The sequence below is a fragment of the Mesorhizobium sp. WSM4849 genome, from assembly GCF_055811385.1.
In genome coordinates, this window is record NZ_JBVVPW010000007.1 from 113299 (window position 1) to 228641 (window position 115343).

The window sequence follows — 115343 nt, forward strand, 5'->3', positions numbered from 1 at the left end:
CAATGAATGGCGGACGGTCCCTTGTTGATCGCCCTGAGATCGATGGAGTTGGGGCTGAACGGCCACCATAGAGGATAGGTCGAGACTGCCAGCAGGATGGGGACGACGATAAGCAGACCGGCGCGCGCCGCACGGTTCTCAAAGAAGCGGTCGACCGCGCGGCGGAGCGGTCCCTTGGTTTTCGGCACGGCTGTCGGGTCTGGCGCGGTGATTGTCATCACGACACCTGAATGCGCGGGTCGACGACGGCATAGACAATATCGGTCAGGAGATTGACCAGGATGACGCAGATGCCGATTACCAAGGTGGCGCCCATGATCACCGGGTAATCCCTTGTGCCGACGGCGTTGACCAGCAGCAGGCCCATGCCCGGCCAGTTGAACACGCTTTCGAGGAAGATGGCGCCGCCGATCGCGATGCCGACCGTCGAGCCGATCAGGGTGATAACAGGTAAAAGCGCATTGCGGGTCGCGTGCTTGATGATCACCCAGAATTCGCGCACTCCCTTGGCGCGCGCGGTCCGCACATAGTCCTGGTTGAGCACTTCCAGCAGCGACGCGCGCATGTAGCGCATGATCAGCGCGGCGTGTCCGATGGACAGCAGGCAGGCGGGCAGGACGAGATGCGCGAGCACGTCCGATACGGAAAAAGGTGCGCCGGCGGTCTGCATGCCGCCTGATGGCGCCCAGCGCAACAGCACCGAGAAAAAGTACAGCCCGAGAAGTGCCGTCAGAAAAGCCGGGCTGGAGATGCCGACGAAAGAAACCACCGACAGAGCGATGTCGGGCAGCGTGTTACGGCGGACGGCGCTGAAGATGCCGGCGGAAATGCCGAGCACGATGGCGATGGCCAGGCCGGTGCCCATCAACAGCGCGGTTGGGCCGATGCGCTCCATGACCAGCGGCAGCACGGCAACGCCGCCGCGCTGGATCGAATAGCCGAAGTCGCCGCCGAGCGCGGCGCGAAGCCAGGCGAGATATTGCACGGGAAGCGGCTGGTCGAGCCCAAGCCGGTCGCGCAGGACTTCAAGGTCGGAAGCAGACATCGGGCTGGACGGGTTGATATAGGCGTCGATCGGATCGCCGGGCGCCAGCCGCAGAAGGATGAAGATGAGGACGCTCAGGGCGACCAGCATCAACAGTCCTGTAGCGCTGCGGCGGGCAATGAAACTCAGCATTGGCTATCCGTGGTGATGGTGAGCGGGGCCGGCATCGTGCCGGCCCGTTTCATTGGCGCGCCGGCGTGGCCCGCCAGCCGTTTTACTGGATATCCCAGCGTTCCGGGTGAGCCGCATAAGGACCGCCGGCCGGCGCCGGCGTCCAGACAAAGTCACGCAGCTTGTTGGAGGCGACGCCATAGCGATTGGCCACCCATAATGTCGCCCAGGGCAGATCCTTGTTCATCACCTTGCAGACTTGCTGCCAGGATTGATCGATCTTGGCCGGATCGGTCTGGCCGAGCGCGGCGTCCAATGCAGCGCTGAGATCGTCGAACTCGATGCGCATGGTGTTGAAGCCTGCCGGCGGGATCTGGGACTTGTTGAGACCCGGGCTGATGCCAGCCGGATTCGGGCCGTTCTGCAGGCCGGCATAGACCATCGCAAACGCGTTCCAGTCCGGCGTGCCTTCCTTGTAGACGATGCCGTTATAAGTCGGCGTATCGACGACGCGCGGCACCACATTGATCCCGACCTCGGCCAGCATCGACTGGATGGCAGCCATCACATTGGCCGCTTGCGGCGAGCCGTAATAGGTCAGCAAGGTGATCGGCTTGTCGCCGTTGATCTTGTCCCAGCCAGCCTCGGCAAGCAGAGCCTTGGCCTTTGCCGGATCATAGGCATAGGGTTCGAGGCCTTCGGGAAGCAGGTGCGGCGCGACGTAGCCGCAATTGGCCGGTTTGGCCGCCCCGCCATAGAGGCTCTCGATGATCGCATTGCGATCGATCGCGTACATGATCGCCTGGCGCACGCGAACATCCCTAAAGAGCTCGACCTTCTGGTTGAGGCCGATGTAGTTGACCACATAGGAGGCGCCCTCGATCACCTTGAAATTGCTGTCGCTCTTGAAGGATACCGCATCGTCGGGCTCGACATAGGTGAACTGGATTTCTCCGGCGCGCAGCGCGGCAACGGCCGCCGCCGGGCTTTCGAAATACCTGTTGATGAGCACGTCGACCTTCGGCTTGCCGCCGCGATAGTCGTCATCCGCGGCCAGTTCGACATATTGATCGCTAACATAGCGCTTGAACTTGAAAGGGCCGGTGCCGACCGGAGTGGTGGACCACCAGGTGCTTGTGGCCAGCGTTTCCGGCGGCATCGCGGCCAGGGCATGCTCCGGTAGGATCATCACCTGCGAGAGAACCGACAGGAAGGAGCCGTTGGGCTTCGACAATTTGACGACCACGGTGCGATCGTCCGGCGCGTCGACCGACGCGATGTCGCCGAGGCGCGCGGCAAACAAACTGCCGGAGGCTTTGTTCCTGGCGAGCTCAAGCGTGAACTTGACGTCCTTGGATGTGAACGGCTTGCCGTCGTGCCAGCTCTCCTGGGCAAGGTTGAACGTATAGGTCAGCTTGTCGTCGCTGACCTTGTAGCCCTTGGCCAGATCGCCTTCGAGTTCGGTCAGATCGGCGTTGTAGATGACCAGCGGTTCAAAATAGGTGCTGAGCCAGGTAAAGCCGCCGGTCGCGGCCAGCGGATTGAAGTTCTTGGGAAAGCCGCCGGGCCCGACGTCGAAGCCCCCGGTGATGGTCTTGGCGTCCTGTGCCTGGACGCTAGTGGCCAGGCCGATGCCGCCGAGCAGCAGTCCGGTAACGGCCAGATGACGAGCGATAGTCTTGATGCGCATGGTATTCCTCCCTTTGCATTGTCAGGTAGTCCGGCGTTGGGTCAGGTAATCCGGTTTTTGGCGATGACTTGCTGAATACCCCTGTAGTGGTCGTCGAGGCGCTCGCGCGCCCGGTCGACGTCCTTGGCGGCGACGGCCTCGACGATCTCGTGATGGTCGCGCCACGTCGCCAGCGGTGTCGGATTGTCGAGGCTGGTGAAGTTCGAGGCCTTGTTGAACGCCACCCAGAAGATGTCGATCAGCGCGCTCAGCATGTGATTGTTCTGGCAGCGGAACAGCAGCTGGTGGAACTGCTGGTCCTCTTCGGCAAAGCTCTCCTGGCGCTCGGCGCGCCGCCGCATGCTTTCGGTCAGCTGGCGCAGCGCGGCGATGTCTTCGGCGCTGATCATCTCGATCGTCTTGGCGATCAGGCCGGTTTCAAGGACCCGGCGGATCTCGCGCAGCTCCTCGACGTCGCGCAACGAGTCCTGCAGGCCATATGCCAAATTATCCAGCAAGGGCTTGAACGAGAATTCCTTGACGAACACACCGATGCCGCGACGCGTCTCCAGAATGCCGATCGACTCCAGCGCCTTGATCGCTTCACGCACCGAGTTGCGGCCGACGCCGAGCCGCTGCGCCAGGAAGGTCTCCGGAGGCAAGGGGTCCCCCGCCTTGAGCTTGTTGCTCTGGATATATTTCCTGAGGCTCTCCTGCACGCTGACGTGAAGCAGCGGCGGTCGGGTCAGCGGTTCGATCGATTTTTGTTCCGAGATCAACTTGGTCTCCGAGATCGATTTGGGTTCCGGCATTTTGCTCCCAGAGCCGCTGCAAATGCGCCCGATGGCGCGTCGCAAAAGCGGTCGATGCTTGTAGCATAGCAACTTGTAGGATATCCTGCAAGCAAGAGGATTACATCGCTGAATGAAGATAGTTCTGGCCGGCTCAAGCCATTGGCACGCCGAAATGCATCTCGACGCCGCAAAGTCTTGTGGCGCCGAGATTGCCGGCATCTGGGATGAGGACGCGGAGCATGCGCGCGCCTTCGCGGCGCGCCATCATTTGCCGTTCATCACCGATTTTGCGAAAATCCTCTCCAACCCGCCCGACGTGGTCCTGTTGATGGGACATCCTTCGACGGTGCCGGCGCTAGCGCGTGCCGTCATCGAAGCCGGCATACCGCTGATCCTGGAAAAGCCGGCGGCGAGCAGCACCGCAGCGTTGGCCGCGCTGCGCGACTTGGCGAGGCAGCACAAGGCGTTTGTCAGCGTTCCCCTGCCCAACCGTTTTGGGCCGGCCGTCACTGCCTTTGAACGGCTGCGCAGCCAAGGCCGCGCCGGTGCGGTTGCGCATTGCCAGTTCCGGCTGGTCAACGGCCCGCCGCAGCGCTACGCGGCCGAAGGCGTTGCCTGGGTCGTGGATCCGGCGATCGGCGGCGGCGGCGCGCTGAGGAACCTAGGCATACACGGCGTCGACGCCGCGCTCGGTCTGGCAACAGGCGGGCTTGGACTGAAAGCCGTTTCGATCGAGAACCGCATTCACCGCGCCTTGGTCGAGGATCATGCGCTGCTTATGCTGGAAGACGCTGCCGGAACGTTGTTCATCGTCGAGGCCGGATACACTTTCGCGTCGATGCGCCCCGGCGGCGACTTCGAATGGCGCATCGTCAGTGAGAATGCGACCCTCATCGACTATGGCGACCGCGCCATCTGTGCGACGCTCGACGATGGCGCTATCGTCGACCTGGCGATCGAATTGCCGGCGACGCGCTACCGGCTGTGCATGAGCGACACGCTCGACCGGCTGGCTCGAACGGCGCCGCCGGCGACTTCAATCGATGACTATGTTGCGGCGATGTCGCTGATCGACGCCGCGTATGACAAGGCAGGACGATGATTGGAATAGGCATTATCGGAGCCGGCGATTTCGGCGCGGCCCACGCAAGGGCAATCAAGCAAGTGCACGGCCTGCATCTCGTCGCATCGTGCCGCGGGAACAACGATGCCCTGGCCGCCTTCACCAGCGAACACGGTGGTCGCGGCTACACCGACTGGCGCAAGCTGCTGGACGACAGGGATGTCGACGCCGTCCTCATCGCCAGCCCTCACCATCTCCATGCCGAGATGGCGATCGGTGCGGCAAAGGCCGGCAAGCACATCATGCTCGAAAAGCCGATGGCGCCGACGGCGGCGGCCTGCGATGCGATCAATGCCGCCGTGGCCGCCGGTGGCGTCAAGCTGATGGTCGCCCATCTCATGCATCTCGCCCTGCCCTGCATGGCCGCCAGGCAGGCGCTAGAGGAAGGAGCGCTCGGCCGGCCGCTCATCGGATCGAGCTGGATCATCAAACTCTGGATGGAGCACAATCGCCGCGACTGGCATCTGCGCAAGGCGACCGGCGGCGGCATGCTGTTGACCGCCGGCATTCATGCGCTCGACCGCCTGGTCTGGCTGATGGATGACGACGTCGTGTCGGTAAGCGCCATGCTCGGCGCCAAGTTCCATGACCAGGAAGCCGACGACACCGCCCTGCTCGGACTGCGCTTCGCCGGCGGCGGGCTCGGCCAGGTGCAGAGCGTCGGCTATCGCAATGGCGCGGCCGGCTACGCTATGGACCTGGTCTGCGAGCAGGGGACGCTGCGCATCGACATGGACCGCGGCACGATGCTTGGCCGCGATACCACCTGGATCGACCTGCCCGGTTCGTTCGAGCCGAACTGGATGCACAATGCGCTGGTGCGTGAGTGGAGCGCGATGCGCGATGCCATTGCCGACGACAAGCCGGTGCCGGTCGACGGCGCCTATGGTCGCAAGATCATCGGCATCATCGAGGCCGCCTTTGCGTCGAACGAAACCCGGCGCGAACACGAGATCGCCGGTGCGCGCTGAACCGGACGACCACCTGAGCCACTTGCCCGCACACGCGCCGCGCGGCGTCTGGGGCGCGGTGATGCTGGCCATCGACGATCGTGCAGCGATCGACTGGGAGGCGACGGGCGAGACGGTCGCACGGCTCTGTGCATCAGGTGTCGATGGCATCTATTCCAACGGCACGGCCTGCGAATTCCACTGCCAGACCGAACCCGAGTTCGACCGTCTTTGCGACCTGGTGGCCGCGATAGCCGGCCGCTCGCGCCTGCCCTTCCAGATCGGCATCAGCCAGTCCAATCCGCGCGTCGCGCGCGAGCGGTTGATGCGGGCATCGGCGCTTCGCCCGGCGGCAGTGCAATTCACCTTGCCCGATTGGTGGCCGCCCAGCGATGACGAGGTCATGCGCTTCGTCGGCGGTCTTTGCGAGACCGCGCCTGACATGCCTCTGGTGCTATACAATCCACCGCACGCCAAGCGCCGCCTGATGCTCCAAGGCATCGCCGGGCTGCGTGCGGCCGTGCCGTCGCTGGTCGGCGCCAAGCTGCCGGGCGGCGACGCCAGCTGGTACGCCGACATGCGCCGCGAACTGCCGGGATTTTCGATCTTCGTGCCCGGCCATACGCTGGCGACTGGGTATGCACTGGGCGCCCACGGCAGCTATTCCAACGTTGCCTGCCTCAACCCGAAGGGCGCGGTGACGTGGTGGCAGATGATCCGCACCAACGTCGCAGCCGCTGCCGAGGTCGAGAAGCGCATCCAGGCTTTTCTCGCCACGCACGTTCTGCCTTTTCGCGCTCGCTACGCTGTCAGCGATGCGGCGCTCGACAAAGCGATGGTGGCGGCCGGCGGCTGGGCGCCGCTTGGCCCGCGACTGCTCTGGCCCTACAGCTCGGTTCCCGACGAGGAGATCGCGACGCTGGCCGAAGCCGCACGCACGGCCTTCCCCGAATGGTGGCAGTGACCGTCGGTTTAGGGCGCTGCGGCCGCACGTCGCTCATTCGGACTGCATTCGACTTCCCTAAGTGGTGGCACGTCTGGAAATCCATCTACGCTGGCCATCAGTTCCAAATACCGTTGCGCCGACGCGGCCCACTGAAATCGGGCCGTCCTTGCGCGACCGCGTGCGATTAATTTGGCTCTGAGGCCTTTTTCGTGGACCAGGCGCATGAAACAATCGAACCATGCATTCTCATCGCAAGGTGATGCGTACAAAACCGCATCCCCGCCGATTTCGGGCAGACTGGCACGGTCCGACATGACCACCGGACATCCAAGTGTCATGGCTTCGAGGGGCGGCAGTCCGAAACCCTCAACCAGGGAGGGGAACGCGAGGCATAGGGAATCGCGCAGAAGTGCGCCGAGTTCCGCGTCCGACCTTCTTCCCAGCCAAATGACGTTCGTCGACGTCTTGTTGCCAATGCTGCCGAAAACACGGGGCGTTGACGCGCCCACAACAACAACCCGTAGCCCCGCCGCGGCAAGGCGGTCGTGCATGCCAATGATCAAGCCGACATTTTTGTGCGGGATAGAACTGCCGAGTACGACGATCGTACCAGGGCCGGCAACTGCCAGGGTTTGTTCCGAGTGACAAGAAGCCCATCGCAGCGCATGTTCATGCCCGTTACCCACAACCTCGGCCTTTGCCGCCGGGCACACGCCATAGCGCGTCAGTTCAGCTGCAGAGTATTGCGATACTGTCGCGACCTTAAGCGCGGTCCTGCCCAAGGCAGGAATTAAGGTGCGGTAAAGAAGCCGAAATGGAAATGAATAACTCTGTGGGCATGCCCGTGTATTGACGTCGTGAATGCACAGCACCTGCCGGCGTACGGCGAGAGGGCCCGTATTGCAGAGGCTGAGCAGGCCGCCGCGAAGATAGGCCGGAAGCACAGCTTGCTCCCATGCATGCCCCCCGAAGCTGCCGACAGTCCTGACACGGATCGCGGCTAAGGACAATTTGTCAAGCGTCCCCGGTGGGACCAGCAACTCGACCGTTAGATCCCGCGCCAAGGGAGCTTGGCCCACGATCAAGGCATCCAGCGCCGAAACGATCTCGCGTGCGTACCGCTGAACTCCGGTGGTCGGCTGCGCGAGAAAACGGCCGTTGATCGTCCAATGTCGTGTCATCACAGGGTTTTGGTCACCAGCGCCATGTCTCAGTTCCGCGACTTTGGACGACCAAGACGGCAGGGTCATCTTGGCCTTTGGGACGTAACCGGTCGTTTGCCCGAGAGGCTTCCCGGCAGCTCTCATCCGAATGGCGTGGCAAATCATGGGCGTTTACGCCAAATGTTTGAGGTTCGGCGTGGCGCGGCAGTGGTAGACTGCGTTCGGCAGTGCGGCAGGTCTCAATCGTCGTGCTCGGATGGATGTCAGGCAGAGTTCAGCGAATGGAGTGATGCCGAAAATGTCTGGCGCAAGACAAGCATGTTCGCGCTGATGCAGCGGCCGACCAATCCATCGCAACCAGGTTCCATTAGACGGGCCGTCGCCGCGACCAGACGTCTTTGGACAACCCTGGCATGCCTGCTTGGCATGACGGCTTCGTGCGCAGCGGATTTGCTATGGGGGGTGAACGGCCATCCCTTCAACGCCTATCCTGGGATATCGATCGAACAGCAACTCGACTATATCCGCGACCTCGGCATGAAGTCGTATCGCGTCAACATTTCCAGCGCCGACAGCGCCACCAAACTTGCCGAACTGGTCAAAGCGGGCAAGGAGCGCGGAGTCCAGATCCTACCGGTAATCACGCCCGAACTAGACCTCGACAATGAATCCGTCGATGACCTCTATGCGCAGGCCTACGATCTCGCGTCGACACTCGTATCCCGCTTCAAGGACGACATCCGCGTTTGGGAGCTTGGCAACGAGATGGAGAACTACGCTATCTTGATGCCCTGCGAGATGCAGGACAGCGGAATACAATACAACTGCTCCTGGGGCCCTGCCGGGGGCACCGAGACGTCCGACTATTTCAGTCCGCGCTGGGCGAAAGTAAGCGCAGTGTTGCGCGGTCTATCGGATGCAACCGTCGCAGTGGATCCGACCATAAGAAAAGCAATGGGAACGGCCGGCTGGGGTCACCGCGCAGCGTTCATCCGCATGCTGCAGGACGGTATCAAATGGGATATATCGGTCTGGCACCTTTACGAGGGTGACCCGGAGGAAGCATTCAAATTCCTGGCGACGTTCGGCCAACCCATCTGGCTGACAGAGTTCAACTACAGCGGCGGCAGCCAACGAGGGGAAAAGCAGCAGGCCGAAGGTCTGGTCCAGATCATGACGCTCCTGCGCAGATATCAATCTCTATATGGATTGGAAGCTGCCCATATCTACGAACTACTCGACGAGACGTACTGGGCGCCAAGCTACGAGGCCTTTATGGGCCTCGTCCGCCTGAAGAAGCGTGACAACGGGCTATGGGCGCCGAGCGGGCAAAAGCTGGCATATGATGCCGTAAAGAAAGTCATTGCGGACGGCGATGCCGGCTTGAGTTCGCCGACGGTCTCGACGAAGAGCTTGCCGCCTGCGGCCCAGACGTCGGTACCCCCCATTGCCGATGCCGGTGCATTTCACCCCTGTTCGCTTGATGCGTTCGACAAGTCTGCCTTCAACCATGCCAACCAGATTGCATATGCTTACTGCCTAATCTTGCGTCGCATGCCGTCTCCGACCGAGCAGTGGCGCGAGGTCGTCGCGATGAAGAAGGATCCATCTATCTTTCCGACACTGACGAAGATGTTGCTTTCGGTCGAATTCAGGACTGACAATCAGCCAGTTGGGCTTGGAAATGCGCAATTTGTGGCCCTTCTCTATCGGACATTGCTGGGACGGGAGCCAGACGGCCAGGGGCTTTCTGCTTACGTATCGAAACTGGACAGCGGCGAGGTAAGTGGAGAACAGATCGTGGCGGAATTGATCCATTCGTATGAGTTTCGCTCGAGACACACGGTTCTGTTTCAGAACGAGACTCAGCAGGGGGTTCAATGAACGTTTTCGGCCGACAGGTCGTCACTGGCGCTGTTTGGGCTGCTGTCAAGACCTGGGGCCGACAGATCGCAATGTTCGGCGTATTTGTGGTGTGGCGCGGCACCTTGGCCCCGAGGCGTTCGGGCTTGCGGCGCTCGCCATGGTGGTGCCCAATATTCCGGCTGCTCCGGTAACGAGGGGTCTACCTGACGCCAATATCCAGCGAGAGGAAATCGATCCCATCCACCTTGGTTCGGCTTTCTGCCTCCTTGCGGCGACAGGCGTTGCGATCACTGCACTTATCTGGATATCCGCCGGTGCCATCGCGGCCGCGTTCGACCAACCGTGTTTGGAGGCGCCCATAAAATGGACCAGCGCCATCGTTGTGATCCAGGCGTTTGGTGTCGTACCGGCGGCAGTCCTCAAAGCGGCAACTGAATTTTCGACTGTTTTGCCGTCGCACGCTTACAGGCTCGGTAGTCGGCGGCGCGTTGGGGCGTAGGCATGGTTATCGCTGGTGTGTTTGCGTGTGGAGCCTCGTGTGGATGCAACTCACGAAGGCCGCAGTCGAAACCGCCATTGCGTTGTGGTTGAGAAGAATGACCCGAAAGCGCTTGCAGCCCAAATCATCGGCCTTCTTGGAGATCCAGGCAGGCGGCAAAACTGGGACGGCAGGGAGCCGCGCTGGTCGCCGATCTCTATTCGGGGGAAAAAAGCCCAGTCGACCCGGGACCTGTACGATAAGGCCCAACCGTTCACGGCTTGGAAAGGGAAACCGCTCTTTCGCTCAGCGCCGGGCCTTGAACGACGTGAACACCGAGCCCGTGTCATCTCCCCACTCCCAGTTGACGGCGAGTCCGACCCGCAAAATTTGAAGGGCGGCATCATCGGGATAGATGTCGGTGAGGCTTCGCTGCATCACCAGTTCGTCGTCGATCAAGATTGCAAACCGATTTCCGTCGAATGCAACGCGCATGCGAAAACGTTTTCCCCAAACGACCTTGTCCGCCACATTGGTCCAAACCGCGTCATAAAGTTCCTCAAAGCCGAGCCGCTTGATGAACACCGAAATCGAAGCACCCTGGTAGACGTCGTCGAGCCAAGTCGTGACACAAACGTAGTTGTCGCTGTCTTGCCAGAAAAGCAGTCCTGCCCGGCCGCGCTGATCTTGTCCTCGGCGCTCCCCAGGAGGCTCGATTGTCACCTCGAGATCGGCGAATCCCGGTAGGTCCCATGGCAGTGAATAGAATGTTCGACCCGGGTTCGGTCTGTCTACGCTCGCGCGCACACGGGCGCTGCCCAGCCCGTCGACGTCGATGACCCCGGTGCCCAGTGTTCTGGCCCATTGCCCGCCGCCCAGCTCCGACGTGCGGCGATCTAGTTCGCCGGCAGTACCGGTAAAGCCGTCGGCGTAGGACAGGCTTGCTCCGAGTTGCTTCCAAGGTGCCCCCAGAGGCGCCATTAATGGGATGGGAACTTCGCAAGGATGAGCCTCGAAATTATGCCAGCGCGGCTCGCTGTCGAAGCTTTTCCATATACCTACTCCGGTAGCGTTCTCGACTGAATCGGCCTCGACAGACGCTTCGAAAAGGCGAAACCCGTCCAGAAAGCAGCTCACCTGACCGTTCCAGTCAAGAATCTGGACCGAATGGGTAGTACACTCGCGCAAAGCGTGTTCCGTACCGGTCACGATCGCAATCTCTTTGCCCGATTGCTTGCGCACCAAGGTCCATCCGAGCGTCGACAGTTTCAGCACCCAAAAATTGTCCTTGTCCCGAAACCGAAAGACGTGACCACACACATCCGAGACGGCGCCAATTTCCAGCAGTCCGTGGATCAATCCTGAAGGGCGACCAGGATCGACGACGGATAGGTTACCGCCAGCGTCCTGCGAAAAATGCCACCGCCCCCCGATCGCAGCGATTTGCCCCGGCCAGCCTTCAACGAGTGCATCGGCAGCGTGGGCGGTGCCAAACAGCGTCGAAAATTCAGGTATCCGCCCGACTTGAACCGCTTGGACGCGTGTGTCGACCCGAAACCCGATCTGGCCAAGTGCCGACTGATGAACACCCGCAAACAGCTTTTCGTCCTTGTTGAAAGGATCGATCGCGATCGGACGCATCATCGGAAAAGCGGCAAGACCGTGAGCTTTTTGGTCGGCTGCCGCATAATAGATAGCGCCCTGCTCTCGCAACGCCACGACGTAATAGACATGAACGTTCTTTAGGCGCCGAAACGCACTAAGGCATTGCTTTCCTACACGAGCCCACAACTCGCCGTTTTCGCCTTCGGCGGCATGCACGACAAAGCCGCAGCCCTCTTCCACGGGATTAATCGGCGCCTCACTGGGGAACCAACCGACAGCCAGGTTCTCGTCGATGTTCGATCCCCGGTAGGTCCTGGAGGTGCTAAGCGTCCACCACCAAAAACGGCGAAGGGTGAGCCTCTTTCGTGGCGCACGCATCAGGGAAACCAGACGGCCGGGCCATGGGTCAATGCCGGGTCCTCGCAGCCAACGGTAGACTCGCCTGGCGAGGTCTTCAGGCAATGGCGATCCCTGCGATGTGTTGTGGCCGTTGGTGATCGAGACCAATAGGACCAGACCAGCCTCTCGCTGAAAGGGACCATAGGAGATCCCTTGCCGGCCCCAGCCTGGCCTGACGAGCGGCTGGAAACGAAGTGCGCCGTGATCGATCGCGATCTGATGTTCGATGTCGCGTCCTCGCCTGACACCTCCCTTAACTGCCAAGGTGCCAATTACCGCACCGCGGGCGCGTTCGTCTTGAAAATTGTCTGCGACAAGAACCTCCGGCCGGGCAACGCCGGACCCAGCCTCTTCAGCAGTTTCTGCCCAGTCATGACGGTGCAACAACTAGACCCTCCTCACGTCGTCATGGACTGCGCGAGAATCGTACGAGGTTCTTCAAGGCATCGATGACGTGTCGCAGCCCCGGGCAGAAGTCGCGCACCGTCTCGCTTTTCCCGTTTGATCACGCTTGCTGTCCTTGCATGAGATTCCCTTCGATAGCGCCGCAAATATAGTTCTTAGGCGCCCACCGGCTGCGCCAGGACGTGTTCGACCCGCCATCCTCCATTGCCATAGGAGGCTGGCAGCGGTTTCAATGCGTAGCCTGCAGCAGTCAGGAGTTCCGCGATCTTTCGGGCCTTGCGGTCGAGCCCCTCGCGTGATGCATCGTCGACCTCATAAATCACCTTCGGACGGTGCCTCCGCAGCGTTTCCGTCATACCGCCCAGGACGTCGATTTCGGCGCCTTCCACGTCGATCTTGACCAGCGAGGGCGGCCTGAGGCCTCGGTGGGCGATGGCATCGTCGATAGTGACTATGCTGACTTCCAGGCGGCCATTCATGTCCGGCGGTGCTCCCGCCGAGGCAAGTGTGGCGCCGCCGATGTGATGGGCGAGCAGAAGCTGGCCACGACCGGTTGTCGCGCCCGCGGCTTCGGCGAACACCCGTATCGTGTCGAACCCACTGAGCCGCGCACTTTCTGCGACAGCGGCGGCGTTGCGGGGGACAGGTTCGAACGCATAGACCTGGCCGCGCGGCCCGACGCGGCGCGCGGCGATGAGACAGAAGAAACCGATATTCGCGCCGATGTCGAAAAAGGCGTCGCCGGGCGCCAGGTTTGCCGCGATCGCCTGTTGGATGGGCGGCTCGTACGTGCCGCGAACAAAGTTCGGGTCGGCGCTCTGCGCCACGAGCTTGAGACCGGCAGCCTCTCCCTTGGCTATGACGCGCGCGTCGCAGAACACGCCGAGGAACTTTGCCGTCAATCTCACGCGCTCTTCCCCAATCTGCGACGCCTCGGGACGCGGGCCAGCCGTGCCGCTCGCCGCGAAGGTGACAGATTGTGCACCCGGGATCGAGCCCGACAACGGTTGGCCGCCTCCTACTTCCTCCGGCTGATCGCTACTCCGATTGTCTCATTCTGGGTATCTGCCGGCCGGCCTTTCGGTCCAATGGAACGGTGGGATCGTTGTGCCAGACACGGATATCCTTGGGAGCATCCCACCCAATTGAAACGAACTCGCGATCGCCGTCGCCGTCGAGGTCGACCGCGCGGGCGCCGAGATGGTTCTCCAAACCTTCGCCGACCAGTTGCTCGACGAACCGCCCGTCCAGATTGCCATGATGAGGTCCGGCCGGCCATCGTCATTCATATCGGCCACCGAAAGACTGTTGAGGGAGCCACGCGAGGTGATTTCCTGCTGCTCCCAGTTTGACCTGATGTCGCCGGGATTGCGCACCAACAGGCCTTTGCGTGGTCGGCCTGCCCCTTTTCCCCACTCACGACCATGTCGGTTCGCCCGACGCCGTCAAATCGGCGACCGCCACGCGCTCCGGTAGACCATGTTGGGAACATTGGCGACGTCGTGGCGCTGCCAATCGGCAGAGCCATCTCCCGGATTGCGCCACCATGCGACCTCCTTTTGCATTCCCGGTCGTGGCTGCAAGGTCAAGCAGGCTGTTGCCGTCGATATCGGCGAACGCGATCCCCTCGTCAGAGGCCTCAGGGCAAATGCGGGTTCGCGGCCCCGCCGCCGTGTCGTCGGGGATGGGAACACCGCTTGAGACCGCAAGCTCCGGCCGGCCGTCAGCGCGCGGCTTTGAGGAACATGCGATCGGCGAGGTTCCTGCCGCCAGCCACGAGCTCGGGGCTCAGGGCCATGCACCGGCGCAGATCGTCGAAGGCTTTGGGTCGAACCCCCGAAGAGGTCATCAACATGGTCCGCAGACGGCGCTTTCATATGAGTGACGTACACGCTTCGTGGTTGCGAAGCGAAAAGCAACTGAGCGATTGCGACTTCGATCTTGCCGACATGATGCTTAGCCATGCCGTCGGGAACACGCAGGAATCTCACCCGATCGGCAGATCCGCCCAACCGGCAAACCGCCTCGATCGCTTCGTCCTCACCGGTGATCCGCTGGGCCTCCATATCAAGCCGAATTGAATGGGATGCCGAACCGTCGGTAACGAAAATAAACCGGATATCGGCGCCCGAGCTGAACTTCTTGCTGGCGACCCCTCCACATCCCAACGTCTCATCATCGGGATGGGGTGCAATGATGACAGCCGACGCCTGCCAGTCTGCTACGTCGAATGGATGAGACCGCTTATGCATCGCTGTATCGAGCATAGCGCCAATCGTATGCCTGACGTCATGCATCGATGGTTCCGATCATCCCTTCTTCGGTGTGGTTCAACCCGACCTGCGCATGGTAGCAAAACACTGTAGGCGATTGGGGTGAGAAAACAATGAAGGTAGGAATTCTGGCTGGCGGATTGGGAACACGGCTGGCGGAAGAAACCGAAATCCGGCCGAAACCAATGGTCGAGATCGGAGCAAAGCCGATCCTCTGGCATATTATGATGCATTACTATGCATACGGCCACCGCGAATTCGCTGTCGCGTTGGGATACAAGGGCGAATACATCAAACGCTGGTTCAGTGACTATGTAGCATTCGATGGCAGCTTGACTGTCAATGCCGCATCGGGAAGCGTCAAGCGCCACTCGAACTCGCTGCCTGATTGGTCCGTCGATCTTGTGGAGACGGGGCTGAATACCCTGACGGGCGGCCGCATAAAACGCCTGATCGACTGGATGGGCGACGAGACATTCATGCTCACCTGGGGCGATGGCGTTTCGGATGTCAACCTTGATAAACTGATCGCCTTCCACAAATCGCATGGCAAGCTTGCAACGATGACGGCGGTGCGTCCGCCGGCACGCTATGGGCACATCGAATTCGATGGCCATCGCGTTGTCGACTTCACAGAAAAACCACAGGCCTCAGAGGGTTGGATCAATGGCGCCTTCTTCGTGCTCGAGCCGGGCATAAAGGACTATATCGATGGCGACGACGTCATGTTCGAACACGCGCCAATGCAACGGCTCGCAACCGACGGCCAACTGATGGCATATCGCCACGAATCCTTCTGGCAATGCATGGACACCATCCGCGAAAAGCATCTCCTTCAGAAATTGTGGGACAGCGGGCAGGCGCCCTGGAAAACATGGGAATTGATCGATGAAAGTACTGGTTACAGGCCACCTCGGCTACATCGGTTCCGTCCTGACTCCGATGCTGCTTGAACGCGGCCATCACGTCACGGGACTAGACAGCGACATCTTCCGGTCATGCACTTTCGTAGGGACGTTGGCCGAAGTGCCGACGATCGAGAAAGACATCCGTGACATCGAAATCGACGAAGTCGCCGGCTTCGACGCGATCATCCATCTCGCAGGACTTTCAAACGATCCGTTGGGGGACTACCGACCCCTCCTTACCGAAGAGATCAACTGCGGCGCTTCGGTCAGGCTTGCGCAGCTCGCCAAGGCCGCCGGTGTCCAGCGGTTCCTATATGCCTCCTCTTGCAGCAATTACGGCGCGGCCGGCGACAGCTTTCTAACTGAAGATGCTCCCTTCAACCCGGTGACGCCCTACGGCGCCTCAAAGGCAAATGTGGAGCGAGCGGTCGCGCCGATGGCGGATCAATCGTTCAGCCCGACATTCCTGCGTGCTTCCACTGCCTACGGCCTGTCGCCTCGCATCCGCTTCGATCTCGTCGTCAACAACCTGACCGCCTGGGCCTACACGACCGGCCTGGTCTATCTCAAAAGCGACGGCTCGCCATGGCGTCCGATCGTCCATGTTGAGGACATTTCGCTGGCCTATATTGCGGTACTCGAAGCCGAGCGAGAGCTGGTCCACAACGAGGCATTCAATGTCGGCTTGACCACGGAAAACTATCAGATTCGGGAGATCGCGGAGTTGGTGCAAACGATCGTTCCCGACAGCCGCGTGAAGTTCGCGCCCGACGCCGGGCCAGACAAGCGGTGCTATCGCGTCGACTGCACCTATATTGGTCGCCGCCTGCACGGTTTTAAGCCGCAATGGACGGCGCGGCGCGGTATCGAACAGCTCTATTATACATTTCGCGCAGCAGGCCTTGCACTTGGGGATTTCGAGGGCGAGCGATTCAAGCGCATCGCCCATGTGCAGAAGCTGATCCAAGATGGCGAACTGGATACCGATCTGCGCCGCATGCCGCAGTTTGCGGTAGCGGTTTGAGCAAACACAGCCGGGAGCCATGGCCATGATGATTGCTGGTGCAGCATCTGTAACCGAGCAGGTTTGCCGCTCCTGCGGCGGGAGTCATATCGACACGTTCCTGAAGCTCGGCACGACGCCACTTGCCGATCGGCTTCCCGTGAGCGTCGACGATGACCAGGAAGAGCCGGCCTTCCCACTCAACGTGGCCTTCTGTTGTGATTGCAGTTTGGTACAGATCACGGAAACGGTGAACCCCAGGATTCTGTTTGCCGATGCCTATCCGTACTACTCCTCGTTCTCGCAAGCGCTGCTGAGGCATTCCCGAGACAATGCGCGTGACTTGATCGAGCGTCGTAACTTGGATGCCAACAGCTTTGTGGTCGAGTTGGCGAGTAACGACGGCTATCTCCTGAAGAACTATGTCGAGGCGGGCATACCAGTACTCGGCATCGACCCCGCCGAAGGACCTGCCGCCGCTGCGGAGAAAATAGGCGTGCCGACACGCCTGGCCTTTTTTTCCCGTGAACTGGCGGAGAAGCTTCGCCAAGAGAAGATGCGGGCCGACGTCATTCACGCAAACAACGTTCTCGCCCACGTGGCCGACACCAATGGTTTTGTTGCAGGCATTGCGCGGTTGCTCAAGGATGACGGCGTTGCGGTGATCGAGGCGCCATATGTCGAACCAATGATCGACCATTGCGAATTCGACACGATCTACCACGAGCACCTCTGCTATTTTTCAGTGACGGCATTGGACAAGCTGTTTCGACGGCATGGCCTTTATCTCAACGAGGTAAAACACTTGTCGATTCATGGCGGTTCACTTCGCCTGTATGTCGAAAAGCGGGAACATGTCGGAGCGAGCGTCACCAACCAGATCGCTCATGAAAGAGCACGAGGGATTGACGCCATTGATTACTATCTCGATTTTTCCGCGACGGTCGATAAATTGAAAGTCGAGCTCTCCACATTGCTACACCGGCTGAAAGCCAGCGGCGCCTCAATTGCTGCCTATGGAGCAGCGGCCAAAGGCGCTACCTTGATCAATACGGTCGGCATCGGACGCGACCTCGTCGACTTCGTCGTAGACCGCAACACCCACAAGCAGGGCAAGCACATGCCCGGTCAGAAAATTCCGATCCGTTCTACGGAAGCTCTGTTGGAGGCGCAACCTGACTACGTTCTGGTGCTTGCCTGGAACTTCCTCGATGAAATCATGGAACAACAGGCTGAATATCGAGCCAGGGGCGGAAAATTCATCGTCCCCGTGCCGACCCCGCGGATCGTGTGACCGTGCAAGTCCAAAGCGCTGCCTGCGAGGCGCATGAACCGGCGACGAATTCGATGCGTCTTCGCGGCGATTGTCCGGTCTGTCGGTGCAAGGATCTGCTGCATTCGGTATCATTCGACGCCATCCCATTTTCGTGCAATTCCCTGCACCCTGACGCAAACTCGGCCGCTGCTGCGCCGACTGGCCAATTCGTTCTCGCGTTTTGCCGCAATTGTGAACATTTCTTCAACGCGGCGTTTGAAGACGGTCGGATCGGCTATACGCAAAACTATGAGAATTCCCTGCATTTTTCGCCGCGCTTCGTGGCCTTCGTCGAGGATCTCGCTGATCGCCTGTCCGCAGCTTACGCACTCGATGGAAAACTGGCCTTGGACATCGGCTGCGGCAAGGGTGATTTCCTCAAGCGACTTTGCTCAACCAGCGGCGCCAGAGGCATTGGCTTCGACAGGAGCTTCGAAGACAATCGGGGCGCGGACGTCGCCGGCGTTGAGTTCATCAATGACTGGTTCAGCGATGCCTATCCGGACATCAAACCTGACTTCGTTTCCTGCCGTCACGTCCTGGAACACATAGCTAACCCGATCGCCTTCCTGCAAGAGCTTCGTGCCCATCCCGGCGTTGAACCGGACACCGTATTTTACATCGAGGTGCCTAATGCCCTCTATACATTGCGCGACATGGGGATCTGGGATCTGATCTACGAGCATGTATCCTACTTCACGCCGCACTCACTGCGGGTTGCGATGGAGACAGCAGGATTCGAGGTGCTTGACCAGGGCGCATCGTTCGGTGACCAGTACCTCTTCATCGAAGCAAAGCCTAGCGAACCCCGGATGATGGCCCCGTATTCAAAATCTGAAAGGATCGATGCGCTCGTCCACCGATTCGACCGAACCTATCGCGACAAGGTCGCCTGGTGGCGCGATTACTTGTCAAACAGGGATCCGGAGCGGACCGTTGTCTGGGGTGCGGGATCGAAGGGCATTACATTCGTCAACATCGTTCCTGAAGGGGCGCGGATTGGGGCGCTGGTCGACGTCAACCCGCACAAGCAGGGGCGCTTTGCTCCTGGCACCGGGACACCGGTGGTTGCTCCCGAGAGCCTGCGCGGCAAGCCCCTGCAGTCTATCGTCGTGATGAATCCGCTCTATCGAGACGAAGTTGCCCAGGCCGCCTGCAAGCTCGGTCTCTCGGCGGAGATCATTGTGGCATAATTCGGCGATCTGCGGCTTGCGCTTTGCGTCTGTGATCCCACCGATGTCGATCCGGTCGAGGTTGACTGGAGCGCCCGCCTTGTAGGCAGCGACGAGAGGAAAATGCGGAGCCCAAGCCCACGTTGAAGTCGGGAATCCTTCCGGTATGGTTTTCAATGTTCAGGTCATGCGGGCGATCGCCGCGACTTTGGTGGTCTGGGTTCATACCCAGGAACTGATCGTGACCGACGTCCTTCCGCATTGGCTCAGGAGTTTTGGATACGGAGGTGTGGACCTATTTTTCGTCATAAGTGGATTCATCATGGTCCGCACGACACAAAATAAAAACATACGGCCCATTCAATTCTACAGGAAGCGTATCCTTAGGGTAGCCCCTCTGTACGCGTTTTTCACAATTCTTGTAGTGATTTTGAGCGCGACCATGCCTGATGTTTTAAACAGCACTCAAATAGAAGTTTCTCAAATCGCAAAATCTCTAGTTTTTATTCCGTTTGAGAAAACGCCAGATAGCCTTTACCCAATTTACTACCTTGGTTGGACTTTGAACTACGAAATGTTTTTTTACAGCATTTTTGCAGTCGCGTTGTTGTTGCCCAAACGCGCCAGGCTCATGGCGATCACCGCTGTTATCGTCTCTCTTGCCAGTATCGGAAACAGCATTGGAGGTCTTTCCGATTATGGGGTCGCGGCTTTTTTCTATACGCGGCCAATCCTGATGGATTTCGTATTGGGAGTGCTGGCGGCGAGCTACTTCCACGATTCGGCGCGCACCGCCAGAAATCCCATGAGGTGGTGGGTATGCCTCGCCGCCGGGGTCTCTTGGCTCGCTTTTGGAGGGGAAGTCATCGGTTTCGGCGACGTCCCCGTCTCGCCACCGACCGATACCTTCCTGAGGTTCGGCATCGCATCCGGCTTGATTGTGGCGGGAGTGGTCGGGCTGGAGCAATCGGGGACAAGGATCGGCTCTCCACTGATGCAACGTGCGGGTGACGCAAGTTATTCGATATATCTGTCACACTATTTCTTTATCGCGGCGGTCATCGCCGTTGCCAATCGGTTGGAGTTGAACGACGCTGCTCGCGCCCTGCTCGCGCCCGCCACCATGGCGGCGGCGGTAGCCGTGGGTTTCGCAACCTATCATCTGCTGGAGCGTCCATTCGCTGGTGACCTCGGCATCTACCAACGCCTCGCCAGGCTGTTTGTGGCACCGCCTCCCATGCAGCCGCGCGCCATTACCGAGGAAGCTGTGATGGGGACTACCCGGAAAGTCCAAAGGCCAGATGCCTTAGAGTCAGACTCACAATCTAAGACGACGTGAAACCAGTACTTTGCGATTTTCCGGATGAGCGGGTGGACTGACGCTCGGTAGATCCAGGCGGTGGCATTCGGCGACCCACCTTTTGCGGTTGACGGCCTGACTTTACCACTCCATCGACGTCGATCCGTTGCAGGTTGACCGGCCTCAGCCAGCAGTGTCGCGTATAGTCGGTTGAGCGGCGCATAAACTGCGCCCATTTAAGTGGCGTCTTGGACAGCGCCCGCCAAAGGGACAGCGAGTTAAGGCCGATCAGAAAGCGAGACCGGATGAGCTGCCCGCGCCGGTCAACCGCTGCATAGGTTACGAACCCGCGAAACGCAGCGCCGAACCTCTTCAGCACGGCATCAACCTGTACGTCGTAACGCTCGTTGGCGGCGAAACCTTGAAGCGACTTTGTTGTCCCGACTGGCCGCGTGTGTCTTACAACGACATCGTCAACTATGGCGTAACGCAACCAAGGCATGTCAGTCAGGCGGGTCCAAAGAAGGTCTATTCCCGTCTCGTAGCCAAGCCCGAATAATTTCAACGCCGTTTGCAGGCACCTGGCGCTGAACACCGGACACATCATCTCGACCGTGTTGGTATATCGCAACACGTATCGCTTGCCGCTGACAAGAGTCGCTGCGTAGGAGAAATAGCTGTCCCAAGACAGCGCTGGCTGAAACAGATCAAGTTTATATTGGCGGCCGATGGCGAACAGACGATTCAGGTCGAACTTTGTCGCCTCGATGTCATCGTCGATCAATGCAATGAGATCATACCGCGTCACAATTTCAGGGTAGCATTGAAACAAGGCATGATACCCGGCGATCTTGCGCCCCGGCAGAAATACGCTGAAATCGTTCTGTCCATGGGAGACGCCAGGCTCGTAGGCGGCGACGAGAAGATCGAAGTCGGCTTCGCCCGTCCCCTCAGTCCAGCCGGCATGCAAAGAGCTACGCCCTGCCCGGACGATCACCAGATTTCTCTTGCCCGAGCCCTCCGGCAATTTTCGAAAGGCTGACACTGCTGCGGCCGCGGGCGTGACTTGGCGAAGGTTCATGCAAAGCCTCCCGGCGGGCGCCGCACCAGATCACTCGTTTCTAGCCAGGAGATCGGTTTGAGACGGCATGAATGCGTTTCAGCGCTCCCAGCCCAGCGCCGCGGAGCTTGGTACGAAGCTTCGGAGAAACAACGCCCACAAGTTCCAGGCAAAATCTCGCGATGAGCAGCGGATCCAAGATCCATGCAACCAGATGAAACAGTGTCATACCCATCGGTGCTGTGCGCCTGTGCCGATAGGCAATCGCGACGAGGTGTTTTAGCCGCCTCGACAATTCAAACGCATTCGCATTAGAGCCGCCAGGATTTTGCCAAGCCAATCGTTCGGAGCTCGGCAACCGCACCGAACGCGTCGGATGGTCGCGGCTGTATAGTATCGCGTTGGGCGCGTGAACAAACGTCCCGAGAAGAGCCATCTCGGCCAGAAGCGCACAGTCGGAGCCGTAGTAGGGCTCGTGCAATGTCGTTTTGACTAAGGAATCCCGACGCCAAAGGCCGAACATCGCCGCATCCCATCCGTGCGCAGCAACCATCAACCGGAAGCGGGACGCGGGCGACGATCCTTGCATGTCCGGCAGCACCCTTTCGACATAGGAAGTCAGCTGCCCGGTCTCGTCGATTCCCAGCAGTCGCGGGTAGGCAATGACGTGGCGGGCATTCGCGTCAAGCGCACGCACGCAATCCGTCAAGAAACCACTGCTCAAGAGGTCATCGTGCGCGCACCATTTGAAATATTCGCCCGAGCTCAATTCGAAAGCTCGATTGAAATTGGCCGCGGCCCCTAAATTGCGTGCGTTTCGGACATAGCGGACGCGCTTGTCCCGCCGCGCGTATTCCAGACATATATCGGCTGTTCTATCTGTCGAAGCATTGTCGGTGATGACAAGTTCGAAATCATCGAAGTCCTGCTCAAGGATCGACTGGATCGCCTCGGCGACGAAATTCTCGCCGTTGTAAACCGGCATACCAAGGGACACTTGCGGCGACTTGGAATGTTCCATTTTCCGGGTTCTTCTTTAACGAAAGTGCGATCAGACCGCGACGATTTCGGGTCGCAGGTCCAGCGCTTTCAAGGATTGCGCCACTTCATTCAGGTATATCGGGTTCATGACGATGACCAAGTCAGGCGGAGTGTCCAACAGGTCGCTAGGCGCAATGACCGGGTGACCGGTTCCGGGCGTAAACTTGCCTTGCTTGTAAGGGTTGATGTCGACTGCTGCCCAGACTTCGTCTCCAAGCTGCAAGGTCGTGAGGAACGACACTGCCTTGGAGCCGCCGCCCCACAGGACGACCCGCCGGCCGGCGGCGTGCGCGGCGCGAATGCGCTCCTGCCAGGAATTCTGAACGGCTCGCACGCGAGCGGGAAAGGTTTCCGCCAAACGGTGCATCACTTCCAGATCGTGCTCGAGCGGTAGTCTCGGTGTCGTCCGGCCTGCCGACGGCCGGGCGTACTGAACGATGTACTGGTTGTCATAGACGAGTTCCAGATCGGTAACGTCGAAACCCTCCTGGCGAAACAGGCGCGCGTGCGCGCCAGGACTGAAATAGGAGCAATGCTCGTAGTAAATGTCCCAGAACGCGCTCTCTACGAGCACACGTTTTGCATCGGGCGTTTCGAAGACGGCCCAATCCTGGGTCCTTTTGCCGATCACCTTGCGGATCAGCCGCACGAAACTCGACACCGAGCTTACGTGTTCGAGCGTGTGGCGACAGAGGACCGTATCCGCCTGGAGATGCTGGTAGTCTGGTCCGAAAAAATCGACGATGATCTTGACGTCGCCGTACTCGTCATTACGGCCTTTGTCGGCTCGATAGCCTGGATCGATGCCGAGCCCGGTGGCGCCACCCGATATGCAAAGTTCGCGGAGAAATTCACCCTTGCCGCAGCCGATCTCCAACACGTGCTTGCCGGCTATCGCACATTTTTGTGCAATCTCGCGTGCAAGTCCCTTCGCGAAATTGTTGAAGGTGCTGGAAAAATGCTGGGATTCCTCAAAATTGGTCGAATAGCCCATGACCGTTTCGTCAAAGGCCTTGTTGAATATGAACCCGCATGCTTCGCAGAATGCGAGGTCAAGGTCGCGGCGGGGAAAGGCGTGGGCTGCTTGGGCCGAATTAAGCAGGACGCAGCTATGCACCGGGATGGATTCGACCCGGTAGATCGACCGGCTGACGGGCGCCGAGCAGCACGGACACGCGGCCGGTCGAAGCGCTTTGCTGTTGCTTGCCATGTGAAGGTCAAATGAATTCATTGTAGAATTGGCTCGATAAGTGAACCGGTTATATCGCGCGTCGAGCTCTCGGCTCCGAAGAGTTCATTGTACTCGGTTGCGCGAGCGAGTTGGACAGACTGGGCCAGGCCGAGGGCGTCGAGAATCGCCAGGTCGAATCTTTCCTCGGAGAACCGGGTCGCGTTCATGCGACAGGCGTGCGGCGTAATGGACAGCGCATTTTTCTCGAATAGATCGATGGCCCCAGCTACGGAATCGACGGCCTGACGGTCGAAGAGCACACCTGTCGGATGGGCGCTCTCGCCAAGCGGCCGGACAATGTCGCGCGCACCTCCGCGGCCGAAGGCGATCAATGGCGTGCCGCACGCCTGAGCCTCGGCAAGCGTTATCCCGAAATCCTCGCATCCAGCGAACACCATCGCACGAGCATTGGCGATTCTTTCGATGTATTCATGCCGCGGCAGATAACCGGTGAAGACTATGTTGGAGCCGGCAAGCGATCGCAGATGCTTGGATTGTACTTCGTCGCCTACAACAACCAGGCGACGCGACGGCGTTTTGCTGAACGCCTCAATTATCAGATCCGTACGCTTATACGGGGCGTGGAACGCGGCCGTGACGTAGTAGTCATCTTTGTTGACGACGAGTTTAAGATCCTCGATGGCGACGGGCGGATGGACTACCCGCGCGTCGCGGCCGTAAATCCGTTCGATTCGAGAGCGGACATAATTCGAGTTTGCCAGCATCAGGTCAGGACCATGTGCCGTTCGGGTGTCCCAGGTCCGCAGCCTGTGAAGCATGTAACGAAAGGCAAGACCTTTCGGTCCAAATCCCAAGCCGGCTTGCTGCAAATAGGAGAATTGTTCGTCCCACGCATACCGCACCGGACTGTGCACATAGCACAGGTGTAGTTGGTCTGGGCGAGTCAGAACGCCTCGAGAGAATGCGGCCGAAGAGGAAATTACCGCGTCATAACCTGTGACATCAAATTGTTCGATCATAAACGGACAGAGAAAGAAAAGTGACCTGTAGTACTTTTCCACGAACGGAAGTCGATTCATGCCGGAAACGTGGAAAATTACGCCTGGAAAATACTCTTCCTTGATTTCCTTCGGGAGAAAATCAAAGAGGGTGAAGACCTCGGCTCTCGGAAAAGTCTTGCAGATCCGAGCAAGGACCTGCTCCCCTCCCCGAAAGTTGGGGCACCAATCATGCACGACGGCGATGCGGGCGTTGCGGTCTATCGCGGCAAATGGCGTCTTGCTGATGGATCGCAAATGTTTGGCATCACGGCCCACCATGGTGGTTGCTTTCGGCTGTCGCACATGGCGCATGCTTTGCCCCTCACGGAATGTTGGCACCTTTTTCCGGAATTCTTGTTGCCCGGATGCTCAGCGACTGTGTGTCGTCCGTCCCGTCCAAACAAGCTGCCTATCGGGTTAAGCGCCGCACCTTCCCGAGGCCGGATGTACTCCAACGAGGTACGTCTCCTACTTCGATGGGCCTAAGCACGCCTCAACGCTAACCTTATGCGCAGGCTGTATCGGCGCGGCCGGCGGATTAGGATCATAGCGCGCTCACTTCGCAAGCAGTGGTCGCGCGCCGTATCTGCATCCATTGCCCGCGAGGAGAGAGTTGATCGTCGATGAAAGTGGTCGTGATCGTCGCAACGTTCGGTCGCAAGGAACAAGTGGCTCGGCTTCTCGCACAGCTTGAGCGACAGACTCTGCTCCCTGACGCGGTGATACTCTCGGCCCCCGACGCCGACCATATTCCCAGCACCACGGTTTGCCGGTTTCCTGTATCGAGCGTATTCGGAAAAACCGGCTTGCCGGCGCAGCGCAACATCGCGCTCGATGTCGCAGGCGACCGTTTCGACATAATCACCTTTTTCGACGACGATTTCATTCCTGCGGACGACTATCTCGAAGGCGTATCGAAGGCGTTCAAGCAGCAGCCCGACTGGGCAGTGGTGACTGGAAACGTGCTGGAGGACGGTGCGACGACTGCAGGGCTCACGTGGGACGAGGGTATCCAGGCGCTTCGCGAAGCCGGCACTGCGACTGAAGCGCGCGCCGTGGATCGACTCAGCGCCTATGGATGCAACATGTCGATCAGGGCGGCCCACATTTGCGGCCTGCGCTTCGATGAGCGGCTCGTGCTCTATGGATGGCAGGAAGACGTTGATTTCACCAGCCAATTGAGAGCCAGAGGGCGGGTCGTCTTTTTGCAGTCGATCCGCGGGGTTCATCTCGGCATCAAGAGCGGTCGCGTAAACGGCGTTCGTTTCGGCTATTCCCAGGTGGCCAATCCGATCTACCTCGTCCGCAAAGGGACCGTTCCATCGACGTTCGCACTTAGATTGATGGGCAAAAATCTGCTCGCCAATCTCGCGCGCAGCCTCTGGCCGGAACCCTATGTCGACCGGCGAGGGCGTCTGCGTGGCAATCTCCTGGCCCTTTCACATGTCGCAAGGGGCCGGGTGGAGCCCGAATATATTCTGAAGATTTAGTGCAGAGGTAAGAGATGCTCCAGGAACCGCCCTTTTCCGTCAACAGCGGCGCTCGTTCAAATCATCGAGTTCGGCGCCTGGGCAAGCTGTCCGATCGGCGCGGCGCTTGGCGCTTTCTCCACGTCGTGATGTCGGCGGTGATATCCTTGGCCTGCATGTTGGGTGTTTCGGCCGCAAACGCCAAAGATTATGTGCTCGGCCCGCAGGATAAGCTCCGCATCAAGGTCTACGAATGGCGTGCGTCGCGCGACACGATATTTGGCTGGGAGGCTCTCAACGACGAATACACGGTCGGTCCCAACGGCTCCGTTTCGCTACCGCTGGTCGGTGAAATCAAGGCCGCCGGCCTCACCACCGGCCAGATTGCGAACTCCATCGGCGACAAGCTGATGAAAAGTGTCGGCCTTATGCGAAAACCGAATACGGCGGTGGAAATCGCCCAGTTCCGACCGTTCTATGTTGTCGGCAAGGTGACGCAGTCGGGAGAATTCGCATATCGGCCCGGGCTGACCGTCTTGCAGGCATTGAGCATCGCGGGCGGATTGCGGACTCGAGAGGACAGGGACGCCAGGTTCGAGCGCGAGGTGATCCAAGGTCGAGGGGATGTGAACCTGCTTAGACTGAACGAGGCCAATCTCCTCGCTCGCAAGGCACGACTCGAGGCGGAACTCTCGCATGCCAGCGACATTCAGTTTCCAGCCCAGTTGACGTCGCGCATTCACGACGACGTCTTTGCTATGCTCATGAAGCAGGAGCGTTTGATCTTCCAAGCGCGCAGCGAAGGGTTGGACACTCAGATCAAGGCGCTTCAAGGTCTGCGTGAGTTCCTCCAGAAAGAACTCGCCTCGCTGGGAGCGCAACTCGTTTTCCTCGACAAGCAGATCGACTCGATCCAGAAAGAGTTGACAGCGGTCTCGGCGCTTGTGGTCAAAGGTCTTGCGGCGGCGCCGCGGGAATTTTCTCTAGAACGAGCCCTTGCCCAGGCGCAGAGCGAGAGGTTGTCGGCGGAAACCAGTCTGCTGCGCGGGCGTCAGGAAATCAGTAAGACAGACATATCAATTCTCGAACTCGAGGACGGACGGAAAAAGGAGATAACGATCGACCTGCGTCAAACTCAAGCTGAACTCGATGCTCTCGACAGCAAGACAGAAACAGCAAGGCGGCTATTGTACGAGTCGGCGGTATCTGCCCCGAATCTTCTTGCCCGCCGAGCAGACGCGGATCTGGCTGCGCCGATCTACACGATTTTCCGACCGTCGGCGGATGGTACGACGGCGCAAATACAAGCTAACGAGACGAGTGTCGTGGAGCCGGGAGACACGATCAAGATTGAAATACCACTGGCTCCGGATGAAACAGGCGCGCTGGACTTGACATCGACCGAGCGGCACGAGGCGCCGGGAATAGAACTCAAAGCAGAAACCGTCGGCGATACTGTAGGTATTCCGTAGCTCCCGGCGGATTTTGCTAGCAGGATGAGGTAGAAGCGCGCGGCAGCGCTTTTCTACAACGTACCGGGAGACGTCTGTGAAATTGGGATGCCACGAAGGCAAGTCGGCCGTCGTATTCCAACGCATACTTTCAGCACTACGATTCAAGCAGGAATGACAGCTTCGAAGGTCTCCCGAAGGCCAGTGCCGAAGACGGTCACGCCAGCGCTCACAAGAGCGACATGGCCGGCAGCCTATTCTTCACCCAGGGGTGGTTCGAAGATACACTTCCCACACAGTTGCCGGACGAAATTGCATCTGCGAATCTGGATGGTGACCTATACGATTTGATTTGGTCAAGGTCAGCTTGGAGTATGTGTATCCTCGCCTATCAAACGGTGCTGCATGTCTGATAGACTTACAGATCCTGGATTGTTCGACTCGGTCGGTCTCTATCCGGGGGTGAAGAAGGCCTGCGACGATTTCCTTAGCGATAAACCCGAAAGGTTGCGCTTTTGTTTTGTATGGTGGATTCGATAGCACTATGGGTTTCGGAGCTCATGGATACTTCCGAAAGCTCTGAGCCTATGTCGCGCGGCCGGGAACAGTGCCGACCTGCGATTGAACCACGTGTCCGCTGGAATCGCGCGAATGCCGGAGCGTCCTTACAGGAGCCTCAGCAACACTGTCGTCTTCAACAGGCAAGCGCCGGCTGACAAGAACAACGGCGAGAGGAATCAGGAATACGATACCCGGGTCGGCGCTGCCGCTTGCCAGGGATCCGGCCACGAGCGCCGACAAGGCGCAAGCGCGAACACTCGATGCGATCGCGTCGACTTCGGGATCGATGCGCCCGCGGCCACCTCGCAGCCCCCGCACCAGCATTGTCAACAGAACTGCCATCATCGCGGTGCCGAATAGCCCCAACTGGGAAAGCAGAGCTATCGGCCAACTCGAGGCGCGTGAGCTTCCCAACCCGACCCCCAGTCCACCTGTATCGAAGAAAGACTGCAGGCTCTTGTAGTTCCAGTAGCTGCGCTCCTGGCCGGAGGCTGATGTGACTTTGTTGATTACCGTGTTGTCGACAAGCTGCAAGACCGGATCGAAGAAATGCGGATAGAACAGACTGGCGGCCATCGCGGAGAGGAGCAAGGGCGCCAGCAACGTGATAAGCAGTGCCTCCGCCGACCTCAGCCGACCTGAAGCGAGCGACTTCACGATGGAAAAGACAACAGGCACGCTTACGATTGCAAGACCGACATAGGCGGTCGACGATGTCGACAGCAGCAGGAGAACGAACAGGGCCGCTCCCAACCCCAATGCGAATTTGGATCCGGTCTTGCGCCAATAGGTGTAGGTGAACGCCAGCCCTGCCAACGATGCCCCACCGAACGCCGATGCCTCTGAAAACGCGCCCGCGATCCGCCAAAACCCAGCTTCCGTGACCTGCGTCAGCATGGCGTAGCTGGCGGTACGGATCGGGGCGAGGATGTCGCCGGCGCCGAGCACCTTGCCCATCAGATCCAGGACGCCCATCAGCACGTGCAAGCTGAACCATAGGAAGAAGCCCCGCCTGATATCCGCTAACGCGCCGCTGCGCTGCAGCAGCAGACAGGCCGCCAGGAAGATCAACCCGCCCAGAATAAAGTAACCCGCCTGAGAGATATTGGCAGATACCGGCGCCAAGGCCGCTTCGTAGACGCCCCCGCCCGTGCGGGAAGCGACGAAGGCGCTCGTCTGCCCTGCAAAGAGCCTCGGAAATAACAGCGCTCCGATGCAGACATAGATCATCAGCGCGCAGACGATCCATGCGGCACCTATACGAACGAAGACCGCGCCTATTTCTCTCCAGATTCCCCGTCGAGCCAGCGCGGCTACTATCACGAGCATATCAAAGACGGTAAAGATAAGCGGCGATGAACCGCCAAGCGAGGTTATTGTCCCGATTGCCGTCGCACCAAAAGCCAGCGAGGCAATCAGTGCAGTGATCAGCGACCAGCGCATATAAACGACGAGGGCCAGGAGTCCCGTGCAAATCAGTGCCCCAACGAGGGAAACCTGCATTTCACACTCCGACCATCAATGATCCAGACCCTGACGGCGCCGCCGGAACCGCTGAGCTAAATGGTTGGCTTCACAAAAACGAGCGACTCTGATTTCCTTGGGACAGGGTTGGTCTTGCGCGGCGTAAATTGCCCCTGGAAGGAGGTCGCCGTGTTGCTTGCCATTGTCGGCGTTGCGGGCGTTGCCCTGACAATAGGGCTTACGCTGCGCGCGCCGGCGCTGATAGTGGCGACCTTGGTGGTGATCGTCGGCAGCATCGCTGTAGGCAGTTTTCTTCACCTGACTGTTCAAAGCACCATCCGCTCGACGTTTTATCTTGTTGTCGTCACCCAAATTGCCTATCTGGTCGGCCTTGCAATTGCCGTGCTGCGGCACCGCCCAAGACGACAATAGAGTGGGCGGCAATCCCTTGCGGGCGCCAATCGCTTGAGGCCGTTTCTGCCGCACCCCCTGACATAGCCAAGTTCAGGAGGTCTGATCAAACTTCATCATTGCCGGTATCGTCCGCATCAGGATCGAAAGATCGAGGCGTAGAGACCATGTCCGAACGTACCGCGTATCCAGCAATACGCGATGCGAATACTCGATCATGTTTCTCCCGTTTATCTGCCAGAGGCCGGTCAGTCCTGGCCGCGTCTTCAAATATTCATGCGATGCGGCGCCATAGCGTTGCAATTCGTCGGCAACGACAGGACGCGGACCGACGCAACTCATGTCGCCCCGCAAGATGTTGAACAACTGCGGCAGCTCATCCAGGCTCGATTTGCGAAGCATGTTTCCGAAAAACAGGATACGCGGATCGCACTTCAGTTTCTGGTTGGCTGCCCATTCCTGGGCGGCTTGTGGATTGCAGCTCAGATGCCGTTCGAGCACCTCCTCGGCATTCTGTACCATGGTGCGGAACTTGTAGCAGTCGAAGACCTTTCCGTTGAATCCAATACGGCGGTGAACGAACAGCACCGGACCGCCTGTGGTGGCCTTGATCAGAAGCGGGATCAGAACCAGGATCGGACTGGCCAGGATGAGCGCTGTCGAGGCTACCATCAGATCCAGCAGCCTCTTGGCCCAACCGCCGAGAGGCTGTCGCCGGTCGCCCCGCGCGTCGTCTTCAATGCTTGCCGTTTGCATATCCGGCTCAAGCGAGACGGTGCCATGGTCTTGGCTTGCGTTGAGTTGAGGCGACGATGGGTCTGGCGTGTTCGATGTGGCGGGCGCGTCGCTTTCACGCCGAAGAAGCAATGTCGCCGCAGGCCTGGCTCCGACCAGAATGGCCCAGTCTTCAATAGCCAAGTCATCGCAGTGCCGCAGGTTGCTTTCGATCACGTTGGACATTTTCGCTTGCGCTCGATTTCAGCTGTTTTCGTTTGCATTTTGTCAACGACGGATGATCTCCGGCAAGCAGGGAAAAGGTGGTAGATTGGGGATGATTGGCATCGGGGGCTACCCCTAAGATGCTAGGCTGGGGTACGGACGAATGGCTGCTCCGTCCAATGTGGCACGATATCGGAATCGATCGCCCTGCCAGGGGCGCAGATTCATTTTGACAGGCAGGTGTTCGAATTGACAGGCGGTGTCGAGACTTGCCGCTGGGCTCGCGCTCGACTGACACCGCCGCGAGGAAGACAGTATGTCAGCGCGGTGCTTGGCCTGCGCGCTTCCGGTAACGATGAGCCGAAACAGAACGAACACGTGTCATCAACACGCCAAGGACGGACGAATTGGTGTTTTTGAGTGTCTGCGTCAGGTCTTCCAGTTGATCAAGCGGCGTCACGCCCCACTGCGCCACCACAATCACGCCATCAAGAAGCGGGCAGACAGCAAGCCCTTCGGCACCTGAACTAAACGGTGGGAGCTCAACAATGACGACACTGTAGGCGCCAACGTCGCTCAGTAATTTCTCCATATTATCGGGAACAAGCAAATTCGTCGAACTCGACACATCGTTCTTCAGGTAATAAAACGATGTCTTTTCAATGAACTGGATTTGCGTGCCGATATCTTTGCGGCTCCCGGAATCCCCATCGATCACGTTGAGATCGGAGGACAAGAGAAGTTCGTTGGCCAGTGCCGACCTATGGTCGGCGTTGATCACGAGGGTCGCGGTGCCCGACACCCCACACAGAGCCGCCAGATTGCTTACAACGGTGCTCTTTCCATCACCGGGGGACACGGATGTGATTCCGATGCGACGTCTTGAAGGGGTGGCCCCGGCCAAGCCCATGATCGCCTTGACGCTCCCGAGGCTGCCGCTGAATGAAGAGTCCGGATTCTTGAGCACCTCGTCAAGCCGGCCAAAACCACCCCGCCTGAAACTGACCACCGGCAATTCTCCGATACAGGCCAGGCCCAGTTCGCGGCGGATCTGATGCGGAGTCCTCACGTTCCGATCGAGGCCGCGCCGCGCCACGGCAAATCCGATGCCAGCCACCATTCCGGCAAGTGCGCCAAAGGCGAGGATCAGCGTCTTGCGCGGCTGACTTGCTTTCTTTGGGCTCGTTGCGGATGTAATGACACGAGCATTGGCGATCAGATAAGGCTGCTGGTCGACCGAGTTCGTATACGCCCCGAGCAGGCTTTCATACATCTTGCGATAGGTGTCGGCTGTAACTTCCAACTGCTCTAGCGTTGTCTGGTGTGCTGGCTGTTCTTCGCTGGGCGCGAGACCCTGTCCCTCGATGGGCGTCTCGTCCTGACCTATGCTGTAGTCGTGTTTTGCGCGAAACTCCTGGGCGACCCTGGTCGCCCTGTTCATCTGATCGCCGACCTCCCGCATCCGCCTTTCCAACCATGCGATGCCTTCGCCGGCCGCTTTTGTTGTCGTTTGCACTTGCTCACGCACGAACGCCTCCGCTGTGGCGTTTGCGATGCGTGCCGCCAATGCCGGGTCCAGAGACTGGAACGTAATGTCTATTGCATACGAGACACCGACGCGCTGGACATCCAGGCCATCGCTGAATATTTCGACCGCGCTACGCCGACGCTCGGATTCCAGCTGCGGACTATTGGTTTGGATTCGATCCGGCCCGGGCAGCACTCGTTGGAAGAAATTGGTCAATGCAGCATAGCTGGTATTGAGCCCGCCGGCCTCAACGACACTCATCCAAGCCCTGCGAAACCTCTCGCCGATGTTCGGACCGTGCATATCCCTGAACGTTGGATTGTCCATGAGTCCAAGGTCATCGATCACCATCATCGCGATCTTCTGGGAGCGCAGAACTGCGAGCTGGCTCTCGACCTGAGCGGTATCGAGCGACAGATTCACTTCGGCGGGTTGCTGCTGAAGGTTTCTGGGTATCTTTGGTTCGATCAGGATCTGGGTTCGCGCGACATAAATAGGATCCGATGTAGCAAAGTAAAACGTGGCGCAAACGATTCCGGCGACGATGAACGCCAGTATCGAGAAAAGGTACTGCCGAACAAATGAAACAACGTCAGCGAGGCTGATAAAGTCCTGCGCGGCATCCGCCCCGAGCCATGGCTTGTGAGCAATTGCCGCCAACGGCCGGTCTAGCATGGCTTCAATCCATATCTTGCAGCGAAAAGAGCGGCGAACTGCAACGGTCGAGCAGGATCGCCACCGATGGACTCCATTGCGAGCATGCAGCGTGCCGCTGACAAAACCGTTTAGCTCGGTCGGCTCAACACGTGGACGCCAGGAAACATCTCATTGAGCTTGTAGACGACCTCCGTCCTGTTCGTCGCCTTCAGCTTCTTCATGATATTGCGGATATGGACCTTGACCGTGCTCTCTCGGAGGTTGAGCTCGTGAGCGATTATCTTGTTCGCCTTCCCGCGCCTGAGAGCCTGGACGACCTCTTCTTGCCGCTCCGTGAACACACTCGCCATGGGCCTTGTCACATCGACGCCCGTGTCGATTGCCTTGTGCTGGGCAAGCACACTGCTTGCAGGGACAAATGTGCCACCGGCAAGGACAAGATTTACGGCTTCAACACAGATTTCGAAACGGATCGACGACGGGATATAGGCTTTTGCGCCATAATTCAACGCCTTCAGAATCTGCTCTAGATCGTCGGTATCGGCCAAAATCAGCACTGGAACCGGGTGGGCCTCATTCACAAGATCGGCGATTTCGCTGCCGGTCTTTGCGTCTGTCACCTTTCGGCTGCCCACGTTCAGCAGAATAGCCGACGTCGACAGTGTATTCTCTTGATGCCGCCACTCTTCGATCGAACTGAACGACAGGATTTCCTTCCCGATGCCATAGGCGGTCAGGCATTGCGCAAGACATTGTCGGTCAAGCACTCGCTCATCCAGCAGAGCCAGGCAGGATTCGGCTAAGCCGTGTCTATGAAGATGTATTCCATTCCCGGTCGTCCGCGATACGAATTCCAGTGCACCGGGTGATTTGCTATCCATTTGAATTGTCGGAACCATGAACTTACTCCCCAAACTTTTACCCACGTTTCAAGACCAGTACGAGATGGACTTCAGGCAAATACTATTTCCCACGAGCGATGTTCTGTTCGCGTCGCCTTCACTATAACTGTGGGATTTCCCAAGCCCCGCCATGGACCAGCACTATCCCGTCCATAATGTTTATCGCCGAAAAGATGCGCCTTCACTAATTTAGGTTAACAAAACCTAAAAAATTTCTACTCCTTCACTTTTCCTAATTCATTTGGTCTAGGAAGGAGGGTATCAGAGAACACACCGACCGGAATCTGGATCTCGCGTTGTTTGCCAGGCGCGGGTAGTCGCCGAAAATAAAGGACAGCCGGCTTCGCCGATGGCGGTGTTGCTTTGACGCGCGTCGCGCCGCCTTGGCGTCGAGCGCCAATGTAAGTGTCAACCATCGATATATCTGTCATCGAACTCGGCAAATTTCGTTACGCCCAGTCGATCCAGCACGCGGACATGACCTTGGCGGAACTCCAGAAACCCGCGTTCCCGCAATTCCCGCAGCTTTCGATTGACATGGACGGGCGTCAGCCCGAGCGCGTCCGCGAGGTCGTACTGGGTGAGAGGGCAAGCATAGGCAGTGCGACTGCCAGCGCCGACGCGCTCCAATCGCGCTCTCAGTTCGAGCAGCAGGTGCGCTGTACGCGCCAAGGCGCTGCGTCGACCTACATTGGTTAGGTGTTGGGCAACAATCGCTCTCTGGCGCGCGAGAGTTTCGAGAAAAAGGGAGGCTATGTAGGGCGACTTCGCTGCGCCAAGAGCAAGTGTCTTGGTCGAGGCTTCTAACACCGCAAGGTCGGTTTGAGCCACAAATGTCTCAAGAGCAGTGCCCGAGTACGTCTGTGGCCGGACAATGTCGCCCTTCAGCGCAAAATCCAAAATCTGTCGCTGGCCACCGGCAAGATCATGGGAAATGCATCCCCAGCCAGACTCGATTATGAAGACGCGATCGCCGTCCTCGCCCTGATTGACGATAGCGGTTTCCGCCGCATATCGCTTTGGCACGAAGCCTAGCGCCTTGATATACGCCTTATCGTCGCTTTTGATTGCGACTGACGTCGGCCGGTGTTCATTCTCACTCAATGAAAGGCTTGTAGCATACGTCATTCGAACCCCGCCAATCCGCCCCTAGATAACCTCCCTACGCAAAAACGTACTCCAGCTTTGACATGTTGAGTACCCTGCGCGGGCTACAACCAATGGGTGATATTGCACTGCACTCTCACAAAAAGGCAAGGATCACGCCTGATCGAGCGCAGTAGGACCCGAAATTCATCATAAAGTTTGACCGACTCTCTGCACCATCCATTCGAATGGCAAGGCCTCCGGCGGTCGGAAGCGCTTGGTAACACCAGCCACTCACCGTGCAACTTTCGAACACGCACGCTTACGGATCGCTTACGACCTTCGGTGTGACTGGCTCGCCGTACCGACTGCAAGCCAAGCATCGCTGCTGACTTGAGGTCGCGCTGACGTTGTCCGGCGCGAACCGCCCGGTCGTTCAATCGGGCGGAACGTGCCACTTCCTTTATGCAACCCTCTGATTTCACTCGCAGGTAACACCTCGGAATGCTCCAACTCGAGCAGCCCCGATTCACTCAAGTGCAACGCTGCAAGCCGCTGTAGGTCAGCTGCCTCACAGGACCAGCGGCTCGCCACTGGGGCCGGCACGAGATTTTCTCTTTGCCGTGACGACGTTTCAACGGACAAGAGCGTTAGTTCAGACGCTCGGAACTACTCCGGCTCGATGAGTAACCTTCGCTGCAGTTCCAGGACCCGGAATGGGTCGATTGACGCCCCTCTTTCGAGCCAAACTGTCTCCGGTTTCAGCCGCGACAGTGGCAAGGTATACCTCATTCGCGGTAGCTATGACTCCCCGATTACCTCGCACCTGCGAAGAGACCGCCTGCCACGTACCCGGAAGAGGGTATGTCTGGAGTGCCGGGGCGCATCGGCTTTTGCGCATCATGGAATCCAGCGCTTAGGGCGAGCGGCACTTCAACCGCCTTAATTGCGCTCCATAGCGTGAACGCTCCACCGCCAAATTGGTATACCCTTGGCGGACTGAGTTCAGGTCACGCTGAAAATGTCGCCTGACTCGGGCAGGACCTGGCTGTTGATGTAGTCGGCCCGCATCTCATCGGTTACGTCCCCACTGCTCACCACCCAATAGCCGTTGGGTTTCCTGATTCCCTATCGGGGACGCTAAACCGCCATTTTGATCTCGTTTGGCGGCGGGCTTAGGGAACCGTCCCCTGACGGCGTTTTGAATCCTCTTTTCCAACCACATAACGGCCATGCTCAAACCTAAAACGAGCAGGATGGAGAGAACGAAAACAATGGGCATCGGAAAACCCAATGAAAACAACCACCATACCATAATCATGCCAAATGAATAGTGATTCAGATATATAGGGTAGCTTATTCCTCCAATATACTTCACAAGCGCGTTGTACCTATAAAGTTTATGTTTAAAGAACTCACCATATTTTATTCCTGCTGCCATTGCGTACATGCATATCAACCAAATTATCACTGCTGAGAGCTTGTACTCATAACCGCGTTCAATCGAAATGAAGATCTCCACCGTGCTCATACTGCCAAAAAACAATATCAACACTGTCTTCGCCGCATGCCCCATTTTGTTACGGTCATCACCGCCGTTCCTGACAAGAAAGAAGATCATGCCTGTAGCGAAGAAAACGCCGTGCTGCAGCAGAAGCAGTTTGAAGGGAAACCGCGAAAGCACCAAAATCGCTTCCTCCGACCACGAGGACGACGGCAGCAAATGCAACCCGGAGAGAACAAGAAGGTATACCGAGCTGGAAAACCCTATTATTTTGGCCAGATCATAGAGTGATAAACGAAACCTCGACAAAATTGACGCGGCCACCAAGACGTAAAATACGGCCTCGACGACGAGAGACCATACGACCCCGTCGATATAAGGGCCCTTAGGAGACAACGTTACCGATCTGCAAAAATCCATCAGAAGACGGGAAAAATCCTCGCCATAAAGAGTTCGTGCGGCCAGGCTGACGAGCGCGGACAGCCACAAGGCGGGCAATATACGCGTAGCGCGCATGCGCGCGAAACGCAGCGCGTGCGACGCGCCCCCTTCGCCTGAGGCGCTCATGGCAATGACAAACCCGGAAATTACGAAAAAAACTTCGACCCCTACAGCACCCAAACCGGCAAACGCCGACAGAAAACCGAAGGCGACATCGCTTCCCTCGGCGACTGACGCACTGCTCCAGGCGAATGTCGCGAAATGGTTCAGTAACACCAAAAGCGCTGCAAAAATGCGCAAGAAGTCCATGACGAGGTAGTGGACATTGCGTTCCATATAATGTTTCCGAACCTTGCCAGAGGCCAAGGTCGAATACTATCGTGAAACGGTCAGTACACCTGCTGCTACATTCGGACATAAGCCGAATTGATTAACCGTCGGATATGACCTGTTTCCTGCGGCAGATCCACCGATCTGCTACGCTTGGCCTTCTCCAGGTGAGGTTTGATAACTTATGGATTGTTCGGCGCCTTAATACGTTGAGCGTTGCGACCGATCCTCCGATCATTGCTATTGACTGAGAATGCTACGCGCCGTCTTCAAGGCCGCATGGCTGTTGATCATCGCCATCTTGGCCGCGACGATTGTTCCGATTCGCAAGCGCCCCATCCAGGCCTTGGCCGGCTGGCTGCATCCTCGCAAGCTGGTTGAGACGGTGGATTGCGGCGACGCTCCCCCTGCTCCTACGGCTCCACCTGCTCTACTCCTAATTGGTGTCGCGCCCCTAAATGATGCCGTGCTAATGTTCTGGCCGGCTTGGGAGGTTCCAATCGACCTCATTGCGAATGTTTTCGCCGGCGCGTGGGCTGCCGGAGTGCTTGCCGCCATCTGGTATGTCCGGATGCGGCCCTCGCCGCCCATTGCCGAAAGTCAGCAAGACCGCGATTTGCGGGAATGGCTGGGCGGCCAACTGTAAAGATCGCTCCCGGCGGATTTCCGATAGGGCCCAACGTCGCCGTTCACCGCCGCCCGGCAGGGATCGTTGTCGGTTGCGGGTCGCGTCCGGCCTCGTTGTCTGCGGGTCCACACACATTGCGGCGCGAAGAGGTGCCTCCTGCGCTAGCGGAGTCGACCGGCTTAGCGACCTGGTGGCCGCGATGGCCGACCGCGCGCCTGCCCTTCCAGATCGGCATCAGCCTGATGCGGGTGTTGGCACTTCGCCCGGCGGCGGTGCAATTCACCCTCGACAAAGCGATGGCGGCGGCTGGGCGCCGCTTGGCCCGCGACTCTGGCCCTACGGTTCCCGACAGGGAGATCGCGACGCTGGCCGAAGCCGCCCGCACGGCCTTCCCCGAATGGTGGCGGTGACCGTCGGTTAATCGAGTGCGCCTGCCCGCCCTGATCCAAAAGGAACAACAATGGCCTTGTTCCGGATTTGACGCATGGCGGACTCGTGGTCATGCTGGACCGATGACAAGGGGTGTACTGCTGGACCTCGCAGGCGTCATCTACGATAGCGAGATCGCCATACCAGGCGGGATCGACGCCGTCGCGCGTTTGCGTCAGGCCGGTTTGGCCATACGCTTCATAAGCAATACCACGCGCTCGTCGAAACAGAGGGTTCTCGAACGTCTGGAGGCGATGGGACTCACCGTTACCAATGCAGATGTTTTCACGCCGGCGCACGCTGCACGCGAATGGCTGCTTCGCAATGGCCGCGCGCCATACTTGTTGGTTCACCCCGGCCTTGCGCCGGATTTTTGCGACCTGCCGGATCGCGACAAGCGCGCCGTCATCGTCGGCGATGCCGGAGAGGCCTTCACATATGCGGCGTTGAATGACGCGTTCCGCGAACTGAGGGCGGGGGCCGAATTGCTGGCTCTTGCCACTAACCGGACGTTTCGGGATGCTGACGGTGAGCTCAGCCTCGATGCAGGGCCATTCGTTGCGGCATTGGAATTTGCCTCCCTGAAACGCGCAACCGTTCTCGGCAAGCCCTCGCCGGAATTCTTTCTGTCGGCGCTGGCAAGCATGGACTGTCCGCCAGATCAGGCGATCATGGTCGGCGACGACGCCGAGGCCGATATAGCTGGCGCCCTGCGCGCCGGACTTTCGGGCGCGCTGCTGGTGCGGACAGGCAAATACCGGCAGGGCGATGAGAAACGGTTTGATCCGCGCCCGACCGCAACCGTCGCCGATCTCGCGGCGGCAACCGACTGGATCATTGCGCGCCGAGACTGATCGCGCGGGCTGAACCGGCCGTACAGCGAGCGCTTCGCTAGGTGATATGGCGCTCCATTTCCACCTCGGCCCCTAGACTTTCGATGTCGCGGAAGATCGATGCGACAGCCAGCGTGCGCCCTTCGCGCTTGAAGCGGAGCAGGCAATCCTTGGCAACGATGTCTCCATCGATCGCGATCTCGTCCCATTGCACGGCATGGCCGACGTAGTTAATGGGAACATCGTAATGCTGGCTCCAGAAGAACGGCACGGCGACGAATTTCTCGCGATGGCCGAGCATGTTGAGGGCCGCGGTTCGCCCCTGCCTCTCGGCAACTACCCAATGCTCGACCCGAATGTTCTCGCCACTGTGAGGATCTGGCCACCGCGCAATGTCGCCGGCCGCGAAGATGCCTGGTGCGCTCGTCTCCAAAAAGGCGTTTACTACGACACCGCGGTCAAGGATGAGCCCCGCCGTTTCGGCAAGCCCTGTCCGCGGTCGCACGCCGATGCCGGCGACGACGAAATCCGCCACCAACGTATCGCCACTGCTGAGTTTCACCTTGCTGCCTTCGATGCTGCTCGCGGTGTCCTCGAGATGGAATACGACACCATTCTCCTCATGGAGGACGCGGATGAAGTCGCCCATTTGCGGACCCATGATCCGTTCCATGGGCCGTTTTTCCGGTGCCACGATATGAACTTCGATCGCGCGCGAGCGCAGCGCCGCGGCAACCTCCAGGCCAATGAAACTGGCGCCAAGCACGACGGCGCGGCGCGCAGTCGTGGTTCGCTCGATGATCGCCTTGCAATCTGCGAACGAGCGCAGCGTGTGAACATGTGGTTGGTCGGCGCCGGGTATGGTCAGGCGAACCGGTTCGGCTCCGGTCGCAAGCAGCAGCCTGTCGTAAGCAGTCCGGGCCCCGTCCGCGAGTACAACTTCGCCAGAACGTGCATCGATGCTGGCGACGTTCGCATTGAGGCGCAGATCGATATCGTTCTTCGAGTAGAAGCTTTCTCGGCGCAGCGGAATCCAATCCTCCGATGCTTTGCCGGCGAGGTAGTCCTTGGAAAGATTGGGCCGATCAACGGGCGGCGCTTCGTCGTCGCTGAGCATGACAAGGCTGCCTTGATAATGTTCGCGCCGCAGTGTTTCTGCCGCCGCGAAACCGGCCGCGCCGCCACCGACAATGACGATCTTCTCCGGAACCTGGCCGGAGCCTCCATCGCGCTGCTTGGGTGCCGTCCGTTTGCGCTTCTCGCCCACGAATATCCAATCATCGCGTTGTTCCACCGACCAGCAAGCGAGTGGACTGAAAGCTGGAACGCGCAAGGCCTCGCCTGTACGCAAATCGAAGCACGCGTGATGCCAGGGACACCGGACGGTGTCTCCCACCACAAGACCGTCGACGAGCGGCCCGCCATAGTGTGTGCATGTCGCCCCGATGGCGAAGATCTCGGCCCCGCGGCGCACCAGCAGCACCTGCTCATCGCCGCAATGGCCGAGGAGCTTTGCGCCATCGGCAAGGTCGGATAACGCGATGCCCTCGACCAGATCCGGCCCGGTTGGTTTGGTATGACCTTCAGCCATTTTCCTCTCCCTTGGCGCGATCCAGTGACAAGATCGCCTGTACGGCCCGAGAAGCGGGAAATCTTCAGGTCACCAGCCTCGGAATACCTTCTGCCGGGCTGGCGCGCCTTCAGGTTCTCGGACACCGCTGGTGCCCAAACGTCCGGCCGCGCCATTCGTTGCCGGTTGGGCAGTACGCGCCGTCGATTTCCTGGCGCTTTGGACGCGTTGCCGCGGCTGCAACGTCGCTTGTCGAACGCATCGCGGGACTGAAGCAAAGACGCCGTCGCGTAAACTTTTTCGCCGGACATGCGTTGTCCTTCCTCCAAGCCAAGGAGGCAGCCATGCAGATGAAATCGGAAATCGCCGGCGAGGCCGCCAAGCAACGCCATATCCAGCGCGGCATCGATGCCAAGGACAAATCGAAGGGCAAGGGCAAGCAACAAGGCGCCATGCAGGCCGGAGCACGCAAATATCCCGAGCCGCCCTTTCCCGAACAGCATCAGCCGAAGCCGGGGCACGAATGGGCGATTGAGCCGGCGCCGCTTTATGACGCGCCCTTCTATATCGGATCGAAAAAACTCGATGGCAAAGTGGCCGTCATCACCGGCGGCGATTCCGGCATCGGCCGAGCCGTCGCCGTGCTTTATGCGCGCGAAGGCGCGGATGTGGCGATCGTCTATCTTTGCGAGGACAAGGATGCCGAAGAGACGAAGAAGGCCGTCGAAGCCGAGGGCCGGCGCTGCATGCTGGTCAAGGCCGACGTCAGCGAACGCCGCCACTGCCACAAGGCTGTGGCTGAGGTGGTGAAGGCATTCGGCCGGATCGACGTGCTGGTCAACAACGCCGCTTTCCAGGTCCATTCCAGCGACTTCAGCGAGCTGACCGAAGAGCATTTCGACACGACGCTGAAGACCAACCTTTACGGCTACTTCCACATGACGCAGGAGGCCGTGCCGCATATGAAGCCCGGTTCGGCGATCATCAACAGCGGCTCCGTAACCGGCATCGAGGGCTCGAGGCAGCTGGTCGATTATTCGATGACCAAGGGCGGCATTCATGCCTTCACGCGCGCGCTCTCCGGCAACCTCATCGAAAAGGGAATTCGGGTGAACTGCGTGGCGCCGGGCCCGGTGTGGACGCCGCTCAACCCGTCGGACAAGCAAGCCGGTGACGTTTCGAAATTTGGCGCGGACACGCCAATGAAACGGCCTGCACAACCGGAGGAGATCGCGCCGGCCTATGTGTTCCTCGCCTCGCCGCACTGCTCGAGCTACATCACCGGCGAGATATTGCCGATCATCGGCGGCTACTAGTTACATTTCCGATTTGGTGGCGCGACACAATTAGCGCCGCCAAACCCCATCGACGGAACAGACGACAACGCAAAAGCCGAGATGGCGTCTGGAGTGAAATCATGAAATCGCAACTCGTCGCCGAAAGCGCCGGACAACGGACGTTTGTGGTGGTGCTTGATCCTGGCGAGGAAGCGTTCGCGGCGCTTACCTCGTTCGCGGTCGAGCAGGACATTGGCGGCGCCTCGCTGACTGCGCTCGGCGCCTTCGAAACGGCGACCGTCGGCTGGTTCGACTTTGGGCAAAAGACCTTTCGCAAAATCCCAGTCCGCGAACAGTGTGAGGTGCTCAGCGCTATCGGCGATGTCGCGATCGGCGACGACGGCAAGCCCAGCCTTCATATCCACGCGGTGCTCGGGTTGCGCGATGGCACGACGCGGGGCGGACATCTGCTCGAAGGCATTGTTCGGCCGACACTCGAAGTCACATTGGTGGAAGCGCCTGGCCACCTGCGCCGCAGGAAGCGGCCGGAACTCGGCATCGCCTTGATCGATCTGGATGCCTGAAGCCGAACGCGGATCGAGACAGGTCCGCTGAATTGCGTTCCGGGCCGATTATCCCTTTTGCTTGATTTGTTCGACGTCCGCGGGGGCCTCGGGTGCGGCCTCCCAGCCGAACACGCTGCGACCGCCGAGCAGATGCGACTGATCGAACTCTCCGGCGACAATTTCTTTCAAGCTGGGACCTGTGACATAGCGTTCGACCTGCCGTGACTGGTCGTCGAGCCGCTTCAAGGCGCCGATTTCTTCGTCGCGCCCGAGCCTGGCTTTGTGGACGGCCGACTTCAGCACGCCGATCGTCTCGTCATAGACCTTCAGCGGCACCGGGAATGGATGCCTGTCCTTGCCGCCATGCGCCAGCGAGAAGCGGCCGGGATCGGAAAAACGGCATGGCGCGCCATGCAGAACCTCGGCCACCAGCGCCAGCGCCCGCACCGTGCGCGCACCGACGCCGGGGACCAGGAGAAGCTCGGAGAAATCGGCGGGGCCACGCTCGGCAGCCGCAGCCATGTTGCCATGAAGACGGCGCATGACGACATCGCTTTCGCGAACGTCGTGGTGCGCCGGCATGACCAGGTGCGGCAGCACCGGCTGCTCGGGCTCCGGTTCTGTAGTCACGTCGCGCTCGAGCGCGGCGAATTCCCTCAGGATGCGATCCGGTCCGAGGTCCTGCAGCAGCTCCAGCTGCCCCTTGCGTGAGGCATCGGCGCGGCGGTCGGTCAGGTTGACGATCTCGCCCTGGTTGGCGCCCTCGATGGCGGCATGCGGCTGGTCGACGAAACTCTTCAGGCCTTCGGACAGCCAATGATAACGGCGCGCCACCTTGCTGTCGCCGTTCATGCCCTGCTGCACCACGACCCAGTCGCCATCATCGGTCACGATGAAGCCATGCAGATAAAGATCGAAGCCGTCCTGAACGGCGGCGCTGTCAACCTTGGCGACGAGCCGGCTGGCAGTTGCCAGGCCTGTTCCGTCGAAGCCGACGCGCTCGCCGATGGCGGCGAGCTCGTGCGGGGTCTTGCGCGAATGCGCGCCGCGGCCGCCGCACACGTGAATACCGAGTTCGCCGGAGAGCGGAGCCAAACCACGTTTCAACGCGCCGATGACGCTGGTCGTGATGCCGGAGGAATGCCAGTCCATTCCCATGACGGCGCCAAACGACTGGAACCAGAAGGGATGCGCCAACCGGCGCAGCAGCTCCTCGCGACCGTAATGGTGAATGATCGCCTCGCACATGACCGCGCCAAGGCGCGTCATGCGGTCGCCGAGCCATTTCGGCACGCGTCCGCCATGAAGTGGAAGGTCTGCGCTTCCCGATCGTTGTGCCAAATCTTGCTGCCTGTTCCCGATCTATGCCTTGCGCTCAACAGATAGGTACCGAAAGCGGAGTGAAGAAGCGATGATGCCAGTTTCGAGCTGCCGATGCCGCCGGCCTGGTGCCCGGCCCGCTTGGCAATCAGTGTAGCGGTTATCACACAGATTCGCTGACGAGATTAAACTTCTCGATTTCGCAATGCTCACCTACCAGTGTCAATAAATCCGTCGGCGGCGGTCCCTTGTCAGACCGCCTCCAGCTGATGTCGAACGACACCACGGGGCTGTCGCGATCTGGGCGCCGCTCCATTCCAACCAGGCGCGCTCGATAACCGGAGGGCCCGATGATCGCGTCGAGGTCGTCATGATCCGCCGCCTTCCAGGTGAGCGCCAACACGGCGTGGTGTTCGCGCGGTATCACCAGATCGACCCATTTCAACACGAGCAGAATGACCAGCGTCAGCGCCGTCCCGGCTGCGCCCAAGGCGTATTGGCCACCCCCGAAAGCCAATCCGATCATCGTCATCATCCACAACGTGGCTGCTGTGGTGACACCGCTGACAAGACTGCCCCGGCGAAGAATGGCGCCGCCGCCGATGAAGCCGACGCCCGTCAACACGCCCAAGGGAAAGCGCAGAACGTCCATTCTGACGAACGAATTCGGAGCTTTACCGCCAACCTCCAGCAGAATGGTGGCCTGTGTCATTGCGATCGCGGCGGCCAGCCCGACCAGGATGGTTGTCCTGAGGCCGGCCGCCTGTCCGCGCGCCTCCCGGTCGAGGCCAATCAATGAACCGGCGAGCACGGTCAGAAGCAGGCGTGCCGCGATGTCTTCGTAGGCCGGGATAAGAGACATCGTAAACCCTGATCGCCGCTGGTGTTTGGATTACGAACTGATCGCAATTCAATTCGGCTAGGGCCATTCGGGTTCCATCGGCGGCGTTTTGCCGGTTACCGATCGGCTGGATTTCCGACTGCCGGATCGCGCCGTCTTGAATATCTTCCCACACGCGGCAGATCGTCACGAAATTCCACCCAAGGCAGCTTCACATCCCAACAGGCATGGGCCTGCGGCGCAAAGCGTTCGGGGTGGTCGAAGAAGCCGATCGTCACATAGAGTTCTTCCGGAAGCCCTCGGTCGAGATAGGCTATGGATGTCCCGCAATCGGCGCAGAAGGTGCGGAGCACACCTCGGGTCCTTGAGAACGTTTTCGGCGTGCCGGTCAGCAGTCTGAATTGGGCCGGTCGATAGCCGACCCAGACGGCCAGCGGGCTCCCTATGGCCTTGCGGCAATCGTCATCATGGTCGGAGCAAATCCAGAACGGGTCACCATCCATCTTAGCCGTTATCGAACCGCAAAAACAGGAGCCGGTCTCGATCCTGGTCATCGAACCACCACTTCTGACCGAAGCGGCCGTTTCGGCCGCAGGGTCCGCAGGGTAATCGAATAGCGGTGCTCGACAACTGGCGGGATGCTGTGCTCCCATTCGGTGCGCGCCGGTCCCGTCATCAGGTAAGCCGACCTTGGCTCGAGGATGATGGTCTCGCGATCCCATCCAGCGCCGTTCTTCCGGCGGAGCCGAAAGCTGCATGGCGCAAGAAGAGAAACGCCGGCCACGGCATCGAAATGCGGCTTGTCGCGATGCCAGCCGATACCCGCGCCGGGTCGGTACTCGTTGATCAAAATCTGCACGAAAGCATCGGCGGGCAGCCGCGCAAATGCCGCCACCTTGTCTCTGAGCGGCATCAGAAAAGCAGGGATCGCCGGCGCCTCGACGACTTTGCGTTGGTCAAAATCATAGCGCACGCCAAAACCGGCGACGCGCCGGTTTGCGAGATGGCCATGAAAGTCGAAAGGCTGGAAGGCGAGACTTTCGAGCTGCCGCACCAGTTCGGCCTCTTCCTCCGCCGTGATCAGCTCCGGCTGGTAGTGAAATCCTTCCGGCAGATCGTTGGGCGCACGAAACAGGTCGCCTTGCCCAGCGAATTCCGGCTGTTTGGTTTTGAGCGATGGCATCAACCCTAATTGGTGAAGCCGGCCGGCGGAGGCAAGGTCTTGGAGGCGCCGAGCCGGCCGGGTCACCGCCTCCATATCTCGGGCGAGACGGAACCTGGCTTGCCGGGGTGGGTTATTGCCCAGACGCGTCGAGTGCTGGGAAATGCCTTCAACTGCGATTCAAAGCATGAATTACGATCCGGCGACGAGGACCCTCTCCGTATGGTTTGTCCCAAGCGGAAATCGCTACGATTACGACGACGTGCCGCCGCAGACCTACGCTGCATTCCGCAAAACCTCGTCAAAAGGCCGGTTCTTCAACGCGTTCATTCGAGATCGGTATAAGTACCATTTGGTCGAGCAGAGCCGGTCGGGGTGAGACCCGGGGTACTCCTGTCGTCCGCCAAAGGAACAAATCCACGCGCCGCCACGTTGCATTTCCAGTGCAAATGCTTGTGACAGTGAGGCTATTGTCTTGGCGCCGAGAGCAAATTGGAAGGGCTTCCTGAAAATTGGAGAACTCAGCTGCCCGGTAGCGCTCTATACGGCCGCCTCGACCTCGGAGCGGATCGCCTTCCACACGGTAAACCGCGCCACGGGCCATAGGGTGCATCGCGCGTTCGTCGACAGCGATAGCGGCAAGCCGGTCGAGAAGGACGATCAGGTCAAAGGCTATGAGATCAGCTCCGGTGAGTACGTCGTGCTCGAACCCGATGAGGTCGCAGCCGCTGTCCCCGAGAGCGACAAGACGCTGTCGGTCTCGGCCTTCATCGGCTGTTCCAATGTCGACGATGTGTATTTCGACAAGCCATATTACCTCGCCCCGCCGGACAAACACGCGGAGGAAGCGTTTGGGCTGATCCGCGAAGGCATGCACAGGAAGAAAGTCGCGGCGATCGCCCAGACCGTCCTGTTCCGGCGCGTCCGGACCCTGCTCATCCGCGCTTATGACGAAGGGCTGGTCGCAACGACGCTGAACTTCGATTACGAGGTGCGATCGGCGGAGGAGGCCTTCGACAACATCCCCGATGTGAAGATCGAGGGCGAGATGCTCGAACTGGCCGAACACATCATCAAGACCAAGAAGGGCAAATTCGATCCGACCAAATTCGACGACCGTTATGAGGCGGCCCTGGCCGAGCTTGTGAAGGCAAAGCTCGAAGGCAAGAAGATCGCAATTCCGAAACCGGCCAAGCGGGAGAAGGTCGTCGATCTTATGGATGCGCTGCGCCAGAGTGCCGGCGTTGGCGGAAAGCAGCCCTCGACAAGAAAGCCCGCGGCAAAATCAAAGCCGGCGCGCCACGCGAAGCCGAAGGAGAAAGCGCCGCATCGGAAGGCCGGCTGACCGATGGCGCTCGAGACCTACCGCAAGAAGCGCGATTTTTCCGTCACCCCGGAGCCGCAGGGCCGCAGGGCGCCCAAGACGGGGAACAGCTTCGTCATACAGAAGCATGATGCGAGGCGGCTTCATTATGATTTTCGTTTGGAAATGGACGGCGTCCTGAAGAGTTGGGCCGTGACAAAAGGGCCGAGCCTGATCCCCGGCGAGAAGCGCCTTGCCGTCCATGTCGAGGACCATCCTTTGGAATATGGCGGTTTCGAAGGCACCATCCCAAAGGGCGAATATGGCGGCGGCACCGTCATCCTGTGGGACAGAGGCACCTGGACGCCGATCGGCGACGCGCGTCGCGGCTATGCGAAAGGCCATCTCGACTTCGAACTTCACGGCGAGAAGCTGGGTGGCCGCTGGCACCTTGTCAGGATGGCCGGAAAGCCGCGGGAGAAGCGCGAGAACTGGCTGCTGATCAAGGGTGACGATGACGCCGCGCGCACGGAAGACGACCCCGACATTCTGGACGAGCGGCCGGAATCCATTGCGACCGGCCGCAAGATCGAGGATGTCGCCGGCGAAGAGCCCGGCTGGTCGTCCAAGACGGGACGCATTCGCAAGCGCCGCGGCGGCCGCACGGGGCCCGCTCCACCGGAAGAGCAGCCTGTCACCGTAAGCGTTCCCGAACCGTCAAAGATCAAGGGCGCCAAGAAGGCAGCGCTCCCCGATTTCGTCGAGCCGACGCTGGCGACCCTGGTCTCGTCAGCGCCGTCCGGCCAACGCTGGTTGCACGAGATCAAATTCGACGGGTACCGGCTGCAGGCCAGGGTTGAAGCCGGCCGCGTCAAGCTGTTGACGCGGAGCGGTCTCGACTGGACGAAGAAATTCGGAAAGGCGATCGTTTCGGCGCTGGCCGATCTCCCTGTCGGGACGGCGCTGATTGATGGTGAACTCGTGGTCGAGACATCCGCCGGCGCGTCGGATTTCTCCGAGTTGCAAGCCGATCTCAGCGAGGGCCGCAGTGACCGCTTTCGCCTGTACGTTTTCGATCTGCTCCATCTCGATGGATACGATCTGCGCGACGTTGCGTCGATCCAGCGCAAGGAATTGCTGGAAAAGATCATCGGCAGTGGCAGCGGCATCATCAGCTACAGCGGACATTTTGAGGAGGATGGCCCCCTGGTGCTGCGACATGCCTGCCGGCTGAGCCTGGAAGGCGTTGTCTCCAAGCTTCGCGATGCGCCTTACCGCGCCGGCCGCAGCAAGAACTGGGTGAAGTCGAAATGCTCGGCGCGGCAGGAATTTGTCGTGGCCGGCTATGTTCCCTCGACAACCTCGCGCAATGCGATCGGTTCGCTTGTCCTGGGTGTCTATGACGACGGCAAGCTTCATCATGTCGGGCGCGTCGGCACCGGCTACACGGCAGCCGTCGCCGAGGGCCTCTTCAAGAAGCTCGAGCGGATACGCATTCCATCGAGCCCGTTCGACGAGCGGCTGAGCGCAGAGGAGACTCGGCAAGTCCGTTATGTCAGGCCGGAACTCGTCGCTGAAATCGAGTTCCGCGCCTGGACCGCCGACGGCAATCTGCGCCACGCCTCATTTCGCGGGTTGCGCGAAGACAAGCCGGCGGAAGAGATCGTGCGCGAAACACCGAAGACCAAGACAGCAGCGAAACCTCAGCGCCGGACCGTCAAGCTCACCCATCCCGATCGCCTCTACTGGCCGGACCAGGGCGTGACCAAGGAAGGTCTCGCCGACTATTATACCGAGGTCTGGCGCTATGCGTCGCCCTATCTCGTTGGCCGCGCGCTGGCGTTGCTGCGATGCCCCAGCGGTATTTCGGGCGAGCAGTTCTTCCAGAAGCATGCCTGGAAGGGCCTCAACCCCAACATCGTGCTGGTCCACGACCCCAAGGATCCGCCCGACGAGCGGCTGATCAGCATCAATGATCTCGATGGGCTGATCGGTCTCGTCCAGTCGGCGGCGCTGGAGATCCACCCCTGGGGTTCGATGGTGAGCGATTGGGAGCGTCCGGACACGATCATCATGGACCTCGATCCCGGCGAGGACGTGAGCTGGGAGGCGGTGATCGCGGCCGCCGTCGAGACCCGCGACCGGCTGAAGGATGCAGGACTGGTCCCCTTCATCAAGACATCCGGCGGCAAGGGTCTGCACGTCGTGGCGCCATTGAAGCCGAAGGCCGAGTGGCCGGCGGCGAAAGCCTTTACCAAGGCGATAGCCGACTCCATGGCCGCCGACAGCCCCGGCCGCTACGTCTCGACCATCACCAAATCCAAACGGCGCGGAAAAATCCTCGTCGACTATCTGCGCAACCAGCGCGGTGCGACCGCAGTCGCACCCTATTCGACGAGAGCACGACCCGGTGCGGCGGTGTCGATGCCGCTTGCCTGGGACGAGCTCGGCCCCGGCATCGGACCGGCCTATTTTACCGTCGAGAACACGCCGACCCGGCTTGCCTCGCTATCGTCGGATCCCTGGCAGGATTTCCGTGCCGCCGCAGTGCCGATCGAGGACCGTGCAAACCGGCGAGAGAAAGCGGCTTGAGGACGGCATTACGAAGTGCATGCATCGGAATAATCAGGCGATCTGCTCAAACGTGCATTGTTCCGGAGCCTTGTCGGGCCGCCAGCGCATGAACTTGGTGCCATGCCGGAAACGGTCGCCGGTGACGTGATCGAAGCGTACTTCTACCACCAATTCGGGCCGGACCGGCTCCCAGTCGCCGCTGCGCTCGGTGCTCCAGCGGCTCGGCGCGCCCGGTGCCTTCCCGGTAAAGCCCGGCGGTTCGCGCATGGCTTCGAGTTTGCGGGTAAGTTCGGCCCTGTCGTCCTTGGCAATGGTCGAGGTGAAGCCGACGTGATCGAGCTTGCCGGCCTCGTTGTACAATCCCAGCAGCAATGAACCGACCTGCGGGCTGCTGCTGAGATAGCGAAAGCCGCCGACCACACAATCGGCCGACCGCAGCCGCTTTACCTTCACCATAGCGCGCACGCCCGGCTGGTATGGATCGTCCAGCCGCTTGGCGACCACGCCGTCCGTCTCGCCATGTCCGGCATCCCCTAACCAGGAGCGTGCTTCCTTCACATCGCGCGTGCAGTGCGAGAGAACAATGTTCTTGCGCTCTGCCGAAGCAACGAAAGTCTCAAGGATCGCTCGCCGTTCTTCCAGTGTCCGGGCCGACAGAACGGTTCCGTGCTCGTCGCAGAGCATGTCGAACAGGACGATGTGCGCCGGGGTTTCCGCGGACAGCTTGCGGATCCTGCTCTCGGCCGGATGAAGCCGCATCTGGAGCGCGTCGAACGACGGCTTGCCGTCGACCGAGATGACGATTTCACCGTCGACGACAAAACGGGCCGACGGCAGTTCCTTCAATGTCGCGACGAGTTCGGGAAAATACCGTCCGAGCGGCTTGCCCGACTTTGCGCGCAACTCCACCGCGTCATCCTGCCGGAATGCCAGGCAGCGAAAACCATCCCATTTGCGCTCGTATTGCCATCCATCTCCTTCGGGAATCGCATCAGCCGCCTTGGCTTCCATCGGCGGCGTATCGAGTGGCAGGGGGAAATCGCGGGTCATCGGCGGGTGCTGCCGAAAGCAGGATCGCGGGGAATGACCTTCATTGTACTGCCTTAGTCCCCCACCTATTTCCGCTTTCCGGCCTCCGAGCCGATACTCTTGCGCAGCGCATCCATGATGTTGATCACGTTGCTGGGCGGTTGCTCGGCCTTGGCCTTTGCCTTGGTCGGACCCTTCTTGCCCTTCTTCTTCGAGGCAATGATCTCCAGCAGCCGCGCCTGGACGGGATCTCCGGTCATGGCGGGATCCCACTGCCTGGTTCGCTCATCGATCAGGGTCGAGACCATATCCATCAGTTTCGGGTCGGGTTTGACGTCTTCGATGTTGCCGAAATAATCCTCGGGATCGCGAACCTCGTCGCCATAGCGCAGTGTCCACAGCACGATGCCCTTGCCTCGTGGTTCAAGCATGACGGCGCGCTCGCGGCGATACATGACCAGGCGCGACATTCCGACTGTCCCCGTCGACTGCATGGCGTCGCGAATGACCGAGAATGCCTCCTCCCCGACCGGATCGTCAGGGGTGAGGTAATGGGGCTTGTCGTACCAGATCCAGCCGATGCTGTCGGCATCGACAAACATGTCGATGTCGATGGTACGCGTGCTCTCCAGCGCAACTGCGTCGATCTCATCGTCCTCGAGCAAGACGTATTCGTCCTCGCCGCGCTGATACCCCTTCACCTCGTCGTCTTCAGCAACGGGCTTGCCGCTGACGGCATCGACATATTGGCTGACGACCCGATGCCCGCTCTTGCGATTGAGCGTGTGGAACCGGACCTTTTCGCTCTCGGTGGTAGCGGGTGTCATTGCGACCGGACAGGTCACCAGCGAAAGCTTCAGATAGCCTTTCCAGAAAGGACGTGGCGCCATCGAGGATCCCCGACAGGAGTAAAACAATCGAACGCACCAAGGTGATCGATTGTTCCAGCAGCATTTTTCTCGCGCGCCGCCCAAGGCCCGCAGCCAAGAATCCATCATTTTTCCGGTTCGAGACGGAACCGATCAGCGCAAGCGCAGTTCGAGACAAACAAACAGCCCGGCGGTAGCAAGGACCATTTCAATGTTGGAAGCGATCCGGATCGCAGTCGGCGCTCCATTGTCGGGAAATGCGGCAGCGCTTGGCGCCGAGATGAAGCAGGCGATCGAGCTCGCGGTCGAGGAGCAGAACGCCGACGGTGGCATTGCAGGCTTTCCCGTCATGGTTGAGGGTGCGGACGATCGGGGAAAGGTCGAGACCGGACGTCAGGTCGCCGACGATTTTTGCAGCCGGCCGGATCTGCTTGGCGTCGTTGGCCACTACAATAGCAATGTCACCATCGCCGCGGCGGAGATCTATGCCGCCCACGACGTCCCGATGATCACGCCGATCGCTTCCGACACGGCGCTCACCGAGCGCTCTCTGCGGAATGTCTTTCGCTTCACCAACCGCGACGACCAGACCGGGGCAGCCATTGCCCGTCATCTCCACGACGCCATGGGCAAGCGCCGCGCCGTCCTGGTCGAAACCGAAACCATGTACGGCCACAGCATGGGCATCGCATTCTCGCGGGCATTTCTGTCGCTTGGGGGACGTATCGCGGAGCGGCGCACAGTTCGCGAAGGGAGCCGCGATTTTGACCCGCTGATCGCATCTCTGCGGGCCGATTTCGATCTGTTGTTCTACGGCGGCAGCTTCGAGGGTGCTTTCATCCTGCGCGCGATGCGCCGTGCAGGTCTCGGCCAGCTTTTCGCCGGCGGCGACGGCTGTTGGGACGCGGTGAATTTCCTTGAGCCTGCGGGAGAAACCGCAACATTGGGTGAAGGCGTTCTTGTGCTGTCCGCCACGCCCGAAGTGGGTAGGGTCGCTGGTTCAAGCGATTTCGCCGCGCGCTATGCGGCGCTATTTGGACCGATCGGCAACTATGCCGTGAACTCCTACGATTCAGCCCGTGTGCTAATCGCCGCAATCAAAAGCGCGATCGCTGAATCCAAAGGAAATCGGAGCCGGCGCGAGGTTCTGACTGCGATGCGGAAGCTCCGCTTCAAAGGTATTGCCTATCGCGATCCCGTGCAGTGGGACGAAAAAGGCGACAATCTGGCCGCCGTCACGGCGCTCCATGTGGTGGAAAATGGCCGATTTCGACAGGTTGCGGAAATCCCGCAGATGCAAAGGGTCGGATAGCTGTGGCCTCACGAGGGCCGCGGCAATTTTTACCAGGGTGAGATGAAACAATTGCCTCCGATCGCCGTTTCGTCAGCAAGACGAATTGGCGAGGAGGCGATGATGGGTGCAGCCGGCCTGGAGGTTTTCGACAAGACGCTGCAGACCGCGAACATCTAGGCACGAGCTACGCACCGATGCCAGGTCCCGCCTTTGCAAAGGTGAAGACAATGTTTTTTGACGCGCCGAGATTCAGGGATCGAACGGATGCGGGGCGCCAGCTTGCCGCCGCTTTGACCGGGTTCGCGGCAAGCGATCCGCTGGTGCTGGCGTTGCCGCGTGGCGGAGTGCCGGTTGGCTTCGAAGTGGCGAAGGCACTCCGTGCCCGGCTCGACGTTTTGCTTGTGCGCAAGATCGGCGCGCCGGGCCATTCCGAATATGGCATCGGCGCGGTCGTCGACGGGGAAAATCCGCAGCTCGTCCTCAACGAGGAGGCGATGGCTTTGGTCCAGCCGTCAGACGAGTACGTCGAAGCAGAAAAACGGCGGCAACTGCTCGAAATCGAGCGCCGCAGAAACCTCTATTTCGGCAGCAGGCCTGCGGCTTCGGTCCTGGGCCGGACCGTCATCGTGGTCGATGACGGCATAGCGACCGGAGGCACGGTCAGAGTGGCGCTCAAGGCGCTAAGAAAGGATCGGGCCGCACATGTTGTCTTGGCCGTTCCGGTAGCCCCCCAGGACACGCTGGACCTGATCAGAGCCGATGTGGACGAAGTGGTCTGTCTCGCCACGCCCGAGCCGTTTGTTGCGGTGGGCCGGTATTATAAGAATTTCGCGCAGACCACGGACGCGGAGGTGGTCCAGTTGCTGCAGCAGGCAGAGCAGTTTGAGAGCAAATCATCGATGCGATCTGCCGGTTAGCTCATCGCCGACAGCCGAAGGAGCACGCCATGGCTAGCAAGGACCGAAAACAGATTGAGATCGTCGAGCGCGGCGATATTTTCTTTCTCTACCGGCCCAGGGTGGGCGAAACCGATCCAGAAAGTCTTTCCGACGTGCAGCGCTTTTTCGTCGTGCTGCGGCCGGAGCACGCGACGAAGGTGCGGCTTCTCGTCGTCGGGCGCAAGCGGCTGCCGGATGCGCATGAGCACGAGCGTCACTGGGGTTTCGTCGGCGCGATCGCGAGTTCTGCCGCCGCGCTGGAGAAGGACCTTCGCGAAGAAATCTATGATACCAAGACGCGCGGCCGGCAGCGTCTGCCTGCAGCACGCCCGGCGGGCGAAGGCCGTTATCTTGTCGCGCTGCTCAATGGACAATTGCATCTCAGCTACGCGCTCGAGCTTCCAGAGCGGCCATCCGAGGTACAACGCGCCTTCAACATCGCACCGCAGGCAAGCTTCGCGCTTTCGGTGAAGAATCCCGAAAAGCCCAGCCCTCCCGGCCTTGGATTGGGACAAGCCCAGGAGCCGGATTATCCAGACAGGCTTCAGCAGGAATTCCGCGGCCGCAGATTCGCTCGCGAGGACATAAAGCTGCTTGATGTGCAGGGCGCTGAATTCATCCTTGTCGGCGCGCGAACCGATCCGGAAAAGGCCTATAATGTCGACCTCGATGTCGAGAAGGAGGATGAGCGCCATTCAGAGATGCTGCGCGAACTCAAAATGGCCAAGTCGCGCCATCCGATAGAACCGCTTTTCAGTGGCGAATGGGCCTGAGCCGTACCGCCCTCCCCTTGAGCTTGCAGCCAACCTGAAAAGAGGGCCGCACGACCGCGCCCTCAGCGGCGGGTGAGCCGTCAGTCCCGCAAACGATTGGCAGCGTGATCCTGGCGCTGCTCAGTTGCGACCTGCTTGGAATCCAGACCGCGTTCCTTCGTATGCTGGGCCTTATCGCGGTTGGACAGGACTTGGTTTTCTTCGAGCTTGTCCTTTGGGGTCGTGCTCATGGCGCCTGTACCGGAACCCTTCCCCCGTGAACCCGCTCCGATGTGCTTCTTGCTACCTTTTGCCATAGGCTTGCTCCAATTCTTAATCGTCGGGACGTTTCTTGTGATGAACGCTCTCCTGATTTTCTCCGCGAAGGATGTTGCGGTCGTCAGGGTCGACAAGGTCGGGAGTCTTGGACCTGATTTCCGATCCTTTGCGCAGCGCTTCACGTTCCGCAGCCGATCTCTTCAGGTCCGCCTCTGCGTCGAAATCCTTGCCGGCGTTCTTGGTGTTCTCCCGCTTTTCAATGATGCGCATTTGCTGCTCATGGGTCCTGCGTCCAGTCATTGTTTCCTCCAAAGTGTCTTGCATTCGATTTGGTGCCCAGATCGCTGGCGGCAATCGTCGACTTCCCGGTGATTGCAGGGCCCACGGTCCTTTGCCGAAGCGGACCAATCGTGGGCCGCCACGATCTGAGCCTGTCCTTATGGCGTTAATGGCAGGGCGGCGGGATCGTTCCGAAGCGGCAGTCCAATAAAACTGTCCATCGCTCATCTAGGGAGACGAATTGGCCGTGCTCATCCGCATCTGCCAACATCCGTCAGTCTTTCTCCTCCTCGCGATACAAGCGCTCTGTCGCCCGCTCGCTCTCCCTGCGTTCTGCGGGACCACGACGGCGTCGCGTGAGGAGTGCGTAGGCGATCAGGATTGCCAGTATCAGGGGACCGCCTGCAACGACGAGCAACACATGCTGTTCTCAAACATGGACCATCTCCTTTCCCTCACAACCGAGAAGGCGCAAAAACCGTTCCTGGGTTCTGCCGCCAATCGCCAATGTCTGCGATTTGGCTGCCGACCCACCAAGCCTTCGTCATTCCCAGGGCGGAGCGAATGCGAAGCGGAGCACAGACCCTGGGATGGCGAAGGGAGGGTGTAGTTGCAAGCCCGCGAGCCCTGGCCTGAACCTCCAAACGCGGCCTCTTGCGGCGTTTTGCCAAGCAGAGGCCGAGCCCCGCCTCTCAGGCGACGCTGCCCGGGTCGCAACGGCTGCCGTTCCGATGAATCTCCGTCGTTCGGCGACTGATCGCCGATGTCCACGTCTGACGCCCCACGCCGCAGCGAGAGCTGCATGCCCAGGCCGAACTCGAGAGGAGGGCGGACCTTCTCGCCGCACCCGTTGCCAAGGCTTTGCTCGGCAAAGCCGTCCTGCCGGACGATCACCCGCACGTCATGGGCGGAATAGGAATATTGGGCTCGCTGACCTCGCAGGAGATCATGGAGGAATGCGAGGCAATGCTAATCGTCGGCTCGACCTTCCCCTACATCGAATACTACCCCAAGCCGGGCAAGGCGCGCGGCGTGCAGATCGACCGCAATGCGCAGCGCATCGGCCTGCGCCGTCCTGTCGAGGCCGGCCTCGTCGGCGATGCGGCCATCACGCTGCAATTGCTCAATGAAAGGCTGAAGCCAAAGCAGGACAGATCCTTTCTCGAAGATGCGCAACAGAGTCTACAGCGCTAGCCGCTCAAGCCGCAACGCGTCGTCAAGGCGTTCGGCGACCGAATGCCGGCCAATGCGATCCTGGCTAGCGATTCCGGTCAGAACACTGAACTTGCCGCCCGTCATATCGATATCAAGGCAGGACAGGATTTCGCCGTCTCCGGCTCGCTGGCATTGATGGCCTGCGGGCTGCCCTATGCGATTGCCGGCGGGATCGCCTTTTCGGGCCGGGCCGGTTTTGGCGGTTGTGGACGATGGCGGGCTGGCAATGCAGCTTGGCGAATTTTCGACGGCCGTGCGTTACAAGATTCCGCTCAAGCTTCTGGTGATCAAGAACAACATGCTCAACCAGATCGCCTGGGAGCAGTGATGTTCCTCGGCAACCCGCAATTTGCCTGCGAACTCCAGCCGATCGATTTCGCTTTGGCCGCTGAAGCTATGGGAGGCATCGGCTACAGCGTCACCCGGCCTGAGGACGTCGACGGGGTCCTTGATGCCGCTTTTGCCGCGGAAGGCCCGGTGATCATAGAGGCGGTCGTCGACGCGTATGAATCTATGCTGCCGCCGCGCGCATGCCGGACGAATATCGCAAGAACATGCGAACAGCGCTGCGGGAAACGCCAGGCCGTAAGGAGATCGAAGCAAACCTCGCTCGGGAGCCGCTGAAGACGATGATTGGCTGACTGCAGGTTCCCCTGGCCGGTCAGTCCTTGACGTAGGCGCCTGGCTGGCGACCGCTCTTCGGAGTTTTGGCATCCTTGGAACGCTCGGCGATCGACGGACCGGCGCCGGACGTCTTTTCGGTCGCGGCACTAGGCGTGGACTGCCGGGGCGGGTTCTGCCCTTCAGACTGACGGGTCTTGTCCTCCGCCTCGTCCTTCGACCGTGTCAGGCCCATCCCGCCGGCAGGCTTCTTGTTGCCGGCCGCCTCTTGGGAAAATTGATCCGACGCGTCCGCATCTTTCTTGGCAGGGTACTTGGTCGCGCCATGTTCGTAACGGGTCTCATTTTCAGTCACGGCGTTTCTGCGATTGCCTCCTGCATTGCGGTTAAACAGTCTTGTGACGGTCCCGGTTCCAACTGTGCTAGAGCGGCGGACGGCCGCCATGTGCCACGCATGCAGCGCCGTGCCGTCAAACGGGCACGGTGCCGCTGGCGCGGCTGCCGATATTCGGCGACGCTCAGGCGTCCTCCGTCAGTCAGGCCTCTTGCCATGGCGTGCGAATGATATCGGCGCCCGGCTGCTCGTCGAACAGGACCGCGCAGCCGCGCTCCAGCGCCACCGGCGACAGGGCGTTGGCCACGATTTCGTCCGGCGAGATGAAATCCCCGGTCAGCACCCGCAACTCTTCCACGGCTTTGGCCATCGACACCAATCGCCCTACGGCGCGGTCGGTCGTGCAGGCGTCGATGACGGAAACGAGATCGATCATTTCGAAGTGACCCATCATAGGCCTCCGCAAACAGCGTCCCTTTCCGGCTATGAACGTCGCAGCTATCGACAATGTTCCCGGCCTGGCCGAACAGAGCGAGTTTTCCGAACCTGCCGGCCAACCATTCGGTTTCAAGCACGGCGCATCACATCGCTTTTCAGGATTGCCCACCGGTGTTGTCTATCGCGTCCTTGAGCTTGCTCAGGAATGCCACCAGAGCATCCTCCGGCCGATCGGCCTCCTCGGTCAGCATGTCGATGCCCCAGCGTCCGAGGACCGCTTCCTGGACGACGCTCGGTTGCGGCATGAAGACGAACGATTTCGGACGATTCTTCTCATAACCGGACCGCCGCCAGGTTTCCCAAAGCCGATACAGCAACAGACGGATGTTCATGTCGGACATGCTGTAGCCGATAAACAGGATGGTGCGCCCCAGTGCGTCGGCACGAAACTTCACGTCCAATGGCGACTCGAACGAGAGCCGCTCGAAATAGTCGGACTCCGCCAGAACCAGCGATGCGTCGTCGTCGAAATCGCCGTGGTATTTGATGATCTGAGTTACCTCGTCGCTCGCCTTGGCTATGTCTTTCGCATTGGCCACTTTTACGAACGGACGGTCGTGGATTTCGAACGCAACCTCAAGGTTCCGATCGTAGTTGGTGGTGTAGATGATCGGGAAATCGAGTGACACGATCAGCTCGTGGATCGCCGATCCCTTCACTTTTTCCCGCGAGACGCTCCATTCGCGATCCATCCAGCTGCGCAGGGGGCCGATACTCCCATGCTTCAGCCGGTAATATTCGGCAAGAGCCTGGTAGCTGGGTTCAGGCATATCCACCATGTCGCGGTCGAGGCCGAGTTCATCCTCCATATGCTCGATGAGCTTCTCCCAGGACGGCAGGCCGACGCTCATCGACACCCCCGCTCCAACGAACAAGATCGCTCGTCGCTCTTTCACCGATTGAGCCAGTCGCTCGAGTGCAGACGGCATAGCCAACTCACCAGGCAATGATCCAACACAACTGCGAGAGGCGTCCTCTGTTCCGGAGCGGCCCGGAACACCGCCAAGTCTGGCCATAAAATCGGGGGGTGTTCAGTAAATGCGGCGCAGGCTGGAACCGCTGAGGCAGATCGAAGTTTGGCTGTCAGGGAGACTATGATGGCCACACAACGAGATCAGACGCCCGCCAAAAAGAGAGGCGATATTCAGGCCGGGGCGACGCAGGATAAAACCCCGGGGTTCGACCCTGCCGCTGCACCCGGAGAGACCGACGCCGAAGCGGCAGATGTGCCAAACCCTGCCGCCGAGGCTCGTCCACGGCGACAGCCAGAGTTCACCAATGAAGCAAGCTTCGCCAATGCGATGCGGCCGGTGGAAAGCAAGCCTGGTCTTCAGCCTGGCAAAAACTGGCCGGTGCTGGTGATTGCCGCAGTCGTTCTCATAGCGGCCGCGGTCTTCGTAATGGCGGCCATGCTGCGCTAGTGGTCAAAATCTGACACTTGGTACCGGAGCCGTAGGACCGCTCAGGGTGGAAACTTGCCGTATGCGCGCCTGTCGGAACGACGTGATTGCGGCAAGGAGCGGACGTCGCCCCGCCTATGCGGCTTGCTCACTCTAGCGTCGGGGCGGTCCGCAGACCGTTGAATCGAAATCGCTACGAAGCCCACGGGCAGACCTTAGCCTCCTACGCTGAGCATTTCGATGATTGTTAAATCCAAAGAATCACCACAGGACGGTGGCCGTCGAGCGAGTTTTCAGCAGCCCATTTCCGCAGCCTATTAATGTGCAACTTGGGAAGCTGCCGACATCAATTCCTCGGGATTCAGCGCTCTGAAGGTGTTGAGGCCATCCTCCAGAACTTCAGTGGAGGTCCAGCGAACGACACCGTCGCGGTCGAGCAGGAACTGGCCGACGGGCTGCCCCATGCCGGTGGCCATCATCTGTTGATCCGCTTCCGTAATCTCATATCCTTCCTTCTTATTAAGAAACTCGTCCATTGCCATGACGTCCATAGGCTTGGGCAACTCGCCCGGGAGATGGATCCGTATCGCCATGACCGTGTCCATCCCGACCTCGCGCAAGCCGAAAGCACGGTGCGAGGCCCGCTCCGGGTCGGATGCGGCGAGAAGATCGGGTGACGGGTGGTAACGGAAATAGAGCCGCGCCCGCTCGACCGGCGTATTGACCACCGCCAGGCATTCGACGCCTTTATCACGCAGGGCCGGCTTGAGTTGCGCCATCGCCGCGACATGGCGCCGGCAGAACGGACAGTGCAGGCCTCGGAACAAACCGATCAACAACGGGCTACGGCCTCGAAAATCATCGAGCGCGATCTTGCCTTCGCGTGAGATCGCATCGAGCACAACATTCGGTGCCCGGTCGCCCGGCTGCAGCGGGCGGTCAACACTACTCGTGGACATGGACAACCTCCTCGCCCCGGGTCAGTCAGGGAAAGCAGCACACCCAGCGTTTCGGAGGCGATCAAGTGCTGGGGCGAAAGCTTCCTGTGCCAAGGCAATAGCTTTCGACCTCTGCCATATTGCCGAGGTCGAGATTACGCGCGTTGCAAGCCCATCATAACACGAAAAAGCATCTGCGAGTGCCGCCGAATGTGGTGAATTACCCTACGCGAGCGCACTCCCGAATGCTCTTGCGCTGAAGGTCAGGTTCCCGACCTCGATTTGGAGGTTCAAGTCTGCAACGCCCAAGGTCGTCAACGGGTCGGAACCGGTAATCCGCATCGGGTACCAAGCGTCAGGTTTCTACCACTAGCGAGTAGGTTTCCAGAGCTTATTGAACATGAAACGGGCACAGATATACGTGAGCCATCCCCCGTGAACTTTCGTAAGGATCTGGCCGGATCCCCGAGCTGCCATGTCACGCCCGAAAGCATAGCTCAGTTCGGTGAGCGCCGTGATGAACCTAGCCGATCTTGCCGAAGAACCAGCCGATGATGCCGCAGGGTAGATGCCGAACAGCGCCGAGACCATCACGTGGATGGCACCCAAATAAATCGACTCGCCATTTCACAAACCACTCATGATCAGTTTCCCGACCGCCAACTCGCTCGGCAAATAGCCGCTGTATTTGGGCAAGCTATCGGGCATGTCCCGCACACGACGGTGATAAAATATATCCATGCGAACCGGCGGCAGACGGGCCTCGGGCTCCAAATTGCTGGCCGGGATGAACATCACCTTGAATGGCCCGACGCCCGCAACCTCCACAACGGGCTTGCCGCAAGTCCGGCAGACCCCGCGATTGAAGTTCGGCGGCGGACGGTATTTCTTGAATGAGATATTGCCGGCGTTTTTCAGCACGACATCCTTGGCGCGAACGGCGACCACATCCGCGAACGGTTTGCCGTTGAACGCCTGACAGATCAGGCAGTGGCACCGGAACCTGGCTTTCGGGGAGGTATGCACCTCGAACGAGCAGGCGCCGCATTCGCAGGAACCGCGCAGCGGCAACGATGTGTGGGTGGTCATGTGCGGATGCTCCTGAGCTTGTTTTGATGACGGCATGCTGGTCACCGGAGCATCATGTTGAGGATGGTATCGATCGGCTGTCTGAAGGGCGCGCGCAGAAGGTTGGAGAGGTTCCAACGGCCCTGCTCATAGATCCCCTTGGCATGGCTGAGGGTACGGAAGCCGTCGATGCCATGGTACGCCCCCATGCCGCTGGGACCGACACCGCCGAAAGGCAAGTCATCCTGGGCGATGTGCATGATCGTCCCGTTGATGGTGACGTTGCCGGAGGTCGTTCGGCTCAGCACCTTGCGCCGGTCTTCATCATCGGCGCCGAAGTAGTAGAGCGCGAGTGGCCGAGGCCGGGCGTTCACGTAGGCGATCGCTTCTTCGATGTCGCGGTAGGGAAAAATCGGTAGGACCGGGCCGAAGATTTCCTCATGAGCGATGCGCATGTCGTCGGTGGCGCCGAGGACGACGGTTGGCGCCAGCGTGTTGAGGCGACGGGATGCATCGCTGGGCTGGTTGCCGACCTCGATGATCCGCGCTCCTTTGGAGCGGGCATCCTCGATCAGGCCCTGGAGCCGGGCATGGTGCCGCTCGTTGATGATCGAGGTGTAATGCTCACTCGTCGGACCGACAGGATAGAAGGAAGTCACCTTCCGGTCATATGCCCTGACGAATGCGTCAACCTCGCTTTCGTGGACCAGTGCATAGTCCGGGGCGATGCAGGTTTGTCCGGCGCTGAGCAGCTTTCCGTAGGCAATTGACGCGGCCGCCTGGTCGAGGGCGTTGCCCTTGGCGACGATGCTGGGCGACTTGCCCCCGAGTTCGAGGGTAACCGGAACGAGGTTGTCGCTTGCGGCCTTCATCACCGTTCGCCCTACTGCGGTGCTCCCGGTGAAGACCAAGTGGTCGAACGGCAAGGCCGTGAAGGCCGCCCCCACGGCCGCATCGCCAGTGACGATCGCGAACTGATCTTCAGCGAAAATCTCGCCGAACATTTTTGCGAGCAGCGCATTGGTGACGGGCGTGAACTCCGAGGGTTTCAGCATCACCCGGTTTCCAGCGGCGATGGCCGTGACGACCGGCATCAGCGCGAGGTTCACCGGATAGTTCCACGGCGACATGACGCCGACGACACCAAGCGGCTGATATTCGATGCGAGCGTTGCCCATTCGCATATGCAGGGCGACGTGGCGGCGGGTCGGCGCCATGAATTTGCGAAGGTTTCGGATCAGATACTTCGTGCCCTCGGCGACCCCTCCGACCTCCATGATCGCCGTCTCATACCTCGAGCGATGCCCGAAATCGGCATTGATGGCATCTTCGATCGCTTTGCGATGCCCGATGATCATGGCCCTGAACTTGGCCAGATCAGCGCGTCGCTGCGCCAGCGAAGGCGCTCCGTCATGCAGGAAGGCAGCACGCTGGCCGGCGAGAAGACTGCCCAGCCGATCAGCGTTGGTGATTTTTGCGATTGCGTTCATGGTCCACTCCGATGTAGACAGGAGAAACTTACGCTCTTGACATAGGCCCTTAAGTAGCCACTGTCAACAATGTATTCACAAGAAACTTTGAGGTACCATGCAGGACGCACCCAACCGCCCCTATCACCACGGTGATCTCCGTCGTGCGGTTATCGAGACGGCGTTGGATATGCTTCGGGAGGAGAAGGGCTGGCAGTTCACGCTGCGGGAAGTCGCCCGCCGGGCAGGCGTAAGCCACGCGGCACCCTACAAGCACTTCCCCGATAAGGCCGCGCTGCTTGCGGAGATCGCTATGATTGGGTTCGACCGGCTGCGCGAGTCCCTATCGGCAGCGAAGTCCGAAGCGCCCAAAACTCTGCGCGACGAAATTACTCCGATAGCTCGTGCCTACGTCGCGTTCGGAACGGACAACCCGGCTCTCTACCGCCTGATGTTTAGCGCGGAGGAGGGAAAAGCGGTGGGAATGCATCTCAATGAGCGGGCGCTGGCGGTATTCGATGTTCTCCTCGAAATCCTCCGGCGCGGCCAGGCCGCGGGGAGCATTCGCAAGCGGACGATAGAAGGTCAGGCGGCAGCCGCCTGGGGACTCGTCCACGGCATGACCATGCTTGCGATCGATGGGCTCTTGGTGCCCGAGAAGGTGGGATCGGCCCCCTTGGATGCGGCCTTGAGCACGCTGGTGGAAGGGCTGGGGAACCCAGCAGCATGACACTAGCTGACGCCATCCCGTTCGCCCCATAATCCGCCTACCGTATATCTGTGCCCCCTTTATTGTTCAGGGGCCGTATTCGTACCCGAAGGCAAAATCATTGTGCGCATCGGTCGCGGCGATCGCAGCCTGGCCGAAAGCGACTGCGATCTGGTTCAGGGTCCTGACCAGGTCGCCGATGGCATACACCCCATCGAGCGAAGTCCGCTGATGCTTGTCGACGATGACATAGCCCTCGTCGCAGCATTCGATGCCCATTGCCAGCGCGAGTTCGGAACGTACCCGGCATCCCATCGCCGGATAGATGACGTCGAAATGGCGCATCTCGCCGTCCTTGAGGACGGCCTGGTAGCCGCTGTCGGTGGGAACAAACTTTTTGAACGCATCGCAAACAGCAATGTTCTCCTCCATGGCCACGCGCCGTGTGCTGGCAGAAAAATCTGGAAGATAGCGTGCGAGCATTGTGACGTGCTGCGTATACTGCTTGAGGAACAAGGCCTCTCGCAGCACCTGCGCCTCGTGACCGATGACCGCGACCTGACGATCTATGATTTCGTAGCCGTCACAAACCGGGCAAAGGCGTACGCTGCCTTTGGCGATCGCCTCGCGCAGACGCGGAATTGCCGGCACGACGTCGACGATACCTGTCGCCAGGAATACCTTGCGGGCGACAATCCGCCCCGCCTTGGTCTCGGCGCCAAACCCGCCTACGGTCGGCTCGATCGATGACGCCTGATCCTGCACCAGTGTCGCTCCGTATTCGGCGGCCTGCGCACGAAGGCGCTGCAGAAGATCGGGGCCGCTGATCCCTTCGGGAAATCCCGGGCAGTTACGGCTTTGCGCAATCAGCATCGCGCGCGATTCACCCGCGTCGACCACGACGACCCGATGACGGAACCTGCCGAGATAGAGAGCGGCCGCCAGCCCAGCAGGTCCGCCGCCAACAATGAGAACATCCGCTTCAGTCGCGGATGAGGCTGAATGTCGGCGTTTGCGCACGGGTTGATCCATCCGCGCCGAACGCACTCGTGGGAAAGATGTTCCCGCGCTGAAATCGAAAGCCGCGACATCCGTCGCGGCAAGGCGTCACCACTCGATCGCCGGTCGCGCGATCATCAGCCAGAAAATCCCGAGGACGGCAGCAAAGGCGGGAAAGCCAAAGGCGAACCACAGCCAGAAAAGCCTGCTATACCGGGCCGGCAGCGGGGTCCCTGCTTTGGCGGCTTCGGACGCCAGATTGCGCATCTCCATCTGCATCCATACCACCGGCAGCCAGAATGCGCCGGTGACGATGTAAAGCGCGATGGAAAGCACGATCCAGCCTTCGGAGAGCGGGTAACCCGCCTGCCAGGCGAGCGCGACGCCGGTGATAGGCTGCGCCACGACGGCAGTTGCCGTGAAGAGAAAATCGGCGATCACCACGATGCGCGCCACTGCCGCGATTGTTGCCGCATTGCCGGTCCTGTGGGTGAGAAGCATGAAGAAGGCAATGCCGGCGCCGGTGCCAAGCAGCACGCTGGCGCCGATGACATGCAGGTACTTCAGCACGAAATAGAGCATCAGCGCTCCTCCAGGATCGCCAGGGCAACGAAGTGAAGGACGATGATCGGCAAGACCTTCAGGAATGGCCCAAGCGGATCGTTCCACAGGTCCGGGAGCAGGAAAGTGCCCACGACCAGATAGAACAGCGAGAGCGCGATGCCAGCGTAGAGACCTTTTCGCGCCGTTGGCCGCCAGGCTATGAGACCGCCGACGACGACGTCGGCAAGGGCGCCGGCGACCACGGCAGGCGCCGACAACATGCCAGCCCCCGTGCTTTGCATAAGGCCGATGCCGTTGCCGTAGCCAGTGGTCAGCGAAACAACCCCCGTCATGATCCAGAACAACGGCAGGACGACGAAGATTGCAGGCTTGGCGAAATAAAGCCCGGCGAACCATTTTTCCTGCACCGTTGCCGGATTGAGCGCGAGGAACTGCGCCAAGCTTTGTGGCCGTATGCCGGTCAGGGAAATCCAGTCCGATGGATCTCCGAGCGCACCTCGCGTGATCTCCCTGGCGGCGTTGGTGCGCATCGGAGGCCGCCAGCCCAGCATCGCGGCAAGATCGCCGAGGCGGTAGAGAAGCCGGGCAACCCATCCCGGCAAGGCAAGCCTGGGCACTGGAGCCCAGCCGAGCCAGCGGCGGAAAGTGCCGACAATCTCGTCCATGATCAGCTGTTCGGGGCCTGCAAGTTCCAGCGCCAGACGAGACGGACTGCCGGGATTGAGAAAGAAGAGCACCGTCGAGACCACATCCTCGAGCTGCACGACCTGGAGCCGGCCGGTATTTGGCATTGACGGCAGGACCGGCAGCGAGGCCAGACCGCGAAACAATGCACTGGCCCCAAACACAGGCCGGCCGAGCACTACGGAAGGGCGAAGGATTATCCAGTCCAGATCAAGCGCCATGAGGGCCTGATCTCCAGCATATTTCGTCGTCGAGAACGAAGAAGGCTGTGCCCGATCGACACCCATTGCCGAGAAGTGGATCACCTTGGCGACGCCGGCGCGCGCGCAGGCGCGAAAAAGAGCGGACGCCGCATCGCGATGGACTTGTCCGGTCTTTTCGCGAGGGCTGTCCTGCAGAACCCCGGCACAGTTCACGACGACATCGATGCCGGCCAGATGCGGCAGCCAATCTTCAGGGCGTAGCGCGGTCGCCATGTCCAGCACCAATGACTGATAATCGCGGGCTCCACTTGCCCGAGGGCTACGGACGATGCCGACCACCTCATGTCCTTCGGAAACGAGGCGGGAACAGACCGAAGCGCCGATCAGGCCGGTGGCGCCAGCAACGAGAATTCTCATCGGACCCAGATCTCCGGTGCCGGAGGGATAGTGTCATTCTACGCCCTGGATGCGAATGTTCGATGTGCCTTTCGGGTGGGAACTGTCTGGCAGCGCGGAACAAACCATCGATCGCGGAATTAGGAAAGCACCAGGAGGCCGATCATGGACAGGGAAGAGCGTATCAGGCGGCGAGCCCATGAAATATGGGAGCGTGAAGGCCGTCCGGAAGGGCGGGAGCGCGAGCACTGGGATCAGGCCGTGCAAGAGATCGAGGCAGAGGATTCCGAAGCAGAACGTGGCCCGGTCGTGCCTGACCCGATCGTTGGCGCCGGCTCCGAACCCAATACGGGCGGCACCAAACCACCGAGATAACGGGCAGCCGACGTCTTGACCGGCGGTTTCGGCACGGAAAGGAAAATGCCATGCCTCGTCTGATCGCCTTGATCGTGATCGTATTGTCGGTGGTCTTCATCGGTTGGCTTTGGATCGACCAGACCGGCCAGACGAGCGACGGGACTCAGCCTGCGCCGCATGCAATAGACCAGGATGGATGACGACGGCAGTTGAACTCCATTCCGGGCAGGACCTGCAAGTTTTCACAGTGGACGCGATCCTCGCCTAACTCGAGGGCGCGGGATCCTCGTTTCTGTATTCGTGAATGAGGCCAAGGATTTGCGTCGGACCAACTCGCGAGCCTCTGGCTGAACGAACGGCATCAAGAGTTCGACCCGCTCCTCGACTTTCTCGGGAAGATCCGCAGCAGGATCTATGAGGTCGTTGCCGTGCGCATGCGCTCTTTAGTCGGGAAGGCCAGCCTTGCGGTAGCCTTCGACGAAGCGCTGGAGCACTTCCTCGTTGTCGAATGGCTGCGATGTTGCCCAGTGCCGGATGCTGAAATGGGGATCGTTCATCATGAAGAATTCCGCCTCCTGACGGGCTTCATCCAGGCGCCCGAGCTGCGCGAGGGCTGCCGCAAGCAAGCGCCGCGACGTGGTGCGGTAGGTTTCCGGCTTGCGCAAAGCCTCTACCGCGGATTGATAGTCGCCGAGCGCATAATAGGCTTGGCCTGCCATCCAATAGTACCATCCCGGTGGGCGCGGATTGAGCCGCAACGCCCGCTTCACGAATTCGACGCCCTTGACCGCGTCGCCCCTCAGGGTGATGAGATCCGAGCGTATCGCCCAGGCATCGGCATGATTAGGATCGAGCTTGAAGGTTGCCTCGAACTCGGCATCCGATTCCGCGTAACGCCGCTCGTGACCAAGTATGATGCCCAGCCCCCAGCGGTTCCCCGCATCGTTAGGGTCGAGCGCCACAGCCCGCTGCGCTTCCGCCAGCGCGCGAGGCTGGTTGGTTTGCTTCGGCTCGTTCCAGAACAGCCAGCCGAGCCAAAGATTGAGGGCCAGCAAGCTATGTGCCTCGGCATAGTCGGGATCGAGTCCGATCGCCTTTTCCAGGAGCATGCGCGCTTCCCGCGCGCCTAACCCGGTCTGAAAACTGACGCCGCGGGCTCGCACGCAAAGGTCATAGGCTTCGAGACTCGTCGGCCGTTTGCGCGCCGGCTGTCCGGCCAATCGGCCGACAAGGGCTTCGACGATCTTGGCAGTGACCTCGTCCTGCACTGCAAAGATGTCCTCGAGGCTGCTGTCGTAGCGCTCGGCCCAGATATGATCGCCGCCGATCGCGTCGATCAGTTGCGCATTGATGCGCACGCGCGCCGCGGCGCGCCGGGCGCTGCCTTCAACCACGTAGCGCACCCCAAGATCACGCGCGGTCAAACGCACATCGACCGACCGCCCCTTGTAAGCAAAGGTTGAGTTGCGCGCGATGACGAAGAGGCCGGCTGAGCGAGACAGGTCGGTGATCAAGTCTTCGGTCAAGCCGTCGACAAAGGTTTCCTGCTCCGGATCGTTGCTCATGTTGGTGAAGGGCAAGACCGCAATCGAGGGCTTGTCGGGCAATTCGAGCGATTCCAGTCGGCCGACCGGAGCGGCTCTCGGAACGTGCAGGTTCACGCGATAGCAGTATATCGGCTCGGCTATATTCTTCACCCGCTGCTCGCCCATGGGCTCGAACGCGAACGCCAGCTTCTGCCTGACCTCCTTGGACACCTTCTCCGAAACGCAGATGCCACCGGGCTCGGCGAGTTGTTGGAGACGCGACGCCACGTTCACGCCCTCGCCATAGCGATCGTCCCCTTCGACGATCACTTCTCCAAGGTTGATTCCGATCCGGACTTCGAAGCGCTGGTCTTCGGCGACGCTCGCGTTACGCTCCGCCATGCCGCGCTGAAGCGTGACCGCGCATTCGACCGCGTCCACCACGCTGCCAAACTCCGCCAGCAGACCGTCTCCCATCAGCTTGAAGATTCGCCCGTGTCGCGTCGCGATTTCCGGCTCGAACAGCTCTTTGCGGCCACGTTTCAGCCGGTCGAAGGTGCCCGCTTCATCCGCCTCCATGAGCGCCGAGTACCCGACAACATCGATGGCAAGGATTGCAGCGAGCTTCCGCTCCATGTTGAGCCTCAGAAAGATTCACGACTCGCAAGCCGCAGGTCAGAGGCAGGCAGGACCGGCGCCTCCGGCCTTAGCGGCCTATGATACCACAGATCACGCCTCTTGAGACTATGGCTCGCGCGACGCCCCAGATCTCCAGCCGCAGCGCCACTGACGCGCGAGTCCCACCTATCCCTCCGCTTGTTCGCGGCAGTTGCCTCGCAACCGGACTGTGAACCCCTTTGGCTCAAACGTTTCCCTTGGGCCGTGCTCGTTTGAAGGTCTGAAAAGGTCAGAAGCGGGCATTCGCGAACGTCGACTTTGACCCATTGCGGGGCATTGGCCTTCTAATCACTGCCTCACCGAGCCGACTTTGCGAATACCTGCGGACAATCTCGTCCTCGTTGGCATCAAAGCAGCGGCCGTGGCTGAGAATGACCCGCCGCGGTTGCCACGATCGGAGCTTGCCTATTACTGCCTGTGCCTTGCGCCGCTGCAGGAGAATTGGCAGCCGCATACCGAAGAAGGTCCGCCCGTGGGGATGGTCCATCCGAGTCAGCTTGATCGCCGTGCGCCAGGGTTCATCGATCATGTCCAGTTCGAGATTGATGATCGTGTCTGTGAGGATCAGCGTCTTTGAAGCGTAGTGGAAAAATATGAACTCTTTGAAGTAGCCACCGGGAAACAGCATCTGGTCAATGTCCTGCCGCCACGCCTCAGGCGGCTTGATCTCCAAATCTCGCGTGAACGTCACATCGGCGTGCCGTGCCAGCGCTCTTTGGCGAACTCTGGGTGATGCCCAGGTGATTGCCTCTGGAAAGACCTTCGACCACTCACCGATATGAGCGTAGTGAAACTGGTTGGGTGAAACGAGGTGGCGGATCCTGCCCAAGTTCCGCAACTCTTCGGCCAGCGTCGCAGCGAACTTGATAGGCGAATGAACGAACAGATCATCGTTCGACAGGCGCACCACCGTCATCCGAGTAGTAAATGGCAGCGGAAGCTTTACTCCGGCTATCGTCAGATATTCAAACGGGCCGTCAACGACGCCAATATCAGGTCCCTGACATTTGTAAACGTTGACGGGGTCGTAGAGAGACGCACCCACGGTCCTCTCCAACTTGTCAGCTGCGGCGCAAGGACAACATAATCCGGTTGGTCATACAATGCGTCCGGCCTGAAAGGCCGCTTGCCATTCAGAAAAGTCCGTCAGACCTGTCCGCTGCAAAAAAGTGAATGAGCTCAAAGCCGACCTTCGGCGCTGACACTGCGGCGGCCAATGGATTCCAAACTACATGTTAATACGATTTCCGCGTGCGAATGACCGCTTTGCGCCTGATATCGGCCATTGAGGTGACCGTTGCCACTGCCTGAAAGCAGAGATTGTTGGCGACCATTCTGGAGGCCGCGATTGCGCCATCTGCGGAAGTTCGAGGCATCCCCAATGAACGGTAGCAGTCGGACCCGTTCCAGAAGTTCGCGCGCGAGCGCCTACGGCACATTACCTACACCTAATGTATAAGCTAGCCGATTTCGAAGAAATGGTACATAGTTGAGGAGCATATGATCTCTTGTTCATGAATCCGGGCGAGTCGCCCGGCAGCGATTGGAGATATGTCATGGCAGCCAATTGGGACCTTGAGCAGACACTTAACGATGGTCGGGTCGAGTGGCCGACGGGTCCGATCACAGGCCTCAACCCCTCCGAAGAACCCAGGTGGGTCGACGCCTGGGTTGTGCAGGCTGACGCTGGAGCCGTGTTTCCGTTCGACGGGATTAAATATGTGGGCCCCAGTCAAAGCTCAGGCCACACTCCACATTGGTCAGGTTGGGGGGCGGGGCCGTATACTAGGTGGAAGGCAGACGACCCGGGGTGGGCATACGGAAAATTCACGAGCGGATTCGCACTGGGGATCGCGCTCTTGGCTTATCGGGATACCGCCACAAATCCCAATACCACTGAATTCGAATGGTGGTATGACATAGTCTGGCTTGCATAACGGCCGCTAACTATCGAGCGCGGCATAGATGGAGGAATGAAATGCCCATCGACGATGTTTATATGAAGAGTTTCCAAAATCAGGTCCAGGTCCTTGAGAACATGAAGACGGGGATTGAGGCTGCGATCGGCAGGGCCCAAAAACGGCTCGCGGAAGTTGAGCAGCAAGTTAACGAGGGGAAATCTACTAAGGAAGCTATAGAGGACGTTTTTAAAAAAAAGTAAAGGTCCGGCGGCTCAAGGCAGTCGGTGTTGGTTCGGAATGACCAACACGGGTCAAAAAGCGGCTATTCATCGAACAGAGGCGAGCGGAAAAATTCGCGGGACCGTCAAGTTGCGACGATACTGCATGAGCGGCTTGCCAGGGGGACCGGTGAACTGGATCTGGACCAGATCGCAGTTGAAGTCAGCACAGCTGAAGGTCCGTCATCGGCGTTCGCAACGCGATTTCTATGGTTGCGTTACCCCGGCGAACGCCACCAGATCGGCCACCGTGAAGTTTCCAGGCGTGGACGAAGGAAGGATAGGTGTGAACCCACCGGCGACGTTCAGATAGGATGACGCATCCCGCTTCAAAATCCTGACAAACGTCTCCGCCACGATCCTGCCGCCGACCGGACCCAACTGATTTCCGCCGGCAAGGACCGCAGCCTCGCGAAGGACGTAATACCACAATGGCGTCTTGTTCAGCAGTAAACCGCCGCTGGAATTCAGCACAGCCATTTCGGCCGCCGACACCCCAGATGTCAGCCGCGCCGCGGTCATCGGCGCAATGCCGAATGAGTTGGCCATGCCCTGTCCACTCGGCAGACCGAGAGATAGAGCGCGCCGGAGGTTTCGCGTTGCCAGAATCGCCATCATTCCAGTGAATCCGGGCAACGATTCCAATCCGTTAGCGATGAAGCTATCGATTTTCCGGGCCTTGTTGTGAACCGGTACTGGCACTCCGGTGTCAAAGAACGCGTTGAAGTCAACGACCCAGGTGGAAAAGACCGGCAGCCGTGGATCGCGATTGAACTCAAACACCTTTCCAAGTGTGGCTTCCGGGAAGTTGAAATTCACCCAGTACGTATCACGGATCATACTGTGGCCGAACCGGTACGCTGCCACGGCGAACTCGACGGGCATTCGGAACGAGCTGCCGATGGGAGCAGATACGCTCGCCATCGCGTTGTTTACGGCAGCCACTCCGCAGATTCTTTCCAGAAAGTCATGCACCACGGCCCATTGGTAGTGATGGGTCACGATCCGTTTGGCCTCTGCGAAAATGTCGCCCGCAAACGCGACTGCCACCAGCAGATCAACAACGGCGTTATGGAAACGCAGCATAGCGTGCTGGAACTGTACGATGATCAGATTTTCGTCGTTGCGCGGATCGCCGATCGCTGCAGTATTCGTACCCTGCATGCGGGGCACATCCCAACTCGTCTGCTGGACCATGCCCGATTTGTCACCGTTGTTGCTGGGGCCGCCCGGGCCAATAGGAGTGTTCGAGCCCCTATGCAGCTTGATTGCGGTAGCTGGACCAGATGTAGGAAATACGTAGAGAAATGGATCTAAGCCAGGCCCGCGGCCGTAAACGGAATCCAGATCGAGCGCCGGGCTCCTCATGTTACTGATTGTATTCGCATCGGTAGCGGCGTCGAGAGTCGACGAGACGTCGAACGTGATGTCATGGTCGACAAACTGACCAAAATAAGTGAAGCCTGCTGGTATCGAAGACACGCCCGCATCAGCGGGATTGTGAGACGCAGGATTAGGATCACGGCCGGGGTCTCCCATCAGGTTACCGAGTTGGCCGAGGAGTGCTTGCGTCGCGACATTGAATGGCAACTTCGTTGCCGCACGGGTGGCCGCGGACGACATGTATCCGAAGCGATCTGCACAGGCAGAACTCAGCCAGGGAAACGGGAACCAGTAGAGCGGAATTTTAACGCCGTGAAAACGTCGAATCCCCGGCTTTAGTGCGAGGATAGACTCTTTGACGTCTTCCGGTAACTTCTCCACGGGAAGGTCCGCCGGCCTGATGCGATTCGCGCTGGCCAACAGTTGCTCCAGCGAAACGGTGGGTCTCAGATTCGTTTCGGTCACGCGCTTTCGCAACTCCGACAGCACGATCGGCTTTGGGTTAACGAATCCTTTAGGAATCGATGTCTTCTTGAGAAATTCGCGGACTGGCTCGGCAATTTCGGAAGTTGCGGCTGGGTTTGCTGTCTCAGCTTTTCGCTTCGTAGGCTTCGTCGCACCGAGTCGCTTTGGTGTCTGTTTCGCTGGGGCTTTCTTTTTCGTGACCATGCTTGACCTCTGAAAATGATTTCAGGAAGTAGCACCCTCACCCGATGGGAAAGGGGGCCTTCAACAAGTTGGGATTAAGCAGAAAGGCCCATGCAGGCGCCACCCGGCTGGAGGACCCAAGTATCGAGCCTCAGCACTGTCTCGCCCGGTCTAGCTCTAGGGGGCCAGCGGTGAGGCATATTTATGCTCGTCGATCGTACGAAGTTCGGTGGCATCACATCACCTCCGACCCAGAGCGGTTCACAAGGAGGTGCGGGCGGTGCCCCTTGCCGCCTCCCGACGGTGTCACATTTTGACGAGTTTGCCTAGGCGGAGCTGGGTCGCGGCCGCGGCGACCACGTTTCCCTTCAGCTCGTAGAGATGCAGCGCTCCGGACACAGCGGCGACCGCCTCGTCGCCTCGGCGGGCGGCCTCGAGCACGTGCGACAGGTCGACCAGTGCATCCGCCCGGTCGTTGACGAAGTCGGTCGCTTCGGCGATCGTCACTGCTTCGCGCGCGAGCGCCTCCGCCGCCCGGAGCTCTGCCCGCCGCGCATGCACGCGTGCGCGCACGCGGCGCCAACGGACCTGCGTCACCAGGTCTCCGCTCGCAGCCAGCTGGGCGCTGAGTTTAGCAAAGTCCTCGGCCTCTTCGTCGCGTCCCTGTTCGAGGATCACCACGGCGAGGGACGCGGCCATCGTCGAACGGAACGCGCGCTCGCCCATCTCCTCAAGCGCACGATACGCTGCGCGCGCGCTCCTCTCGGCCGCAGCGGGGTTCCCGGCGAGCAGCTCGACGACGGCCTCATGCTCTGAGGACGCCACGTAGAGCGTAAGGCCGAGGTCGGCGTAGGTGGCGTTGCTCGTCGCGATCAGATCGCGGGCAATCGCGAAGCGGCCGACAATCGCGTTGAGGCACGCGAGCTGGCGGAGGATCGCTGCCTCGGACTCGGGGCTTTCGCCCACTTGCACGCGCATCGCCTCGCAACGGCGGATGCCCTCGGCTGCCGGGGTGGGCCCGAACCACAAGGAGGAAGCGATCCACGTGAGGATTTCGTAGTACTCATGCCAATCCCCCGCACGTCGCGCGTGAGCAGCAGCTTGCTCCCAAGCTGCAATGGCGGCCTCGCCGCGAGCCGCGGTGAAGGATAGCCAGGCCTCAAGCCGCCGTGCGCGGCAGAGGCCGAGGTCGTCCCCGAGGCGCTCGAAGACCGGGATCACCGCAGCTACCGCGCATGCCGACTCCTCCAGCCCGCCCTCTTCGCCGTGGAAGATCCGGAGGAACTGCCGCTGAACGAGCACATGCGCTGCCAAGCGCTGGTCGTCAGCGGCAGCGGCCAAGCGCTCCGCCTCGTCCAGCGCGCGCCCGGCGTCGTCCAGCCGGCCGCTTTCGATCAGCGCGCCGCTCAAGTCGGCGAGCAGCACGATCCGCCGTGTGTCATCGGTGGGAAGCAGCCGGGAAACCCTCTCAAGCAGGCTGATCGCCGCCGGCAGGTCGCTGCGGACAAGCGCCCGCCGCCCGGCTGCCTCGAGCCGTTCGCACGCCCGGGCGGCAAGCGAGGCCGCGCGCACGTCGCGCGGACCGAGCGCGACACGGTACTGAAAGGCCTGTTCGAGGTGATAGCCGACAATCTCCTCAAACTCGCGTAGCCGGTCCGCGGCCGCTAGCTCGAGCCAGGCGGCGAAGCGCTCGTGCAGGTCGGCGCGCGCATTCTTCGGCAGGGAGCGATACGCGGCGTCGCGGATCAGGACGTGACGGAAGCGATAGGCCTTCTCGCCGGCGAACAACGGCGCCTCCGGGCGGATCAGGTCCCGGCGGACGAGCGCGAGCAAGCCGTCCTCGAATGTGTCGAGCACCGGGCAGGCGAGCTCGCTGACGGCGCTCCGATGGAATACTGAGCCCTCGACCGCTGCGGCCGTCAGGATGGCGCGCTCGACGGACGGGAGGCCCTCGAGACGGGCAGCGAGAAGCGCGTTGATAGTCGAGGGGACGGGCAGATCAACGAGGTCCGACGCGGCGACCCAGCTGTCGGGCGCGTGCCTGAGCAACGCGTCGTCGACGAGCATCGCCACGAGTTCCTCTGCGAAGAGCGCATTGCCCTCGGCCGCGCTCGCGATCCTCGACTCGGCAGCGGGCGGCAGCGGCGCGTGGCCAAGCAGGTTGGAGATCAGCTCGCGGCATTCCGCGTCGCTGAGCCGCTCGAGGACGATCGACGTCGCGTTGCGTTTGCCGGCCCCCCAGCCAGGACGCGAGTCGAAGAGCTCCGGCCGCGCGATGCAGATGAGCAGGATCGGGAAATCGCGTGAGAAGTCGGCGACGTGCTCGACTAAGTCGAGGAATGTCGACTCAGCCCAATGGACGTCGTCCACCACAACGACGAGCGGCCCCGCTCGCGCGAGCGCCTCAAACAGCCTCCGGACGGCCCAGGCGGTCTCCTCGGTCGTCCCTTGTCCCGCGCCGCCAAGCCCGAGCGCCCCGGTCACACGCTCGGCAATCAGCCGGGCCTTCTCGTCGCCTGCGAGCCGCGCCTCGACCACCGCTGCGAGCTGCTTGCCGGAGTCCGGTCCCTCCGCGCGGGTAAGCTCCCGGACTATCTCGGCCAGCGGCCAATAGGTGATGCCCTCGCCATAGGGCAGACAGCGGCCGTGCAAGACTGTGACATCCTCGGCAAGGCCGCTCGTGAACTCCCGTACGAGCCGCGACTTTCCCACACCCGCGTCGGCGAGAATGGTGACCAGGTGGCAGGTCCTATCGCCGACCGCGTTGCGGAAGACGGTCTCAAGCAAGGCTCGTTGGCGTTCGCGCCCGACGAAAGGCGAGTCGAAGCGGCGCGCAACGCCGGGGGCGTGGGCGAGGACTTCTAACACGACGAGGGCGCGGATGGTCGCGCCGCGCTTGAGTGCGCGCGGCCCACTCGGCTCGACGACGACCGCATCGCGCACGAGCTTGTGCGTCGGTTCCCCTATAAGGATCTCATTCGCCGTCGCTGCCTCCTCAAGGCGCTTCGCGACAATGACGGCCTCTCCGGCGACCGACAAGTATCCCTGCGTTTGGTCGCCGGCGATCACCTCGCCGGTGTTGATGCCGATTCGGTTCATAAGGCGGACGCCCCAACCGGCTTCGAGTTCGTGGTTAAGGATGGCAAGTGTTTCGCGCATCTCCACCGCTGCCCGCACAGCGCGCAGCGCGTCGTCTTCGTGGACGAACGGCATGCCGAACACAGCCATGATCGCGTCCCCGATATAGTTGTTCACGATTCCGCCGTGCCGTTGAACGACGACGCTCAACTCGCCGAAGTACCGGGAGAGCAGGTTCCGGAGCGCTTCGGGATCGAGGGAGAGGCTAAGCCGCGAGGAATCGACGATGTCGGCGAAGAGGATGGTGACCGTCTTGCGGGCGTCCGGCCCGGGCTCCCGCGCGGCCGGCGCTGCCGGCTTAGCTGGAACCGAGGAAGCCACCTTAGGCCTCCGCTTCGGGTTCGGCCGGAGACGGTTATCCGATGACATGGCAGGACTCCGTGTCTTAGCCTCCCCACGCCGCTGACCAGTTGCGGATTGTCATGGGTGCTGATTTCACGATACAGCCGCTTCTCAACAAGAACAAAGCGGTTTCCTCGCCGGTCAAAACTCCCGCACTTCTTCCAAAGATACCTTTTGGGCTATCTGCGGGGCTTTAGTTGGCTTCTCCCTCATAGCTGGAAGAACCGGCTGCAAACTTGCCGAGCGGTCCGTCCGCAGAAAGCGATACCCGCACTATTAGGAATAACCACCGGGCCCGCTGGGTGATAGGGTCTTTTCGTCAGTTGTCGAGCAGGCGGAAATGCGCGGCGCGAACGACGGCCTGCGTGCGGTTCCTGGCGCCCAGCTTCCTGGCGGCGGCGGTGAGGTGCATGACGACCGTAGGAATCGAGCGCCCGATGACGCGCGAGATCTCCTTGGCAGAGAGGCCATGTGCCGAATGGCGGAGACACTCGCGCTCGCGCTCAGTCAAGGACGGCAGGAGCGGACTGAGAGCCGATCGGTCGTAGAAGGCGTAGGCCGTGTCGTGGAAGACATGCGCCAGCAAGCTAAAGCGCGCGATGGTTCCCGCATCCCGATCTACCATCTCGTCCGCGCCGAGGCGGATGCCGGTAACCGTGGCATAGCCGCCGCGCGGCATGTGGATAGGGATCGTGACGCCGCTAGTGAGGTCGCGCTCGCGCAGATAGCGCGCAACGGGTTCCGTAGTCTCGTCGAGGAGCGCGCCTATCTCGGTGTCGATCTCCTTGTTGTAGCTCCAGGCGAAGGGGGCGGAACTGCGCGCCGCCACGATCTGCACCGGATCGATGCGGAAGTAACCTCGATCGCACCAATAGTCGCGCATGTCGTCATCGATGTTACGCAGCTTGAGCATCGACGGGATCATGATAGCGCCGTCGAGATCGTACGGGATGGGCGTGTAGTCGTAGACCAGCGCGTCGTAGCCTAGGCCGGACAGGGCGGCGAACGCCTCGTCGATGCATTCGTCCAAGGTGCCATGGCGAGTGAAACGCCGCCTGATCGTTGTGATTTCGTCCAGCATGAGCTCTTCCGCCTACATCCCGGACCACCCTATCACTTCTTATAGCTGACGCACTCCCAACGTTTCGCTTAATATATGAGCATGCCTAAAATCTGTGCATTCGGAGCGTATCATGTGGCGAGAGATGGCGGCCGACGATCGCATCGAGGTAAATGTCGACGGCTTTAAAGTCGTCGCCTACAGCTTCGGCTCCAGCACCGAGACGGTGTTCTGCCTCAACGGCGGGCCTGGCCTGGCCTGCGACTACCTTCGCGAATCGCACTCCTGCCTGATAGACAAGGGATACAGGGTCGTGGCGTTCGACCAGCTTGGCACCGGCGCCTCCGACCGGCCCACGGACACTTCGTTGTGGACTATCGCGCGCTACGTCGAGGAGACCGAGACGGTTCGCAAGACGCTGGGACTCGGCAATGTACACATGCTGGGTCATTCCTGGGGCGGCTGGCTGGCGATCGAATATGCGCTTGCCTACCAGGAGAACCTGCAGACGTTGATCCTCGAGGATACGGTCGCCGACATGCCGCATCTTGTTCTGGAACTGGAACGCCTGCGCGCGTCGCTGGGACCCGAGACCGTATCGATGATGCAGAAGCACGAGGCGCAGGGAACCTACGATCATCCGGAATACATGGCGGCGGTGACGATCCTCAACTACCGCCATGTCTGCCGCCTGCCCGAATGGCCGGCGCCGGTGCGCCGCTCGCTCGACGACTGGAGCATGGGACCCTACGCGACCATGCAAGGTCCGAACGAGTTTCTCTACATCGGCAATCTCAAGGACTGGAACCGGGTGCCCGACCTGCCCAGGATCAAGGTGCCGGTGCTGATCACGCATGGCGAGCACGACGAACTGACACCAGCCTGTGGTCTGCGCATGAAGCTTGGCCTGCCGCAGTCGGAGTTGCACATCATCCCGAATGCGAGTCACATGCCCTTCTACGAGAACCCAGCTGCATACTATCCGATCCTTTTAGGGTTCCTCTCGCGCAACAAGGCAGGCTGATGCAGGCGGAATGCAGGGGAAAGGGAGCGGACGGGGAAACACCTCAGGGCCATGCACCGCTATAAGTTCGTTCTATACCGTCCGCTTCAGTTCCTGCCGGTGCTGTTCGGCATCAGCGTGTTCACGTTCATCCTTGTCCGGCTGATCCCCGGCGACCCCGCTCGCGTTCTGCTCGGCACCCGCGCCACCCCCGAAGCGATCGCCCGCATCCGCGCGCAGTACGGCCTCGATGAGTCCATGCTCGCCCAGTATTTCTACTTCCTGCGCAACCTCGCGGACGGCGAGATGGGGCGCTCGATCCTCTACAAGATCGATGTGCTGAAGCTGATCGCCACGCGCATCGAGCCCACTCTGACGCTGGTGCTTTGCAGCGTTGTGCTGTCGGTATTGATCGCCGTGCCGGTGGCGGCGATCGCGGCGCGCAATCAGGGCAGGCTGGCCGACCAAGTTATCCGCATCGTTTCCACCTTCGGCATCGGCTTCCCGCCCTTCTGGCTCGGCCTGATGCTGATCATCCTGTTCAGCGTCGAACTCGCCATTCTCCCGGTGTCCGGTTACGGCAACACGCTTTCTGAAAAGCTTGCACATCTCGTGCTGCCGAGCCTCACTGTCTCGCTGTCGCTGTCGACCGTTCTGGCCCGCAGCTTGCGTGCGGCGATGGTCGAAGGCTTGAAGTCCGACGTGGCGACTGCCGCGCGCGCGCGCGGCATGCCGGAGAGCATCGTGTTCTGGCGCCACGTGCTGCCAAATTCGTTGGTGCCGACCGTCAACCTTCTCGCCGTAAACATAGGTTGGCTGATAGGCGGCACCGTCGTGGTGGAGACCGTCTTCGCGCTGCCCGGCATGGGCCAGCTGCTGGTGCGCGCCATCTTCTCGCGCGACTACATGGTCGTGCAGGGCGTGGCGATGGTCTTCGCCTGCGCCACCGTGCTGATCAACTTCCTGGCTGACATCGTCACGGTGGCTCTCGATCCGAGGGTGAAGCTGTGAGCGAGCCCTTGGCCGCGCCCGCGCTCGGCGGAAAGGGCCGCTTTCGCCGCCGCGGTACGCTGGCGGCCGGCGTCTTCCTGCTTGGGGCGTTCGTCGTCCTCGCGCTCGGCGCGCCGCTGATCGCGCCCTACGATCCGATCGCCCAGGACGCGACAGCACGGCTCCAGGGGCCGTCCTGGCTGCACCCGTTCGGGACCGACAATTTCGGCCGCGACATCCTCTCGCGCGTCATCTGGGGAACGCGCATCGACCTCAAGATCGCCGTCATCGGCGTTATCTTCCCCTTTCTCATCGGCACCACGCTGGGCACGGTAGCCGGCTTCTTCGGCGGGATAGTCGACGCCATCTTCATGCGGCTGGTCGACGTCATCCTGGCCTTCCCGTTCCTGGTATTGATGCTGTCGATCATTGCGATCCTGGGGCCTGGCCTGGCCAGTTTTTACATCGCCATGGCCCTCGTCGGCTGGGTTTCCTACGCGCGGCTCATCCGCGCACAGATGCTCGTGCTCAAGAACCACGACTACGCGGTTGCGGCGGTCAGCCTCGGCTTCAGCCGCATGCGCATCATGTTCCGTCACCTCCTGCCCAATGCCGCTGCCGGCTCGGTCGTCTTCGCGATGTCCGACGCGGTCCTCGTCCTGCTGAATGGCGCGGCCATTAGCTATCTCGGGCTGGGCGTGCAGCCGCCAGTCGCGGAGTGGGGCGTGATGGTGGCGGAAGGCCAAGCCTTCGTCACCACCGCGTGGTGGATTACACTGTTCCCGGGGCTTGCGATCGTGACGCTCGCCTTCGCCTTCAGCATGATCGGCGACGGGCTGGCCGATTTGTTCGGGGTTCACGAGTGATCGCGGCGCTGCTCAAGGTCACCGACCTGACGGTCGTCCATGACGGTGACGGCGGGGAGCGTACCCTGCTTGATGCCGTGTCGCTCGATCTCGCCCCGGGAGAAGTGCTCGGGCTGGTCGGCGAGAGCGGGTCGGGCAAGAGCCTGCTCTGCCGCTCACTCGTTAGGCTGCTGCCATCGAGCCGGCTCAGGATCAGCGGTGGCTCGATCACACTTTCCGGGCGTGAGCTGACGACCGCGCCGGAAGCCGAGATGCTCGCGGTGCGCGGCGGTAAAATCGGCATGATCTTTCAGAATCCGAGCAGCCATCTCGACCCGGTCATGAGGATCGGCGACCAGATCACCGAGGGCATCCGCTTTCACCAGCGGCTGGACGCCAAGGCGGCGCGCGCCGCGGCGGTGGATATCCTCGCCCAGGTCGGGTTTCCGGATCCGGCTCGGCAATACGATAGCTACCCGCACGAATTCTCCGGCGGCATGCGCCAGCGCGCCATGATCGGCGCGGCGCTATCAAGCAATCCCAGGATCCTGATCGCCGACGAGCCGACGACGGCACTCGACGTGACGATACAGGCGCAGATCCTGCGGCTTCTGATGGACATCCGCGCCAGGCGTGGACTCTCGGTGATCCTGGTCACCCACGATCTCGGCATCGTTGCCCAAGTCTGCGACCGCATCGCGGTGATGTGGCAAGGTCGACTGGTGGAGATTGGAGAGAAGCGCGGTCTGCTTGCGGCGCCGGCGCATGCCTACACCCGTTCGCTGATCGCCAGTCATCCCTCGCTGCCGGAGGAGGACATGCCGGCAAAGGCTGAGAAGCTCCGGACACCCGGAGCGGTGCCGGTGGTCGACATCGAGAAGCTGCACGTGCGCTTCGCCACGGGCGGCCTGTTCCGGCGAGGCGCGGTCGATGCCGTCAATGGGGTCACACTCCGTGTCATGCCGGGCGAAACGGTCGGCATTGTCGGCGAATCCGGAAGCGGCAAGAGCACTCTGGCGCGCGCCGTCCTTGGACTTACGCCGGTCTCGTCAGGCACGATACGGTTCGATGGTACGGACATCGCATCGGGTCGCGCGGTCCTCGGCATGCTGCGACGTCAAACCGCCATGGTTTTCCAGGACCCCTACAACGCCCTCAATCCTCATCTTACCGTTGGCAAGATGCTGGCGGAGGTCCTGCGGGTACAGGGCAAAATCGAGACCGCGCAAATTCCGGCACGCTGCGGCGAACTGCTCGACCTGGTCGGCTTGGGGCGCGCGTTCCTCGACCGCAAGCCGCGCTCGATGAGCGGCGGCCAATGCCAGCGGGCCGGCATAGCTCGCGCGCTCGCCGTCGACCCGAAACTTATCATTGCGGACGAGTGCGTGGCCGCCCTCGACGTCACCATCCAGGCGCAGATCGTGGAGTTGTTCCGCGAATTGGTGGAACGTATGTCGCTCACGCTGATATTTATCGCCCACGATCTCGCAATCGTTCGCAATCTCTGCCAGCGTGTTGTGGTGATGCACCGCGGCGTGATCGTCGAGGAAGGTCGGTCGGAGGAAGTGTTCTCCCGGCCGAAGCATGCCTACACCGCCGCGCTGATTGCCGCCGTTCCGCATATCGATCCGGACAAGCCGCTGCTTGCTCCCTCGAAGATGGCGACCCCGCAGGCCGACGGGGTCGCAAACTGAAACCAAAGGCAAACCAGAAGGGGAATAACGATGTTAAGAAGCAAATGGATGCGCATCGGCTTGGTCACCGTTATGACCAGCCTGTCCCTGGGGGCGACGCTCGCAGAAGCCGCCGGCGTACTCACGATTGGCCGGCGCGAAGACTCGACCACCTTCGATCCGATCAAGACCGCCCAGAACATCGACCTGTGGGTGTTCGCCAACGTCTATGACGTGCTGATCCGCGTCGACAAGACGGGCACCAAGCTGGAGCCCGGTCTCGCCGAGAGTTGGGAGGTCAGTCCGGACGGCCTCACCTATACGCTCAAGCTGCGCGACGCGAAGTTCTCGGACGGCTCCGACCTGACGGCCGACGACGTGGTGTTCAGCCTCACCCGCATCAGGGATGACGAGGGCTCGCTGTGGGCGGATCCTTTCAAGGTGATGGATACGGTCGAGGCAACCGATCCAAAGACCGTCACGATCAAACTCAAGCAGGCGACCGCGCCGTTCCTGGCGACGCTGGCCTTCCCGATCGCCTCGGTTCTTTCCAAGAAGGGCTTCGAGACGCTCGGTCCGGAGAAATATGCCGAAACACCCATCGGCTCTGGCGCCTTCACCATCACGGAATGGAGGCGCGGCGACCGTGTCATCCTGGCGAAAAACCCGCATTTCTGGGAGGCCGATCGTGTCAGCCTTGACGGCGTCGAGTGGATCTCCGTGCCGGACGATAACACCCGCATGCTGAACGTGCAGGCCGGCCAGCTCGACACCGCGATCTTTGTGCCGTTCTCACGCGTCGCCGAACTGCAGAAGGATTCCAACCTCACCGTCCACCTCGACCCGTCGACCCGCGAAGATCACCTGCTGATTAACCACGAGCATGGCGCGCTGGCGAAGAAGGAGGTGCGGCAGGCCCTCGACATGGCCATCGACGAGCAGGCTGTGGTCGAAACGGTGACGTTCGGCTACGGCGAGGTCGCAAACTCCTACGTCCCGAAGGGCGCACTCTATTACTACGCCGACAATCTGAAGCGGCCCTACGATCCGGAAAAGGCCAAGCAGATGCTGGCCGACGCCGGGGCCTCGGACCTGACGCTCAACTACGTCGTGCGGGCCGGCGACGAGATCGTCGAGCAGACGGCCGTGCTGCTGCAGCAGCAGCTCGCCAAAGCCGGAGTCACCGTCAACATCCAGAAGGTCGACCCGAGCCAGGAATGGGACATGCTGGTGGCCGGCGACTATGACATCTGTGTCAACTACTGGACCAACGACATCCTCGACCCAGACCAGAAGACCACCTTCGTTCTCGGCCACGACGCGAACATGAATTACATGACCCGCTACAACAACGAGAAGGTCAAGGAGCTGGTCGCGGCGGCGCGCATCGAGATGGATCCGGCCAAGCGCGAGCAAATGTACACCGATCTGCAGAAGATGGCCAAAGAGGACGTCAACTGGATCGATCTGTACTACAGCCCGTTCATCAACGTCTCGCGTAATAACATCGAGAACTTCTACCAGAATCCGCTGGGCCGGTTCTTTCTGGAAGACGTGGTCAAGAACTAGACTTGTGAACGAAGCCACGGGACGCCGCTCTGCGGCGTTCCGCCCAGCCCTGACAGCACGTTTGGCGTGCCGCCCGTCTCACCGCGCGTCGTTTGTTGGGACAGGTGAGCGATCTGCTGCTGTCGCTACTTCCGCTTTCTGACAGTTCCGCGCTGATTGCGGACGGTCCGCACTCGTGAACCAAGACTGCCGGGCGGCAATGCCTCTATCTCTGCCGGAGAGATCACCTTTGCCGCTTCCTGAAAGCAGACATAGCCCGCGACCACGCTGGAGGTCATGGATGCGCCAGAAGTAGCCATTCCCGGATCTTCTCCAAACCCGACCTTCGCCCTTCGGCCGCTGTCGACCGATAGTGTTCTCTAATGGGTCAAGGGCGTGGCGACAGTCCCGACCTTGATCCTGATCGGCGAGCTTGACGATTGGAGCCCCGCCAAAAAATGCCGAGAGATGATGAAGCAGCGCAGCGGCAGGGAAAGCTCCGTGCAGCTTCAGGTCTACAGGGGCGCTCATCACGCGTTTGATGCCCCGGAATTCAAGACTGGCATCGAGGCCTACGGTCACTGGGTGGAGTACAAAGCGGTTGCAGCCGACCGATCCGTAAGCGTTGACACTCTCTGCGCGAGAAAGGGGCGCATCTTCGAGGCGCCCGCGTCCGCGACTGAGGCGGGCGCTCTTCCATATTTACGAAAGGAACACCCCTATGAGGATCGGAATCATCGGCGCTGGAAACATCGGCGCCACATTGGTGCGAATGCTTCGGCGCGTCCTCTCCTTAAAGCCGTCACCGGGCTTGCAATGCGGTGGCGCATTATGACACTGGCTGCATGAGCACGTCCGCACAACCAGTGCGTCTGGTCCGCCCCGAAAAGAAGCGGCGTCGCATCCCCATTGCAGTCATCATGGCGATGAGTTTCGGCAGCCTCGTGTTCCTGTCGGTCGGCGGCGTGCTCGCATTGTCGGTCGGCGCCAACCTTCGCAACACTTTCGACCTGCTCGGCGCCCAGTCGACGCTCCTGATCGATGCGATGGAGGATTCGCTGCGCGCCGAGATGGGGCGCGCCGAGAGCGCCGTGGACGGCGTCGCGCAGCTCTACAAGCAGGGCGAGTTCCAGATCGACGACGAGGCGATGTCGGCGGCACTTGCCAGTGCGCTGGCGGCAGCGCCGGGGGTGAACGCAATGTTGATCTGCACACCCGACCTGATTTGCAGGGGGGCGGCGGTGACCGGGGACAACGACGCCAAATATCCTGCCGGAACGATCCGGAAACTCCCCGCCGAGACCGAGAAATCGCCGCAAGTGCGCGCCGTTCTTGAAGAGCGCCAGCAGGTCGACGGACGCCGGTGGGGCGCCTTCGTGGCCAACGAATATGGCTTGTTCGCCAACGTCTCGGCGCCGCTGTCACGCGATGGCGCCACGAAGGCCTGGGTGATCGCCGCGGTGGAACTGCAGAACTTGTCCAAAATCACGCAGGAACTGTCGTCGCGCTTCGGCACGCATGCCTTCATTCTGGATGGCGACGGATCCATCCTGGCGGACCAGCGGCTGGCTTCCCCGGATGCGCTGAAGGACGGCATCCTGCCGCTGACGCCGCTCGCCAATTTCGGCGATCCGGTTCTCGCCGGATATGAGGCGCGCAAACCGGAACCGGAGTTCAGCACGCAGCGTACCCGCGATATCGAGGTTGCCGAAATCCGGGTTGACGAAATCCAGGTTGACGACAAGGACGGTTCGACGTCATGGGACGGAGAGAACACTTACGTCGCTATTACCCGTGAGATCACCGGCTATGGCGACCGGCCCTGGACGCTCGGCGCGTATTTCAAGACCAGTCAGATCGGTGACGAAATCGAGCGCGTCATGGGATCGGCCATGCTTGGACTTGGCGCGATGGCGGTGGCGGTCATCGTCGCGATTCTTCTCGGCAGGCGCCTGTCGCGCCCGATCCAGGCGATTGCCGGCCAGGCCACGCGCGTCGCCGATTTCGATCTCGACGGCGTGACCCCCCTGCCGCGCAGCAGGGTGCTGGAGTTGGACAACCAGGCTTCGGCGTTCAATGCCATGCTGATCGGTCTGCGTGCATTCTCGACCTATGTTCCGCGCTCGCTGGTGGCCAAGCTGGTGCGCACCGGAGAGAGCGGCATCGCCGAACCGCGCGAAGCGGTCGTCACCGTCATGTTCACCGACATCGCCGGCTTCACCACGCTGTCGGAGCAGATGGACGCCGCCGCCGCGGCCAGGCTGCTGAACCACCACTTCGCGATCCTGTGCGGCGCGGTCGATGCACATGGCGGCACGGTCGACAAGTTCCTGGGCGACGGCATGCTGGCGTTCTTCGGCGCGCCGGATCGTCTGAAGGGGCATGCCGCCGCGGCCGTCCGCGCAGCCGCGGCGATCCGCGAGGAGCTGGACAAGGACAATCTGGAAGCGGCTGGCGAAGGCCGGCCTCCGCTTCATGTCCGTATCGGCATCCACACGGGCTCCGTCATCGTCGGCAATATCGGCGCATCCGATCGTGTCAACTATACGATCGTCGGCGACACCGTGAACGTCAGCCAGCGGCTGCAGGACCTCGGCAAGCAGCTCGAACCGGGCGCCACCGCCGCAATCGCCATTTCCGGCGAGACCGCGTCGCGGCTCGACGAAAGGTTCGAAAGGATCCCGGCGGGCAAGCACCGGCTGCGCGGCCGCGGCGAGGCGACGGAGGTCTTCCAGCTTGGCAAAGTCGCGACGTCAGCATCGCCCCCTATGGACGTTCACCGCGCCCAAGCGGGCTGAGTAACATGCCACTTCCATGCCGCTGATCGGCGGCTTGAAGAAGCCGACGGCTTTGGGAATGACTTGAGCCGGGTCACCTAGCGCCGTAGCTGATTTCAATTGGAACGGCAGGAACGGTGCAAAGTCGCTGCTCCGGGCAACGTCCGCTTACGAGCCGCCAAATCGGCCCAGCAAGGGCCGGTTTGGGGTCAAGACTGGTGGTTCTGGTGAACGTCGGCTTCCGGGAAGGAAATTCGGTCAGGAAGGGCCGCTTCGGGGCAACTCACGACGACGGTCCGGCGACCCAAAGCGGAAGTTCGCTTCCGCTCAGTCGAACTCACGCCCATGACCCATCGGTGACCTTCATTGTCCGCATTGTGAACGGCAGCAATGCTGACCCAATGCGGACACAACTCGCAGACACCGGGGAAGCGAAACTAAGGATAGCCAATGTGCTTAAGCAGCGAACGCCCAACTAGTGGCTTTTGAGCAGGTCGCCATGCCGCCGAATGCCTGTCAAGTGACGACCTGGATTTCCGTCTTCACGGAATTGGCAATGAAGCACTGTTCATGCGCCGAGTGGTGAAGTTCCGCTTCTGTTGCGGCGGTTGGCGTTTCCCCGGCGTAGACAATGGTCGGATTGAGGTCAACGCGGCTGACTACCAATCGTCCGTCCACCTTCTCCATCATCCCGACCGCCTTGTCGGTATAGCTCTCCACGACGATCCCCTGGGGCGCCGCGATCGAGAGAAAGGTCAACATGTGGCAGCTGGAAATCGCCGCGATGTAAGCCTCCTCCGGGTCGACGTTGGCTTCCACTGAATAAGGAAGCGGAACGATATGTGGCGAAGCGGATGCCGGCACCACTTGGCCTCCGTCGAAGCGCCAGATGTGCGCGCGGCTGTAGCGCTTGTCGGTGAATACCGCTCCTTCTCGCTCCCAGTGTACTTCGACGGTCATTTTCATGATTGATCCTTTGTCGGAACGGAAAGAAGTCTTGCAGTCGTCTGGATCAGATGGCAGCGAAGATGCTGCGCCGCAGCGTCGAAATCGCGCCTCGCACAAGCGGCAACGATCGCCGCGTGTTCCTCGAAGAAATCAATTCGCTCCTGGGCGCCACGCCCTTGGTGAAGGGTTGACCGCCGGGATTCTCGTCGAAGGTCTCCGACGGTCTCAAGTAATCGAGTATTCGTGCAACCGCTGTACAGGGCGAGGTGAAATTGTTGGTCGAGCTCCAGAATCCGCGACGGATCGTACTCCGCGAACAGCTCGTCGTTGAGCCTCTCAGCCTTACGCAAGGCGGAAGGCTGAAGCTCCGGCAGCGACTGCTCCAAGGCAGCGACCTCCAAAATGGCCCGAAGTTCGCAAAGTTCGGTCGCCTCCCGTTCTGAGAGGATCGCGACTGCCAGGCTTCGATCGGGTCGCCGCACGACCAAGCCACTTCCGAGCAAACGGTCCAGGGCCTGTCTGACTGGCTGGCGGCTCACTCCGAAACGCTCGGCGATCGATTCCTGCTTGAGAACCGAACCTGGTGCCAATTCACCTGACTCAATCTCGTCTTGCAGCTCGCTAAAAATCGATTTTGGATCCATGGATCCAAACAGTATGATATTTCGGAGTTGGTCAAGCTCTAATCAGCTTCAACCGTTTTCCTGCAAAGTGGCATTCCCGCTTTTCCGCTCAAGCGCAGGAACAAAGTAATGAGTTGCTTTCCGCCGATCTCGGCCATCACACGACTACAAGCGGCACGGCACAACGACGCTCTTCGCTGCCCTCAACGTGCTGGACGGCACGGTCATCGCGCAGAACATGCAGTGCCACTGCCATCAGGAGTTCATCAGCTTCCTCAACCGCATCGAGCGCGAGGTGCCGGCAGACAGGCAATCCATGTAATCCTCGACAATTTCGCCGCGCAAAAAAAGACAAGGTCAGCGCCTGGCTCGACCGCCACCGGCGCTGGACCTTCCATTTCACCCCAACATCCTGCTCCTGGTTCAACGCGGTCGAGGGCTTCTTCGCCAAACTCACCCGGCGCAGGCTCAAGCACGGCGTCTTCCATTCCCTTGTCGATCTTCAGGCCGCCATCAACCGCTTCATCCGCGAATACAATGCCGAGAACCCGCGACCATTCATCTGGAAGCCAACCCCGATGACATCATCGCCGCCCGAAACCGCGGGTTCCAAACGTTGGAATCAATCCACTAGGTCGTGAGGCACGTACCTTCGAAAGGATGAATTCGGCTCTCAAAGGACGAACTTACAATGCCCATCGGCGGCCTCTAAGCTCACTTTGACGCGCTCTGCCCAAAAACGGGTCTCCTTGCTGAGATCGCAATGCCCGACGCAAGAGGTCACTTCTTGAAGGCTATCAAATGAGTGATTTCGACTTACGAAGGCCCAACGCCCTAAGCTTCTTCCGGCTATTTTTTGCGTCGCTTGTTATTATATCCCACTCGCCGGAACTTATAGATGGGAACTCGAATCGTGAGGTGCTGAAGAACATCTTCGGTACGTTGACCTCCGGCCAAGTGGCTGTTTATGGGTTCTTCTTCATCAGTGGCTTCCTCGTGCTCGACAGCGCCATGCGAAGCAGTATCTACGCCTTCATGTCCAGACGTGTACTTCGTATAGTTCCGGGATTTGTTGTGGCATACTTGATCAGCATTAGCCTGGTATTTTGGCTGGGAGGTGGTGACTTTGATGAACTATCTCCGAGCCAGTGGGCGGCTAAGCTTTCCAAAATGGCGCTCTTGCTGAACCCGGCGCAGGTAGGATCGGCGTTTGCCGGGTCCCATGCACCAGATGTTAATGGATCACTATGGACTATTGCATACGAGTTTCGCTGTTATGTGCTTGTGGCAATCGTGGTATTCTGTCTCGGTCGCGCCACGCTTGTCTTTTCGATCATGTCAGTGTCACTGGCAATAATCCTCGTTAGTTCCATTTCGCAAGGTGTCTACTTTCGCTACGATCTTGGAAACTTTGAGCCCATCGGTAACGTGGACGATGCCGTACGTTTTACGATGATATTTTCCATTGGGGCGTTGTTTCAGCTGCTCAAGGAGTATGTGAGGAGGAGCAATCGGGTAGCGCTTTTGTGCTGTATCCTTCTCATAGGCGGGATGTGCTCGGAACGGCTAGCGCCCCTCGCAGTGGGCGTGTTTGGAGGTTATCTGCTCCTGTATTTGGCGTTTTTAAACGAGAACAGCGTCTTAAATTCGATTAACCGAAGGAATGATATATCGTACGGCGTGTATCTCTACGCATGGCCGATTCAGAAGCTACTGATCATGTATGTTCCGGCAATCACGCCTATGCAGCTGACGATCTTGACCTTGCCTATAGCAGTCTGCGCGGGCTTTCTCAGCTGGCATCTTGTTGAGAAACGCGCGATCCATATGCGGCTGGCGATCCTCCGCACTGCATAGTTCGGCTGTCGTTGGGCCGGTGCCCATGTTTGAAGACGACCTCGGTCGAAGCCGACGGCTCCGCCCGTCGGATAGACGCGGTTTCGCTCGCCGCACCGCCAGCACATGCTCGACGTGCCAGTTCCCATTGGCGTAGGAGGCGGGCAGAATGGTTACCATAGTCCATCGATGCCATAAACGACGCGATCGCCCGGGCCTCGCGCTGAAGCCCTCGCGCCTGGCGTCGTCGAGTTCATAGATCACCGGTGGGCGGTGCGCACTTAGGACCGACCGCTTCGGCGAACACACAGATGGTGTCGACCTGTTGGGCCGAGCGCTCTGCTCAATCGCGGCAGCGCTTTGCGGCACCGGTTCAAATGCATAGACGCGTCCTGCCGCCCCCACGCGGCGCAATCGATGTCGTAGACATCGTCACCTGCGTTCAGGTTCGATGCAAATGGCTGCTGGACCGGCGGCTCGTAGGCGCCCCGCGCAAAATCTGGGTCGCCGCTCGCGTTACGATCCTGAGGCCACCCGCCTCGCCACCAGCAATGCGTTGCGATTTGGAGAACAGATTGCGGAGCGTTACAGCCAGGTTCACTCGGCCTCCTTCACTCCGCCCTTTGGACTGGGTGCACCTGACGGCCGTTAGGGAAGAGAACGGCGGGCCTGACGGGCCCATTCAATCCGACATGGGTTGGTCCGTAGACCGATACTCTCACCGGGTTGAGCGCTACACTGAGGATCGCCGCATGCGCATCACATCGGCCTACAAGCTGCGAGGCACTTGGCGATCGCCGCCCACCGCTAAGGCTCAATGGCTCACGATCTTTGCGGAAACATGGACCGGCGTGCCTGGGCGCAGTTTCTGATAGACGGACTTGAGCCGTTCTGCGCGCGCCTCCCACGAATACAGCTCGACGGCACGCTTGCGCCCTTCGCTTCCCATTTCGCTTGCCCGGACCGTATCCTCCAGCATCGTGAGCAATGCCTGGGCGAGCTCGCCAGGAGCATCGACTTCGACCAGCATCCCGGTGCTGCCAGCCAGAATGGATTCACACATCCCGCCCACGCGCGTTCCCACCACCGGTATCCCGCAGGCCATGCCCTCCACGACCGATATTCCGAAGCTCTCGCTGAGTGACGGATTCACCACAATGTCGGCCTCATGGTACGTCGCTACGAGGTCCTTGTGGGGCACGTTGCCCACGAAGTGAACTCGGTCACGTAACCCGTGGCTCTCGATGAGTTCCTCTAAGTGTTCCCGATATTTGCAATTGCCCCAGCGATCGTAGAAACGGCTCAACGCGGTAACCTGCGGATCCGACGAGAGGCTGGTCAGGAAGTCCGCCGGAAGCGGAGAATGCGGCCCTGCGATCCGAAGTTCCACGTCCGCGAACCTGGCCGCAACCTCACTGAAGGCCTCGATCAGTGTGTGAAGCCCTTTCTCTGGCGACACCCGCCCAACGAACAGGATGACACGTCGGGTTCTGGTGGATGCGGAAGCCCGCTGCTCGCTCGGCCGAAAGTAAGAAACGTCCACGCCATTACCGACAGTGGCAACGACGCCAGGATAGTCCGGGAATGCAGAACGAAAGGTCCTTGCGATGTGGTCGCTGACGGCGACCACCGCATCCACCACCTTGAGCTGACGGGCCACCTGATCGCGGTCACGCTGTGACAGCCACTCGCACTGCATCTCAAGCACGAGCCGATGAGATGAGCTGGCTGCCTTCAGTTCCCGGCACCATGCCCAATAATTCATCAAATGGACGATATCTGGTTGATCGACGGCGAGGTAGCGACGAACCTTGTTACGATATTGCGAGTGGTCATCGGCCTTCCCATCCAGCCGCAGCCAGCGCGCCAGGCGCGGAAACTGGTGGATGATCCGCTGCAGCGCGCGGTCACGCCGCGCCGCAGCCCGCCGCACCGCGAACGGCAGGTCCGCGGGCACCGTGTCGTCTCGATAATGCTTGCCATAGAGCGTAATCTGCAGGCCTTCGCCGAGCCGCAGCGCCGTATTGTAGACGATCAGACCGATTGAGTTTTGAACAGGCGGAAAAAGTCTATCGTACGGCTGGCCGACGTATACGAGCTTCATATCACTCCCCACCGTCAGCTCGTTCAGGCGACTCTTCTAAGTGCAGGGCGGTCTTCCGGTCGGGAGAGGTGGTCGGCGAGGCGGCGAATGCCCTCTTCGAGCGGCACCAGGGGACGGTTCAATATAGCCTTCATCTTGTTCGTGTCAGGACAGCGGCGCGTCATGTCGCCCTCCGCAAGGGGCGGTCGGAATTCCAACTTCGATGACGAGCCCAGCACTTCGATGACAAACTCGGCCAGCTGTCGAATGCTCATTTCCACGTCGCTGCCCACGTTGATCACTTCGTTCTCGTGCGCGCGCGTTCGATGAACCGCGATGCAAGCGTCAACCGTGTCGTCGACATAGCAGAAGGTGCGGGTCTGCGAACCGTCCCCGTAAATCGTCAGGGGCTCGCCGCGCTGGGCGGCACGCACAAATCGCGGCAGAACGAAATCCTCGCTCTGACGTGGTCCGTAGGTGTTGAAGAAGCGAAAAATGGTAAATGGCAGTCCAAACTCACGCTGAAAAGTGCGCAGATAGACCTCTCCAAGATTCTTCACCACTGCATACGGCAGACGAGAGTTAAGCGGCGTGGTGCTCTCGTTTTGAGGAATCTCGAAAGGCTCGCCATATACCTCCGATGACGAAGCGAAGTAGACACGCTCGGCGCCGGTGTTCTTGCATAGCCTCAGCACGTTCTCGATACCGGTGATGTCGCGCAGCACGAGCAACGGATTTGCCAAAGTCCGCTGCACACCGACCACGGCTGCGAAGTGGAAGACGTGGGTGAAATGGAAGCGGTAGAACAATGATGAGATGTCGTCGAAATCGTTCGCATCCGCCTTTACAACGGTCAGATTGCCCGCGTCTATTTGTACCTTGTCTCGACTTCCGGTCGACAGGTTGTCAGCGACGACCACCTGGGTCTGAGGTAGCTTGACCAACGCGCGAGTGAGGGCACTGCCGATATTGCCCGCTCCACCAGTTACCAGGATCGATTGCGTCATATTCTCCACCTCGACCGAACAGTTTAATCGACTGACGCAGTGTGCGTCCCTTCGCCAAACGCGGCATCTTCGATCTCGCGAGCGAAGGTGGCTCCCAGATCCTTTAGGATGTCGCTTGAAAGTTAAATGTGGCAGCGCAAGGTTTATTTGACAACGTGGCTTGGGGTAAGCATTTCGGCTGTTCTCCCAATGGTGCAATCCATGCTATTTTCAGCTCTGGGGTTGGCTAAGCGCATACATTTTGCTGATTGCTGTGGACTGCTTCCCCGCGGTAATTGAGGCGATCCTTTATTGTCGACATTGAAGCGAAAGTTGCCAGCATCTCATGCAGACTGCTCCAGACCTTCAGGAACTGGTTAACCGCATCCGAACGCGGGACTACACCGTTGGCATCATGGGCCTCGGCTACGTTGGTTTACCGCTCGCCATGATCTCGCTGGACGCGGGGTTCAAAGTCATCGGTTTCGACATCGACGCGTCTCGGGTTGCACTTCTTAACCGCGGAGAAACAGGCATAGATCATTTGCCTGGTGCTGCCATCAAAGTGGCTGTCGACAGCAAGCGGTTTCGCGCCACCAGCGATTTCGCCGACCTAAGCGAACCCGACGCGATCTTGATAGCGGTGCCAACGCCGCTTACCAAAAACCGGGAGCCGAACCTGTCGTTCGTCGAAAACAGCGCACGTGCGATCGCGGAGCGGCTGCGCCCTGGTCAACTTGTCGTTCTGGAGTCGACGACCTGGCCAGGAACGACGCGAGAGGTCGTGCAGCCGCTGCTCGAGGCGACGAAGCTTTCTCTAGGAAAGGACTTTTTTCTCGCCTATTCGCCCGAACGGGTAGACCCAGGCAACGACGTACACACCACCGCCACAGTTGCAAAGGTGATAGGCGCCGACGACCCATCGTCCCTACAGGTTGCCAAGGAACTGTACGACCAGATCATCGTGCAAACCGTTCCCGTGGCCTCCACCGCAACGGCAGAGGCTGTGAAGCTGACCGAGAACATATTTCGCTCTGTGAACATTGCGTTGGTCAATGAGCTAAAGGTGATTTTTGACAGGATGGGCATCGACGTCTGGGAGGTGATCGAAGCCGCCAAGACCAAGCCGTTCGGATATATGGCGTTTTATCCAGGCCCCGGCCTCGGCGGGCACTGCATCCCGATCGACCCATTCTACCTGACCTGGAAGGCAAGAGAGTACGAAATAACAACACGCTTCATTGAGCTTGCCGGTGAAATCAACACGAACATGCCGCATTATGTGGTTGACCGCCTTGTGGAGGCCTTGGACCGGCGAGCCAGCCGCGGCCTGAGCGGTTCGCGGATATTGGTGATCGGGATGTCCTACAAGAAAAACGTGGGTGACACACGAGAAAGCCCATCGTTGAAGCTGATCGACATCATGGAGCGACGCGGGGCAGTCGTTGATTACCACGACCCCTACGTACCGGAGATACCCGGAACAAGAGAGTACGCCACCCTGGCAGGTCGCCCCTCTGTGGATATCTGCGCTAGCAGTTTGGCATCGTATGATGCCGTTGTCATCTCGACAGATCATGATGCGATTGATTGGCAGAACGTCACCAAGCACGCAAAGCTGGTGCTCGATACCAGAAATGCTTGTGCGCGTAGTCAGTCACGCACCGACAACGTCGTAAAGGCATGAGCGGCCCGGCTTGCGCACTGGCTTGGTCAACCTGCTATCGACAACGTCGAATGGTTTAATACGTCGAGCGGTTGAATTCATTCAGCGCATCGAATTTTCCCGAACTTGAGCGTCGAGGCATGAGCGCCCGCGCAGCGGTGTAAACAGGTGGTGCCGGACGAGGTCGCTACGGTTCATGCGCGCGCCGGCCGATGCTCACCCCTCCCCGTCAGCGCGCCTTTTGGTTGCCATCAGCATCCTCGCCGACCGCGTCATTCCGCCAGACATGGATGGCTTCGAATGCGTCCCATGCGATCGACACGATGTCGAGATCCCCGTCACCGTCGAGGTCGACCGTCCTTGCTCCCAGATGGCTTTCCGTCCCTTCGCCGATCAGTTGCTCGATGAACCGTCCCCCACCCAGATTATGCCAGCTCGAGAGGCGAAGTGCGCCGCGATGCTCGCCCATGATAAGATCCGGCCTGCCGTCCCCAGTCATATCGGACACTGAAAGGCTATTAAGGGAACCGCGCGAGGTGATTTCGTGTTGCTCCCAGTCGGAGGAGCTGTCGCCAGGGTTGTGCCACCAATACGCCTTAGCGCTGTCGGCTTTGCCATTTTCCTCGGTCACGACGATGTCCGCACGTCCATCGCCATCAAGATCGGCGGCCGCCACGCGGTCGGGATAGAGCATTTCAGGAACTTTTCCAACATGCCGAAGCTCCCAGTCTGGCGAGCCGTCACCTGGATTGCGCCACCATGCGGCCGTCTTTGCATCGCCGGTCGTGGCGACAAGGTCAAGTAGACCGTCGCCATCGATATCGGCGAATGCGATCCCTTCATCAGACGCTTCGACGCAGATGCGGGTGCGCGGCCATGGCTCGACTGTTGGATCGTCAGGAATGTTAAAATAGAAAACCCCACCGCCACTCGAGACCGCCAGCTCCGGCTTCCCACCTTTTACGATCTGGGCTAGCGCATGGCCCTGAGAGCCGAGCTCATGACTGGCGGCGGGAACCTCTCCGATCCCGTGCTCTTCAAAGCGGTGCGCTTCAATGTCCTCGGCATGGAGCCACACCAGGTGCAGCGCCCTGCCTCCGCCGCGCTGTGCTATGACCTCCCCGCGCCCGTCACCATCGAGATCCAGGGCTGCGACCGCGTCCACACCCTCGGCAAGCCGGGTCCGTTCCCATTCTGTGTTCCAGGCTTCGGACGGTTGACGGTACCAGAACGGACCCGAGATGATGTCAGTGAGATCATCACCATCCATGGCGGAAAAAGCGAGCCCAAAGGAGCGGACGTGCCCGTTCGTGATGCGATGATAGGTCCAGCGGTCGAGGCGAACCGATGCAGGCGGATCCAGCCGATTGATCCACACTCTGACAGGCGGGTTGCCCACCCAGTTCGCCCCATAGATGTCAAAATCGCCGTCCCTGTCGACATCGGCGACGACGCCGTTGTGGAGACCCACATCGTCGATCACTTGACGAGCCCAGCGCGTTCCTCGCCCGTCGACATTGTAATGGATCGCGAGTTTGCGCTCCTCGGTCGTATGCATCTGCCCGACCACGACATCGTTGTCCCCGTCTCCGTCCATGTCGGCTGCCTGCAGCGTATGGGCGCCCGCGACAGAAGGCTGAATGACATGGCGGATCCAGCGGCCCGTCGGTCCGGCGAGGGGCTGGAACCAGGCGACGTCGTCAGTGTGCTCGGAACTCGAAGTCAGAATGTCGGCGCGGCCGTCCTGGTCAAGGTCGGTGACGAGCGCCTTGAATGCAGGATTGAACGGACCAAGCTCGTAGCTGCGCCATAATGCTGGATCGCGTGCTGCCGCTGCGCCTGGATTCGACGCCCATACTCCGTGCAGGACGAGATCGACATCAGCATCGCCGTCTATATCACCGATTGCCATTCCCTCTTCGCCAAGGTTGAAGACGAACAAGCCCACGCGGGTCCAGGAGCTGGGGCTTTCTTGGAAGAAAATCATCACTTCGCCAGGCGCCCGAACGACGATATCAACGAGGCCGTCCCCGTCGAAATCAGCCGCCTTGATGTCTTTGCCCCAGCTGCCGACTGCACCGATTTCCCGACGCTTCCAGCTGGGACCGTGGATTGGGTTACCATTCGGCCGCGGGTTCTCGAACCAGACGAGATTGACAGCATCGGACCCATCGGCCGTGACGATGTCGGGATCACCGTCCCCATCGATGTCGGCAAGCACGCCGTCGGTGGTGAACTCGACGCGGGGCCTCGCGATTACGGTGTGGACCAGGTCGGGCCACCGCCACCAAGACATCGCATCCTCGGGGAAGCCGCCAAGAACGAAATCTAGTCGATTATCGCCGTCTATATCGCCAACAAGCTTTACGTCTCCTGAATAGGGGGCAATCTCTTTGCGTTCAAAAACAAGACCCGACTCTAGAATTTCTTCGGGAGGTCCCTGTCCCTGAGCGGCGTCGCAACTTGCGAGGGTGTACCCGATCATAAGGACCGCGATCAGGCGGCCAAACATGCTAAATGTTGATTTCGTAGCGTGTGAACATTTCGTAGTCGGCCAGCAACCGCCCGACGAAATCTCCCCCCGACAAGTCCGACAGCGTCCGCCATTCATCTTGGTTCTCCAGGCGCTGCATCTGCGACGCATGCGCCGCCAGCGCTTCACGCTTTACGCCGATAACATCGCCAACATAGGCGAGGCTATTGAGCGTGGACGGCGCCCGCAGCCCTGCCGCCGTCTTGATCGTCTGCCGCAAAGTAACACGCCACATATTCGGCAAGTCGCCCCACAGACTTGTCCATGGCCAATGGTACCAATACCAGACTGGATACTCGAATACCGTGACAGGGCGACCATAGGCACGAAGCGCCGCGCGAACTGCTCCATTGACGGCGACATGATCGGAAGTCGGATCCTTTGCATGGTTCACGAAAACGCTCTGCGGCCGCCATGAGTTGAGCATCGACACGACCGCATCTGTTATCTCATGAACGTGATGATTGGCCGCCCCGTCTGGAAGGCGTAAGAATGTAACACTTTCGGATGATGCGCCCAGACGATGAACTGCTTCTATGGCTTCGGCCTCGCGTGTCGCCCGCAAGGTTTCAGGATTCATAAGGTGGCGATGAGACGCGGCGCCATCGGTGACGAAAACAAAACGGACCTGGGCGCCCGAGGCAATCTTTTTGGCCGCAACGCCACCGCAACCCAGCGTCTCGTCATCCGGATGGGGCGCAACAATGACAGCCGACGCTGACCAGTCGCCTATCTCAAACGGCCTAAGTCGCAGTCGCAATTGACTATCAAGCATGGTGCTGAAGGTCCGCCTAAAGGTCCACATCGGTGCGCTTCCATATCCGTTCGCTCGCGTCGTTGAACGCCGATCGCCCATGGTAACAGAACTCACGGGCGTTCGAGACCTGTGTTTGCTGGTGGGAAAGGCTTTATGAACGTGGGGCTCCCCGCGGGGGATTTGGGACACGGCCGGCCGAGGAAACAGAGAGCCGCCCAAGCCGATGGTCGAGATCGGTCCGATGCCGATCCTGTGGCACATCATGATGCACTACCACTACGGCCATCGCGACTTTGCCATCGCACTCGGATACAAGGGCGAGTACATCAAGCGCCGGTTCAGCGATTACATTCCCTTGAACGGCAGCTTGACGGTCCACGCCGCAACCCGGGGATGTGAAACGCCACGCTGCGTGACTGGCGTGCGCTGAAAGAGATGGTCGAGCAGGGACATAGCCTGGAAAGGTCATCGCCGAGCGGACCGAGACAGCTGCTAAGCCCGCTTCTTGATCGCCCGCGCGGGTGGGCGTGTGGAACGCGGGATGGTCAATCGGTAATCAGGCTGCACCAAACAGACATACGCCGTTTGGGGACGTTTACGTTCCCACGCTCCGGCGTAAGGTTTGGCACGATGCACTCGAACGAATTCCAATCCCAGCAACGCGCCCGCCGCGATGACATCAGGATATCAGCGTAACACCGCCTAATTTGATTGCGCTAAAAAGAGGATCTCCAGAGGAGCTGCCTATGACCAATAAGAACTGGATGCAGCCACCCTTCCTCTCCAACCACAGTATCCTCAGCCATGGGTGCTTGTGGGTGGTGGAATAGAATGACGAGCAAGCGCGCTAAACGCTGTCCGTGTCCCGCGACGACTCTGCGTTCGCGAGGTTCCAGCTCGACAAACGATAGCCGGAGAGAGGTCGACGGCTCTCCTTTTTATTCACATAGACCAGGCCAGATCGCTAGCGGCGCAGCCGTGAGACGAAGACGGAAAGCCTTGGCTGCGCGATCGAAAGTCGCAGGCCTGTCTGGCAACGGGCCAAGAGACGTGCAATGACATCGATCGGCGCGAAGATTGTCAGCGGCGCAGCCTGGGCAGCAGTCGAAACATGGGGTCGGCAAGCAGCCATGTTTGCCGTTTTTGTCGTATTGGCCAGGCATCTCGGACCTGAAGCATTCGGCCTCGCCGCCCTCTCCATGGTTGTACCCGTCATTCTTGCTGTTCCGGTCACGATCGGAATACCGGAGGCACTCATCCAACATCCTAAAATCGAGTCCTCACACTTTGACTCGGCCTTCTGGCTTCTCACCGCGACCGGCGCGGTGATTAGCGGGCTCATCTGGACGTCTGCCGGTTTGATTGCTGCAGCGTTCGGACAGCCCATTCTCGAAGATCTCATCCGCTGGAGCAGCGTGGTCGTCGTAATTCAGGCTCTCTCGTCGGTACCTGCGGCTGTGTTGAAGCGCCAACTCGAGTTCCGCTTGTTCGCGTTGCGTACACTTGCCGGCACCGTCGTCGGCGGCACACTCGGCATCGTCTTGGCAATAGCCGGTTTCGGCGTATGGAGTATGATTTGGATGCACCTTGCAAAAGCGGCTGTGGAAACCGCTGTCCTTCTCCTTGGCAGTTCTTGGCGGCCCGGTCTGACCTTCTCCTATGCAAAGGTTCGTGACCTATTAGGATTTGGCGGCCCGCTTATCGTCCAGACTTTTTGGAGTTTTTTGAACGAGGAAATTCCAAAGGTCCTACTCGGTACGTTCCTCGGCCCCCATGCGGTCGGAGTCTACGCTCTCGCCCGTCGTCCGCTCGACCTTCTGGTGCAAGTATTCCTCAGTCCGCTGATGGCTGTCACTATGCCCACCGTGGCACGGATTCAAGATCAACCCGAAAAGATCGACCGTTTCTTCAACACGACCGTCCGCATGGCCGGGATAGCGGGATTTCCTGCATTCATAGGATTTGCCGCGATCGCACCGATCGCGGTTCCCTTTATCTTCGGCCCGCAATGGGCCAGCGGGGTCGTCGCTGTCCAGATTCTCATGCTGCTGGGCCTGCAACGCACGATTGACAGCCTCTGCGCGTTTACGATCCTTGCAATGGGTCACTCCAGGTTGATCCTGAAGTTGAACATAGCTTACTCTGTTGTCGCAACGATGCTGTTGTCCGTCACTGCGCAGATCAGCCTCGAGATGACAATGGTGGCGCTCGTAGCCTGCAGCCTGGTCCTCCTACCCATCTTCCTCTTCTACGCTCAGCGCATCGCGCGTATCGACGTGCTGAGACCCCTTGAGATCTTCCCACGACTGGCTCTCGCCGCCCTCCTGATGTTCGGCGCCATCAGCGCGTGGCTACGCAGCGCGCCTGAGCACGCCGCCCAGGAGACACTCCTTATTGGCGCAATTGTCCTTGGAGCCTCTGTCTATGGTACGGCTCTCTTCGTGCTGGTGCGCTCTGACCTGTTCAATGCGCGAGACTTGTTCCTCAGGCTTCGCGGCTAGTTTGGTGTCGGGCGCGGCCTGTAGATGCGGGATTTCGAGTACCGATACTGCCCTCCATCCTCTTTGATGCACCTTGGGCCCGCTTTGGCCAGAGCACGGAATGCCTGCGATTTCGCTGGGCGGCCTGGTGATCTGGCGGGATGTGTGCCAGGAAAGGGCAACGGGAAATGTGAGAAGACCTTGGGCATCCCGCGCTGCTGCAGCAAGGGTTTGCGAGATCGAACCGCTTTCCCAAACCGCAACCGCGTCTATGCGTGAGACAAGGTTCGCGACAGCGTTTTGAGACGGCTCAGTAAATAGCCCCCCTCCACCCCAGGCGGTCCTACGGCTCCGGTGCCAAGCACTGGAGCTATAGAATTGCTCCTGGGCTATTCGAAGGAATAGGTGAATCCTCCTTCGGAGGCTCCGACAGTCACTTTCGTCATCTTTTCGCCCTCGAGCGACCGGTTCAGCACGCCGCGGCTCAATTCCGGCAGAAGCGTGTTTGTCAAAATGGCGTCGATCATTCGGCCGCCGGATTCGATCTCGGTGCAGCGGGCCTTGACCAGATCCATGACACCGTCACCGATCACCAACTCGGCATCGTTGCTTAAGCGCAGCCGGCGGGCGATCTTGGCGAACTGATGGCGGGTGATCGCTTCGATCATCATATCCGAGAGCGGGTAGTAAGGGATGGTCACCACCCGGCCGAGGAAGGCCGCTGGGAAAACCTTCAGCAGCGGGGCGCGCAATGCGGTGTCGAGATCGTCGAGCCCCGCCCGCACCGTGCCGCTGCTGGTCCGGTCCATGATGACTTCGGAGCCAACGTTCGAGGTGAGCAGGATCAGCGTGTTTTTGAAGTCGATCCGCCGGCCTTCACTGTCGTCCATCATCCCCTTATCGAAGACCTGGAAGAAGATTTCATGCACGTCCGGATGCGCCTTCTCGACCTCGTCAAGCAGGATCACCGAATAGGGCTTGCGCCGGACCGCCTCGGTCAGGATGCCGCCCTTGCCGTAGCCGACATATCCGGGTGGCGCGCCCTTCAAGGTAGAGACCGTGTGCGCCTCCTGGAACTCGGACATATTGATCGAAATGAGGTTCTGCTCGCCGCCGTAGAGCGTCTCGGCCAGGGCCAGCGCGGTTTCGGTCTTGCCGACGCCCGAGGGACCGCAGAGCAGAAAAACCCCCACTGGTTTTTCGGGCGCGCCGAGCCCGGCCCGGCTGGTCTGCACGCGCTTGGCAATCATTTCCATGGCGTGATCCTGACCGACCACGCGTTCGGACAGAGTGGCGGCGAGCCGCAGCGCCTTTTCGGTCTGGCTCGACAGCATCCGGCCAGTCGGGATGCCGGTCCAGTCCTGCACCACGGCAGCCACGGCGTTGCGGTCGACCGACGGCAGGATCAGCGGCGTCTCGCCCTGCGCTTCTGCGAGTTCGGCCATCAGTTCCCGCAGCCGCGCGAGATCGGCAGCCGGATCGGGTGGAGAAAGATCGGCAGTGGCCGTTGCATCCGCATCGGTTTCGGGCGCTTTGATCTCAGATATCTCGGCGCCTGCGGTTTCGGCGACCGCCTCCGGAGGCTTCACGGCATCGAGCGGCACACCCTCGCCGCGCAGCCTGGCGCGCAATTCGAGTATTTCGCCAACCAGCGCCTTTTCCCGATCCCAACGTTGCTGCGCGGCAGCAAGCGTGCGTTCGGTCTCGGCAAGCCCGGTTTCGACCCGAGCCTGCCGGTCGGCCACGCCGATGCCGATCGCTGCCTCACGGCCGATGATGGCGCGCTCGACCTCCAGCGCTTGGCGGCGGCGCATAATGTCCTCCACCTCGGCAGGAGTGGCATGCTGCGAAATGGCGACACGGGCGCAGGCGGTGTCGAGAAGGCTCACGGCCTTATCGGGCAGTTGCCGCGCCGGGATGTAGCGGTGGGACAGGCTGACCGCCGCCTCGATCGCCTCATCGAGTATCTGCACCTTGTGGTGCTGCTCGAGGACACCGGCGACACCGCGCAGCATCAGAACGGCCACCGCTTCCGACGGCTCATCTATCTTGACGACCTGGAAGCGACGAGTGAGTGCCGGGTCCTTCTCGATGTGCTGCTTGTATTCGGCCCAGGTCGTTGCTGCGATCGTGCGAAGCTCACCGCGGGCCAGCGCCGGCTTCAGCAGATTGGCCGCATCACCGGTTCCTGCCGCGCCGCCGGCGCCGATCAATGTGTGCGCTTCGTCGATGAAGAGGATGACCGGCGTTTCTGAGGATTGCACCTCGTCAATGACCGCCTTCAGCCGTTTTTCGAATTCGCCCTTTACGCTTGCGCCCGCCTGCATCAGGCCGACATCGAGCATGCGCACGCTGACGCCCTGCAGCGTGGGCGGCACGTCGCCCTGGGCGATGCGCAAGGCAAAGCCCTCGACGACCGCGGTTTTGCCGACCCCCGCCTCGCCCGTCAGGATCGGGTTGTTTTGCCGGCGTCGCATCAGGATATCGACGATCTGCCTGATCTCAGGATCGCGCCCGACGACCGGATCGATCTTGCCGTCGAGGGCGCGCTGGGTCAGGTCAGTTGCATACTTCGCCAGCGCCGAATCCCCGCCCGCAGCCCGCCGCGGTGTTTCGGAGGCGGGGACCGCAGTCGAGGCGCCAGCTTCGAGTGAACCCTCCATGACATCTGCGAACCGCGCAATGACGGCCTGTGCATCGATCTTGTCGAATTCGCCGCTTATCTTTGACAGCAGCCCTTCCAGCACCGGCGTCTTCAGGCAGGCGAGCAGAATATGCGCACTGCGGACTTCCTCGACGCTGAATTCCAGCCCCGCCAGGCTCCAGGCTTCCTGGATGGAGTGAAAGATGTGATCGGAAAATTCCTCGATTGAAGTGGCGCCGTAAGGCAGCTTGTCGACTGCGTGGGTCATATCGGCCGTGAGCCGGCTCGCATCCACCCCGGCGTCTGCCAGTATTTGTTGCACATCCGAGCGCTCGGAAAGCACCAGTTGTTCGACGAAGTGGACGAGCTCGACATAGGGATTGCCGCGCAGTTTGGCGGTGTCGGCCGCAGCCTTGAAGGCGCGCAAACAGACAGGATTGAGTTTGGCGACCAGTTCCTTGCGTTTAAAGCTCTGCGACGACCGGCGCTGTTCCATCGAACTTGCCCCTCCAATCTGCCAGCCAACAAACTGCCACATAAGCAGCGACTTGACAAAGAGCGTTTATGAGCGGGCGTCCGGGTGTTCGATTCAATCGACTTCTTCCGTCCCGGCAGAAGCCGGCGACATCGGCTACAGCAGCCATGGAACGCCTCGCCTGTTCGCGATGCCTTCACATAAAAGGTTCGACAATCGCACCAGCGATTTCGAGCTCAGGCACCGGCTTGCAAGCTTCCATTAAGATTGAGCAACAACTAAATTGTGGTAAAGTGTCGCGGTGTGGTAACGTTGGGTCAGGCACGGCCCAAGAGCCGCTCGCTGGGGGATGGTGTGATCGATCTCGCACTCTGGCTGAATCCGCTGGACGGTGAAAATCCGTCAGGGGAAGACTTGCGCAACGATCCAGCCTTTCATGAGCTGGAGCGCCTCACGGAACAACAAAAAAAGGTCGAGTATCAAGGCAACGACAAGTCGGAAGTCGATGTTCCGATCGACTGGCCCGCGGTGCTCGCCAAGGCCGAAGAGCTGCGTACGCACGGCCGAGACCTGCGCCTCCTCGTCATCGTCACGCGTGCTCTGGCCAACGAGCATCGGCTTGCCGGGCTGACTCACGGCCTGACCCTCATCGTGCAAACCTTCGATCAGCATTGGGAAACCATGCATCCGGCCCTGCGGTCCGGTGCCACGCCACGCGACGCCGCCCTGCGCCGCATCAATGCGCTGACTGACCTTCAGAACAGCCAGGATGGCCTGCTCAAGGACCTGCGGAAAATGACGTTTTTCGCGCCGCGCGCCATCGGGCCGGTCCTCGGCGAGGACCTGGAGAAGGGTTCCCTCGAAGAGCGCGTCATGCTGCTTGAGGCTGCCTCGGGGCTGAACGCGGCCGAAAAGGCAGCGCTGGCGAGCGCGCACAGCCAACTGTTGAACCGGGTGCGCAGCGCATGCGCGACACAGATCGATCAGGCCGGCGCGGAGATGACGTCGCTCATCGCCGACGCCCGCGCCGCGATCGCGGCTCTCGATGCGGTCGAGGCCGCCCTCAACGCTCGCGTCGAAGGTGGCGCCACCGCTCCGGAATTGAAACGGTTTCTGCAGCGTGTACTGACGACCCTCGAACGAAACTCGGCCGCCGGGGCCACCGCGAATGGCGCCGCGAAGCCAGTTTCGGCGCCTGCGGAACCGGCAACGCCTGCTCGAAACGGTCATGGAGCCGATCCTATGGCAAGTGTGGCAAGCTACGCGGAGCCCGCCAGCAGCCTACCCGACCGGATTTCCTCGCGCGACGACGTCGTCAAATGCCTCGACCTCGTCGTCGCCTTCTATGACCGCACCGAACCGTCGAGCCCGATCCCGCACCTCGCTCGCCGCGTGCGCCGGATGGTGCATATGGATTTTGTTGAACTGATGGAAGATCTCGCCCCGTCGGGGCTGAAGGAATTCCGGCTTCTTGCCGGCGTTCCCGATGCCAAGAAGACGGCCCAGAAGGATGAAAGGTAACAAGCCATGGCAGCCGAAAGCAAAGCGAAGGTCATCGAACGAAATCGCGCACCGCGCGTGCAGATTGCCTATGACGTGGAGACCTACGGCAGCCCGACGACGATCGAACTGCCGTTTGTCATGGGTGTGATGGCCGACCTCTCCGGCGCCTCACAGACTAGGGAAGCGTCGAAATCGGTGCTGGACCGCGCCTTTGTCGAGACCGACGCCAACCGCTTCCCCAAGTTCATGGAGGCACTCGGGCCACGCGTCAAAGCCCGAGTGAAGAATACACTACCCCAGGCTGAAGGCGCCGAACGGGACGAGGAACTGGCGCTTGACCTCACCTTCACCAAAATGGGTGATTTCGCGCCGGACAAGATCGCCGAGCAAGTTCCACAATTGGCCGAAATCCTCAAGATGCGTCGTCAGCTCGAGGAACTGCTCGGCTTCATGGACGGCCGTGTCGACGCCGAAAAGCGCATAGCGCAACTTCTGAACAACGAGCCGCTTCTCGGCAAGATCGCCAACCAGGCATTATCCGACGACGACAAGGTTCAGGAGTAAATCATGGCCGAACAACAAAAAACCGCAGCCGTTGCCGCTGAGGCGGAAGCCATCGACCTCGGAGAATTCAGCGGGCTCCTCGAGAAGGATTTCAAGGTCAAGAAGGACGACAGCGAGAAGCTGCAGCAACTCGTGCGCAATCTTGCGCTCGCGGCGCAGTCCCGCTCCGATACCACGACCATCTCGTCCAACGCGATCAAGTCGATCAAGTCGCTGATATCAGGCATCGACAAGATGCTGACTACCCAGGTGAACGAGATTCTGCATGCGCCGGAAGTGCGCGAAATGGAAGGCACATGGCGCGGCCTGTGGTATCTCGTCAACAACACCGAGACGGATCAGAAGCTGAAGATCCGGGTGATGAACATTTCCAAGGTTCAGCTTGCCGACACGCTTGAAGACTACGAAGGCCAGATGTGGGATCAAAGCCCGATCTTCAAGAAGGTCTATACGGACGAGTATTCGATGCTGGGTGGCGAGCCGATCGGCTGCCTGATCGGCGCCTACGAATTCTCGAACCATCCGCGTGACGTCGGCCTGTTGCGCAACATCTCGGGCATCTGTGCCTCCGCGCATACGCCGTTCATCGCGGCCGCCGACCCGCGGCTGTTCCGCATGGACAGCTGGCAGGAACTGCCGAACCCGCAGGACCTTCAGATGATCGTCTCGAACCCGGCCTATGCCTCGTGGCAATCGCTGCGCGAGAGCGAGGACGCGCGCTACATCGGCCTGACCATGCCACGTGTTCTGGCGCGACTGCCGTATGGCTCGGAAACCGTTCCGGTGAAGGGCTTCACTTTCGAGGAAGAGGTGCAGGCCGATCACAACAAATATGTCTGGATGAACGCGGCCTTCCCGATGGGCGTCAACATAAACCGCAGTCACAAGCTCTATGGCTGGGGCACGCAGATCCGCGGCGTCGAGAACGGCGGCACAGTCATCAACCTGCCGGTGCACTCCTTCCCCACCGACGACGGATCGATCGCGATGAAATGCCCGACGGAAGTTGCCATCGACGACCGGCGCGAGGCGGAATTGGCCAAGCTCGGCCTGATGCCTATCCTGCACCGCAAGAACACCGATCTCGCAGCCTTTATCGGTGCGCATTCGCTGCAGGACGACGAGACCCGCGCCGGCCGGCTGGTCGATCCCGACGCCCAGTCAAATGAACGACTGAGCGCCAACCTGCCCTATCTTTTCCCGGTTTCACGCTTTGCGCACTACCTCAAGGCCATTGCGCGCGACAAGATCGGATCGTTCAAGGAACGCTCCGACATGCAGATCTGGTTGACCGAGTGGATCAACCGCTACGTGCTGGCCAACCCGGCCTTCGCCGACGACAAGGCGCGCGCCAAGCGCCCGCTTGCCGCGGCCGAGGTCCAGGTCGACAGCGTGGAGGGGCGGCCGGGCTATTACAATGCCCGCTTCTATCTGCGTCCGCACTACCAGCTGGAAGGCATCAATGCCTCGCTCAGGCTGGTGTCGGAACTACCGTCCGTGAAGACTTGATTCGCAGCAACCACACCTTGTTCTGTTTAAAAGCGGTGGAGAAAGACAATGCCAGTGAAAATTGATGGTTTTCTAAAGGTTCCGGATATCAAAGGTCCAAGCGTTCGAGACGGCCACGAGGATGAAATCGAAGTCCATGGGGTCGATTACAAGATAATCGCGCCGTACGATCCGAATTCGCTTTCACGCCGCGGTCGTGTGTCCCTGGGGATGATCAAGTTCACCAAGCACTATGACAAGTCCTCACCCTATCTGAAAAAGGCGTTGTTCGACAACAAGGCGCTGGACGAAGTCGTGTTCTCCGCCCGCCGGACCATCGATGGGGAGACCAGCGACTATCTGGTCGTCACCCTGACCGACGCCTCGATCATGGAATACGACATGTCGCAGGCTGAGGACGAGGAAGACCTGATCGAGGAGGAGGTCAGCTTCGCCTACAAGAAGATCAAGTTCGTCTATGACAAGGATGACGAAATCGAAATGGATGTCTATGTCGGCAAGTGAGGCCCGGCGGCCCGGCGCGGACAAGCTTACCGGCAGTTCGCGAGCGAAGCGCGAGGCGGTCCAGCCCTCTCTTTGGGACCGCCTCGTCAATGACCTGCCGGGCGTGACCTCCGAGATCGACGGGCTGCGCCAGGCCTTACAGGACGAACTTGGCGCGGACCGGCTGGATACGCTCCTTGCGGGGAGCACGCGGCTTATCGATGCCGACGCGGAGCTGACGTCCGATCAGAAGCGGCGTCTGCACCGCCTGGTCTTGCAGACCCAACACCGCGCGGAGATCGAAAGCCGTGGCGTGGTCGTATCGGCCCGCGTCCTCAGGGAGGCAGTGCGGCGCGACATCGAGGCCTTGTTCAACACCGAGCGTTTTGAAGCTGTTCCGCTTCTTTCCGATTTCGAAAGCGAACAGGCCGCAGACAATCCGCCGTCGCTGGCCGATTTTCCGGAGGTGCGCCGAAGTGTGGTCAACTACGGCGTGCCTTCCTTTTCGGGCCGTTCGTCCCGCGACTTTGATCGCGAGACCCTGGCGCGCGAGATCCGCTCGGTCCTTGCCACCTTCGAGCCCCGTCTCAAGGAAAGCGCAACAAAGGTAACGGTGACCCTTGGCGACAAAAGTGTCGGCCTGAAGATCGAGATAGACGCCGTGCTGATCATGACGCCGACGCCGGAACGCATGCGCCTGCGCACCACAATCAATCTCGATAACGGCCTGGCGCGGACCGAATTCAGGGACAGCTGAGATGGATCGGGTCTTCGTAGAATATTACGAGGAGGAACTGACCCATATCCGCGGACTCGCGGCGGAATTTGCCGACATGCATCCGGCGGTGGCGCGCAATCTTTCGCTTGATACCGTGCCCTGCCCGGATCCCTATGTCGAGCGGCTGCTTGACGGCGTCGCTTTCCTCGCTGCGCGCACCCGGTTGAAAGTCGATGCCGAGCGTTCGCGGTTTTCACGCAGCGTCCTGGATGTCCTCTATCCCGATCTGGTTACGCCGGCGCCGGCAACGGCGATGGCAGTGCTGAAACCCGGCCAGCAGGTCCAGTCGATGATTGCCGGCCATGTCGTCAAGCGGAACACGCGTCTGGTGTCCAGTCTGCAACCCGGGCTGTCGACGCGCTGCACATTCACCACCGCGCAGGAAACGACGCTGTGGCCGATAACGATTACGTCGGTCAGCTATTTCCAGGATCGCAGCGGGTTGGCAGCGGCCGGCATAACACCGATCGGCGGCGTTGGCGGCGAGGCGGCGCTGCGTATCACGCTGGGTCGGGCCGGAAAAGGCAAGCTCGACGAACTGGCGCTTGACCGACTTGATTTCTATTTTGCCGGGCGCACCAAAGCGCCATTGCTGTTCGACGCGATTTTCGGCGCCTGCTCGGCCGTTGGTGCACGCGCCGAGGGCAAGGCCAATCCGCTAGCGCCTTTGCCAGGCCCCGAAATGGTCGGCATCAGCGACGACGAGGCGTTGATGCCTCGAACCCGTCCGACATTCGAAGGGTACCGTCTGCTGCGCGAATATTTCATGATGCCCGAGCGCTTTCACTACGTGCGGGTTTCAGGACTGCAATCGGTCGTGCGCAGATGCGACGCCGGGCTCGAGATCATCTTCATGTTCCGGCGTCCGGTGCCCGAACTTGCCGATGTGACGCCGGCGGATTTCGAACTTTTTGCGACGCCGATCATCAACCTCTTCGAGCGCGACTGCAACGTCATCGAGCTTGATCCGCGCAGAACGCGGCAAGTGCTGCATGCCGACCGCACGCGGGCGCGGGACTTCGAAATCTATCGGGTGACCCGCGTCGAGGACGCCGACACCGAGGGGACCGATGCCGAAATTCCGGAGCTCTTCAGCCTGGGGCAAAACCGCGGCAGTGGCTGGGTCTATTCCACCGAACGGCGCCCGCGCCGGGCCACCGAAGATGAACGACGCGACGGGTTGACCCGCACCTCATACACCGGCGACGACGTTTTCCTATCGGTTTCACGGCCGGCCGGAAGCCCGGCGAACCGGCCGCTGAAGCGTGTCGACATCATGGCGCTTTGCACCAACCGCGACCTGCCGATCCTCGACGACAACCCCACCTTGACGCTGGAGACAGGCGATCCGGTCGAAATGGTCCGGCTTCTCGGTGCGTTGCGCTCGCCCCAGCCGGCTATCCCGGCCGCGCTGCCCGCGGGCGCCGAAGGCGAATCCCGAGCCGACAATCTCGCCTGGCGGCTGGTGGCGCAGTTGGCGCTCAACTTTCTCAGCCTTGCCAAGGAAGGCCGCGGTATCGATCCCCTGCATGCGCTGCTCGATCTTTATGCCGACCGGGGAGATCCGAGCCTCGCCCGCAATGTGCACTCGATCGTTCGCATCGACTCGCGGTCCGTCATCGAACGGCTGCAGATCGATGGGCCGATGTGCTTCGGACGGGGCACGGAAGTGACGCTGCATGTGGACCAGTCGGTCCTGGCTGGGCAAAGCACATTGCTGCTTTCAGCCTTGCTTGCACGGTTGTTTGCCCGTCACGCCGGAATAAACGGCTTTGTGCGGACCCGCACGCGGCTGCTGCAGAAGCAGGAGGATGTGCCATGGCCGATGACGCCCGGCAATCGCTACCTGATCTAGACAAATTCGACCTGGACCGGGTCGAAGAGCTGGATGATACATTCGATTTTTTCGAACTGTTGCGCCGGCTCGAACGCAGGGGCGGGCTGTTCGGCTATTCCGGCCACGCGGATCGCGAGCCGGCAAGGCTCGGGCAGCATGTGCGTCTTAGCTTTTCCACCAAGGACGTGGTTGCGTTCCGCCAGGCGAAGGACAAGACGCCGGCCCGGGTTACGGTTGCAAATCTCGGGCTGATGGGACCGGAAGGCCCGATGCCGCTTCATTTGACACGTTGGGTGCTCGATCGTCTGTCGCAGCGCTGGTTCACCGGCGCTGACGCACGGCAGACCAGCGACACGACGTTCGTGGACTTCGTCAATATTCTCCAGCACCGCATGATCGCCCTGTACTATCGGGCCTGGGCCGACGCGCATCCGGCGGTACAGGTCGAACGTGCAGTCGGCGGCCGGGTAAGAGCCATGCTTGAAGCCATGGCGGGAATCGGACTTCCCGGCACCCACAATCCCGATCTGGACGCCGTGAAGCTTCGCCAGGCGGCGTCGCTCGCCAGCCAGGTCGACGGTCCGGAGCGACTGACGCTGTTCCTGGCGGAAGCGTTCAAGGTGCCGGTCCAGATCAAGGAGTTCGTTGCCGCCTGGATGTCCATACCGGCGACGCTCCAGACCCGCCTCGCGCAAGCTTACGCGGTGCTGGGTCGCGGGGCGACGATCGGCCCGCGCGTTTTCAGCCGCCAAAGCAGGATCGAACTCCGCGTCGGCCCGCTCGGGTATGAGGAGTTCAAGACGTTCCTGCCGGGCGGTCAACGTCTGAAGATGTTCAAGCAGGCGGTTCGCGACATGGTCGGGGAATCGCTCGACGTCGATCTGCGGATCGTGCTCGCGCGTGAAGCGGTGCCGCCGCCCCGTATTGGAGCGGTACAGCTCGGCCGAACCACCTGGCTTGCGCGGCCCGCTGAAAGGGGCGATGCTGACGACATGCGGCTGCGGACAATTGTCGGATGGCGGCCGGAAATGGCGGAGGTCGCGGCATGAGTCTGCTGCTGACGCTGGAGCACGGACCACGCACCCAGGCGGTACGGCAGACCCGGCTGGACGAGGGTGAACTGGTGATCGGCCGTAGCGCGGACGCGGGCTGGCAGATCGACGATCCCGACATGTTCGTTTCGCGCGCCCATTGCAGGATCACCGGCGGGCGGGATGGATATTTCGTCACCGACACATCAAGCAGCGGCTTGTTCATAAACGACTCCGACAGCCCGCTCGGCGCTGGCACCTCGGTCCGTCTTCAAAACGGCATGCGGCTGAGGCTGGGCGACTACATCGTATGCGTCGATCTGCAGACGTCGGCCGCTCAAGCACCGGCAGCCAGCCAATCGTTCGCGGAACCGTCGCCACAGGCATCACGAGCGCCGGTAAGCATCGGCCGCGATGATTTCTTTTCAGCCGCGGTCGAGGAAGAGCCGCGACGACCGCGCCCCGCCGATCTGCCGAACCCGTTCGAGCAGCCGATTCCAGGAGCGTTCGAGCGCGCCAACCAGCGCAGTTCGCCTGCCTTCGACGACCCGTTCAGTCTCGACCCGGTATCAACGCCCACACCGAATGGCCCTAGCTATTCCGAACCACGTGGTGGGTCAGGCCCCGCAGATCCCTTCAGCCTCGATCCGACACCTTCCGGTGCAAGCGAGCCCGTTGCAGGCCAGCCCGCTCCAGGCCAGCCAGCTCCAGGAAGGTCATCCCAATTCGATGACGATTTCGATTTCGGGCCGGCCGCGTCGCCCGATTGGAGGAACGGCGCCGGCTCGGCCGGTCAACGCAAACACGTTGCCGGAAGGCCGCAATCGGCCAATCCCTGGGATTTGCCTGGCCAGGCGGCAGAGATCCCTCCTCCGCCACGTCCCGGCCTTGCTCCCAGACCCGCTCCCTTCCTGGCAGCAGCGCAACAGGCGAACACGGCGCTTCGCACCGCGTTCCTGCGAGGCATGGGCATCGAGGAAGCCGAGTTTCCCGGACGCGACAGCGTCGCGGAAATGGAGAAGTTCGGTCGCGAGTATCGGCTCATGATGGAAGGCCTGATGCAGCTGCTGCGCAAGCGGGCCGAGGAAAAAGGAAACGCGCGCGTCGCCCAGACGGTGGTTGGGGCCTCTGAAGTCAATCCGCTAAAATTTCTGCCGACGGTCGACGACGCCATCGTCACCCTTATCGCGGAGCGCAGCCCCGGATTTCTGGCCGGCGAAGCGGCAATCGCCGACGCGGTCCGCGATCTCGCGCAACATCATGTGCGCGCCTGGCGAGGCGTGCAGTCCGCCTTGCGGCGAATGATTGACCGTTTCGACCCGGCCGAGATCGAGAAAGAGCTCAAATCGAGTTCCGCGATCGGCACACTGCTTTCGGGCGGGCGCCGCGCAAAACTGTGGGAGCTTTACCAGAAACGCCATCGTGACATCGCCCAGAGTGCGGAATCGAGTTTTTTGGGCGAAATCGGCGCTGATTTTCGGGATGCATATGAGGAGGAGTGAAATATGATCGATCGCCGCGAATTCATCGTTGCCCTGGGCGCAACCGGGCTGCTTGCTGCTTGCCAGAGCGGTCCGCCAAAACCATCCGCGGTGACCGTCAACCTGACCGGCGCGGCCGGCATGAACCCGGGACCAGGCGGCGGCGACCGGCCGGTGACGGTCCTGGTGATGCGGCTGCGCAGCACCGGTAAGTTCAATTCGGCCGATTATTTCGCGCTGCAGGGGGATGCCGGCTCCGCACTCGCAGGCGATCTCATTGGATCCGACCAGATCTCCATCGGACCTGGAAAAACCGCATCCAAAACCATCACGGTCGAGCCGGACGCGGCTGCGCTGGGCTTCGTTGCCCTCGTTCGCGAGCCTGGCGGCCGGACCTGGCGTACAACCAAGTCGGTGTCGCCGGGGTCAAAAGTAACCGTCAACGTCACGCTTGGCAGCGGCGGCATTTCCGCCTAGCGGCCAAGGCAAGGGGTGCTCGATGCAGGAAGTAGCGGCATGAGCGATGCAAACAGAGTGCTGTGGTCCGAAGGCCTGTTTCTCCGGACCCAGCATTTTCAGCAGCAGGATCGCTTTTTCGAGGCGACCGTGCGCGGCGCGTTGCAGGCCGGGCAGCTGCATACGTTCGGCTTTCAGCAGCTGACGCTGGACCAGGCAATGCTCGATGCCGGCCAGGTCTCGATCCTGTCGGCACGGGGCATCTTTCCGGATGGAACGCCCTTCTCCATCCCGGACCTGATGGACGCGCCACGACCGCTGCCGGTCACCGCCGATACCGGCGCCGGACCGGTGCTGGTCGCCCTGCCGCTCGAGCCTGCCGGCGGCGTCGGCTTCGATCCGGCGCACGCCGCATCGACAGGCGCGCGCTATCATGGGCGGATCGTTTCGGTGCGCGACGCCGTCCAGGGCGGTTCGGATCCTGAAGAAATCGAAATCGCCCGACCGCAGGCGCTGCTGATTGCACCGGGAAAATCGGTTGGCGGCTACACCGCCCTGCCGATAGCCGACATCAAAGGGGTGCGAGCCGACGGCGGCGTCTCGCTGGACGAGACGTTCCTGCCGCCGACACTGGTTACCGGGGCGGTGGCCTGGTACCGGCAGCTGCTTCTGGAAGTTGTCACCGGCCTCGACCAGATCGCCGAGGCGCATGGCAAAATGGTCATGGGCGGGCCGGGGCGCAGCGTCGAAGACCTGCTGATGCTCAATCTCGCCAATGCGGCGCGTCCGCGACTGGCGCACATGCTGGCTCAGGATGTCTTCCATCCGGCCGAGCTTTACCTGGAGCTTGCCGGTCTTGCCGGTTCAATGGCGACCTACGGCTCGAGCGCGCGACGGCTGAGCGAGTTGCCGGCCTACGATCACATGGCGCCCGGCCCCGCCTATTCGGCGCTGGCCGACGCCTTGCGCTCGCTCATCCTGAGCCTGCGCTACATCGAGCCTAAATCACGCGCACTGCCGGTCATGCGGCATTCGACCAATGTCTGGAAAATCCGCATCGACAACCCGAAGCTGCTGGTGGCCAGCCGGATCGTCATCCGGGTCGGCTCCGAGCTGTCGGAAGATGCCTTGCGCAAGATTTTCGTCAATCAGGCGACCGTCGGTTCGGCCGATCAGTTCGAGGGCCTGTGGAAATCCCGTCTACCCGGCATTCCGCTAAAACCGCTTCATTCCCAGCCGCGCGAAATCCCCTACGATGGCGATCGGCTGTGCCTTGAGCTGGATCAGAAAAGCGAGCACTGGGCCTCGCTGCTCGATGCCCCCGGCTTCGTCATCGGCGTGTCGGGCGTGCTGCCGAGCGAGCCGCAGGTCGACTGCTATTCGGTAAACAGGTGAGATGATGAGCCGGGATGATCCTTTCGGACTGTCGGAGGATCGCGAACGCACTCGCATACGACTGACCGGCGCGCCGATGCCGCGACCGATGACGCCACTGTTGTCGGGCGTGCCAATCAAACGCTCGCGTACGCATCCCAACACGCTGGTCAACGCATTCGCGCCGCTGCTCGAGTTCGCGCCCGAGCTTGAAAGCGCGCTGCCGCCGGAAAACCCGGAAGCGTTGCGCACCCGGCTGCTCGATGAGCTGGTGCGGGCACGCGACGCGGCAATGGCGGCTGGGTCCTCTCTGGAGCGCGCCGACCAGGCAGCCTGGGTGGTGGCGGCATTGCTCGACGATCTCGCCCTGAACACGCCATGGGGCGGCGCCAGCGCATGGCCGCGCCAGCCGCTTGTGGTGATGCTGCGAGGCGATGTCGATGCCGGCACGCAGTTCTTCACGCGTCTCGACGAACTGGAGCGGCATCCGAACCGGGATCGCGAATT

100 protein-coding genes and 2 pseudogenes (2 of these 102 only partly in view) are annotated in these 115343 nt (G+C 60.5%); 54 read left to right on the forward strand and 48 right to left on the reverse strand.

Annotated features, from left to right (window positions below; all coding sequences use genetic code 11):
* The 4 genes from AC0L3L_RS09640 to AC0L3L_RS09655 form a co-directional block, all read right to left on the reverse strand.
* Positions 1-218, reverse strand: the start of a protein-coding gene (locus AC0L3L_RS09640) for an ABC transporter permease (protein WP_473488770.1). The gene continues 673 nt to the left of window position 1, outside the view; the window shows 218 of its 891 coding nt (coding positions 1-218); its start codon is at positions 216-218; its stop codon lies beyond the left edge, outside the window.
* Positions 218-1177, reverse strand: a complete 960-nt coding sequence (locus AC0L3L_RS09645) for an ABC transporter permease (protein WP_473637386.1) — start codon at positions 1175-1177, stop codon at positions 218-220. The genes AC0L3L_RS09640 and AC0L3L_RS09645 overlap by 1 nt, the downstream gene beginning before the upstream one ends.
* Before the next feature lie 82 nt (positions 1178-1259).
* Positions 1260-2846, reverse strand: a complete 1587-nt coding sequence (locus AC0L3L_RS09650; protein WP_473488768.1) for an ABC transporter substrate-binding protein — start codon at positions 2844-2846, stop codon at positions 1260-1262.
* Positions 2847-2887: 41 nt separating this feature from the next.
* Positions 2888-3637, reverse strand: a complete 750-nt coding sequence (locus AC0L3L_RS09655) for a FadR/GntR family transcriptional regulator (protein WP_473488767.1) — start codon at positions 3635-3637, stop codon at positions 2888-2890.
* Between the two features lie 112 nt (positions 3638-3749).
* On the opposite strand from AC0L3L_RS09655, the gene AC0L3L_RS09660 reads away from it, so the two are divergent.
* Genes AC0L3L_RS09660 through AC0L3L_RS09670 form a run of 3 tightly spaced genes read left to right on the forward strand, consistent with a single transcriptional unit; the run spans position 3750 to position 6656 of the window.
* Positions 3750-4721, forward strand: coding sequence for a Gfo/Idh/MocA family protein (locus AC0L3L_RS09660; protein ID WP_473637387.1), 972 nt, complete (start codon positions 3750-3752; stop codon positions 4719-4721).
* On the forward strand, positions 4718-5713 hold the full coding sequence (locus tag AC0L3L_RS09665; RefSeq protein ID WP_473637388.1) for a Gfo/Idh/MocA family protein: 996 nt from the start codon (positions 4718-4720) through the stop codon (positions 5711-5713). The genes AC0L3L_RS09660 and AC0L3L_RS09665 overlap by 4 nt, the downstream gene beginning before the upstream one ends.
* Positions 5703-6656, forward strand: coding sequence for a dihydrodipicolinate synthase family protein (locus AC0L3L_RS09670; RefSeq protein ID WP_473488764.1), 954 nt, complete (start codon positions 5703-5705; stop codon positions 6654-6656). The genes AC0L3L_RS09665 and AC0L3L_RS09670 overlap by 11 nt, the downstream gene beginning before the upstream one ends.
* An 8-nt stretch (positions 6657-6664) precedes the next feature.
* On the opposite strand, the gene AC0L3L_RS09675 is transcribed toward AC0L3L_RS09670, so the two are convergent.
* Entirely contained in the window at positions 6665-7582 is a 918-nt protein-coding gene (locus tag AC0L3L_RS09675; protein WP_473488763.1) for a glycosyltransferase family 4 protein, read from the reverse strand.
* Between the two features lie 645 nt (positions 7583-8227).
* Between AC0L3L_RS09675 and AC0L3L_RS09680 the strand changes: the two genes are divergently transcribed.
* Together AC0L3L_RS09680 and AC0L3L_RS09685 are read left to right on the forward strand one after the other, a co-directional pair.
* Positions 8228-9685: a DUF4214 domain-containing protein gene (locus AC0L3L_RS09680; RefSeq protein ID WP_473637474.1), complete on the forward strand. Its 1458-nt coding sequence runs from the start codon at positions 8228-8230 to the stop codon at positions 9683-9685.
* A gap of 139 nt (positions 9686-9824) precedes the next feature.
* Entirely contained in the window at positions 9825-10166 is a 342-nt protein-coding gene (locus tag AC0L3L_RS09685) for an oligosaccharide flippase family protein (protein ID WP_473637389.1), read from the forward strand.
* A 285-nt stretch (positions 10167-10451) separates the two neighbouring features.
* Here the strand turns inward: AC0L3L_RS09685 and AC0L3L_RS09690 are convergent, their stop codons facing one another.
* The 3 genes from AC0L3L_RS09690 to AC0L3L_RS09700 form a co-directional block, all read right to left on the reverse strand.
* Positions 10452-12536 carry an oxidoreductase gene (locus tag AC0L3L_RS09690; RefSeq protein ID WP_473637390.1) on the reverse strand — a complete coding sequence of 695 codons (2085 nt, stop codon included), beginning with the start codon at positions 12534-12536 and terminating at the stop codon, positions 10452-10454.
* Positions 12537-12709: 173 nt separating this feature from the next.
* On the reverse strand, positions 12710-13462 hold the full coding sequence (locus tag AC0L3L_RS09695) for an FkbM family methyltransferase (RefSeq protein ID WP_473489087.1): 753 nt from the start codon (positions 13460-13462) through the stop codon (positions 12710-12712).
* Between the two features lie 537 nt (positions 13463-13999).
* Positions 14000-14851, reverse strand: a complete 852-nt coding sequence (locus tag AC0L3L_RS09700) for a PIG-L family deacetylase (RefSeq protein WP_473637392.1) — start codon at positions 14849-14851, stop codon at positions 14000-14002.
* 89 nt (positions 14852-14940) lie between these two features.
* On the opposite strand from AC0L3L_RS09700, the gene rfbF reads away from it, so the two are divergent.
* The 5 genes from rfbF to AC0L3L_RS09725 all read left to right on the forward strand — a co-directional run bounded on the left by rfbF (position 14941) and on the right by AC0L3L_RS09725 (position 20564).
* Positions 14941-15780, forward strand: coding sequence for a glucose-1-phosphate cytidylyltransferase (rfbF, locus tag AC0L3L_RS09705; RefSeq protein ID WP_473637393.1), 840 nt, complete (start codon positions 14941-14943; stop codon positions 15778-15780).
* Positions 15716-16759, forward strand: a complete 1044-nt coding sequence (locus tag AC0L3L_RS09710; RefSeq protein ID WP_473637394.1) for an NAD-dependent epimerase/dehydratase family protein — start codon at positions 15716-15718, stop codon at positions 16757-16759. Before rfbF ends, AC0L3L_RS09710 begins: the two co-directional genes overlap by 65 nt.
* Before the next feature lie 19 nt (positions 16760-16778).
* Complete coding sequence (locus AC0L3L_RS09715; protein WP_473637395.1) at positions 16779-18032, forward strand: class I SAM-dependent methyltransferase; 1254 nt, start codon at positions 16779-16781, stop codon at positions 18030-18032.
* A gap of 2 nt (positions 18033-18034) precedes the next feature.
* Positions 18035-19246, forward strand: coding sequence for a class I SAM-dependent methyltransferase (locus tag AC0L3L_RS09720; protein WP_473637396.1), 1212 nt, complete (start codon positions 18035-18037; stop codon positions 19244-19246).
* 145 nt (positions 19247-19391) lie between these two features.
* Positions 19392-20564 carry an acyltransferase family protein gene (locus AC0L3L_RS09725; protein ID WP_473637397.1) on the forward strand — a complete coding sequence of 391 codons (1173 nt, stop codon included), beginning with the start codon at positions 19392-19394 and terminating at the stop codon, positions 20562-20564.
* Here AC0L3L_RS09725 and AC0L3L_RS09730 read toward each other — a convergent pair.
* The 4 genes from AC0L3L_RS09730 to AC0L3L_RS09745 are packed head-to-tail and all read right to left on the reverse strand — an operon-like array spanning position 20551 to position 25137.
* Positions 20551-21606 (reverse strand): DUF707 domain-containing protein, encoded by a 1056-nt coding sequence (locus AC0L3L_RS09730; protein ID WP_473637398.1) that lies wholly within the window; start codon positions 21604-21606, stop codon positions 20551-20553. The genes AC0L3L_RS09725 and AC0L3L_RS09730 overlap by 14 nt on opposite strands.
* Positions 21607-21646: 40 nt before the next feature.
* A complete protein-coding gene (locus tag AC0L3L_RS09735) occupies positions 21647-22606 on the reverse strand; it encodes a glycosyltransferase family 2 protein (RefSeq protein WP_473546209.1) in 960 nt (319 codons plus the stop codon).
* A gap of 30 nt (positions 22607-22636) precedes the next feature.
* Entirely contained in the window at positions 22637-23857 is a 1221-nt protein-coding gene (locus AC0L3L_RS09740) for a class I SAM-dependent methyltransferase (RefSeq protein ID WP_473637399.1), read from the reverse strand.
* On the reverse strand, positions 23854-25137 hold the full coding sequence (locus AC0L3L_RS09745) for a glycosyltransferase (protein WP_473528778.1): 1284 nt from the start codon (positions 25135-25137) through the stop codon (positions 23854-23856). The genes AC0L3L_RS09740 and AC0L3L_RS09745 overlap by 4 nt, the downstream gene beginning before the upstream one ends.
* A gap of 344 nt (positions 25138-25481) precedes the next feature.
* Here AC0L3L_RS09745 and AC0L3L_RS09750 point away from each other — a divergent pair, with 344 nt between their 5' ends.
* From AC0L3L_RS09750 to AC0L3L_RS09760, 3 genes are all read left to right on the forward strand, one after another.
* On the forward strand, positions 25482-26348 hold the full coding sequence (locus tag AC0L3L_RS09750; RefSeq protein ID WP_473637400.1) for a glycosyltransferase family 2 protein: 867 nt from the start codon (positions 25482-25484) through the stop codon (positions 26346-26348).
* 128 nt (positions 26349-26476) lie between these two features.
* Entirely contained in the window at positions 26477-27799 is a 1323-nt protein-coding gene (locus AC0L3L_RS09755) for a polysaccharide biosynthesis/export family protein (RefSeq protein ID WP_473637475.1), read from the forward strand.
* 221 nt (positions 27800-28020) lie between these two features.
* Complete coding sequence (locus tag AC0L3L_RS09760; protein WP_473637401.1) at positions 28021-28191, forward strand: TylF/MycF/NovP-related O-methyltransferase; 171 nt, start codon at positions 28021-28023, stop codon at positions 28189-28191.
* 172 nt (positions 28192-28363) lie between these two features.
* On the opposite strand, the gene AC0L3L_RS09765 is transcribed toward AC0L3L_RS09760, so the two are convergent.
* Entirely contained in the window at positions 28364-29842 is a 1479-nt protein-coding gene (locus tag AC0L3L_RS09765) for a hypothetical protein (RefSeq protein WP_473637402.1), read from the reverse strand.
* A gap of 153 nt (positions 29843-29995) precedes the next feature.
* Here AC0L3L_RS09765 and AC0L3L_RS09770 point away from each other — a divergent pair, with 153 nt between their 5' ends.
* A complete protein-coding gene (locus AC0L3L_RS09770; protein WP_473637403.1) occupies positions 29996-30235 on the forward strand; it encodes a hypothetical protein in 240 nt (79 codons plus the stop codon).
* Between the two features lie 72 nt (positions 30236-30307).
* Here the strand turns inward: AC0L3L_RS09770 and AC0L3L_RS09775 are convergent, their stop codons facing one another.
* The 5 genes from AC0L3L_RS09775 to AC0L3L_RS09795 form a co-directional block, all read right to left on the reverse strand.
* On the reverse strand, positions 30308-30970 hold the full coding sequence (locus AC0L3L_RS09775) for a sugar transferase (RefSeq protein ID WP_473637404.1): 663 nt from the start codon (positions 30968-30970) through the stop codon (positions 30308-30310).
* A gap of 502 nt (positions 30971-31472) precedes the next feature.
* Positions 31473-33356 carry a GNVR domain-containing protein gene (locus AC0L3L_RS09780; RefSeq protein WP_473637405.1) on the reverse strand — a complete coding sequence of 628 codons (1884 nt, stop codon included), beginning with the start codon at positions 33354-33356 and terminating at the stop codon, positions 31473-31475.
* 110 nt (positions 33357-33466) lie between these two features.
* A complete protein-coding gene (locus AC0L3L_RS09785; RefSeq protein WP_473489101.1) occupies positions 33467-34237 on the reverse strand; it encodes a response regulator transcription factor in 771 nt (256 codons plus the stop codon).
* Positions 34238-34648: 411 nt separating this feature from the next.
* The gene (locus tag AC0L3L_RS09790) at positions 34649-35344 is read right to left on the reverse strand and encodes a Crp/Fnr family transcriptional regulator (RefSeq protein ID WP_473637406.1); all 696 of its coding nucleotides are present in this window, start codon (positions 35342-35344) and stop codon (positions 34649-34651) included.
* 1054 nt (positions 35345-36398) lie between these two features.
* Entirely contained in the window at positions 36399-37607 is a 1209-nt protein-coding gene (locus tag AC0L3L_RS09795; protein WP_473637407.1) for an acyltransferase family protein, read from the reverse strand.
* Positions 37608-37854: 247 nt separating this feature from the next.
* On the opposite strand from AC0L3L_RS09795, the gene AC0L3L_RS09800 reads away from it, so the two are divergent.
* The 3 genes from AC0L3L_RS09800 (at position 37855) to AC0L3L_RS09810 (ending at position 39512) form a co-directional block, all read left to right on the forward strand.
* A complete protein-coding gene (locus tag AC0L3L_RS09800) occupies positions 37855-38247 on the forward strand; it encodes a hypothetical protein (protein ID WP_473637408.1) in 393 nt (130 codons plus the stop codon).
* A gap of 131 nt (positions 38248-38378) precedes the next feature.
* Complete coding sequence (locus tag AC0L3L_RS09805) at positions 38379-38639, forward strand: hypothetical protein (protein ID WP_473637409.1); 261 nt, start codon at positions 38379-38381, stop codon at positions 38637-38639.
* A gap of 102 nt (positions 38640-38741) precedes the next feature.
* Positions 38742-39512: a TIGR01458 family HAD-type hydrolase gene (locus AC0L3L_RS09810; protein ID WP_473637410.1), complete on the forward strand. Its 771-nt coding sequence runs from the start codon at positions 38742-38744 to the stop codon at positions 39510-39512.
* A gap of 37 nt (positions 39513-39549) precedes the next feature.
* Here AC0L3L_RS09810 and AC0L3L_RS09815 read toward each other — a convergent pair whose 3' ends face one another.
* Positions 39550-41082 (reverse strand): FAD-dependent oxidoreductase, encoded by a 1533-nt coding sequence (locus AC0L3L_RS09815; protein ID WP_473637411.1) that lies wholly within the window; start codon positions 41080-41082, stop codon positions 39550-39552.
* Between the two features lie 323 nt (positions 41083-41405).
* On the opposite strand from AC0L3L_RS09815, the gene AC0L3L_RS09820 reads away from it, so the two are divergent.
* Positions 41406-42377 (forward strand): SDR family oxidoreductase, encoded by a 972-nt coding sequence (locus AC0L3L_RS09820; protein WP_123149547.1) that lies wholly within the window; start codon positions 41406-41408, stop codon positions 42375-42377.
* Positions 42378-42478: 101 nt separating this feature from the next.
* Positions 42479-42922 carry a PPC domain-containing DNA-binding protein gene (locus tag AC0L3L_RS09825; RefSeq protein ID WP_123149561.1) on the forward strand — a complete coding sequence of 148 codons (444 nt, stop codon included), beginning with the start codon at positions 42479-42481 and terminating at the stop codon, positions 42920-42922.
* A gap of 48 nt (positions 42923-42970) precedes the next feature.
* Here the strand turns inward: AC0L3L_RS09825 and AC0L3L_RS09830 are convergent, their stop codons facing one another.
* From AC0L3L_RS09830 to AC0L3L_RS09845, 4 genes are all read right to left on the reverse strand, one after another.
* Entirely contained in the window at positions 42971-44245 is a 1275-nt protein-coding gene (locus tag AC0L3L_RS09830; protein ID WP_473637412.1) for a DUF763 domain-containing protein, read from the reverse strand.
* Positions 44246-44387: 142 nt separating this feature from the next.
* Positions 44388-45086: an MgtC/SapB family protein gene (locus AC0L3L_RS09835; protein ID WP_473637413.1), complete on the reverse strand. Its 699-nt coding sequence runs from the start codon at positions 45084-45086 to the stop codon at positions 44388-44390.
* Between the two features lie 95 nt (positions 45087-45181).
* On the reverse strand, positions 45182-45619 hold the full coding sequence (locus AC0L3L_RS09840; RefSeq protein ID WP_473637414.1) for a GFA family protein: 438 nt from the start codon (positions 45617-45619) through the stop codon (positions 45182-45184).
* A complete protein-coding gene (locus tag AC0L3L_RS09845; protein WP_473489112.1) occupies positions 45616-46248 on the reverse strand; it encodes an alpha-ketoglutarate-dependent dioxygenase AlkB in 633 nt (210 codons plus the stop codon). Before AC0L3L_RS09845 ends, AC0L3L_RS09840 begins: the two co-directional genes overlap by 4 nt.
* A 142-nt stretch (positions 46249-46390) precedes the next feature.
* Between AC0L3L_RS09845 and AC0L3L_RS09850 the strand changes: the two genes are divergently transcribed.
* The 3 genes from AC0L3L_RS09850 (at position 46391) to ligD (ending at position 50122) form a co-directional block, all read left to right on the forward strand.
* Positions 46391-46606, forward strand: coding sequence for a KTSC domain-containing protein (locus AC0L3L_RS09850; RefSeq protein WP_473489113.1), 216 nt, complete (start codon positions 46391-46393; stop codon positions 46604-46606).
* Positions 46607-46702: 96 nt separating this feature from the next.
* Positions 46703-47572 carry a non-homologous end joining protein Ku gene (gene ku, locus AC0L3L_RS09855; protein WP_473637415.1) on the forward strand — a complete coding sequence of 290 codons (870 nt, stop codon included), beginning with the start codon at positions 46703-46705 and terminating at the stop codon, positions 47570-47572.
* A gap of 3 nt (positions 47573-47575) precedes the next feature.
* Positions 47576-50122: a DNA ligase D gene (gene ligD, locus AC0L3L_RS09860; RefSeq protein WP_473637416.1), complete on the forward strand. Its 2547-nt coding sequence runs from the start codon at positions 47576-47578 to the stop codon at positions 50120-50122.
* 33 nt (positions 50123-50155) lie between these two features.
* Here the strand turns inward: ligD and AC0L3L_RS09865 are convergent, their stop codons facing one another.
* Positions 50156-51154, reverse strand: a complete 999-nt coding sequence (locus AC0L3L_RS09865; protein WP_473637417.1) for an ATP-dependent DNA ligase — start codon at positions 51152-51154, stop codon at positions 50156-50158.
* A 65-nt stretch (positions 51155-51219) separates the two neighbouring features.
* Complete coding sequence (ku, locus tag AC0L3L_RS09870; protein ID WP_473489117.1) at positions 51220-52023, reverse strand: non-homologous end joining protein Ku; 804 nt, start codon at positions 52021-52023, stop codon at positions 51220-51222.
* 190 nt (positions 52024-52213) lie between these two features.
* On the opposite strand from ku (AC0L3L_RS09870), the gene AC0L3L_RS09875 reads away from it, so the two are divergent.
* The 3 genes from AC0L3L_RS09875 to AC0L3L_RS09885 all read left to right on the forward strand — a co-directional run bounded on the left by AC0L3L_RS09875 (position 52214) and on the right by AC0L3L_RS09885 (position 55007).
* Positions 52214-53314, forward strand: a complete 1101-nt coding sequence (locus AC0L3L_RS09875; RefSeq protein ID WP_473529981.1) for a branched-chain amino acid ABC transporter substrate-binding protein — start codon at positions 52214-52216, stop codon at positions 53312-53314.
* 209 nt (positions 53315-53523) lie between these two features.
* A complete protein-coding gene (locus AC0L3L_RS09880) occupies positions 53524-54213 on the forward strand; it encodes a phosphoribosyltransferase (RefSeq protein ID WP_123149537.1) in 690 nt (229 codons plus the stop codon).
* A gap of 29 nt (positions 54214-54242) precedes the next feature.
* Complete coding sequence (locus tag AC0L3L_RS09885; protein ID WP_473489120.1) at positions 54243-55007, forward strand: hypothetical protein; 765 nt, start codon at positions 54243-54245, stop codon at positions 55005-55007.
* 80 nt (positions 55008-55087) lie between these two features.
* On the opposite strand, the gene AC0L3L_RS09890 is transcribed toward AC0L3L_RS09885, so the two are convergent.
* The gene (locus tag AC0L3L_RS09890) at positions 55088-55303 is read right to left on the reverse strand and encodes a hypothetical protein (protein ID WP_123149535.1); all 216 of its coding nucleotides are present in this window, start codon (positions 55301-55303) and stop codon (positions 55088-55090) included.
* Positions 55304-55319: 16 nt separating this feature from the next.
* Positions 55320-55565 carry a hypothetical protein gene (locus AC0L3L_RS09895; protein WP_123149534.1) on the reverse strand — a complete coding sequence of 82 codons (246 nt, stop codon included), beginning with the start codon at positions 55563-55565 and terminating at the stop codon, positions 55320-55322.
* 777 nt (positions 55566-56342) lie between these two features.
* Between AC0L3L_RS09895 and AC0L3L_RS09900 the strand changes: the two are divergent.
* A pseudogene (locus AC0L3L_RS09900) lies at positions 56343-57400 on the forward strand (thiamine pyrophosphate-dependent enzyme); the annotation flags it as partial.
* Positions 57401-57420: 20 nt separating this feature from the next.
* Here the strand turns inward: AC0L3L_RS09900 and AC0L3L_RS09905 are convergent.
* The 3 genes from AC0L3L_RS09905 to AC0L3L_RS09915 all read right to left on the reverse strand — a co-directional run bounded on the left by AC0L3L_RS09905 (position 57421) and on the right by AC0L3L_RS09915 (position 59141).
* The gene (locus AC0L3L_RS09905) at positions 57421-57735 is read right to left on the reverse strand and encodes a hypothetical protein (protein WP_473637418.1); all 315 of its coding nucleotides are present in this window, start codon (positions 57733-57735) and stop codon (positions 57421-57423) included.
* A 181-nt stretch (positions 57736-57916) separates the two neighbouring features.
* Positions 57917-58165, reverse strand: coding sequence for a hypothetical protein (locus AC0L3L_RS09910; RefSeq protein ID WP_473489125.1), 249 nt, complete (start codon positions 58163-58165; stop codon positions 57917-57919).
* Between the two features lie 142 nt (positions 58166-58307).
* Positions 58308-59141 carry an SIR2 family NAD-dependent protein deacylase gene (locus tag AC0L3L_RS09915; protein ID WP_473489126.1) on the reverse strand — a complete coding sequence of 278 codons (834 nt, stop codon included), beginning with the start codon at positions 59139-59141 and terminating at the stop codon, positions 58308-58310.
* A 168-nt stretch (positions 59142-59309) separates the two neighbouring features.
* Between AC0L3L_RS09915 and AC0L3L_RS09920 the strand changes: the two genes are divergently transcribed.
* Positions 59310-59633, forward strand: coding sequence for a hypothetical protein (locus AC0L3L_RS09920; RefSeq protein ID WP_473489127.1), 324 nt, complete (start codon positions 59310-59312; stop codon positions 59631-59633).
* Between the two features lie 296 nt (positions 59634-59929).
* Here AC0L3L_RS09920 and AC0L3L_RS09925 read toward each other — a convergent pair whose 3' ends face one another.
* The 3 genes from AC0L3L_RS09925 to AC0L3L_RS09935 form a co-directional block, all read right to left on the reverse strand.
* Positions 59930-60571, reverse strand: a complete 642-nt coding sequence (locus AC0L3L_RS09925) for a peroxiredoxin-like family protein (protein WP_473489123.1) — start codon at positions 60569-60571, stop codon at positions 59930-59932.
* A 606-nt stretch (positions 60572-61177) separates the two neighbouring features.
* Complete coding sequence (locus AC0L3L_RS09930) at positions 61178-61639, reverse strand: GFA family protein (protein ID WP_473637419.1); 462 nt, start codon at positions 61637-61639, stop codon at positions 61178-61180.
* Between the two features lie 41 nt (positions 61640-61680).
* Positions 61681-63108, reverse strand: coding sequence for a coniferyl aldehyde dehydrogenase (locus tag AC0L3L_RS09935; RefSeq protein WP_473637420.1), 1428 nt, complete (start codon positions 63106-63108; stop codon positions 61681-61683).
* Between the two features lie 97 nt (positions 63109-63205).
* Here AC0L3L_RS09935 and AC0L3L_RS09940 point away from each other — a divergent pair, with 97 nt between their 5' ends.
* Positions 63206-63817 (forward strand): TetR/AcrR family transcriptional regulator, encoded by a 612-nt coding sequence (locus AC0L3L_RS09940; protein ID WP_473637421.1) that lies wholly within the window; start codon positions 63206-63208, stop codon positions 63815-63817.
* Positions 63818-63883: 66 nt separating this feature from the next.
* Here AC0L3L_RS09940 and AC0L3L_RS09945 read toward each other — a convergent pair whose 3' ends face one another.
* Genes AC0L3L_RS09945 through AC0L3L_RS09955 form a run of 3 tightly spaced genes read right to left on the reverse strand, consistent with a single transcriptional unit; the run spans position 63884 to position 66663 of the window.
* A complete protein-coding gene (locus AC0L3L_RS09945; RefSeq protein ID WP_473637422.1) occupies positions 63884-64843 on the reverse strand; it encodes an NAD(P)/FAD-dependent oxidoreductase in 960 nt (319 codons plus the stop codon).
* A 60-nt stretch (positions 64844-64903) separates the two neighbouring features.
* Entirely contained in the window at positions 64904-65377 is a 474-nt protein-coding gene (locus tag AC0L3L_RS09950) for a DUF2269 family protein (RefSeq protein WP_473637423.1), read from the reverse strand.
* Positions 65377-66663, reverse strand: a complete 1287-nt coding sequence (locus tag AC0L3L_RS09955; RefSeq protein WP_473637424.1) for an SDR family oxidoreductase — start codon at positions 66661-66663, stop codon at positions 65377-65379. Before AC0L3L_RS09955 ends, AC0L3L_RS09950 begins: the two co-directional genes overlap by 1 nt.
* A 144-nt stretch (positions 66664-66807) precedes the next feature.
* Here AC0L3L_RS09955 and AC0L3L_RS09960 point away from each other — a divergent pair, with 144 nt between their 5' ends.
* Together AC0L3L_RS09960 and AC0L3L_RS09965 are read left to right on the forward strand one after the other, a co-directional pair.
* Complete coding sequence (locus AC0L3L_RS09960; protein WP_473485114.1) at positions 66808-67017, forward strand: DUF2934 domain-containing protein; 210 nt, start codon at positions 66808-66810, stop codon at positions 67015-67017.
* A 50-nt stretch (positions 67018-67067) separates the two neighbouring features.
* The gene (locus AC0L3L_RS09965) at positions 67068-67199 is read left to right on the forward strand and encodes a hypothetical protein (RefSeq protein WP_473637425.1); all 132 of its coding nucleotides are present in this window, start codon (positions 67068-67070) and stop codon (positions 67197-67199) included.
* Between the two features lie 243 nt (positions 67200-67442).
* On the opposite strand, the gene AC0L3L_RS09970 is transcribed toward AC0L3L_RS09965, so the two are convergent.
* Both AC0L3L_RS09970 and AC0L3L_RS09975 read right to left on the reverse strand, forming a co-directional pair.
* Complete coding sequence (locus AC0L3L_RS09970; protein WP_473637426.1) at positions 67443-69161, reverse strand: adenylate/guanylate cyclase domain-containing protein; 1719 nt, start codon at positions 69159-69161, stop codon at positions 67443-67445.
* 271 nt (positions 69162-69432) lie between these two features.
* Positions 69433-70248, reverse strand: coding sequence for a DUF4336 domain-containing protein (locus AC0L3L_RS09975; protein WP_473637427.1), 816 nt, complete (start codon positions 70246-70248; stop codon positions 69433-69435).
* Positions 70249-71181: 933 nt separating this feature from the next.
* Here AC0L3L_RS09975 and AC0L3L_RS09980 point away from each other — a divergent pair.
* Positions 71182-71364, forward strand: a complete 183-nt coding sequence (locus tag AC0L3L_RS09980) for a hypothetical protein (RefSeq protein ID WP_027151090.1) — start codon at positions 71182-71184, stop codon at positions 71362-71364.
* 225 nt (positions 71365-71589) lie between these two features.
* Here AC0L3L_RS09980 and AC0L3L_RS09985 read toward each other — a convergent pair whose 3' ends face one another.
* The 3 genes from AC0L3L_RS09985 to AC0L3L_RS09995 all read right to left on the reverse strand — a co-directional run bounded on the left by AC0L3L_RS09985 (position 71590) and on the right by AC0L3L_RS09995 (position 77974).
* Positions 71590-73434, reverse strand: a complete 1845-nt coding sequence (locus AC0L3L_RS09985) for a peroxidase family protein (RefSeq protein ID WP_473637428.1) — start codon at positions 73432-73434, stop codon at positions 71590-71592.
* Between the two features lie 285 nt (positions 73435-73719).
* Positions 73720-76872 (reverse strand): ATP-binding protein, encoded by a 3153-nt coding sequence (locus AC0L3L_RS09990; protein WP_473637429.1) that lies wholly within the window; start codon positions 76870-76872, stop codon positions 73720-73722.
* A 340-nt stretch (positions 76873-77212) separates the two neighbouring features.
* The gene (locus tag AC0L3L_RS09995) at positions 77213-77974 is read right to left on the reverse strand and encodes a LuxR family transcriptional regulator (protein WP_473637431.1); all 762 of its coding nucleotides are present in this window, start codon (positions 77972-77974) and stop codon (positions 77213-77215) included.
* A 112-nt stretch (positions 77975-78086) separates the two neighbouring features.
* Here AC0L3L_RS09995 and AC0L3L_RS10000 point away from each other — a divergent pair, with 112 nt between their 5' ends.
* The 7 genes from AC0L3L_RS10000 to AC0L3L_RS10030 all read left to right on the forward strand — a co-directional run bounded on the left by AC0L3L_RS10000 (position 78087) and on the right by AC0L3L_RS10030 (position 86810).
* Positions 78087-78977, forward strand: coding sequence for a proline iminopeptidase-family hydrolase (locus AC0L3L_RS10000; RefSeq protein ID WP_473637432.1), 891 nt, complete (start codon positions 78087-78089; stop codon positions 78975-78977).
* Positions 78978-79028: 51 nt separating this feature from the next.
* Positions 79029-79967, forward strand: a complete 939-nt coding sequence (locus AC0L3L_RS10005) for an ABC transporter permease (RefSeq protein WP_473637433.1) — start codon at positions 79029-79031, stop codon at positions 79965-79967.
* Positions 79964-80812 carry an ABC transporter permease gene (locus tag AC0L3L_RS10010; protein WP_473637434.1) on the forward strand — a complete coding sequence of 283 codons (849 nt, stop codon included), beginning with the start codon at positions 79964-79966 and terminating at the stop codon, positions 80810-80812. The genes AC0L3L_RS10005 and AC0L3L_RS10010 overlap by 4 nt, the downstream gene beginning before the upstream one ends.
* On the forward strand, positions 80809-82485 hold the full coding sequence (locus tag AC0L3L_RS10015; RefSeq protein WP_473637435.1) for a dipeptide ABC transporter ATP-binding protein: 1677 nt from the start codon (positions 80809-80811) through the stop codon (positions 82483-82485). Before AC0L3L_RS10010 ends, AC0L3L_RS10015 begins: the two co-directional genes overlap by 4 nt.
* A gap of 48 nt (positions 82486-82533) precedes the next feature.
* Entirely contained in the window at positions 82534-84033 is a 1500-nt protein-coding gene (locus tag AC0L3L_RS10020; RefSeq protein ID WP_473637476.1) for an ABC transporter substrate-binding protein, read from the forward strand.
* Positions 84034-84426: 393 nt separating this feature from the next.
* On the forward strand, positions 84427-84861 hold the full coding sequence (locus AC0L3L_RS10025) for a hypothetical protein (protein WP_473637436.1): 435 nt from the start codon (positions 84427-84429) through the stop codon (positions 84859-84861).
* A complete protein-coding gene (locus tag AC0L3L_RS10030; RefSeq protein ID WP_473637437.1) occupies positions 84858-86810 on the forward strand; it encodes an adenylate/guanylate cyclase domain-containing protein in 1953 nt (650 codons plus the stop codon). The genes AC0L3L_RS10025 and AC0L3L_RS10030 overlap by 4 nt, the downstream gene beginning before the upstream one ends.
* A 495-nt stretch (positions 86811-87305) precedes the next feature.
* Here the strand turns inward: AC0L3L_RS10030 and AC0L3L_RS10035 are convergent, their stop codons facing one another.
* Together AC0L3L_RS10035 and AC0L3L_RS10040 are read right to left on the reverse strand one after the other, a co-directional pair.
* Positions 87306-87755: an OsmC family protein gene (locus tag AC0L3L_RS10035; protein WP_292180944.1), complete on the reverse strand. Its 450-nt coding sequence runs from the start codon at positions 87753-87755 to the stop codon at positions 87306-87308.
* Positions 87752-88381, reverse strand: coding sequence for a GntR family transcriptional regulator (locus AC0L3L_RS10040; RefSeq protein ID WP_473637438.1), 630 nt, complete (start codon positions 88379-88381; stop codon positions 87752-87754). The genes AC0L3L_RS10035 and AC0L3L_RS10040 overlap by 4 nt, the downstream gene beginning before the upstream one ends.
* Before the next feature lie 136 nt (positions 88382-88517).
* Here AC0L3L_RS10040 and AC0L3L_RS10045 point away from each other — a divergent pair.
* A pseudogene (locus tag AC0L3L_RS10045) lies at positions 88518-88994 on the forward strand (IS630 family transposase); the annotation flags it as partial.
* A 167-nt stretch (positions 88995-89161) separates the two neighbouring features.
* Positions 89162-90217: an acyltransferase family protein gene (locus AC0L3L_RS10050; protein ID WP_473485092.1), complete on the forward strand. Its 1056-nt coding sequence runs from the start codon at positions 89162-89164 to the stop codon at positions 90215-90217.
* A gap of 793 nt (positions 90218-91010) precedes the next feature.
* Here the strand turns inward: AC0L3L_RS10050 and AC0L3L_RS10055 are convergent.
* Entirely contained in the window at positions 91011-92300 is a 1290-nt protein-coding gene (locus tag AC0L3L_RS10055) for a glycosyltransferase family 4 protein (protein WP_473637439.1), read from the reverse strand.
* Positions 92301-92323: 23 nt separating this feature from the next.
* Positions 92324-93286, reverse strand: a complete 963-nt coding sequence (locus tag AC0L3L_RS10060) for an NAD-dependent epimerase/dehydratase family protein (protein WP_027153593.1) — start codon at positions 93284-93286, stop codon at positions 92324-92326.
* Positions 93287-93611: 325 nt separating this feature from the next.
* On the opposite strand from AC0L3L_RS10060, the gene AC0L3L_RS10065 reads away from it, so the two are divergent.
* Complete coding sequence (locus tag AC0L3L_RS10065; RefSeq protein WP_473637440.1) at positions 93612-94952, forward strand: nucleotide sugar dehydrogenase; 1341 nt, start codon at positions 93612-93614, stop codon at positions 94950-94952.
* Between the two features lie 208 nt (positions 94953-95160).
* Here the strand turns inward: AC0L3L_RS10065 and AC0L3L_RS10070 are convergent, their stop codons facing one another.
* Entirely contained in the window at positions 95161-97443 is a 2283-nt protein-coding gene (locus AC0L3L_RS10070; protein WP_473637441.1) for an FG-GAP repeat domain-containing protein, read from the reverse strand.
* 1 nt (position 97444) lies between these two features.
* Positions 97445-98269 (reverse strand): PIG-L deacetylase family protein, encoded by an 825-nt coding sequence (locus tag AC0L3L_RS10075; protein WP_473637442.1) that lies wholly within the window; start codon positions 98267-98269, stop codon positions 97445-97447.
* A 175-nt stretch (positions 98270-98444) separates the two neighbouring features.
* Here AC0L3L_RS10075 and AC0L3L_RS10080 point away from each other — a divergent pair, with 175 nt between their 5' ends.
* Together AC0L3L_RS10080 and AC0L3L_RS10085 are read left to right on the forward strand one after the other, a co-directional pair.
* Positions 98445-98651 (forward strand): hypothetical protein, encoded by a 207-nt coding sequence (locus AC0L3L_RS10080; protein WP_473637443.1) that lies wholly within the window; start codon positions 98445-98447, stop codon positions 98649-98651.
* Positions 98652-99276: 625 nt separating this feature from the next.
* The gene (locus tag AC0L3L_RS10085) at positions 99277-100722 is read left to right on the forward strand and encodes a lipopolysaccharide biosynthesis protein (protein WP_473637444.1); all 1446 of its coding nucleotides are present in this window, start codon (positions 99277-99279) and stop codon (positions 100720-100722) included.
* A 368-nt stretch (positions 100723-101090) separates the two neighbouring features.
* Here AC0L3L_RS10085 and tssH read toward each other — a convergent pair whose 3' ends face one another.
* Entirely contained in the window at positions 101091-103841 is a 2751-nt protein-coding gene (tssH, locus tag AC0L3L_RS10090; protein WP_473637445.1) for a type VI secretion system ATPase TssH, read from the reverse strand.
* Positions 103842-104174: 333 nt separating this feature from the next.
* Here tssH and tssA point away from each other — a divergent pair, with 333 nt between their 5' ends.
* The 11 genes in view from tssA to icmH are tightly spaced (at most 48 nt apart) and all read left to right on the forward strand, a layout consistent with a single transcriptional unit that may run on beyond the window.
* The gene (gene tssA, locus AC0L3L_RS10095; protein ID WP_473526259.1) at positions 104175-105341 is read left to right on the forward strand and encodes a type VI secretion system protein TssA; all 1167 of its coding nucleotides are present in this window, start codon (positions 104175-104177) and stop codon (positions 105339-105341) included.
* 6 nt (positions 105342-105347) lie between these two features.
* Positions 105348-105887, forward strand: coding sequence for a type VI secretion system contractile sheath small subunit (tssB, locus tag AC0L3L_RS10100; RefSeq protein ID WP_123149512.1), 540 nt, complete (start codon positions 105348-105350; stop codon positions 105885-105887).
* 3 nt (positions 105888-105890) lie between these two features.
* The gene (gene tssC / locus AC0L3L_RS10105; RefSeq protein ID WP_123149511.1) at positions 105891-107396 is read left to right on the forward strand and encodes a type VI secretion system contractile sheath large subunit; all 1506 of its coding nucleotides are present in this window, start codon (positions 105891-105893) and stop codon (positions 107394-107396) included.
* A gap of 48 nt (positions 107397-107444) precedes the next feature.
* Positions 107445-107900: an Hcp family type VI secretion system effector gene (locus AC0L3L_RS10110; RefSeq protein WP_023801311.1), complete on the forward strand. Its 456-nt coding sequence runs from the start codon at positions 107445-107447 to the stop codon at positions 107898-107900.
* The gene (gene tssE, locus AC0L3L_RS10115; RefSeq protein WP_473637477.1) at positions 107887-108636 is read left to right on the forward strand and encodes a type VI secretion system baseplate subunit TssE; all 750 of its coding nucleotides are present in this window, start codon (positions 107887-107889) and stop codon (positions 108634-108636) included. Before AC0L3L_RS10110 ends, tssE begins: the two co-directional genes overlap by 14 nt.
* Position 108637: 1 nt before the next feature.
* Positions 108638-110512: a type VI secretion system baseplate subunit TssF gene (gene tssF, locus AC0L3L_RS10120; RefSeq protein ID WP_473526260.1), complete on the forward strand. Its 1875-nt coding sequence runs from the start codon at positions 108638-108640 to the stop codon at positions 110510-110512.
* The gene (gene tssG / locus AC0L3L_RS10125; RefSeq protein WP_473526261.1) at positions 110476-111543 is read left to right on the forward strand and encodes a type VI secretion system baseplate subunit TssG; all 1068 of its coding nucleotides are present in this window, start codon (positions 110476-110478) and stop codon (positions 111541-111543) included. Before tssF ends, tssG begins: the two co-directional genes overlap by 37 nt.
* Positions 111540-113027 carry a type VI secretion system-associated FHA domain protein TagH gene (tagH, locus tag AC0L3L_RS10130; RefSeq protein WP_473526262.1) on the forward strand — a complete coding sequence of 496 codons (1488 nt, stop codon included), beginning with the start codon at positions 111540-111542 and terminating at the stop codon, positions 113025-113027. Before tssG ends, tagH begins: the two co-directional genes overlap by 4 nt.
* A gap of 3 nt (positions 113028-113030) precedes the next feature.
* Entirely contained in the window at positions 113031-113483 is a 453-nt protein-coding gene (gene tssJ / locus AC0L3L_RS10135; RefSeq protein ID WP_473526263.1) for a type VI secretion system lipoprotein TssJ, read from the forward strand.
* Between the two features lie 39 nt (positions 113484-113522).
* Positions 113523-114857, forward strand: a complete 1335-nt coding sequence (tssK, locus tag AC0L3L_RS10140; protein WP_023801305.1) for a type VI secretion system baseplate subunit TssK — start codon at positions 113523-113525, stop codon at positions 114855-114857.
* Between the two features lie 4 nt (positions 114858-114861).
* Positions 114862-115343, forward strand: the start of a protein-coding gene (gene icmH, locus AC0L3L_RS10145; RefSeq protein WP_473526264.1) for a type IVB secretion system protein IcmH/DotU. It continues 841 nt past the right edge of the window; only the first 482 of its 1323 coding nucleotides appear in the window; it begins with the start codon at positions 114862-114864; its stop codon lies beyond the right edge, outside the window.

Excerpts from the sequence above, each read along its gene's own strand:
- AC0L3L_RS09645 (WP_473637386.1), bottom strand. The coding sequence starts at position 1,177 with ATGCTGAGTTTCATTGCCCGCCGCAGCGCTACAGGACTGTTGATGCTG.
- AC0L3L_RS09650 (WP_473488768.1), bottom strand. The coding sequence starts at position 2,846 with ATGCGCATCAAGACTATCGCTCGTCATCTGGCCGTTACCGGACTGCTG.
- AC0L3L_RS09655 (WP_473488767.1), bottom strand. The coding sequence starts at position 3,637 with ATGCCGGAACCCAAATCGATCTCGGAGACCAAGTTGATCTCGGAACAA.
- AC0L3L_RS09660 (WP_473637387.1), top strand. The coding sequence starts at position 3,750 with ATGAAGATAGTTCTGGCCGGCTCAAGCCATTGGCACGCCGAAATGCAT.
- AC0L3L_RS09665 (WP_473637388.1), top strand. The coding sequence starts at position 4,718 with ATGATTGGAATAGGCATTATCGGAGCCGGCGATTTCGGCGCGGCCCAC.
- AC0L3L_RS09680 (WP_473637474.1), top strand. The coding sequence starts at position 8,228 with ATGACGGCTTCGTGCGCAGCGGATTTGCTATGGGGGGTGAACGGCCAT.
- AC0L3L_RS09685 (WP_473637389.1), top strand. The coding sequence starts at position 9,825 with ATGGTGGTGCCCAATATTCCGGCTGCTCCGGTAACGAGGGGTCTACCT.
- AC0L3L_RS09700 (WP_473637392.1), bottom strand. The coding sequence starts at position 14,851 with ATGCATGACGTCAGGCATACGATTGGCGCTATGCTCGATACAGCGATG.
- rfbF (WP_473637393.1), top strand. The coding sequence starts at position 14,941 with ATGAAGGTAGGAATTCTGGCTGGCGGATTGGGAACACGGCTGGCGGAA.
- AC0L3L_RS09710 (WP_473637394.1), top strand. The coding sequence starts at position 15,716 with ATGAAAGTACTGGTTACAGGCCACCTCGGCTACATCGGTTCCGTCCTG.
- AC0L3L_RS09715 (WP_473637395.1), top strand. The coding sequence starts at position 16,779 with ATGGCCATGATGATTGCTGGTGCAGCATCTGTAACCGAGCAGGTTTGC.
- AC0L3L_RS09725 (WP_473637397.1), top strand. The coding sequence starts at position 19,392 with ATGGTTTTCAATGTTCAGGTCATGCGGGCGATCGCCGCGACTTTGGTG.
- AC0L3L_RS09730 (WP_473637398.1), bottom strand. The coding sequence starts at position 21,606 with ATGAACCTTCGCCAAGTCACGCCCGCGGCCGCAGCAGTGTCAGCCTTT.
- AC0L3L_RS09735 (WP_473546209.1), bottom strand. The coding sequence starts at position 22,606 with ATGGAACATTCCAAGTCGCCGCAAGTGTCCCTTGGTATGCCGGTTTAC.
- AC0L3L_RS09740 (WP_473637399.1), bottom strand. The coding sequence starts at position 23,857 with ATGAATTCATTTGACCTTCACATGGCAAGCAACAGCAAAGCGCTTCGA.
- AC0L3L_RS09745 (WP_473528778.1), bottom strand. The coding sequence starts at position 25,137 with ATGGTGGGCCGTGATGCCAAACATTTGCGATCCATCAGCAAGACGCCA.
- AC0L3L_RS09750 (WP_473637400.1), top strand. The coding sequence starts at position 25,482 with ATGAAAGTGGTCGTGATCGTCGCAACGTTCGGTCGCAAGGAACAAGTG.
- AC0L3L_RS09755 (WP_473637475.1), top strand. The coding sequence starts at position 26,477 with ATGTCGGCGGTGATATCCTTGGCCTGCATGTTGGGTGTTTCGGCCGCA.
- AC0L3L_RS09760 (WP_473637401.1), top strand. The coding sequence starts at position 28,021 with ATGGCCGGCAGCCTATTCTTCACCCAGGGGTGGTTCGAAGATACACTT.
- AC0L3L_RS09765 (WP_473637402.1), bottom strand. The coding sequence starts at position 29,842 with ATGCAGGTTTCCCTCGTTGGGGCACTGATTTGCACGGGACTCCTGGCC.
- AC0L3L_RS09775 (WP_473637404.1), bottom strand. The coding sequence starts at position 30,970 with ATGCAAACGGCAAGCATTGAAGACGACGCGCGGGGCGACCGGCGACAG.
- AC0L3L_RS09780 (WP_473637405.1), bottom strand. The coding sequence starts at position 33,356 with ATGCTAGACCGGCCGTTGGCGGCAATTGCTCACAAGCCATGGCTCGGG.
- AC0L3L_RS09785 (WP_473489101.1), bottom strand. The coding sequence starts at position 34,237 with ATGGTTCCGACAATTCAAATGGATAGCAAATCACCCGGTGCACTGGAA.
- AC0L3L_RS09795 (WP_473637407.1), bottom strand. The coding sequence starts at position 37,607 with ATGGAACGCAATGTCCACTACCTCGTCATGGACTTCTTGCGCATTTTT.
- AC0L3L_RS09800 (WP_473637408.1), top strand. The coding sequence starts at position 37,855 with ATGCTACGCGCCGTCTTCAAGGCCGCATGGCTGTTGATCATCGCCATC.
- AC0L3L_RS09810 (WP_473637410.1), top strand. The coding sequence starts at position 38,742 with ATGACAAGGGGTGTACTGCTGGACCTCGCAGGCGTCATCTACGATAGC.
- AC0L3L_RS09815 (WP_473637411.1), bottom strand. The coding sequence starts at position 41,082 with ATGGCTGAAGGTCATACCAAACCAACCGGGCCGGATCTGGTCGAGGGC.
- AC0L3L_RS09820 (WP_123149547.1), top strand. The coding sequence starts at position 41,406 with ATGCAGATGAAATCGGAAATCGCCGGCGAGGCCGCCAAGCAACGCCAT.
- AC0L3L_RS09825 (WP_123149561.1), top strand. The coding sequence starts at position 42,479 with ATGAAATCGCAACTCGTCGCCGAAAGCGCCGGACAACGGACGTTTGTG.
- AC0L3L_RS09835 (WP_473637413.1), bottom strand. The coding sequence starts at position 45,086 with ATGTCTCTTATCCCGGCCTACGAAGACATCGCGGCACGCCTGCTTCTG.
- AC0L3L_RS09840 (WP_473637414.1), bottom strand. The coding sequence starts at position 45,619 with ATGACCAGGATCGAGACCGGCTCCTGTTTTTGCGGTTCGATAACGGCT.
- AC0L3L_RS09845 (WP_473489112.1), bottom strand. The coding sequence starts at position 46,248 with ATGCCATCGCTCAAAACCAAACAGCCGGAATTCGCTGGGCAAGGCGAC.
- AC0L3L_RS09850 (WP_473489113.1), top strand. The coding sequence starts at position 46,391 with ATGCCTTCAACTGCGATTCAAAGCATGAATTACGATCCGGCGACGAGG.
- ligD (WP_473637416.1), top strand. The coding sequence starts at position 47,576 with ATGGCGCTCGAGACCTACCGCAAGAAGCGCGATTTTTCCGTCACCCCG.
- AC0L3L_RS09865 (WP_473637417.1), bottom strand. The coding sequence starts at position 51,154 with ATGACCCGCGATTTCCCCCTGCCACTCGATACGCCGCCGATGGAAGCC.
- ku (WP_473489117.1), bottom strand. The coding sequence starts at position 52,023 with ATGGCGCCACGTCCTTTCTGGAAAGGCTATCTGAAGCTTTCGCTGGTG.
- AC0L3L_RS09875 (WP_473529981.1), top strand. The coding sequence starts at position 52,214 with ATGTTGGAAGCGATCCGGATCGCAGTCGGCGCTCCATTGTCGGGAAAT.
- AC0L3L_RS09880 (WP_123149537.1), top strand. The coding sequence starts at position 53,524 with ATGTTTTTTGACGCGCCGAGATTCAGGGATCGAACGGATGCGGGGCGC.
- AC0L3L_RS09885 (WP_473489120.1), top strand. The coding sequence starts at position 54,243 with ATGGCTAGCAAGGACCGAAAACAGATTGAGATCGTCGAGCGCGGCGAT.
- AC0L3L_RS09890 (WP_123149535.1), bottom strand. The coding sequence starts at position 55,303 with ATGGCAAAAGGTAGCAAGAAGCACATCGGAGCGGGTTCACGGGGGAAG.
- AC0L3L_RS09895 (WP_123149534.1), bottom strand. The coding sequence starts at position 55,565 with ATGACTGGACGCAGGACCCATGAGCAGCAAATGCGCATCATTGAAAAG.
- AC0L3L_RS09910 (WP_473489125.1), bottom strand. The coding sequence starts at position 58,165 with ATGGGTCACTTCGAAATGATCGATCTCGTTTCCGTCATCGACGCCTGC.
- AC0L3L_RS09915 (WP_473489126.1), bottom strand. The coding sequence starts at position 59,141 with ATGCCGTCTGCACTCGAGCGACTGGCTCAATCGGTGAAAGAGCGACGA.
- AC0L3L_RS09920 (WP_473489127.1), top strand. The coding sequence starts at position 59,310 with ATGGCCACACAACGAGATCAGACGCCCGCCAAAAAGAGAGGCGATATT.
- AC0L3L_RS09925 (WP_473489123.1), bottom strand. The coding sequence starts at position 60,571 with ATGTCCACGAGTAGTGTTGACCGCCCGCTGCAGCCGGGCGACCGGGCA.
- AC0L3L_RS09930 (WP_473637419.1), bottom strand. The coding sequence starts at position 61,639 with ATGACCACCCACACATCGTTGCCGCTGCGCGGTTCCTGCGAATGCGGC.
- AC0L3L_RS09935 (WP_473637420.1), bottom strand. The coding sequence starts at position 63,108 with ATGAACGCAATCGCAAAAATCACCAACGCTGATCGGCTGGGCAGTCTT.
- AC0L3L_RS09940 (WP_473637421.1), top strand. The coding sequence starts at position 63,206 with ATGCAGGACGCACCCAACCGCCCCTATCACCACGGTGATCTCCGTCGT.
- AC0L3L_RS09950 (WP_473637423.1), bottom strand. The coding sequence starts at position 65,377 with ATGCTCTATTTCGTGCTGAAGTACCTGCATGTCATCGGCGCCAGCGTG.
- AC0L3L_RS09955 (WP_473637424.1), bottom strand. The coding sequence starts at position 66,663 with ATGAGAATTCTCGTTGCTGGCGCCACCGGCCTGATCGGCGCTTCGGTC.
- AC0L3L_RS09960 (WP_473485114.1), top strand. The coding sequence starts at position 66,808 with ATGGACAGGGAAGAGCGTATCAGGCGGCGAGCCCATGAAATATGGGAG.
- AC0L3L_RS09965 (WP_473637425.1), top strand. The coding sequence starts at position 67,068 with ATGCCTCGTCTGATCGCCTTGATCGTGATCGTATTGTCGGTGGTCTTC.
- AC0L3L_RS09970 (WP_473637426.1), bottom strand. The coding sequence starts at position 69,161 with ATGGAGCGGAAGCTCGCTGCAATCCTTGCCATCGATGTTGTCGGGTAC.
- AC0L3L_RS09980 (WP_027151090.1), top strand. The coding sequence starts at position 71,182 with ATGCCCATCGACGATGTTTATATGAAGAGTTTCCAAAATCAGGTCCAG.
- AC0L3L_RS09985 (WP_473637428.1), bottom strand. The coding sequence starts at position 73,434 with ATGGTCACGAAAAAGAAAGCCCCAGCGAAACAGACACCAAAGCGACTC.
- AC0L3L_RS09995 (WP_473637431.1), bottom strand. The coding sequence starts at position 77,974 with ATGCTGGACGAAATCACAACGATCAGGCGGCGTTTCACTCGCCATGGC.
- AC0L3L_RS10000 (WP_473637432.1), top strand. The coding sequence starts at position 78,087 with ATGTGGCGAGAGATGGCGGCCGACGATCGCATCGAGGTAAATGTCGAC.
- AC0L3L_RS10005 (WP_473637433.1), top strand. The coding sequence starts at position 79,029 with ATGCACCGCTATAAGTTCGTTCTATACCGTCCGCTTCAGTTCCTGCCG.
- AC0L3L_RS10020 (WP_473637476.1), top strand. The coding sequence starts at position 82,534 with ATGCGCATCGGCTTGGTCACCGTTATGACCAGCCTGTCCCTGGGGGCG.
- AC0L3L_RS10030 (WP_473637437.1), top strand. The coding sequence starts at position 84,858 with ATGAGCACGTCCGCACAACCAGTGCGTCTGGTCCGCCCCGAAAAGAAG.
- AC0L3L_RS10035 (WP_292180944.1), bottom strand. The coding sequence starts at position 87,755 with ATGAAAATGACCGTCGAAGTACACTGGGAGCGAGAAGGAGCGGTATTC.
- AC0L3L_RS10040 (WP_473637438.1), bottom strand. The coding sequence starts at position 88,381 with ATGGATCCAAAATCGATTTTTAGCGAGCTGCAAGACGAGATTGAGTCA.
- AC0L3L_RS10050 (WP_473485092.1), top strand. The coding sequence starts at position 89,162 with ATGAGTGATTTCGACTTACGAAGGCCCAACGCCCTAAGCTTCTTCCGG.
- AC0L3L_RS10055 (WP_473637439.1), bottom strand. The coding sequence starts at position 92,300 with ATGAAGCTCGTATACGTCGGCCAGCCGTACGATAGACTTTTTCCGCCT.
- AC0L3L_RS10060 (WP_027153593.1), bottom strand. The coding sequence starts at position 93,286 with ATGACGCAATCGATCCTGGTAACTGGTGGAGCGGGCAATATCGGCAGT.
- AC0L3L_RS10065 (WP_473637440.1), top strand. The coding sequence starts at position 93,612 with ATGCAGACTGCTCCAGACCTTCAGGAACTGGTTAACCGCATCCGAACG.
- AC0L3L_RS10070 (WP_473637441.1), bottom strand. The coding sequence starts at position 97,443 with ATGTTTGGCCGCCTGATCGCGGTCCTTATGATCGGGTACACCCTCGCA.
- AC0L3L_RS10075 (WP_473637442.1), bottom strand. The coding sequence starts at position 98,269 with ATGTGGACCTTTAGGCGGACCTTCAGCACCATGCTTGATAGTCAATTG.
- AC0L3L_RS10080 (WP_473637443.1), top strand. The coding sequence starts at position 98,445 with ATGGTCGAGATCGGTCCGATGCCGATCCTGTGGCACATCATGATGCAC.
- AC0L3L_RS10085 (WP_473637444.1), top strand. The coding sequence starts at position 99,277 with ATGACATCGATCGGCGCGAAGATTGTCAGCGGCGCAGCCTGGGCAGCA.
- tssH (WP_473637445.1), bottom strand. The coding sequence starts at position 103,841 with ATGGAACAGCGCCGGTCGTCGCAGAGCTTTAAACGCAAGGAACTGGTC.
- tssB (WP_123149512.1), top strand. The coding sequence starts at position 105,348 with ATGGCAGCCGAAAGCAAAGCGAAGGTCATCGAACGAAATCGCGCACCG.
- tssC (WP_123149511.1), top strand. The coding sequence starts at position 105,891 with ATGGCCGAACAACAAAAAACCGCAGCCGTTGCCGCTGAGGCGGAAGCC.
- AC0L3L_RS10110 (WP_023801311.1), top strand. The coding sequence starts at position 107,445 with ATGCCAGTGAAAATTGATGGTTTTCTAAAGGTTCCGGATATCAAAGGT.
- tssE (WP_473637477.1), top strand. The coding sequence starts at position 107,887 with ATGTCGGCAAGTGAGGCCCGGCGGCCCGGCGCGGACAAGCTTACCGGC.
- tssF (WP_473526260.1), top strand. The coding sequence starts at position 108,638 with ATGGATCGGGTCTTCGTAGAATATTACGAGGAGGAACTGACCCATATC.
- tssG (WP_473526261.1), top strand. The coding sequence starts at position 110,476 with ATGGCCGATGACGCCCGGCAATCGCTACCTGATCTAGACAAATTCGAC.
- tagH (WP_473526262.1), top strand. The coding sequence starts at position 111,540 with ATGAGTCTGCTGCTGACGCTGGAGCACGGACCACGCACCCAGGCGGTA.
- tssJ (WP_473526263.1), top strand. The coding sequence starts at position 113,031 with ATGATCGATCGCCGCGAATTCATCGTTGCCCTGGGCGCAACCGGGCTG.
- tssK (WP_023801305.1), top strand. The coding sequence starts at position 113,523 with ATGAGCGATGCAAACAGAGTGCTGTGGTCCGAAGGCCTGTTTCTCCGG.